This window comes from Nocardia caishijiensis NBRC 108228, from assembly GCF_001612825.1.
Lineage (GTDB): Bacteria > Actinomycetota > Actinomycetes > Mycobacteriales > Mycobacteriaceae > Nocardia > Nocardia caishijiensis.
The window spans coordinates 1-115343 of the sequence record NZ_BDBE01000006.1 but is presented as its reverse complement, the minus strand read 5'-3'; the positions used below and the strand labels follow the sequence as shown (position 1 = coordinate 115343).

The following is a 115343-nucleotide window of genomic DNA, read 5'->3' as shown; positions in this document are numbered from 1 at the left end:
CATCACGATGAACCGGCCGTGACCCTGCGCCTTGAACTTGTCGCCGACCAGCACACCCACCGACACACCGGCGGTGTAGTTGATGCCGACGGTCATGACCGCCTTGCGCTGGTCCTGCCACAGCTGCTCGGCGTCGCCGAGCACACCGAACGCCACGATCGCGACATCCACGTCACCACCGGCGAAGGCGGCGTCGACCACCTTCGGGTGCGAGTCGGTGTCGAGCGCGTCGAAGTCGACGACCTCGACCGCCGTGGCACCGGCACCCTTCAGCTTGGCGACGGCATCGTCGAGCAGCGGGTCGCCGGGCAGGTTCGCCAGGATGATCCGCGCGGGGCTCTTGCGCAGGTACTCCGCGCAGATCGCGAGACCGATCTCGGAGGTGCCGCCGAAGAGCAGGATGGTCTGCGGGTTGCCAACTGCGTTGATCACTGGAGCTCCAGCCTCCTGGCCATATCGGACATGAACACGCCGTTCGGGTCGACGCTGCGGCGGACCTTGATCCACTCGTCGATCCGGGGATACATCTTGTGGAAGGTCTCGGCGCTGGTGCGCGAGTCCTTCGCGGTGTAGAGACGGCCGCCGAATTCCATCACGCGGCGGTCCAGGTCGGTGACCAGCTCGTTGAGGCCCGGCTTGATCGGGAAGTCCACGCAGATGTTCCAGCCCGGCATCGGGAAGCTCAGCGGCGCGTCGTTACCTGGACCGAACAGCTTGAACACATTCAGCGCGGAGTAGTGGCCTGAGGCCTGGATGTCGATGATGATCCGCTTGAACTCCTCGACCGCCTCGGTCGGCACCACGAACTGGTACTGCAGGAATCCGTTGGAACCGTAGCCACGGTTCCACTCCGAGATCATGTCGAGCGGGTGGTAGAACTGCGTCAGGTTCTGCACCTTGCCGGTGTAGTTCCCGCCCATGGCGTAGTACGCCTCGCCGACCGCCGAGAGCGTCAGCTTGTTCATGGTGAAGTTCGGGAAGATATCGGGCACCGTCATCAGGTGCGGCGCGTCGAACTTCAGCGGCTTCTTCTGCAGCTTCTTGGGCAGTTCGTCCAGCTTGGCCAGGCGACCGCGGGTGATCGTCGCGCGGCCGAGCTTGGGCAGCGGGCTGATCACGTCGAACCAGGCGCTCGAGTAGGTGTAGTTCGCCTCGCTGCCGTCGCTGTGGGCGGCGACGGTTTCGTCCAGCGTCGAGGTCTTCACCCCGTCGTTGAGGAAGTAGGCCGTCTCCGTCGGCGCCATCTCGATGGTCGCGCGCAGGATGATGCCGGTGAGCCCGTTGCCACCGACCGTCGCCCAGAACAGCTCCGCGTCGTTGTCCGGCGACACCGTGCGGACCGAACCGTCCGCGACCAGCAGGTCGATCGAGCGGACGTGGTTGCCGAAGCTGCCCTCGCTGTGGTGGTTCTTGCCGTGGATGTCGGAGGCGATGGCGCCGCCGATCGTCACCTGGCGGGTGCCGGGGAGCACGGGAACCCACAGACCGAACGGGAGCGCGGCCTTCATCAGCTGGTCCAGGCTCACGCCGCCGTCGACGTCGACCAGGCGGGTGTCGCGGTCGATGCGGTGGATGCGGTTGAGCGCGGGCATGTCGATGACGAGGCCGCCCGCGTTCTGGGCGTGGTCGCCGTAGGAGCGGCCGAGGCCACGGGCGATCACGCCACGGCGCAAGTGCGCTGGCTTGCTGTCGTTGTCCTCGGCGACCATGCGCACGGCCTCGGCGATCAGCTCGGGATCGCCGGTCGAGAGCACTTCGGCGGAGGTGGGTGCGGTGCGACCCCAACCGGTGAGCTTGCGCGTGCGCGTAGGAAGCACGAACGGCCCGTCGTTGGTGGTCGAAATGTTCTCAGACATCGGCTTAGAGGCTACAGGCATGGCACAACCGGTGACCGGTCTCGTACCCTTCCTCACGTGCAAGCACAGCCGCATCTGCCCCTGCCCCCCGAAATTCCGCTGGTCGACGAGCCGGGGGGTACCGATGTCGATCTGAAGACGCAGATTGTCCGGTTCACCCTCACGGGCGGTTTCTCGGCGATCGTCGACTTCGGTCTGCTGCTGTTGCTGTCGAACGTGCTCGGGGTGCCCGAGGTGCTCGCCAAGGCGGTCAGCTTCGTCGCTGGCACCACGACGGCGTACCTGATCAATCGTCGCTGGACGTTCCAGGCCGAACCGAGCCGCAAGCGGTTCGCGGCCGTCGTCGCGCTGTACGCGGTGACGTTCGCGGTACAGCTCGGTGTGTTCGCGGCGCTCGCGTTCGCGCTGCCCGACCAGTGGTGGCGTCAGACGGTGGCGTTCGTCGTCGCGCAGGGCACGGCGACGGTGATCAACTTCGTCGTGCAGCGTGTGGTGATCTTCAAGATCGAGTAGGTCAACCCGCCCTGACTTCGGCGTGCTGGTGACCCGCCTTCACGCCGAAGTAGTCGCCGCCTTTGGCGCGGACGTTGTCGGTGCCCCATTCGCGGCGATCGCGGGCGACGGGAATCATCTGCGGTATGTGTTTGCGGCAGTGGATGTAGGCCTCCTCCACGTCGACGACCACCCAGACCTGTGCCGCTTTGCCTCGTTCGGCCGGCGGCAGATCGGTGACGGTTTCGCGCAGCTCGCTGTCGGCGACCATGCGGGCCTTTCCGTTCACGTGCAGGCCGATGAGGTCGCGGACGAAGTCGATCATCAGGATGCCGACGTGCGGGTTCTCGAGAATATTGCCGAGGCTGGCCATCACCCCGTTACCTCGATATTCGGGGTACGCAATCGTGCGATCGTCGATCACGTGCAGGAAACCGGGGGTTCCCGCGCGGAAGCTGGCGTCGCATTCGCCGTGCGCGTCGGCCGTGGAGATGAACGCCATGTCCATCCGGGTGACGAATTCCCGCATCATCGGGTTGAGATAGTCGATGACCTGGTCATCGTAGAATCGTTCGGCGCGTTCGGTGGTGCCCAACGTCTCCTGAAGTTCGTGCTCTCCGTCGCTGCCGACCTGTTGTCCAGGCATCGGGGCCCCTCTGCTGCCGAAGTGCTGTGACCGCAATCTCATTGGAGTCTAGGGGAGTTCGGCCTTCCGCGTGGCGAGTCCGGTATTGCGAAAGACCGTAACGAGCGGTTTGCTTCGGGTTTTCTGGGCGACGACCAATCAGGCCGGTCCGACCGTCACCGGTACACCGTTGAACACGGCCGTTCCGGTGATCGCGTCGACGATCGAATTGTCGGTCAGCGCATTGGCATTCACGCCAGGGTTGGCCCGCGCGACGGACTGGGTCGTGCTCGTGGCGTGTCCCCACCCGTGCGGCAGGCTCACCACCCCGGGCATGATCGCCGCTGTCAGCTCCACTTGCACGGTCAGCGAACCGGCGGCGGAGGTGATCTCGGCCGTCTCGCCGATGCCGAGGCGGTCGGCGTCCTCGGGGTGGATGTGCAGTGTGCAGTGGTTGGAGCCGCCGACCAGTACCTCGATGTTGTGCATCCAGCTGTTGTTGGATCGCAGCTGCCTGCGCCCGATCAGCACCATGGGCGGCATACTCGCCGCGAGGCCTTCGCGCAGGCGCGAGACGTCGGCGAGCAGGGGCCGCGGTGCGAGGTCGACGCGTTTCGACGCGGTCAGCAGGACCTTCGGCAGACGCGGCTCGAGCGGGCCGAGGTCGATGCCGTGCGGGTTGTCGAGGAGGGTGCGCAGGCCGAGGTCGCCGCCGTTCCACGCGCCGTAGGGGCCGAGTTTGAGCATCAGATCGACGCGTTGTTCAGTGGAGTCGGCGCCATCGAGCTCGTCGCGGCGGTCACTCGTGCCCGCCTTGTGCAGCATGCCCGCGATGACCAGTTCGTCGATCATCGCGACGGCCTCGTCGCTGTGATGTGGTTGCCCGCTCACGGCCGCCGCGAGCCGGGCGAGCACCGCCGATTCCGACGGCCTGCCGTCGAGCGGCACCAAGGGGCGCGAGTAGCGCGCGTAGTTGCGCACCGCGAAGTGCAGCAGCGCGAAGTCGTAGTGCGGTGACTGGATCGAACGAGGCGGCGGCAGAATCACATTCGCGTGCCGGGTCGTCTCGTTGACGTACCGGTCGACGCTCACCATGAATTCGAGTCCGGCCAGTCCCGCGTCGAGCCGCGCGCCGCTCGGCGCGGAGAGCACCGGGTTGCCAGCCACCGTCACCAGCGCGCGGATCTGCCCTTCACCAGGGGTTTCCAGTTCGTCGGCGAGGGTGGCGACGGGGAGTTCGCCCATGGTTTCGGGCAATTCGCGCACCCGGCTGGTCCAGCGGCCCGGTCGGAACGGTTTGGTGCGCGTGATGCCGAGCGCCGCCGGGGTGGCGAACATGGCGCCGCCGGGGGAGTCGAGGTTGCCGGTGAGGACATTGATCGCATCGACGAGCCACTGGGTGAGCGTGCCGAATTCGGTGGTGCACGTGCCGATCCGGGCGTAGACGGCGGCCGTCGGGGCGGCGGCGAGTTCGCGGGCGATGCGGCGGATGGTCTCGGCCGTAATGCCGGTGCGTTCTGTCGCGATCTCGGGCGTGAAATCGGCTGCGGCGTCGCGCAGTTCGTCGAGGTTGTCGACGGCCACGCGCACGTCGACCAGGTTTTCGGCGAACAACGTGTGCACCACCGCGAACAGCAGATAGGCGTCGGTGCCGGGCCGGATGAAGAGGTGTTCGTCGGCCAGTTCCGCCGTCCGCGTCGCCCGTGGATCGACGACGACGAGCGTGCCGCCGCGCGCCCGCAGCGCCTTCAATCGGCCGGGGAAGTTGGGCGCCGTGCACAGCGAACCGTTCGATTCCAGCGGGTTGGCGCCGAGCATCAGCAAGTAGTCGGTGCGGTCGAGGTCGGGAACGGGGACGGCCATCGGGTCGCCGAACATCAGCCCGGCGGCCACCTGCTTGGGCATCTGATCGGCAGTGCTGGCCGAGTACACGTGCCGGGTGCTCAGCGCGCGGACCAGCGCGGGCGCGTAGAGGGCGCCCGCGATCGTGTGGGCAGTGGGATTGCCGAGGTAGATGCCGGTGGCGCCGGTGCCGCGCGCCGCGCGCACAGCGGCGAAACGCTCGGCGATCAGGTCGAACGCCTCGTCCCAACTCGCCGGGCGGAAGTCGGCGCCGTCGCGGACGAGCGGGGTGGTGACCAGATCGGGGTCGTCGTCGAGCTTCCCGAAACCGGCGCCCTTGGGGCAGATGAAGCCCTTGCTGAACGGGTCGTCTCGGTCGCCGCGCACCGAGAGCACCCGGTCGTTGTCGTCGAGGGTGATGCTCAGGCCGCAGACGGCCTCACAGAGCGGGCAGGTGCGAAGCAACGAGCGCGGAGCCATGGTTCATGCCTACTCCACCCCGGCCGCTCGGCACCGGGAAACGCAGAAAACCCGCGAGGCGACGTGGGGATCCGTCGCGGTCGCGGGTCGGCTGTGGAAAAGCTGCCTCAGCAGGCCACGGTCAGCGTGGCGCGCTTGCGGGACGCGGCGGCACGCACGGCGGCACCGAGCGCGACGACCGGCGGAACCCAGCGGGCCTCGGACGGAGCGACGCCCCACGACGCCGAACCGGCGGCCAGCTGGGTGGGCGGCAGGGGGATGCTCGCGCCGTCGGTGTGCACCAGCACACCGGCCTCGCGCATCGCGGCGATGGCCATGGCGGCCTTGGCGACGCCGGTCACCAGGTGGATCTCGCGACGCTCGGCGCCCGGGATCTCGATCACGGGGCCGGACAGGTTGTTGGCGCGCAGGAAGCGACGAACCTCGCCTGCCATCTCGCCGGTGATCTCGATGGCCGAAACGTTCTCGTCGGTCACCAGGCACAGGCCGTTGGTGGTTTCGGCAACGTTCCAACCCCGCGCGGCGTAGTCCAGCGCGGCGGCACCCTTGTCGGCGGCCATAGTGTTGGTCGGAAACGTCGTGCGCACTGTGTTCTCCATTCCCCGAAGAGCTCTGTTCCTGCGTTCATGGGCGTATCGGCGCAAGGTGGCCGAGTTGTTACGCGGATTCGGAAAAATAATCGAGACTGTCTGGTTCGTCTCACTCGGTGAACCTTCGCTATCGCAGGTTCGGTCCCCGTCGTGTTGGCGTGTCGTCGGAAAGCGGGCAGGATCGGGCCATGACCGACGTGCCGAACACCACTCCGGCCGGTGAGCCGGAGGCCGAGGAGTTCGAGGCCGAATCTCGCTGGCTCTCTTGGAAAGAGGCCGACGTGAAGCGTACGGCGTCGCGTTCGCGGGAGCAGACCGAGGACTCCGAGGCGGCCGAGGGAACCCCCATCGCCCGCGATGCCGGATTCGACGATCCGTTCCGCAGCACCCGCTCGGCCACCGAGTGGGGTGCCGAGGCGCTTCGCTCCCTGCTCGACGTGCAATTCCGCAGGCCCGCGACCCGCACGCTGCTGCCGCTCGCCTACATCCTGTGCGTGATCTCCTTCGCGATCGGCCTGCCGATCGCGCTGACGGTGCTGATGTGGAAGGCCTCGGCGGTGCTCGGTGTGCTCGCCGCCCTCGTGGCCGTTCCGCTCGGTGTCACCATCGCCGCGTCGGTGCGGTTGATGCTCGAGTTCGCCGACAACGCCGCCCGGCTCGCGGGCCGGGTCGAGCACATCAGCGAACTCGCCGACGGGTTGTTCCAAGCACTGTCCGATGTCGCCGAGCCGGTGAACCAGCTGTCCGAAGATGTTCGCGCCGTTCAGTTCTGGCGGTTCCGGAAGAAGAAGTAGGTCTTGCGCGGTGTCCGATTCATTGTGAAACAATCCGTCCGCAGATCTGATGATGCATCAGCTGCGAACGGCGGCCTCCAGCGGACAACGGGGAGGCCGGATTTGGATACAGGGGGGAAGTATGGCTTCACCGCAGGGCGTCACCGGTTCGACCATGCCGCGCAGGCAGCTGGGCAGGCACTTACGTGACCTGCGCAACCGTGCGCGGATGACTACCAGAACCGCGGCGGCGCAACTCGAGTGGTCGGAAGCGAAGATCTGGCGGATCGAAACGGGGCAGACGTCGTTGCGCAGCCTCGATGTCGAGGCCATGTGCAAGGTGTACGGCGCGCCCGCCGAGCAGGTGGAACCGCTGGCGGCACTGGCTCGCGAAACCAAGGCGCGGGGCTGGTGGACGAGTTACGGCGATGTGATTCCGGAGGGTTTCGAGGTCTACATCGGCCTCGAGGAGGCGGCGGCCGAGCTGTCGATCTACGAGGACGGCCTGGTCCCGGCCCTGGTGCAGACCGAGGACTACACCAGGGCACTGCTAGAGCGGACGATCCCCGGGCTCACCGAGGCGGACCTGGACCGGCGGCTGCGGGTGCGTACGGCCCGACAGGCCCTGCTCACTCGGGCCGCTGCGCCGCTGCGGCTGCGGGTGGTGCTCGCGGCGTCGGTGCTGTCGCGCCGGATCGGTGACGATCGGGTGCTCGCCGGTCAGCGGGCGTACCTGCGCGAGCTGGCCGAACGCGACACCGTCGACATCCGGGTGGTCCCCGACGACTGCGGCTACCACGCCGGGCTCGAATCGGGCCGGTTCACCGTGCTCGATTTCGACGGTGACAACGCCGTCGACAAGCAGGAACCGCCGGTGGTCTACGTGGAGACCCTCGCCGGTTCGGTCTATCTCGACAAACCGGCCGAATTCGACCGCTACCGTTCCGCTTTCGCCGACATCACCGCCGCGGCGAGCGCGACGGTGTAGCCGCTACCAGGAGTCGGTGAGCACCGAACGGTGCGTGGGCAGGGCCCGGTCGTAGACCGCCCTGCCCTTTTCCGTGAGTGTGACGAAACACGCGCGCCGGTCGCCGGGGCAGGTGACGCGTTCGACCAGGCCGTCGCGTTCGAGCCTGGCCACCGCGCGCGAGAGGGCGCTCTGGCTCAGGTAGATATCGGTGGCCAACTCGGTCATGCGGTACTTCTCGCAGTCCGCGTCGACGAGCCGGTCGATGATCTCGAATTCGCTGAGACCGATCTGATGTTCGTTCTGGAGCGCCTTTTCCAGTGCGCAGCTCACGGCGGCGTGCCGGTCGAGCAGTGCGCGCCACTGGCCGATCAGCTCGGTGGGCGCTTCGTTGCGCCGAGCTGTGTTGGCCGGGTTCGACATGCGGCCATCTTAGTGCGTCCGACTGATCTATGCAACTGCATTAAATGTGTTGGCATTAAATGCGCATGCATGTAATGTCCTCCGCATGACTTCGCCAGCAACGCTCTCGGCCGCCGAGGCGACCGACCCGACCCGGTGGTCCGCTCGCCTCTGGGGCCTGCTGATCACCCTGTGCATCGTTCTTTTCCTCGACGGTCTCGACGTCTCGATGATCGGCGTCGCCCTGCCGTCCATCGGCGCCGAACTCGATATGTCCACCTCCACCCTGCAGTGGCTCGTCGGCGGCTACGTCCTCGGCTACGGCGGTCTGCTGCTGCTCGGCGGCCGCACGGCCGACCTGCTCGGACGCCGCAAGGTCTTCCTCATCGCGCTCGCCGTCTTCGCCGTCGCATCCCTGGTCGGTGGCCTGGTCAGCGATCCGACGCTGCTGATCGTCACCCGCTTCATCAAGGGCCTGGCCGCCGCGTTCACCGCGCCCACCGGCCTGTCGATCATCACCACCACCTTCGCCGAAGGAAAAGCGCGCAACAAGGCGCTGTCCATCTACACCGTGTTCGGCGCGGGCGGTTACTCCATGGGTCTGCTCTTCGGTGGTCTGATGACCGGGGTCGGCTGGCGTTGGACGTTCCTGCTGCCCGTCCCGATCGCCGTCGCCGCCCTGGTCGCCGCGTTCGTGCTGATCCCCAAGGACGGCAAGGCCGAGGAGGGCGGCCACGATCTGCTCGGCGCGCTGCTGTCCACCGCGGGCATGTTGCTGCTGGTGTACACCGTCGTCACCGCGCCGGAGGTCGGCTGGGACTCGGCCCGCACCATCGGCTCGTTCCTCGCCGTCGTCGCGCTGTTCGCCGCGTTCGTCGTCACCGAGCAGCGCGTCGCCCACCCGCTGGTCCGGCTCGGGATCCTGCGCAAGGTGTCGCTGGTGCGGGCCAGCCTGGCCATTGTCGCGGTCGCCGGTTCGTACTTCAGCTGGCAGTTCATCGTGACGCTGTACCTGCAGGACACCCTCGGCTGGTCGCCGCTGAAGCTCGCCATGGCGCTGCTCCCGGTCGGCATCTTGGTCGTGGCCTCGGCGTTCTTCTCCGACAAGCTGATCGACCGCTTCGGCACCGGCCCGGTGATCGCCGTGACCATGTCGGTGATGGCCGTCGGATACCTGCTGTTCCTGCGGGTCGACACCGCGCCCGACTACCTGACCGTGCTGCTGCCGGCGATCCTGCTGATCGGCATCGGCTGGGTGGGCTTCCCCGCCATCAACGTGCAGGCCACCAGCGGTATCGACGACGAGGAGCAGGGTCTCGCGGCGGGCGTGCTGCAGACCTCCATGCAGGTCGGTGCCGCTGTGGTGCTCGCGGTGACCACCGCCATCGTCACCTCGGGCACCGCCCACGGCACCTCGCCGCAACAGATGCTCGACACCTACCGCCCCGGCCTAGAGTTCGCCGCCGGTGTCACGGTGCTCGGTGCCCTGGTCGCGCTCACGGTGTTCTGGCCGCGCAAGCGGGTCACCGACGCGCCGGTGACAGAGGAGGAGAAGGTGCTTCAAACGGTCTGATCCGAAAGGACTGAAAGGCACCACCTTTCCCGGTGGTGCCTTTCGGCGTGCCGCGGCGTCAGCCGCTAATCCAACCTTGCCGCGGCCTGGTCCTTGGCGGAGCGGATGAAGGTGAGCGGGCGGCCGTCGCGACCCTCGGTCGGCCAGTCGATGGCCAGCCGGGGGTCGAAAGCGTCCAGGTCACGGTCGAATTCGGGGGTGTACTCGAGCGAGCACAGGTAGGTCACCGTCGAGTAGTTCTCCAGCGACAGGATGGCGTGGCCCAGACCCTCGGACAGGAACACCGAGCGGCGGTCCACGTCGTCGAGCAGCACGCTGTCCCAGCGGCCGTAGGTGGGCGAACCGGGTCGCAGGTCGACGACCACGTCCAGGAAGGCGCCGCGCACGCACGTCACGTACTTGGCCTGGCCGGGCGGGTCCTCGGTGTAGTGGATGCCGCGCAACACCCCCGCCGCCGACACCGAGGTGTTCACCTGGTGCAGGTCGAAGGGTCGCCCGGTGGCCTTCTCGAACTCCGAGGCCTTGAACGACTCGCAGAACATGCCACGGTCGTCGCCGAGCAGGCGCGGGGTGACCACCCACGCGCCGGGGATGGCCAGTTCACGGATTTCCATGCGCTACCAGTCTTTTCCTCGGTCGATCAGGTCGAGCAGGTAGCGCCCGTAGCCCGAGCGCACCATCGGCGCGGCGAGCGCGCACAGTTGATCGTCGGAGATCAGGCCGCGCCGCCACGCCACCTCCTCGGGTACCCCGATCTTGAGGCCCTGACGCTCCTCGATGGTCCGCACGTAGTTGGCGGCGTCGAGCAGCGAGTCGAAGGTGCCGGTGTCGAGCCAGGCGGTGCCGCGCGCGAGCACGTCGACGCTGAGCCTGCCCTGTTCGAGGTAGGCGCGGTTGATGTCGGTGATCTCGTACTCCCCGCGCGCCGACGGTCGCAGCTCGCGCGCGATCTCGACCACGTCGTTGTCGTAGAAGTACAGACCGGGGATGGCGTAGTTGGAGCGCGGCACCTTCGGCTTCTCCTCGATGGAGACCGCGCGGCCGTCCACGAACTCGACCACGCCGTAGGCGGTGGGGTCGCTCACCCAGTAGGCGAACACCGCGCCGCCGTCGATGTCGTGGAAGCGGTGCAGGCTGGCGCCGAGGCCTGGCCCGTGGAAGATGTTGTCGCCGAGCACGAGCGCGGCGGGTTCGGTGCCGATGTGGTCGGCGCCGAGCACGAACGCCCTGGCCAGGCCGTCGGGTTCGGGCTGGACCACGTAGCTGATAGACACCCCGAACTGGCTGCCGTCACCGAGCAACCGGGTGAACGCCTCGGCGTCCTCCGGCGTGGTGATGACGAGAATGTCGTCGATCCCTGCCAACATGAGGGTGGACAAGGGGTAGTAGACCATCGGTTTGTCGTAGACCGGGACGAGCTGCTTGCTCACCCCGCGCGTGATCGGGTGCAGCCGCGATCCGGTGCCGCCCGCCAAGATGATTCCGCGCATAGGTGGCAAGTCTGCCAGCTCCGGCACCGCAGGAGTCGGGGAGGTTCCGACACGTGGACGAATTGATCACGAACGTTTCGCCGCCGGGTGTGTCGGGCGATAACTGGGACACGACGGCGTTCATCTGATTATGTGAGCGTCGATGTGTGAAACATCACTGTGTTAGATGTCAGCGTCGACATCCGATCCGGGGCTCGCGCCCCGGGCCACCGGGTCGGCGCGCCAGTGTGAGGTAGGTGCGCGATGGAAGCCTCGAAGATCGGCAGGCCCGGTGTGCTGAGCGGGATCGTCCCCGCCGCCCCAAGGGTCACCACCAGCCCGAAGGCCGCGGGAATCGTCGTCAACTCCGGGCGGACGAGCACCGCGTCGCGCGTGCTGATGGGTGCCTGCGTCGGCGTCGTCGGACCGCTGCTGCGCACCGTCCCCATCAACCGGCGAACCATTCCCATCGGCGGAATCGCCGTCGACCTGCTCGCGCGGCTGCGCCCCGAACCGACGGGCATCGAGCGCGAACAGATCCAGCTCGACGGATTCAAGATGGAGATGATCCGGCCCGCGGGCGCCTCGCGGGCGCTGCGCCACGGTGCGCTGCTGTATCTGCACGGTGGCGGCTTCGCGGTCTGCGGATTGTCGACCCATCGTGCGGTCGCCGCCGGGCTGGCCAGGCGGACCGGGCTGCCGGTGCTCAATGTGGAATACCGTCAGCTGCCCGGTTCGATCGACGCCGCCATCGACGACTGCGTCCTGGCCTACCGCTGGCTGCTGCGTCACGGCGCCGATCCGGGCCGCATCGTCTTCGCCGGTGACTCGGCGGGCGGGTTCCTCACCTTCGCCACCGCGCTGCGCGCCCGCGACATCGGATTGCCGCTGCCCGCCGGTCTCGTCGGCTTGAGTCCGCTGCTCGATCTGGACTACCGGGCGAAGAAGGACTACGTGAATGTGCGCCGCGACGCCTATATTCCGCTGGCCGGGCTGGAGGCCGTGGTCCGCCTCGGCGCCGAGCACGAGGGTCCGCTCGATACGAGGCTCTCGCCGGTCAATGCCGACCTGGCCGGGTTGCCGCCGGTACTGCTGATCGCGGCCGAAGACGAATTGCTGCGCTACGACTGCGAACTCATGGCCCATCGGCTCGGTGCGGCGGGTGTGCCGCACACACTCGAGCTGTGGCGGGGGCAGGTGCACGCCTTCATGAGCATCCTGCCGGACATGCCGGAGAGTCGTTCGGCGCTCGGACGGGTCGCCAAGTTCGTGCGGGAAGCGGTGGCGCCCGCCGAACGCGCCAGGACCGCCTGAGGCCCGGCCGAAACGACAGGTGCCCCGCCGCGACTCTTTCGAGTCACGTCGGGGCACCAGAGTATCCACCCACTCGCGAATGCGGTTACGCGAGTTCGGTTGTCACCCGTTCGGAACCGGAATTACTTGGCCGGGGGAGTGAACGGCGAGGTGACGGTGGCGAAGTACTGGATCGCCGCACCGATGGCGACCGGCGCGGTGACGAACAGCTGACCGGCAAGCACACCGAGGAAGCCCACAGCGGCGGCACCGGCGATGCAGCCCGCCAGCGGGCCCGCGCCGAACAGCGCGAGGAGGGCACCGGTCAGGACCAGACCGGCACCGGCACCGGCGATGCAGCCGACAGCCGCGCCACCGAGACCACCGACGAGCGCACCCATGGTGGCGCCGACGGAGATGGTGTCCTTCAGGCGGTTGAACGCCGCGACCTCACGGTCGTACTCGGTCTTCCAGGGCGCCTGCGCCTCGTAGGGCAGGGCGACCGGCTTGTAGACAGCCTTGGCCGGGTCCATCACGGGGGTGAGGGTGGCGGTGTTGCCGGAGATCTCGGCCACGATCGGGAGCTCGTGCTCTTCGATGCGGAACGCCAGCGGGGTGCCCGCGACGACGGTGCCGTCGGCCGCCTTGATCTTCAGGACGTTGTCCTCGACGACCATCGAGCCCGCGTCGGTGGTGACGACGGCCTTCGAGTCGTCGACGATGTCGGCGGTGTAGTTGATCGGGGCCGCGGCGGCCGGGGCCTCTTCGGCGTGCGCGGTGCCGGCGGCGACGCCCATGGCGGCGATCAGCAGCGCCGAGGTGGCGGCGAATTTCCTCATCAGCATTTTTGTTGAACCTCGATGTTGGAGCGTTCGGAGGGGACTCGATGATCAAAATCCCCCGCAGCTAACGAGCGGTGAACCACCTGTGTACTTCTATTCAAATTCTGTTCACCGGTGATACCCCAGGGATGGTGCGCACCCAGAAACCTGAGTGCCGACTAGGGTTTTTCTCAGGAAAGCAGACCCCGGGCCGTAACCTGAACCCGTCCAGTGTGACGGACATCACGGTGTAAATGTCTCGACGCATTCCACCATGGCCCGCGCCGGTTCCCTTTCTGTGCCCGATGGCGAGCACGTATCGTTGTCGGCGTGCGAGTGCTCGTTACCGGCGGGGCCGGATTCATCGGTGCGAATTTCGTCCAGCAGACCGTGGCCACACGCCCCGATGTTCAGGTGACGGTGCTCGACGCGCTCACCTACGCCGGAAACCGTGCGTCCCTCGATCCGGTGGCCGACCGCATCGAATTCGTCCACGGCGACATCGCCGATCTTGACCTCGTCGACAATCTCGTCAGCGGCGTCGACGCCGTCGTGCATTTCGCCGCCGAATCGCACAACGACAACTCGCTCGCCGAACCGTGGCCGTTCGTGCAGACCAATATCGTCGGCACCTACTCCCTGCTGCAGGCCGTGCGCCGCCACGACGTGCGCTACCACCACGTTTCCACGGACGAGGTGTACGGCGACCTCACCCCCGACGACCCGGCCTTCACCGAAACGACGGCCTACAACCCGTCGAGTCCGTATTCGGCGACCAAAGCTGGTAGCGATCTGCTGGTGCGCGCGTGGAGCCGTTCCTTCGGCGTGCGCGCCACCCTGTCGAACTGTTCCAACAATTACGGGCCGTATCAGCACGTGGAGAAATTCATCCCACGTCAGATCACCAATTTGATCGACGGTGTGCGTCCGCGTTTGTACGGCGCCGGTCATCAGGTGCGCGACTGGATTCACGTCGATGACCACAATCGCGCGGTCCTGGACATTCTGGAGCGCGGCCGCATCGGGCAGACCTATCTCATCGGCGCCGACGGTGAACTCGACAATCTCAGTGTCGTGCAACTCATTCTGGAAGCCTTCGATCGCGATCCCGCCGATTTCGATCACGTCACCGACCGGCCCGGCCACGACCAGCGCTACGCGATCGATGCGAGTCTGCTGCGCGAGGAACTCGGGTGGGCCCCGCGCTACCGCGACTTCCGGACCGGCCTGGCCGACACGATCACGTGGTACCGCGAGAACGAGGACTGGTGGCGGCCGAAGAAGGCCGACACCGAACGTGCCTACGCGGCGGCGGGCGAACAGACACTCTGACGGAATACACCGTCGTCCGGGGTCAGCCCCAGACGACGGTGTAATACGTTGCGGCAGCGGCGATCAGCGCGACCAGCGACGCACAGGCAACGGTGAGCCCCGGTCCACGGGTCGGCACCACACCGTCGGCGTCGCGCAGTCGCAGGGGCACCCAGCGGATCACCACCGCGATCCCGAGGATGGCCAGCGGCACGAAGTACCGGCCCTGCACACCGTCGATGATGTAGTAGTCCACCGGCGTGAACGACATGTACAGCGTCACGTAGACCATCGCGACGCTGGCGAGGCCCGTCGCAGCGACGATCAGGGTGCGGCGCCGCGTGCTCGTCATCAGGTCGGCCGTGCCGAAGCTCACCGCGAAGGCGATCAGGCAGGCCAGCATGGTCAGCGCGGGCGCGTCGACGTAGGCGAAGCCGAGTTCGCCGAAGAACTGGTTGAACCAGCGGTGATCGCGCAGCGCGATGCTCTCGCCGAAGGTGTGCACGAACTGCACCGGGTCGCCGAGGATTCCGCGCAGCTGGTCGCCGGGACGCACCTGCCCCCACTGGTGTGGCGGCCGCATCAGGCTCATGCCGTCGCCGGTCGGTGCGGCGATCTTGGTCCAGACCAGGAACAGCGTGCCGCCGGTCACCGCGAACACCCAGGGCAGCACCTTCAGCTTGCCGGTGAAGCCGAGCCGTTCGGCGGGCACGACCACGATCAGCATGGCGATCAGCACGTAGGCCGGTTTGCTCAGCGGCAGCGCGATCGTCGCGGCCAGCAGGGCGGCGGTCTCGGGCCTGCTCAGCCGGTCACCGACGAACAGCGCCTTCACCACCAGCGCCGACACCAGGATGGCCAGCGCGTTGGTGAGCGTGTCGGCGGTGACGGTGCCCGCCTGGAACAACGCGATCGGCAGCACGGCGACGGTGAACACCAGCCACTGGGTGCGCCGCCGGCGCAGCGCGTAGAGCGCGAACCCGACCACCGCGAGGTAGGTCGCCAGCCCGGCCAGGCGGGTCAGCAGGTACATCCCACCGATGTTCAGGCCGAGCGCCTCACCGGCCCGGATGCCGACGGCGGCGGGCACATACGGCACGGGGGAGTAGGCGGCGGTGTTGGTGAACCACATCGGCCGGGTCGCCGAGGAGATGTCGGCGCCGGTGAGCCGGTCGTAGGCGCCGGGGTCGGCGACCATCGCGCCGGGTTCCTCGGGGTTGTCGTTGTAGTCGCGGAAGGCGTAGCCCATGAGCTCGTCGATGCTCACCGGGATCTGCCCGCCGTAGGCGACACCGCGATCGTCGTGGATGCGCTGCGGGAACACCCCGCCGTGCGCCACCTGGTAGGCGCGACCGAACTGGGTGATCTCGTCATGACCCCAGAACGCCGGGGTGAGCACGGCGAACAGGGCGCCGAACACCGTTGCGAGCACCGCGAACGCGACCGTCGCGGCACCGAACCGGCCGGTCAGCGCGGCGAGCGGAGCGAGCAGCCGGTCCGTGCGCGAGGTCGCGGGAACCGGCTCGGTGGCGACAGTGGTCTCGTCTTCGACGGTGCTGGTCACCGACGGTCTCCGGCCGCGATGTCCTCGCTCACACCGGCGGCCGAATAGCGCAGGTACACCAGGCGCGCGGCCTCGTGTCGCGACCGGCGGATGCCGTCGAGGATCAGCCCGGCGGTCCAGGCCAGGCTGCCGAGCAGCACCAGGGTGAACCCGAGGAACAGCGTCGGGAACCGCGCCACCTCGTGGGTGTTGTAGAAGTCGATCACGATCGGCACGGTCAGGATGATCGCGATCAGCCAGGTGATCGTGCCGAACAGGCCGTAGAAGGCGACCGGGCGTTCGTGCCGGGCCAAGCCGAGGATCAGGGCCAGGATCTTGGTGCCGTCGCGGTAGGTGCGCAGCTTGGACTCGCTGCCCGCCGGACGGTCGCGGAAGCCGACCTGCACCGCGGTCTGCGGCACCCGCAGGTGCAGCGAGTGGACGGTCAGCTCGGTCTCGATCTCGAATTCGCGCGAGACCGCGGGGAAGCTCTTCACGAACCGGCGCGAGAACACCCGGAAGCCGCTCAGCATGTCCTCGACGTTCTCGCCGAACACCTTGCCGACCACGCCGTTGAGCACCTTGTTGCCGGTCTCGTGGCCGGAGCGGTAGGCGCTGGTGTCGGTGTCGTCCTGCTTGCGCACGCCGAGCACGTGGTCGTAGGGGCCCTCGAGCAGCGTCTTGATCATCAGCGGGGCCGCCGACGCCTCGTAGGTGTCGTCGCCGTCGATCATCAGGTAGACGTCGGCCTCGATGTCGGCGAAGGCGCGGCGAACCACATTGCCCTTGCCCTTGGTGTTCTCGTAGCGCACGATCGCCCCGGCCTCGCGGGCGCATTCGGCGGTGCGGTCGGTGCTCAGGTTGTCGTAGACGTAGACGACGATCCCCGGCACGGCGGCCTTCAGGTCGGCGACGACCTTGGCGACCGCGGCCTCCTCGTTGTGGCAGGGGACCACGGCGGCAATGCGAAGCTCGGTGGAGTCCACCCGGGTCAATCCTCAGATGTAGGCAGTAGAAGGGTCACCGGGAGGGTACAGCACCTTTGGCGGCGCGGGCGCCGCGTGTTCGCGGCCCTACCGGCTCCCTTTGTGGCCGCCCCTCCTCGGGGTCGGGGGTGGTGGCCGGTTACCGTCGGGTCCGTGTCGCATCAAGATGTTCCGCCGGTTTCGCTGCTGACGAAGGTGACGACGGCGTTGCGGCAGGGGGCGGCGTTCCTCATCGTCGGCGCGGTCGGCTTCCTCGTCGACGCCGGTACGTACAACCTGCTGGTGTTCTGGGGTGGCGGTCTGTCGCTGTCGGAGGGTGTGCTCTATCACTCGCCGCTCACCGCGAAGATCATCGCGATCGTGGTGGCCACGGTGGTCACCTACTTCGGCAACAAGTGGTGGACCTTCGCGCACAAGAAGTCCGGCAGCGCGGGCCGCGAATACCTGCTGTACGCGCTGGTGAATGTCGTGGCGATCGGCCTGCAACTGGGCTGCCTCGGCTTTTCCCGCTATGTGCTGGAACTGTCGTCGCCGCTGTCGGACAACATTTCCGCCACCGTCATCGGCCAGACGCTTGCTGTCGTATTCCGTTATTGGGCCTACGACAAATTCGTGTTCACCGGCACCGAGGCAACCGGTGAGCAACACGCGCGGGGTGCTGTTACCCCTCACTGACGGCGCCAGGCCCGGCGGTGATTGATATCCTCACCCCGCCCGCCGCGCCGCCCTTTCCTTACGTGACTGCTTGCGTCGGCGCAGTCGATACCGAGAATTTCGAGGACTTCATGGAGCAGTCGGCTACTCGAGTCGTGACCGAATCGAACGAACGGCACGAGGCCGCACCCGCGTCACTGCGTGGTGAACACTCGGCACCCGAACGCTTGGTTCTGGCCAGGGGTATCTTCACCGGCCCGTCGGCGCGGGTGAGCGACGAGCTCTACGCCGTCGTCAAGGGCGGTGCCGCCATCCGCGAGCGCCTGTCGCTGCACCTGCCCAAGGGTGCGACCGCCCACACCAACACCTACTTCGGCCGGTTCGCCGCCAGCTACTGGCAGCGCTGGACCACCGTCACCGAGGTGACCGCCACCGCGAACCTGCAGGTGGGCAACAAGGCCAATGTGCGCCTGGTCGCCTCCGACATCGCCGGACACCGCCGCATCGTCGCCTCGCTGGTGGCGACCAGCAGCGGGTTCGTGAGCCTGACCGCGCCGCTGGACCAGTACGTCGACGGTGGCGCGCTGTGGCTCGAGTTCGACGCGATCGGCGGCGAACTCGACATCACCGAACTGACCTGGACCGCCGCGGCCCCCGAGACGGTTCGCCCGGTCGCCATCGCGATCTGCACCTTCAACCGCGCCGAGGACTGCGCCCACACCGTCGCCGCACTGGCCTCGGACCCCACGGTGCTGGCCGCCATCGACGCGGTCTACGTCGTCGACCAGGGCACCGACCCGGTGGAGAACCGGCCGCTGTTCCAGCAGGTCCGCCCCGATTTCGGCGACAAGCTGCGCTACATCCGTCAGCCGAATCTCGGTGGCGCGGGCGGCTTCACCCGTGGGCTGTACGAGGTGTCGGCGGCCAACGAGCACGCCGACGTCATCCTGATGGACGACGACATCCTCTGCGAGCCCGAGACCGTCCTGCGCCTACAGGCCTTCGCGAACCTGACCGTCGATCCCACCCTGGTCGGCGCGCAGATGCTGTTCCTGCTCAACCCCGACTACCTCAATGTCGGCGCCGAGGACGTGCGCCTGGGTGAGCTCAAGCACGGGCAGAAGGTGCCCAAGGCACTGCGCAACACCTCCATGCTCAAGAAGAACCAGGAGCGCCGCGTCGACGCGGGCTACAACGCCTGGTGGACCTGCCTGATCCCGGCCGAGGTCGTGAAGAAGATCGGCCTTCCGGTCCCGATCTTCTTCCAGTGGGACGATGTCGAATACGGCATCCGCGCCCGCGAGAACGGTTTCGTCACCGTCACCCTGCCCAACGCCGCCGTCTGGCACGCCGACTTCTACTGGAAGGACTACGACGACTGGGCGCGCTACTTCTCCACGCGCAACTCGCTCATCGTCGGCGCCCTGCACACCGATCTGGACGCCAAGTCCGTCACCAAGGACTTCTTCCGCTACATCGCCGAACATCTCGTCGGCATGCAGTACGGCCTGGTGCACACCACCCTGCAGGGCATCGAGGACTTCATGAAGGGTCCGAAGGTGCTGCGCGACGGTGGCATCGAGGCACTGGCCGCGGCCCGCGGCTCCCGCAACGACTACCCCGAGACCATCAAGCATCCCGCCGCGACCCCGCCGGTGAACTCGGCCGAGATCCAGGTGCGCCGCGCGAGTGGTGAGCCGAGCCGCATCACCCTGGTGCTCATCAAGCGCGCGATCACGCAGTGGACCGGACGTACCCAGCACGGCTTGATCGGGGTCACCCGCGAGGACGCGCACTGGTGGCATGTGGGCCTGTTCGACCACGTCGTCGTCACCGACGCGTCCCAGTCGGGCGTGCGCGTGCGCCGCCGCGACAAGGCCCGCGCCCGTGCTCTGCTCATCCGCACCTACCGCACGCTGCGCAAACTCCGCCGCGAACTGCCCAGGCTCCAGGCCGAATACCGCGCGGCGGTCCCCGAACTCACCAGCCGTGAGAACTGGGCCCGCCTCTACGGCATCGACCCCAGCTGATCGGTTGGGTCAGCGGTAGCCGCGTTCGCGGTACTGCTTGCGGTGTTGTTTGGCGATCGAGCGCCAGGCGCGTTCGCGTTCGGCGGCCAGGCGCTTGTCGGTGCGCGCGGCCATCCACTCGTTCTCCTTCGCCAGCTTGCGGTAGCTGGTGAGGCGGCGTTCGGTGATGGTGCCGTCGGCGATGCCCGCCTGGACCGCGCAGCCTGGCTCGGTCTCGTGCGCGCAGTCGGCGAAACGGCAATCAGCGGCGAGGGATTCGATGTCGCTGAAGGTCTTGCCGATACCGTCGGCGGCGTCGTAGAGGCCGATGCCGCGTAGCCCCGGTGTGTCGATGAGGGTGCCGCCGCCGGGGAGCGGTCGCAGCTCCCGGTGGACCGTTGTGTGGCGGCCCTTGCCGTCGACCGCGCGAACGGCGTTGGTGGCGAACACTTCCGCGCCGAGCAGGGCGTTGGCCAGGGTCGACTTGCCCGCGCCGGACGGACCGATCAAGGCAACCGTGCCGTGCAGCACGGCCGTGAGCACATCCAGCCCTGTCTCGGCGGCGGCGCTCACCGCGAGTACCGTCGCCCCCGGCGCGACCGCACGGACCTCGTCGAGCGGAAGATGATCCGCCGCATCGGCTTTGGTGAGCACGACCACGGGTTGGGCATTGCTCTCCCAGGCGAGGGCGAGCATGCGCTCGATCCGTCCCAGGTCGACGTCACCGTCGGCGGCACTGCAGATCAGCACGGTGTCGACATTGGTGGCGAGCACCTGGGCGACCGAGCGCCCCGACACCGACGACCGCATGATCGCCGAACGGCGCGGAAGTAGCAGGCGCACAGTGCCTTCGGCATCGAGTCCGACCCAGTCGCCGGTGCACAAGCCGGTGATGTCACGCGGGCAGGCGGCACGAGACGGGCCGCCCGGTGCGACCACATCGCATTCGCTGCGATCCATCCGGACGATGCGTGCGGGCACGAGATCGCCGAGCAGCGGGAGATATTCGGAAGCTACGGCTTCGGTCCAGCCGTAGGGGACGAGCAGGTCGTAGTCGACCATCGGTAGAAGTCCTTCGTCGGGCGCCGGGCCCGACGTCGGGCTCAGCGAGTAGAGGTGATGTCCGGAACAGTGGGGGCGCAATCGCGCACCCCGGGTACGGCAATCCACACATCTGTACTCACGGACATCCACCTCCTCTCCAACGTTGCTCCTACTGTGCCGCATACCCAGGGCATCGCACAACCGATTTGTGCCACCGCGAGCCCGATCAGCTCTCCGTGGGCATCGACGCAGGTCAGGGCACGACGACCTCGGTCGAGGCGGGCAGGCTCGGCCGGTCGGTGCGCACGGTGAGCTGGAACCGGCCGGGCCCGGTGGGGGCGATCACCTGGAACGGGTAGGTGCTGTTGTGACGGGCGGGGACGAAATGCGTCATGGAGCCGGTGACGCCGTTGTCCAGGTTCCGCCAGTCGACGATGACGTTCACATCGCAGGTGAGCAGGGCGGGTGCCATGTTGCCGAGCAGGCCGTGCGAGATGCGCAGCGAGATGCTGTGGGTGGCACCGGGTGCGACGCTCGGATCGTTGAGCGGTCCGTCGAAGGCGGTGCCGCCCACATTGACGATGCCGAAGCACACGCCGTTGCCGAGCGTGGGCACCGGCGCCGTCCGCACTTCGTTCATCACGCAGGACCGGGGACCGACATTGGAGGCGCCGAGCTGACAGGTGTCATCGGCGCTCGCGGTGCCCGGCGCGGCCAGGCACAGCGCGCTGCCTGCGAGAACGGCGGCGGCGGACGCGAAACTCGTTCGTAAGGTCACCTATCGGATCCTAGGTCGCGAGCCCCAGGATCTGTGCCCCTATTTCTGGGGGCCTCGCTGGTCCGGCTTACCGAACTGCTCATTGCGTCCGAGCGAGCGCAACCGGAACCATTCCTTCAAGCCCGCCGGATCGCGACGAGTCACCAGGAAGAACCAGGAGAACCGAATCCACTCCTGCGGCAACAGCTTCCGCATACCCGGCTGCGACATCAGGTACCCGCGATTGCGGTAGGTGAAGTAGCGCTTCACCGGATCGTCTGGGTACTGGGTGTGCATGCGCCCACCCAGAATCGGCTTGAACTCCTCGGCGCCGTTGGGGTGCAGGTAGGCGGTCTGCAGACAGGTGCCGAACGGCAGGCCCGAACGGACCAGGCGCCGGTGCACCTCCACCTCGTCGCCGCGCACGAACAGGCGCAGATCGGGCACACCGATCAGATCGACGGCCTTCGCCGAGATCAGCGCGCCGTTGAACAGCGACGCGATGCCGGGCAGGAAGTCCTCGTCACCGAGCTCCGAGCGCCGCCTACGCCACACCACACCCCGGCGCAGCGGGAAAGCGAGCCGATCGGGGTCGTCGATATCGCACACCACCGGCGACACCTCGACCAGGTTGTGCCTGCGTGCGCAATCGATCAGCGTCGCGAGGACTTCCGGGCCGTCGGGGCGGCCGTCGTCGTCGGCCAGCCACACCCAGTCCGCGCCCTGGGTGAGCGCGTGCAGCATGCCGAGCGCGAAACCGCCGGCGCCGCCGAGATTGTGACGCGAACCCAGGTAGGTGGCCTCGATGGGCTGCTGGGCGACCAGCTCGGCCACCTCGTCCTCGTTGGCGTTGTCGACGACGATCAGATGATCGATCGGACGCGACTGCGAGGCGAGCACCTTCAGCGATTCGGCGAGCAGTTCTCGACGCTTGTGGGTCACCACCACCGCGATGATCCGCGCGTTCGGCCCGGTATCGGTGGCGAGATCGGCAGGCTCGGCGTCTGCGGGCAGTTCCGCGTCGTCGGCGAGTACAGCGTCATCCGGTCGGGCAGCGTCCGCCTGCGATGCGGCGTTGTCGGACTGCGCGGTGCCGGTGTGCTGGGCGGTCGTGCCGGGCTGAGCGCCGTTGTCGGACTGCGGTACGGCAGCCCCGAGCCCGGCGGCCGCGTATTCCCGTTCGGCGGCAGTGGGTTCGACGGGCGCGGGGGCCGTCGACTCGAGGCGGTCGGTCATGCTGAACCCGCCTGGCACCGCAGCCGGGGCAGCTTCGTCGCGTCGACCGCTCATGCTGCTACACCGCGCATGATCGGACGGCCTACGTGGTTACGCTGCGCTGCCGCCTCCGGCCGTTGACCGCTCATGCCTTGTTCTGCTCCAGTTCTTTGTCGCCCTGCTCGGCTTCCAGCTCGCGCAGCACCTGTGCCACGTGATTACCCGCCTCGGGCCCCTCATACGCTCGCACAACATCTTCGATGCCGCCCTGCTCGCGGATCTGACCGTGGTCGATCCACATGGCGGTGTCGCACAGCTGGGCGAGGAATTCATTGGAGTGGCTGGCGAAAACGAGGATGCCCGAGCGCGCGACCAGCGACTGCAGCCGGGTCCTCGCCTTCTTCATGAACTCGGCGTCGACGGCGCCGATGCCCTCGTCGAGCAGCAGGATCTCGGGGTCGATGGAGGTGACGACACCCATCGCCAGGCGCACCCGCATGCCGGTGGAGTAGGTGCGCAGCGGCATGGACAGGTACTCGCCGAGCTCGGTGAAGTCGGCGATCTCGTCGATCTTGGCCAGCATCTGCTTGCGCGTCTGACCGAGGAACAGGCCGCGGATGATGATGTTCTCGTAACCGGAGATCTCCGGGTCCATGCCGACACCGAGGTCGAACACGGGCGCCACCCGGCCGCGGATGCGCGCACTGCCGCGCGAGGGTTCGTAGATGCCCGAGAGCAGGCGCAGCAGCGTCGACTTGCCCGCGCCGTTGTGCCCGACCAGACCCACCCGGTCGCCTTCCTTCAGCGACAGGTTGATCTCACGCAGCGCCTCGACCACGACCACATCGGAGCTGTTGCGCCCGATCGCGCCGCCCGCCTTGCCGAGGAACGCTTTCTTCAACGACCGCGACTTGGCGTCGAAGATCGGGAACTCGACCCAGGCGTCATGGGTTTCGATACTCACACGGCTCACGTCGGTCTCCTAAACCCAGTACGGGACGCGGGCACGGTACTGCTTGAGCGCCAGGATCGCGACCGCCCAACCGACGACCGTGATCGCGCCGACGATGGCCCAGTGGTGCCACTGCGACGGCTCGCCGAGCAGCGGCGCGCGCACGATCTCCAGGTAATGGAAGGTCGGCACGATCTCGATCAGTTTGGCCCGGTCGCTCATCCCGCCGACCGCGGTCTCGAGCGCTTTCGTCGACCACATCACGGGGGTCAGGACGAAGAGCATCAGCGTCATCGAGCCGAGGATGGGGGCGATATCGCGGTACCGAGTGGCGAAGATGCCGAAGACGATCGTCACCCACATGGCGTTGAGGAACAGCAAGCCGATCGCCGGAATCGCGAGCAGCACCGAAACGTCGAGGTTGCGCCACAGCGCGAACACCACCACCAACAGCGCATAGATCGCCACGTTGTGCACGAAGAACAGGAACTGGCGCCAGACCAGCCGGTATACATGCACGCTCAAGGCGGAGGGCAGCTGTTTGATCAGGCCTTCATTGGCGATGAACACATCGGCGCCCTCGATGATCGAGGCATTGATGACGTTCCAGATGATCAGGCCGATCGTCACATACGGCAGGTACTCGCTGATCGGCTGGTTCAACAGCGTCGAATACAGCAGACCCATCGCCAGCGCCTGCAACCCGGTCGCGATGGTGATCCAGAACGGACCGAGCACCGACCGGCGATACCGCTGTTTGATGTCCTGCCAGCCGAGCGACAGCCACAGCTCACGCTGACCGAACCCGTCGCGCATGTCTTTGAACGCGCGGCGGAAGGTCTGCGAATCCGACACCATCGGCGTCTTCACCAGCAGCGGGGCATCGGCGGTCTGCTCGGCGGCGGCCACGTCGGCCACCTCGGCTTCGGTCGGTGTGTCGTCGGAATGCACGGGGCTCTCTTCGGTACGCGCGTCACCCTGGTCGGAGACCGATTCGGGACGAGCGGCAGCGGCGGGCACGATCCCCGACCCTACAGTGTTGGTTGCCGGCTGGCGCCGGGTGTTCGCGGCCCCGGGGGGCCTCGATCTTCCCTCCCTCCGGGTACTCCTTCGTCGCACCCTCCGGTCAGTCCAGATCGAGGCGGGCCGCGAACCCGCCTTCGGCGGTTCCTGAGTGGGCGCTACCCCTGGGGGTCGATGGGTCTAGAGGTATTGACCGCCGCCTACGTGGCCGTGGCCCGCTCGGGTGTCGGCGGCGTGCATGCCCGGCGGTAGGGCGCCTTGACGCATCTGTTCGAGTTGGGCTCGGGCGGCCATCTGCTGGGCGAACAGGGCGGTCTGGATGCCGTGGAACAGGCCTTCGAGCCAGCCGACGAGTTGGGCCTGGGCGATGCGCAGTTCGGCATCCGACGGCACGGACTCGTCGGTGAAGGGCAGGGTGAGGCGTTCGAGTTCCTCGCGCAGTTCGGGGGCGAGGCCCTGCTCGAGTTCGCGCACCGAGGACTTGTGGATGTCCTTGAGGCGCGAGCGGCTCGCGTCGTCGAGGGGAGCGGCGCGTACCTCCTCGAGCAGCTGTTTGATCATGGTCCCGATCCGCATCACCTTGGCGGGCTGCTCGACCATGTCGGCCAGCGACTCGGCGGGCTCGTCGCCGTCGGCCTTCTTGTCCCCGTCGAGCAGCTGCGCGGAGTACTCGGCCGCGGCATCCGAGTCGGCGGGCACGGTGACCGGCTGACCGTCGGGGCCGATCACGACGATGGATTCGGGGGTGTCCTCCGAGTGCGTCATAGCCCCATCATTGCGCGTGTGTCGGCTTCGCGCTAAAACCCCCACGCGGTTACACCGCGACGCCCCCTGCCCTTAAAGTGGCCACCATGACTTATGACGTCGCGAGGGTTCGGGGCCTGATACCGTCCCTGGGCGACGGCTGGATCCATCTGGACCCGCAGGCGGGGATGCTGGTTCCCGATTCGGTATCGCGTGCCGTCTCAACGGGTTTCCGTACCTCCTCGTTTTCCCACATCGGCCGCCACGGTGCGGCGACCCGCAGCGGCGCGATCCTCGATGCCGCCCGGGAGGCGGTCGCCGACCTCGTCGGCGGGGATCCGGCCGGCGTCGTGCTCGGTCCCGATCGTGCGGTTCTGCTCGCCTGGCTCGCCGAGTCCCTGAGCTCGCGCCTCGGTCTCGGCACGGGCATCGTGCTGTCCCGACTGGACGACGAGGCCAACGTCGCGCCGTGGCTGCGCATCGCCAACCGCTACGGCGCGCACGTGCGCTGGGCCGAGGTGGAGATCGAGACGTGTGAGATGCCGTCGTGGCAGTTCGAGGAGCTGATCGGGCCGACTGCGCGGCTGGTCGCGCTCACCGCCGCGTCGCCGATCGTCGGTTCCGCGCCCGCCGTGCGGGTGGCCGCCGACCGGGTGCACGATGTGGGCGGTCTGCTGGTCGCCGACGCCTTCGGCGCCGCACCGTACGCACTGATCGACATCGACGAACTCAATGCCGACGTGGTCGCTCTGAGCGCGCCGTCGTGGGGCGGCCCGCAGGTCGGCGCGCTGGTGTTCCGCGACCCCGCCTTCCTCGACCGCATCCCGTCGATGTCGCTCAACCCGTATGCCAAGGGGGCTGAACGCCTCGAGGTCGGCGGCCACCAGTACGCGCTGCTGGCCGGGCTCACCCAGTCCATCGACTTCCTCGCCGGACTCGATGAACGCGCCACCGGCACTCGCCGCGAACGCCTGGAAATCTCGATCACCTCGCTGCAGGACTACCACGACCAGCTCTTCGACCACCTCATGCAGGTGCTCGAGCAGGTCGACGGTCTGACCGTGATCGGCCGTGCCTCCACCCGCATCCCCACCGTCAGCTTCACGATGGCCGGGATGCAAGCGGAGAAGGTGGCCGCCAAGCTGGCCGACGCGCGCATCGGCACGGTCAGCGGCGTACACGGCGGAAGTCGCTTACTCGACGCCCTCGGTGTCAACGACGAGGGCGGCGCCGTCACCATCGGACTCGCGCCGTACACCACCCGCTACGAAATCGACCAGCTCGGCCGCTCGCTCAGCTCGCTCGAGTAATTCGCGGCGCCTCACTCGCGCACCCGGAGCACGACCTTGCCGAAAGTGTCGTGCGCGTCGAGCAATTCGTGTGCCCGGCCCGCCTCGGTGACGGGCAGTTCCGCCGAGATCACCGGAAAGATCTCGCCCGCCGCCACATCCGGCCACAGCTGGGTGCGCACGGCGGCGATGATCTCGGCCTTGCTGCCCGTGCCCGCCCTCGGCCGGGCCCGCAGGTTCGTCGCGTGCACCGACCCCCATTTGCGCAGCAGCGCACCGATGTTCAACGAACCGGTGGCGCCGCCCTGCAACCCGATCACCACCAGCTGTCCGTGCGGGGCCAGCGCTTCGGCATTGCGTTCCAGATAGGCGGCGCCCATGTTGTCGAGGATGATGTCGGCACCACCGGCATCGGCGAGGACGGACACGAAATCCTGGGTGCGATAGTTGACGAGGATTTCGGCGCCGAGCCCGGCGCACTTGGCCAGCTTCTCGTCCGACCCGGCCGTCACCGCCACCCGTGCGCCCCGCCGCCGCGCCACCTGGATGGCGTGCGTGCCGATCCCGCCGCCACCGCCGTGGATCAACACGAGCTGACCCGATCGCATCCCCGCCGTCATCACCAGGTTCGACCACACCGTCGCCGCCACCTCGGGCAACCCGGCCGCGGCGGCCAGGTCCATCTCCTCGGGCACCGGCAGCAGCTGGGTGGACGGCACCGCCGCCAGCTCGGCGTACCCGCCGCCCGCGAGCAGCGCGCACACCCGGTCCCCGACCTGCCAGTCGCTGACTCCGGCGCCCAGCTCGACGATGGTCCCCGAACACTCGAGCCCCGGCACCGAACTGGCGTCGGCCGGTGGGGGATAGAAGCCGCGCCGCTGCATCACATCGGCCCGGTTCACCCCTGCGGCAACGACTTCGACCAACACCTCGCCCGCCCCGGGCTCCGGATCGACCGTCTCGGTCCACTCCATCACCTCGGGCCCACCGAACCCGTTCAGCTCGACAGCACGCATATAGTCCCGCCTCTCCGCGTCTTTCGGCCAGACTAAGGGCGTGGGGCTGCCCGTTGGCGTCTTGCGGATCGTGTCGGGTGGGGTGAGCCCGTACCCGGTGAGTTACCCATGTTCGTGCGAGACCAGGTGTTGCCGCTATATTTCTTGTCAGGGAGACGTGGCAGAGCGGCCGAATGCACTCGCCTTGAAAGCGAGCATGGGTAACACCATCGGGGGTTCAAATCCCTCCGTCTCCGCAAAGGACCCGCAGGTCAGCTTGCCGACTTGCGGCGTGGCCGAGTTCGGATCGCCCGACCGTTGCCAATCTTGTCACGGTTGTCACAACCGCGTTCAAAACGCGGGCAGCGTCGGCGAGGGCGTCAGGCTGACTGTGGACGTAGGTGCGCATCGTGAACGCGGCATCACAGTGGCCCAACCAGGCCGAGACCACCGCGATCGGCACGTTCTGTAGGTGTAGCAGCGTCCCGCAGGTGTGACGGGCATCGTGCAAGCGCAGGTGACGAACCCCAACAGCTTCACACGGTCTATGACCCGACCGCGCGTCTCACCGACTGCATCATCGAGTGCGGATTCGATGAGGACTTCCACGGCGCCAACAGTCGTCTTCTCGTCGGCCCGTACTCGGTTGCCGCATGAGAATCGCCGTCGAAACCGCGCAGCTACCCGCCAGCTCCGACGAGGATCGGTTGATTGTCACCGACGATGCCGTGATTGTTCTCGATGGGGCGACTGCCCACGATCCCGCGATGCCGTCCGCTGGGCCTACGTCGACTATCTCGCATCAGACCTCGCTCAGTCGATCGGTGGACCGTTGCCGTTGGCCGCCATTCTCGAGCGGTCGATAGCGAAGGCGGTGGATGCCCTCGGCATCGAACCGGGGGTCGCCCCGTCGAGCACGGTGGCACTTGTCCGTATCGAAACCGACGCAGTCGACGCGCTGATCCTGGGTGACTCCTCAGTGATCGTCGGACTACGCACTGGAGATGTGAAGGTGCACACCGACGATCGACTTTCGCGGCTTCGGCTACCGGAGCCAGCCCCGGTGGGTGCAACCCAACCCCGACCAGGGCCACTAAGCGTGCACGTCCCATCGATGCGGTCCCGGGATTAGCGACTCTCCCGTGTCAGCCATGCGGTGAACGCTGAGCGAACTTCATCTGGCGAAGGCCTCGAATGTATCGTGACCTCAGCCTCTTTGGCGCGGGTGAAGGTGTCCCGGCCCGCTGTCCTCATCCAGAACCAACGACCATCGGTGCGGACCTGTATAGGCAAGCTCCAGCGGTGGCCTTCAACGTACGGAAATGAGAGCAAGACAAGCCAATGGCGGCGAATGATTCCCGTTGGCTGCACGCCCAGGTCACGCGCTGCATTGATGAAGTCGGGAACGCAGGCTTCGATCAATTGGCGCGTCTGTTGTCTCGCGTCCTGCTCGCGTGCGAGGTACTTCTGTCTGTCGTTGCTATCAGCTTGGTGCTGTCGCCGAACCTCATCTGCCATGCCCACGGGTGCCTCCGATGCCCGAGCTGAAAGCGTCGAATCAATACTAGGAACGAGTGTCGCGAGGTGTCACACAGTTGTCACAACTCGCGGATACAACCCTGGATACGACGAAACCCCACGGAAGCATTTCAGCACTTCGCGTAGGGGTACGGACGTCAGTAGACTCCTGGCGGACGGTCGCTATTCGACTTGAAGCGAGCATGGGGATAACACCATCGGGGGTTCAAATCCCTCCGTCTCCGCCACGGCTGGGTCGCGCCCGGCAGCAGGTTGTTTCGAGGGGGAGTTCTCATGACCGGTGCCGCGTTTCCCACGGCTGGGCAGTTCCGAACGGTGTCGGGGCAGACCGGGGTGGTCGTCCACACCTGGAAGTTGCCCATCGCGTTCGGCATCGGTGCTCGGGTCAGGGTCGACGGGTACGACGTGCCGAACATCAAGTGGGGCGCGAATTTCGTGCCGGTTCCGCCGGGGGCGCACATGCTCACCGTCGAAGCCACGCAGTGGGGAATGGGTTACGGCGGCAACCATGCCCAGGTGCAGGTCTTCCCCGGCCACACCACCGAGGTGCACTACACCGCGCCCGCGCAGATGTATCTGAAGGGCGCGATCGGAGCCGAGCGTCAGCCCACACCGGGTGTGGTGCTCAACTATGTGGCGTTGGGGTTCTGTGTGCTGCTGATCCTGGCCTGGATCTTGCTCGTGCTCTGACCATGGACGCGCGCAGGCCCCGGCCAAGTGACCGGGGCCTGCGCGGAGCCATCATGTGTCACGGCTTGTTGCGACGGCGATCGTCGTCGAAGCCTTCGGTTTCCACGCGCTCCTTGCGGACGGTGTCGGAGACGGTCTGTTCGTCGGCGACCTCGTCCACCTCCAGGCGGACGCGTTCCACCGGGACCGCTTCCTTCTGCACGTGCACCTGGTCGGCGTGCAGCGTCACCTCGCGCTCGTCCTCGCCGATGTCGGTGCGACCGGTGCGCTCGCCGGTGATGGGCTCACGAACCACATGCACCTCTTCGTGCGTGGTCGGCACCTTGATGGTCTGCTCCTCGGTCACCACGTACTTGCGCAGGCGTGCGGTGCCGACCTCCTCGCTCTCGGTCTCGACGCGCAACTGCTCCTCCGAACGGACCATCGAATCATCGGTGGTGCCACGATTCATGTGCGTCGGGTTGCCGTGCGTCATCGGCTCGTCGCCACCGGGGCGGATCTGCTGACGCCCATAGGTGTTCCAGCCCGCCGAGCGCGGGTCCACGTGGTAGTGACGGAACAGCTCCTGCTCGGACTGGGCGCTGATGCGGCCACCGTCGTCGAGATGCGGAGCGGACTTCACCTGTTCCTTGTCGACGTGCAGCCGCAAGGCGTCGTCGTCGGCCTGGTGCTCGGCACCCGCCAGCGGAACCAGCGAATCGGAACTGAACAGGCCGGTCGAGACGGCGGCCCAGGTCGGCGAGCCGGTGTTGTTGTCGATGTAGATCTGCTTGACCTTGCCGATCTTCTCGCCCCGCTCGTCATAGGCGGTGGCGCCGATCAGCGAATCCAAAGTTGCCTTGCTCATTTTTCATCCCTCCTACCGGGTGCGGGCCTTCGATCCCGATCCGGGCGACGGTCCGCGTGGTTGTGGGTGACCAGTCGGGTCGCAGTGATCGGATTGACCGGATCAGCTACATGGCCGCAAATACCCGGGGTCCAGGGGGCCAAACAACCCGAGGTGAGGTCGGGATTATCGGGCAGGGGTCGCGGAGGGAGGGCATGAATAGGTCAGGCGACCATTTTTGCGCATGAAATGGCAAGTGGCGCAGGGTTCAGCCGAAGCGGAGCGCCGTCTCCGGAGCGGTCGCGAAGGCGAGGAAACGGTCGTTCTCGTGCGGGTCACCGATGGTCACCCGCACCCCGTCACCGGCGAACGGGCGGACCAGCACACCCCCAGCAGCACTCGCCTCGGCGAATTCCAGGCTGCGCGCGCCGAGCGGCAACCAGACGAAATTGGCCTCGCTCGGCGGCACCTCGTAACCGGCGGCGAGCAGCGCCTCGCGCACCCGCGTGCGCTCCGAAATGAGCACTTCGGTGCGATCGAGCAACTCGCCACGTGCCTCCAGCGACGCGATCGCCGCCGCCTGGGCCACCCGGTTCACGCTGAACGGGATGTGCACCTTCAGCAGCGCGGTGATCACCTCCGGGTCGCCGACGGCGTAACCCACGCGGAGTCCGGCCAGCCCGTACGCCTTGGAGAAGGTCCGCAGCACAACGACATTCGGTCGAGTGCGGCCGATCTCGATTCCGTCGGTCGACGGTAGCCGCAGATACTCGTAATACGCCTCGTCGAGCACGACGAGCACCTGCGGCGGGACGCGATCGAGGAAACGCTCCAGCGCCGCGCGCGGGTGCGCCGTGCCCGTCGGGTTGTTCGGATTGCAGACGAAGATCAGCCTGGTCCGTTCGGTGATCGCCTCGGCCATCGCGTCCAGATCATGGCGGTGATCGGCGGTCAGCGGAACCGGCACCGCGGTGGCATTGCCCACCTGGGTGACGATCGGATACGCCTCGAACGAGCGCCACGCGAACACCACCTCGTCGGTCGCGGCACCGCAGGTGATCTGCACCAGCTCCTGGCACAGCGCCACACTGCCGCAGCCGACCGCCACGTTGGCCACGCTCACCCCGAGGAAGTCGGCCAGCGCCGTCCGCAGCTCGGTGACCTGGTTGTCGGGGTAGCGATTGGCCTGCTCGGCCGACGCCGCGATCGCCTTCGCCGCGCTCGGCAACGGGCCGAACGTCGTCTCGTTGGAGGCCAGCTTCACCGCGTCGGGGTGGGAACGGCCGGGAACATAGGCGGGAATGGTGGCCAGGTCGGGCCGGATACGCGCGGTCACCGCCTCACCCTACCCAAGTGCGGTTCTGCCGCCTACGCTGGGAATATGTCGGGCACTTACAGCGATGTCGCCCCACTGAGGCCGGTGGAGTCCGGTGGCGGCGAAACCTTCGCGCGCACTTCGGTACCGATCACCGTCGTCGAGCCGGAACGGACGGCGCGTGGCGGGATCGTCGTCCTGCACGAATCACGGGAGTTCCCGCCCCAAGTCGGCGACCTCATGCGTTCCCTCGCGTCGGAGGGCTGGATCGTCGTCGCCCCGCACCTGTTCGACCGACTTCCCGGCGACGACGTCCACGAGGTGTTCGGCGACGAACTGTTCGCCGATTTCGATGCCGGTTTCGACTGGCTCACCCGCCGCGGGGTCTTCCCCGACACCATCGGCGTGCTCGGCTTCGACACCGCGGGCACCGCTGCCTTCCTGGTCGCGACCAACCGGCCCATCGGTGCCGCGGTGAGCGTGGCCGCCCCCGGCATCGTCGACCCGCTGCCCGACCAGCACACGTCGCTGGTCGAGATCGCCCCCAGCCTGCAGGCTCCCTGGCTCGGCCTCTTCGGTGCCGACGACCCCGCCACCCCGCCCGAGGCCGTCGACCGGCTCCGCGACGCCACCGGCCGGGCGAATGTGGCCAGTCTCACCATCACCTACCCCGGCCTGCGCCACCGCGCCGACCGCCCCGACCCCGACGACGACGCGGCCACCGCTATCCGCATCGATTCCCAGACCCGTATCTACGACTGGTTCGACAGCAATTTACGCTGATTGACCAGGCGTTTTGGACTCCTACGACTGCTCGTGTAATCTTCATTCCCGGCGGTTCGACAAGGACCGGTGCCCTCGAAAGAGAAGGCTCCAGGAGGCGTGCCAGAGCGGCCGAATGGGACTCACTGCTAATGAGTTGTCCCTTCACGGGGACCGGAGGTTCAAATCCTCTCGCCTCCGCCACACCGGTTCGCCGGTACAACTGAAGACCATGCGCCCGTAGCTCAACGGATAGAGCACTTGACTACGGATCAAGAGGTTAGGGGTTCGAATCCCTTCGGGCGCACAACAATCCGCCTCCTATCGGTAACTCGGTAGGAGGCGGATTTTTTTTGTGGGCTATTTCCAGGCGGGCAGTGGGGGGAGGGGGCCGGTCAGGTCGGTGCCAGGGGAACGGCCGAGGAGCCACGCCAGGAGGGCGTTGGCGGGGCCGAGGACGGTGTGGTTGGGGCGGGCGGGGCCGATGGTGGCGATGAAGTCGGTGTCGGTGGATTGGATGTCGAAGGTGGGGGTGGCCTCGGGGCGCAGATCGGCGGAGAGGTCGGTGACGGTTTCGGGGAGTAGGCGGGCGACGAACTCCTTCGGCCAGTCTGCGGGGGTGTAGCCGACGTCGAGGTCGACGTGGTGGATCTCTGTTTCGCGCAGGCGCATCCACGGAACGATGTCGGCGGTGAGGGTGCCGCCCTGGCGGTTGCGGACCTCGGCCGCCCAATCGGTGGCGGACATGGTGCCTGCCAGGGCTTGCCAGCGGTGGGCCGAGGCGGCGAAGTCGGCCTGCTGCACCGCCGGCGAACGACCCGCGCCGCATTCGATGTCGGCATCGCGCACCGCCACGCTCGGATACTGCGGAATCTCGATCCCGGTGTGCGCCCACAGCAGCAGGTTCACCAGGCTGTCCGCATTGCGGGACAGATGCGCGACGACGTGGCCGCGAGTCCAGCCGGGCAGCTGGGAGGGCTCGGCCAGGGCCGATTCGGTGAGCGCGTCGACCGCGGCCTCGAGACGCGCGGTGGAGGCGGAGACCTGAGCCAACAGGTCGATGGGCGTTGCCATTTCGCTGGTCACGAGATCGAGGGTAGTAGTTCGGTCTGCGCCGCACCGGCGTTCACGGCACCCTTCGATCCCAGCCTGTGGATAACTCCGAACCTGTGGACAACTGTGCACTTTTCACCATCGACGGCCAGGGTGGGACGCGGCGGTGATGCGACGATCAGCTGGCGACGATCGCATCGGCTTCGATCTCCACCAGCAGCCCGGGCGCGATCAACGCGGTGACCTCGTACATCGACGCCGCGGGCCGGATATCGCCGAACACCTCGGCGTGCGCCGCCGCGACCTCCGGCCAACGGGAGATATCAGTGACGAACATCCTGGTCCGCACCACATCGCGCACACTCGCGCCCGCCTGGTCGAGAGCGGTCGCGATCCGCGCCAGGATCTCGCGGGTCTGCGCGCCGATGTCGTCGCCGCCGACCGCGCCGCCACCGGGCAGCGCGGCCGTCGTACCGCTGACCAGCACGTGGTCACCGACTCGTACGGCCCGCGAGTACCCGACGACATCTTCGAAATCGGAGGCGGAGGAAATGTTCACCCGAGTTGTGGTCATGGCCGCCAGAATGGCCCACCGGCTGCGGGAGGACAATTCATTTGCCGGTCGTCTGCTGGTCGGTTCCGCGCGGTACGCAAGGCGCATGAACGCACGACCAGCTCTTCGTCTCTTTCCGCTCACGGCCGCGCTGTGTGCCGCCGCCGTCACGGCGGCCTGCACGACGCCCGGCTCCGATCCCGACTTCACCGCGACGAAGGACCAGTCACTGGTGATCTCGCTGGACGAGCTGGTGGCGAGCGTGGGTGGCGACGCGGTGCTCGGCGTGAGCCTGGAACCCGAACACGGCAACCTCACCCGCGAGACCGACGGTTCTTTCGTGTACACACCGGTCGCCGGTTATACGGGGCTCGACCAGTTCACGGTGACCACCAGTGATGCGGTTCGCCTGTACACCACCGACATCCCGGTGCTCGGCGAATACGGCGGCACCACGGTGCAGGGCAGCGGTTTCGGCTCGGCGTGGACGCCGGTGCCCGGCACCACCGACGAGTTCTACGGCCTGACCGATCGCGGCCCCAACGTCGACGGCCCCGGCAAGAACGAGAAGCTCACGCCGACACCGGCCTTCGTTCCGAAGATCGGCAGGTTCAAGCTGGTCGGCACCGAGGCGGTACTGCAGTCGAGCATCGAACTGCGCAACCGGGCCGGGGTGCCGTTCAACGGTCAGGTCGATTCCGCGGCGAGCACCGGCGAGACGATCAAGGATCTGGCGGGCACAGTGCTACCCGCCACCGACCACGGCCTCGATCCGGAAGGTCTCGTCGCCCTCGCCGACGGAACGTTCTGGGTCTCGGACGAATACGGCCCGTTCCTGGTGCACTTCGCCGCCGACGGCACCGAAATCGAACGCCTCGCGCCCGGCAGCGGCCTGCCGAAGGAGATCGCCCTGCGCAGCCCCAACCAGGGCATGGAAGGGCTGACCATCACCCCGGACGGCAGCACGCTGGTCGGCATGGTGCAGAGCGCGCTGAAGACGCCCGGTCTCGACGGCTCGGCCAAGGAGGTCCCGCTCGCGCGGATCGTCACCGTCGATCTGAAAACCAAGGCGCAGAAGGAATTCCTCTACCCACTGGAGAACCCGAAGCAGAACAAGGTCGCGGTCTCCGAAATCACGGCGCTCAGCGCGACCACCTTCCTGGTCGCCGAACGTGACGGCAACCTGGCGCCCGAGGCGAACAAGAAGATCTGGACGATCGACATCGCGGGCGCCACCGATGTCGGGCCCGAATCCACCCTCGTGGGTGCGCGGTACGACGCCGAGCGGGGTGGTTTACTGGTCGACGACAAGCCGATCGAGACCCTGATCGGAACCGTGCCGACCGCCGACGCTGTTGCCGCGCTGAAGAAATCGGGTATCACGCCGGTGGCGAAGACGAGCGATCTCGACCTCGCCGCGTTGGTCACCTCCCTCGACGAGGAGGGTGGCTTCTTCGGCCACGACAAGATCGAGGGGATCGCGACGCTCGACGGCGGAAAGACGATCTACATCGCCAACGACAGCGACTTCGGTCTCGCCGCGAGCACCGGCGAACAACCGCCGTTCGGGCTGAAGCCGAAGACGCTGGCCAACGGATTACAGGACACCGGCGAGGTGCTGGTGGTCGACACGACGAAACTGCCCGCGAAGGTGGGTGGGCACACGGTGAAGATCACTGTGAAGTAGGCGCTCCGACGGGGTGCGTCGCCGGGTCACCGGTGGTTTCGTCACCAGGCGCACAGGTTGTTGTCAGGTTGAGCGGGCAAGCTTGCCAGTGTCACCGACCGGAAAGGTTTCAGATGAGCTACGTGATCGCGCTGGGCGGCTTCGCCACGATTCTGGCGATGGTGGTCTCCGGCTACGCCGCCGCCCACGCACCCCGTTCCCTGGTACGCGTCCGCGCCGACCGCTCGCCGTACCGCCGCTGACCCTTTCCCAGCCGTCTCGACCTGGCAAGGATCAGTCGGCGCCGCGAACCAGCGCGACGATCTGCTGGGCGACGACGCCCGGGTCCTCGTGCTCCCACACCCGCACCACCCGCCACCCCGCCTCGAGCAACGCGGCGTCGGTGGCGCGATCCCGGGCCACATTGCCCGCCAGCTTCTCCGCCCACCACTGCGCGTTGTTCTTCGGAGCGGTGGCATGTTCGGGACATTGATGCCAGAAGCAGCCGTCGACATAGACGGCGAGCCGGTGGCGGGGAAAGACCACGTCGGCGCGTCGGCGTTGACCCTTGATCGGTGCACGGTCGACGAAGTAGCGCAGGCCCGCGCGGTGCAGTTCGCGCCGTAAGGCGAGCTCGGGAGCGGTGTGGGCGCGACGCTGACGCGCCATCCGCGCGCTGGTCGCCGCATCGGTGACGGGCGCCTTGTCCGCGTGGTCCCGTCGCCTGTTCATGCCGCCCAGCCACCCATCCGGTCGAGGTGGTCGCGTACGTCGTCGAGGAAGCCCGGCGGAAAACGCAAGTTGCCCATGGACGTTCGCCGGAGGAACCCGGCTGTGGCACGGGGGGAGAGCAGTCTCGGTTCGGTGAGGAAGTTCTTCAGGTCCTCGTAGGGCACGTGGACCGGCCACGTCGACAGCGGCACCTGATGCACCACACCCGCGTGTCCCCACGCCGCGCTCGGCCACGGTGCGCCGGGCCGCAACGGCGCGCCGACGGTGAGCGGCTCGAGCGGCGCGGCCAGCCGCTCACCCACCCAGTTGGCCATGCGCACACTCACCGCGTTGCCGACCAGCTTCCACCGGTGCCCCTGCCGCACACCGGGCACATCGAGCGCGGGGGCGGTCCACTCGGCGTCGAACCCCTGTAATCGTTCTCCGTCGACGATGCCGGGGGTGACGATCTCGCCCGCCGGGAGGCGCACGGCGGGCGGGCTGGCGATGCCGAGGCCGGAACCGCCCTTCAAGGTCGGCACCGCGTTCACCGCCCAACCCAGGCCGCGCACGCCCTCGGTCCAGTAGAACCCGCACGGGTCGCGGTCGGGATCGCCGTAGTCGCGTGGGCCCGCGTCGTCGCCGAAGAGCACCTGGCGTGGATCCTCGGTGCGGGAGGCGAGCATCAGCACGCGCTGGCGGCGCTGCGGCAGGCCGAACGCGCGACCGTCGACAACCCGGTAGGCCCAGGTGTAGCCGAGCTCCTCCAGTGCGCCGGTGATGTGGCGCATCGCCGCACCGCGACCCAGTTGCAGCATGAAGGGCACGTTCTCGATCAGCAGCCAGCGCGGTCCACGCTGACGGCGGACCAGGCGGAACACCTCGTCGACCAGCCCGGACCGGCGCCCGGTGATCCCGGCGGTGCGTCCGGCCTGCGAGAGGTCCTGGCACGGAAACCCGGCCGCCACCAGCTCGGTACGCGCGGGCAGGGCACGCAGGCGGGTGATGTCGGCGTGCAGCGGGATCTCGGGGAAGCGGGCGGCCAGTACGCCCTGGGCGCCGGGATCGATCTCACACAGCAGTTCCGTCGACCATCCGTGCCTGCCGAGGCCGAGTTCGAGCCCGCCGATCCCGGCGAACAACCCGACCATCCGCGTCAACAGTCCTCCTGTGCTGGTTGGAACGCGCAACGACCCCGATTGCCGCGCCTGCGGCATTGTATCGGGCCGCTGAACAGCGGCGAGTGGCGTACGAGCGCGGGCTGTGCACGGCTGTGGACGGCGTCGACAGACGGAAAATTCGGTGGCCGCGGACGGGGGGCCGGTGCGACTCTTGAAGGACCTACTTGTCGGACCCCGATGCGAACATCGTCAGGGGGCCGTTCCGGGAACCAACCATCCAACCGGACCCGAGGGGGAGTCTTTGTCTGTCACATCAGAGCTGGCGGTCGCCGAATCGGAGGCCGACAGTTCCGGGCAATCGACACAGCGAGCGCGCGGGGGCATGCGCTCGCTGGGGCGGTTCCTGCCGTACCTGAAGCCGTACCGCGTGCCGCTGATCGTGGCGAATCTGCTCGCCATCATGATGTCGAGCACCGCGGTCGCGACGCCGCTGGTCGTCGCCCGCATCATCGACGGACCCATCGCGCGGGGCGATTTCGCTGGCCTGTTGCTTCCGGTCGGGTTCGTGTTCCTGCTCGGCGCGCTCGAATCGTTCGGGATGTGGGGTCGGCGCTGGCTGGTCTCGAAACCCGCGACGACCTTCGAAGTGACCATGCGCGCAAAGCTTTTCGCGAAGTTGCAGGCCCTCTCGATCGGCCGCCACGACGGCTGGCAGTCCGGTCAGCTGCTCTCGCGCGCGATCGACGACATGTCGGCACTGCGCCGGTTCGTGGCCTTCGCCGGGCCGTTCCTCGTGGTGAACGCCGTGGTCACACCCATCGGCTTCGTCGCTCTGTTCGTGCTGAATTGGCAAGTGGGACTGATCTTCATGGTGACCTGCCTGCCGCTCACCGTGTACTGCGCGCGTTTCGTTCGCCGGTTCGAAGTGGCCTCGCGCCGGTCCCAGGACCAGTCCGGCGACCTGGCGACCGTCGCCCAGGAATCCGCGCAGGGCGTGCGGGTGCTCAAAGCACTCGGGCGCGGCCGGTTCTTCGGCGCCCGCTTCACCGCGCTGTCGCGTGAACTGCAACGCACCGAACTGACGAAGGTGCATCTGGACGCCACGCTGTGGTCGGCGCTGGTCGCCTTGCCGACCATCGCGATCGCCCTGTCGCTCGGCGTCGGCGGCTACTGGGTCGCGCAGGGCTCGATGACCATCGGCACCCTGGTCGCCGCCATCACGCTGGAGACATTCCTCCAGTGGCCGGTGATCTGGCTCGGTTTCCTGCTCTCGGAGCTGTTCGAGGCGCGTACCGCCGCCGACCGGTACTGGGAGATCATCGACACCCCGCTCGACATCGCCGACCCGCCGCACCCGGTCGACCTGCCCGCCCCGGTACGTGGGGAGCTGGTGATCGAGGGTGTCCGGTTCGCCTATCCGCTGGCCGAGGGCGGCCCCGAGAACGCTGTGCTGGAGGATGTCTCGCTGCGGGTGCGCCCGGGCGAGACGGTGGCGCTCGTCGGCGCGACCGGCAGCGGCAAAACCGCGCTGCTCGAGCTGATTCCGCGCCTCTACGACGTGAACGCCGGACGCATCACCATCGACGGCGTCGACATCTCAACGCTGCGGCTCGCCGAGCTGCGCCGGGTGGTGACGGTGGCGTTCGAGGAGCCGGTGCTGTTCTCGGCGAGCGTGCGCGAGAACGTGGCGCTCGGCGACCCGAGCGCCACCGACGACGACGTGCGCCGCGCGCTCGACATCGCCCAGGCCACCGACTTCGTCGACGCCCTGCCGTGGGGCCTCGATACCAGGATCGGCGAGCAGGGCATGAGTCTGTCCGGCGGGCAGCGGCAACGGCTCGCGCTGGCCCGAGCGGTGCTCACCGGTGCGGCCGATGCCGACGCGGGTCGGATCATGGTGCTCGACGACCCGCTCTCCGCACTGGACGTGGAAACCGAAGAGCGCGTGCAGGGTCGGCTTCGCGCGGTGCTCTCCGGGGCGACGACCCTGCTGGTCGCGCACCGCCCGTCCACCGCGGCGCTCGCCGACCGCGTGGCGCTGCTCGCCGACGGACGCATCGTCGCCGAGGGCACCCACGACAAACTGCTGCGCACGAGCCGCCACTACCGCGAACTGATGGGAGGTGCCTGATGACCACGGAAACGGTTGAACCGCAACAGGATCAGGCAGCCGACTGGCGCGGCATCGCCAAGGAGGACGACGCCGTCACGGGCACCGGGAACGCGGTGCTCGCCGGACGTTCCCGTCGGCTGCTGCTCGATCTGGTGCGGCCCTACCGCAAGCTGGCCGTCCTCACCTTCGTCCTGATCGTGCTGGACAACGCGGCCAAGGTGTCGGTGCCGCTGTTCATCGCCTACGGGCTCGACCACGGGATCGCACAGGGGCGCCAGGGCAATTGGACGCCGCTGATCGCGACCGTCGCCGGGTTCGTCGCGGTGACGGTGCTGTCGGGCCTCACCACCTTCGCCTTCCTGCGCGCGGCCGGAACGCTGAGCCAGCGGGTGCTGTTCGACCTGCGGGTACGCACCTTCGCCCACACCCAACGGTTGAGCGTGTCGTTCCACGAGAAGTACACCTCGGGCAAGGTGGTCACCCGGCTCACCAGTGATATCGAGGCCTTGCAGGATCTGCTGGAAGGCGCGCTGAACCAGGCGGCGAGCGCGCTGCTGTCGGTGGTCACCATCGCCGTGCTGCTCGTCTGGCTCGACCCCGGGCTCGCGGCCATCGTGCTGCTCGGGTTCGTGCCGCTGGTGTTCGTCACCCGGTGGGCGCAGCGGCGTCAACGGGCGGGGTACCGGCGGACCCGTGGCGCGATCGCCCGGGTGGTCGTGCAGTTCGTCGAATCGATGAGCGGCATGCGGGCAGTGCAGGCGTTCCGGCGCGAACACCGCAACCAGGAAGTGCTCGGCATCGTGGACGCCGCGTACCAGAAGGCGACGACCACCGCGATGCGTGGTGTCGGCGACTACGTCGGCCTGTCGAACTTCATCGGCAAGGTGACAACCGTGGTCGTGCTGCTCATCGGGTCCTGGCAGGTGATGGAGGGCAATCTGGCCATCGGCGTGCTGGCGGCCTACCTGCTCTACCTCGACCAGTTCTTCGGCCCGCTCGACGAGCTGGCGCAGGTGTTCAACTCCTACCAGTCGGCCGCGGCCGCGCTGGAGAAGATCTCCGGCGTGCTCGAGGAGGAACCGGCGGTTGCGGAACCGGTCGCGCCGGTCACCGTCGAACATCCCACCGGTGCGGTGCGGATGGACAAGGTGTGGTTCGGCTACGACGACGCCGCGCCGGTGCTGCCGGAATTCGACCTCGACATCCCGGCCGGACAGATCGTCGCGCTGGTCGGTGCCACCGGGGCGGGCAAGTCGACGCTGGCCAAGCTGCTCACCCGGTTCTACGACCCGTCCGGCGGCACCATCTCCCTCGACGGTGCCGACCTACGCGAACTCGCCGACACCGAACTGCGCAGGCACATCGTGATGATCACGCAGGAGGCGTACCTGTTCTCCGGCACGATCGCCGACAACATCCGGCTCGGCAGGCCGTCGGCCACCGATGCCGAGGTGATCGCGGCCGCCCGCGCGGTGGGGCTCGACCAGTTCGTCGAGTCGCTGCCCGAAGGGTACGAGACCGACGTGCGAACCAGAGGTGGTCGATTGTCGGCCGGTCAGCGTCAGCTGGTCGCCTTCGCCCGGGTGTTCCTCGCCGACCCGGTGGTGATCGTGCTCGACGAGGCGACGTCGAGTCTCGACATCCCCGGCGAGCGGCTGGTGCAGCGTGCGCTCGAGACGCTGCTGCGTGACCGGACGGCGGTCATCATCGCCCACCGCCTGTCCACGGTCGCCATTGCCGACCGGGTGCTGGTGCTCGACGGCGGGCGGGTGGTGGAGGACGGCGCTCCGGCCGAGCTGATCGCGGGCCAGGGCCGCTTCGCCGGACTGCACGCCGCGTGGCGGGATTCGCTGGTGTGATGCGCTCGTGTTGTACAGCGCCGGGGCCGGTGTCGCTTACCGTAGAGAGGTGACGACCCCAGCCCCGGGCCCGGCCGCAGGCCCCACCGAGAACAGACCGGCCTCTCGGTGGCCGGCGGTGCTCACCTGGCGAGCCCACGACAACTCCCGGATGGAATCGGTCCGGGTGACGGTGAACGGCAATCGGATCAGAGCCGCGGGCCGCATGATCGGCAGCGCCAACCACGAACACCCGGCGTTCAGCGCCTCCTACGATCTGGTCACCGACGAAGCGGGTGCCACCAGGCGGTTGTCGCTGCGCACCACGACCGCTGCCGGTGAACGTCACGCCTCGGTGTCGCGCGACGAGGAGAACTACTGGCTCGTCGACGCGGGCGGTACGCACGTGCGTTCCACCTTCGCCGGTGCCCTCGATGTGGACGTGGTGCTCAGCCCGTTCTTCAACACCCTGCCGATCCGCCGCTTCTGCCTGCAGAACGCGGTCGGCGACGTGCAGGTCCCGGTCGTCTATGTGCGGCTGCCCGACCTGCTGGTGCAGGAGGCCGAGCTCACCTACTCGAGCGCCGCCGACGGCATCAACGTGCTCTCCCCGGTCTCGAGTGCCACATTGACCGTGGACCCGGAGGGATTCGTCCTCGACTATCCAGGGCTGGCCGAGCGAGTCTGAACGCTGGCCTGAGGACTGCCCGCGCGCCCCGTGGGCCCACTGGATGGGGCTGACTGCCTGGCAGGGCTACGCCGGTCGAACCGGGAACGTAGCTCGGACGCCCTCGGTGCGGCCAAGACTGCTCGATCCTCGACCCCGCCTCGCGGGGGAATCGAGCTCGCCACCGCTAGAGCTCCCGCAGCACCCCACCGCGCTGACCAGCGCGCCGCAGCTCGTCGAGCCAGCCGTCCGAGCCAGGAGTCACCCCGGTGATCTCCCATCGCGTGCGATTGTCGTACGCCGACCGCCCCCGGTAACCCGTCTCGACAACCTCGCCGAGCGTCCCGTCGGTGCGCAATGCCTCACGAGCGGCGATCAGCGCGTCGATGGTCTCGTCCAGCACCGATTCCAACGCTCCCGCGTTCGGTTCACAGATCGCGCGAACCAGGTCGGGCGCGGTGCCCGCCACCCGGGTCCCGTCGCGGAACGAACCGGCCGCCAACCCGAGCGCCAGCTCACCCCCGCCCGCCCCGGCCGCGGCCAACGCCTCGGCCAGCACATGCGGCAGATGCGAGATCCGCGCGACGGCCTGGTCGTGTTCCTCGGCAACGACCGGAACCACGACGGAACCGCAGTCCAAAGCCAGCCGAACCACCCGCGACCACGGCTCAACCCGGGTGCCCTCATCCACGCCCACAGCCCACACCGCGCCGCGGAAAAGCTCGGGATCGGTTGCCGCCCAACCGGATTCAGCAGTACCGGCCATCGGGTGACCGCCCACATACCGAGCCTCGAGCCCCTGCTTGCGCACCGCGTCGGCCACCGGCCCCTTCACGCTCACCACATCGGTCAGCGCACACCCCGACGCATGAGCGCCGACGTCGGCCAGTACGGATGCGACGGCGGGCATCGGCACCGCGAGCACCACGAGCGCGTCGCAGGCGGCGGCCCGACTCAGCACCTCAGGCAGGTCACCCGACACGTCGAAACCGTCGAGCCGGGCGGCCCGCACACCCTCGGCCGATCGGTTGTACCCGAACGCCACGTACCCGGCGCCCACGGCCGCGCGCAGCACGGAGCCGCCGATCAGACCCGTCCCGAGGACGCAGACAGCACCACGCTCGTCGATACTCATCGGAACAGATTGGCACACGAGTTCATCATTGCGGGCGGGACAGACTACCGTTTGGTCCATGGCAGCACAGCGCTCGGGCACGAACAGGGCGACGTCGGAGGACGACTACGACGTCGAAGGGTTCGCCGTGGCGGTGGTCCGCGAAGAAGGTACGTGGCGATGCAGTCCCCTCAGCCACGACGCCCTCGTCGACCTCGCCACCGCCGAGACCGAATTGAAGGCATTGCGCAGCTCCGGTGCGGTGTTCGGGCTGCTCGACGTCGATGACGAGTTCTTCATCATCGTGCGGCCCGCGCCGAGCGGCACCCGGCTGCTCGTCTCCGACGCGACCGCCGCGATCGACTACGACATCGCCGCCGACGTGCTCGACGCGCTCAATGTCGAGATCCCCGACATCGACCCCGACGAGCTCGACGACATCGAACCGTGGGAGGAAGGCGACCTCGGCGTCCTCGCCGACCTCGGCCTCCCCGAACCGGTACTCAGCGTGATCCTCGCCGAAACCGACCTCTACCCGGACGAACAGCTCGGCATGATCGCCCAACGCCTCGGTTTCGCCGACGAATACGCCGCGGTGCTGGACAAACTGCACCGGTGACCGAGGAGGACATGCTGCGCGCCGCCCTCGCGGCCGCCGCCGACGCCGACCCGCGCGATGTGCCGGTCGGCGCCGCCGTCTTCGACGCGCAAGGCCGGGAACTGGCCCGCGCGGCCAATGCCCGTGAGGCCCTCGGCGACCCGACCGCCCACGCCGAAGTCCTCGCCCTGCGCGCGGCCGCCGCCGTGCACGGCGACGGTTGGCGGCTCGAAGGCGCCACCCTCGCCGTCACCTTGGAACCGTGCACGATGTGCGCCGGGGCCCTGGTACTCGCCCGCGTGGAGAAGGTGATCTTCGGGGCGTGGGAACCGAAGACGGGCGCCGTCGGCTCCCTGTGGGACGTCGTCCGCGACCGACGCCTCAACCACCGCCCCCAGGTCCGCGCCGGAGTCCTCGAATCCGAGTGCGTGGCCCTCCTCGACACCTTCTTCCGAAACCAACGCTGACCAGCCGATTTAGTGATTCCGCGCCCCATCCGGTACCGTAGTCGGCGGTGGCGTGTCCGAGCGGCCTAAGGAGCACGCCTCGAAAGCGTGTGACGGGTAACCCCCGTCCGAGGGTTCAAATCCCTCCGCCACCGCCAGCGAGCCCCTCACCTGTTTCGACAGGTGAGGGGCTTTTGCTTTGTGCGGTGCGAAAGGTGCTGCGGTAGGCCGAGGGGGAGGTGTGCAGCGCCTTGGCGAAGTGGTGGCGGAAGGTGACCGCGGTGGCGAAGCCGACGGCCGTGGCGATCTCCTCCACGGGGGCGTCGCTGGTTTCGAGCATCGCGAGGGCGGCCTGGATGCGTTGTTCGATGAGCCATTTGCTCGGGGTGGTGCCGGTGGCGCGAACGAAATGGCGCAGATAGGTGCGCTGCGAGAGTCCGGCCACCCGGGCGAGGTCGGCGGCGCTGACCGGCGTGGTGAGGTGCTCGGCCGCCCAGGCGAGGCTGCGGCCGACCGGGTCGTCGAGCGGTGCGGGCGGCATCGGTGCCTCGATGTACTGCGCCTGACCGCCGGAGCGGTGCGGTGGGACGACCAGTCTGCGGGCGACCGCGTTCGCCACGGACGCGCCCATATCGGTGCGGACCAGGTGCAGCGCGAGGTCGAGGCCCGCCGCGCAGCCCGCGCTGGTGAGGATGTCGCCGTCGTCGGTGTAGAGCGGTTCGGCGTCGACGACCACGGCGGGGTACCGCTCACGCAGCAGATCGGCGTAGCGCCAGTGCGTGGTGGCCCGGCGTCCGTCCAGCAGCCCGGCTCCCGCGAGTGCGAACGCGCCCGAGCAGATCGACACGATGTGCGCGCCGTTGCGATGTGCCTGTCGTAGTGCGTCGATCAGTTCCGGTGAGGGGGAGGCACGCGGGTCGGCCACGCTTGGCACCACCACGGTGTCCGCGGCGGCGAAGTCGGCGAGGCCGTAGGGGCTGGTCATGGTCGCGCCGCCGATCACCCTGATGGCGTCGGCGGTTTCAGTGCAGATCTTCAGGTCGTACCAGGGTTGGTCGATGTCGGACCACACGAGCCCGAACACCTCGATGACGATGCCTGCTTCGAACGCCGTCATCCCGTCGTAGGCCAGCACGGACACTGTCGGACCCATGTCCGAATCTTAGCGTCAGTCGTCATCTACGCCACTTCTCGGGGCGGACGGACCTCGCGACCATGGGGTCATGTGGAAGAAATTGAAGGACTTCGCCCTGGGAATTCACGCCGCGAACGCGATCAGGCACGGCGTGCGCCCGCCTGCCGGTGCCCGTCGCGAACCCGCGAAACCGCAGCACACGTGCGGTGATCGATAGCCCGGACCTGTCAGCTGGTATTCACCCGCGTCCGACCTGCGGTGCAGCACTCGCGTAATAGACTGAGTTACACCGAAATCCGGGAAGGAACGATGAATATGCGCGGGCGTGTGCCGCCACCCGCGAAGTCCGGGATCGGGCTCGGGGGGAAGCTCTTGGTTCTGATCGTGTTGGGGTGGGTGGCTGTGGGGCTGCTTGCCGCAGGTCAGCGGCACTATTTTTCGAAGCTGCCGAGGGAGTGCTCGGATTGGGCGACGATCGCCGTCACAGCGGCGGCGGGACCGGGGAACTACATCGGACTGAACCCGAGGGTGACCGAATGCGAGGTCCCGCAGCCGAGTAAGTAGGCCGGACACCGATCACGGTGCCCGGCCTCGGATCTCACAGTTTCGTTGCCGCCGCTTCGCGGTGGTTGTGCTGGATCTCGCGCAGCTTGGAGCCTTCCACGTCGATGTCGGGAACGATCTTGTCCAGCCAGGCGGGCATCCACCAGGCCCACTTGCCCAGCAGCACGAGCAGGGCGGGAATGAGCACCATGCGCACGACGAAGGCGTCGAGCGCGACACCCGCCGCGAGCGCGAAGCCCATCGACTTGGCGGTGACATCGGATTCGAGCAGGAATGAGCCGAACACCGAGATCATGATGATCGCGGCCGAGGTGACCACGCGCGCGCCGTGGTGATAACCCTTCTCCACCGCCTCGGTCGGGTCGGCACCGTGCACGTACTCCTCGCGCATGCGGGTCACCAGGAACACCTGGTAGTCCATGGCGAGACCGAACACCAAGCCGATCAACATGATCGGTAGGAAGCTGACCAGCGGATGCGGGTCCGAGATCAGCCCGAGCTTGCCCTCCTGGAAGATCAGCACGGTGGCACCGAAGGTGGCCGCCATCGACAGCAGGAATCCGAGCGCCGCGGTGAGCGGAACCAGGATCGAGCGGAACACCAGGATCAGCAGGATGAACGCGGCACCGGCGACGATCGCCATGTACGGGACGATCTTGCTCAACAGCACGTGGTCGATATCGGCGTAGATCGCGGTGGTTCCCGTGATGCCGTACGACATCTGGTACTGCTCGTGCAGCTCAGCCTCCGCATCGCGGGCGGACTGCACCAGATCCTTGGTCGACTGATCGTTCGGACCCGACTTGGGCACGCCGTTGATGAGCGCGCCCGCACCGTCCTGGCTCATCTGCGGTTCGGTGACCAGATCCATGTCGGGATAGGATATGAGCTTGTCGCGCAAGGCGTTCAGCGCGGCGGGCCGCTGATCGGCGGGGGTGTCGGACAGGTCGACCGCCACCTGCAGCACACCGTTGCTGCCCTCGCCGAAACCCTCGGTGCGCAGGTCGTAGGCCTTGCGCACGGTGGTCGACTTGGGCAGGCTGTCCTCGCCCGGCAGTCCGAGGTTCAGGTTGAGCGCGGGCGCGGCGAGCAACCCGAGCACCACGATGGCCAGGATCATCGTCACCGCGGGGAACTTGGCGATCACGCGGGCGACGCGGGTGCCGTTGGTGACGACGCTGTCGTCCTCGGGATCGTGCTGGGCCACCAGCGGCAGTTTCGGTTTGAACAACGCCTTGCCGAACGCGCCGAGCAACGCGGGCATCAGCGTGATCGCGGTGAGCACCGCGAACGCGGCGGCGACGGCGCCACCGAGACCCATGAACGTGAGGAACCGGACGCCGACGATGGCCAGCCCGGCCAGCGCGATGATGACGGTGAGACCGGCGAACACCACCGCCGAACCCGCCGTGCCGAGGGCGGTACCGGCGGCTTCTTCGGCCGAATCCTGCACGGACAGTTCGTGTTTGTAGCGGGAGACGATGAACAGCGCGTAGTCGATCGACAGCGCGATACCGATCATCGAGGCGAGGAACGTGGTGAAGCTCGGGATCTCGAGCACCGTGGTGGACAGGAAGATCAGCGAAGTCGCGGCGCCGAGACCGACGATCGCGGTGATGATCGGCACGAAGGCCGCCACGATCGCGCCGAACGCCACGATCATCACCACCAGAGCCACGGCCATACCGATCATCTCGGACTTGCCGCTCGGCATCTCCTGCTCCATCGGCAGGCTGCCGCTCATCTCGACGGTCAGCCCGGCCGCGCGCGCTTCGTCGCCGACGGCGTAGGCGGCCTCGCGGTCCTCCGGTTTCACATCGGCGAATTCTTTGATGGTGAACGGCACGCTGAAATAGGCGACGGTCTCGGGTGCCGATTCGTTCAGCACGTTGACCGGTGCGCCGCTGCACGTCGACGGATCAGGCTGGGCGGTGAGGCAACCCATCTCCTCGGTGGCCGTGATCGGATCGACGATCGGTTCGGTGTGATCGACGATCGGCAACTGCTCCAGCCGCTGGATGATTCCCGCGACGGCCTGACGGTTGGCCGGGTCGGTGAGCTTCTGCCCAGCGGGCGCGCCGATCACATAGGTGCCGGTGACGGCGTCGAACGCGAACGCCTCCGACATGCCGGGGAAGTGCTTGTCGAGGATTTCGGTCGCCCGCTCGGACGGCAGGTTCGGCATGCTGAAGTCGTCGGTCATCGGCTTCTGCAGTTGGGCACCGAGTCCGCCGAGCACCATGAAGCAGAGTAACCAGACGGGGAGCACGATCCACTTGCGGCGAAAGGCCAGCTTTCCCCACCGGTACAGATAGACGGACACGGGTTTCTCCTCGGTGATTCGGTGCAGCACGTGGAGGTAGAGCCGGGTCGAGCTAGTCCTGAGTCTGCTGCCGCGATACCGCGATATCAAGCAACCGGGCCCGCACATGCGACGACCCCGCGATCCATGGGGCGGATCGCGGGGTCGGGTAGGGCATTACGGTCAGCCGACGGCGACCGGGTGCTTCACCGTCTCGGTACCCGAGTTGCGCAGCTGCTCGAGCTTGGCGCCCTCGACGTCGATATCGGGAACGATGCGGTCGAGCCACTTCGGCATCCACCACGCCCACTTGCCCATGATCACCAGCAACGCGGGCACGATCACCATGCGGACCACGAAGGCGTCGATGGCGACACCGGCGGCCAGCGCGAAACCGAACGACTTCGCGGTGACGTCGGTTTCCATGATGAAGGAGCCGAACACCGAGATCATGATGATCGCGGCCGAGGTGACCACGCGGGCGCCGTGGTGGTAACCGGCGACCATGGCGTCCTTCGGCGAACGGCCGTGCACGAATTCCTCGCGCATGCGGGTCACCAGGAACACCTGGTAGTCCATGGCGAGACCGAACACCAAGCCGATCAACATGATCGGCAGGAAGCTGACCAGCGGTTGTGGATCGGAGATCAGGCCGAACGCGCCCTCCTGGAAGATCAGCACGGTGGCACCGAAGGTGGCCGCCATCGACAGCAGGAATCCGAGCGCCGCGGTGAGCGGAACCAGGATCGAGCGGAACACCAGGATCAGCAGGATGAACGCGGCACCGGCGACGATGGCCAGGTACGGCACGATCTTGCTGAGCAGCGCGTGGTCGACATCGGCGTAGATCGCGGTGGTACCGGTGATGCCGTACTGCATGCCGTACTGCGCCTGCAGTTCGGCCTCGGCGCCGCGCGCCGACTGCACCAGATCCTTGGTCTCCTGGTTGTTCGGACCGGACACCGGGACGCCGCTGAGCATGGCGCCCTGCTTGTCCTCGCTCCACTGCGGCTCGGTGACGTAGTCCATGCCCTCGTAGGAGGCGAGTTTGTCGCGCAGCGCGCCGAGCGCCGCCGCACGCTGACCCTCGGGCGTGGCGCTCAGGTCGGCGACGACCATGAGCACACCGTTGCTGCCCTCACCGAAGCCCTCGGTGCGCAGGTCGTAGGCCTTACGCACGGTCGAGGTCTTGGGCAGGCTGTCCTCGCCGGGCAGGCCGAGGTTCAGGCCCGCGGCGGGTGCGGCGAGCGCACCGAGCACGACCACCGACAGGATGAGCGCCACCCACGGCGCCTTGCCGATCAGGCGGGCGAAACGCTGGCCGTTGGTGACCGAGTTCTCGTCCTCGGGATCGTGCTGGGCCACCAGCGGCAGCTTCGGCTTGAACAGTGTCTTGCCGAACGCGCCCATCAGCGCGGGCATCAGGGTGATCGCGGTGAGCACCGCGAACGCGGCGGCGATGGCGCCACCGAGACCCATGAAGGTCAGGAACTCCACGCCGACGATGCTCAGCGCGCCGAGCGCGATGATGACGGTGAGACCGGCGAACACCACGGCCGAACCGGCGGTGCCCAGCGCGGTACCGGCGGCCTCCTCGGCCGAATCACGCACCGACAGTTCGTGTTTGTAGCGGGAGACGATGAACAGCGCGTAGTCGATCGACAGCGCGATACCGATCATCGAGGCGAGGAAGGTGGTGAAGCCGGGCACTTCCATGAAGGACGTGCCGAGCATGATCGTCGAGGTGGCGGCGCCGAGGCCGACGATGGCGGTGACGATCGGGACGACCGCGGCGACGATGGCACCGAAGGCGATCACCATGACGATCAGCGCGACGCCCATACCGATCAGCTCGGACTTGCCGCTCGGCTGCTCCTGCTTCATGGCGATGGAACCGCTGAGTTCGACGGTCAGACCGGCGTTGCGGGCGTCGGCGCCGACCTCGAAGGCGGTGTCGCGCTCGGCGTCGGTCACGTCGGTGACGTTCTTGATGGTGAACGGCACGTTCAGCGTGGCGACGGTCTTCGGTGCGGTTTCGTTGAGCACGTTCAGCGGGGCGCCCGAGCAGGTCGACGGGTCAGGGTTGCTCAGGCAGCCCATCTTGTCGGTCATCTCGATCGGGTTGGCCAGCGGCTTGGTCTTGTCGACGATCGGCAGTTCACCGAGCTTGCCGATGAACGCCTCGATCGCGGCACGGTTGGCCGGGTCGGTGAGCTGCTGGCCTTCCGGCGCGGCGATCACGTAGGTGCCTGCCACGGCGTCGAACTTGAACTGTTCGGACATGCCGGGGAAGTGCTTGTCGAGGATCTCGTTGGCGCGGGCCGAGGGCAGCTCCGGCATGCTGAAGTCGTTGCTCATCGGCTTGCTGAGAGTGGCACCGAGCGCGCCGAGCAGCACGAACAGCAGTAGCCAGACCGGCAACACTATCCATTTGCGGCGGAAAGCGAACTTTCCCCATCGGTACAGGTATACGGACACGTGTCCCCGCCTCCACATCGCGAATTATTTGCCTACCGTGCGGTAGGTAGACTACCGACGGCGTAAGTGGAGAGGCAACCTCAATTTTAGGGGCGCCAGATGGATCGCCGCGAATCATGGGAGGATTACGACATGGCTGCCCGGGAAACCACCGACACCGTTACCGCAGGTGGAGGCACTAAACAGGCGATTCGTGACGCCGCGCTTCGACTGTTCGCCGCGAAGGGCTTCGAGCAGACGAGCCTGCGTGAGGTCGCCGATATGGTGGGAATCACAAAGGCGTCGCTGTATTACCACTACGCGTCGAAGCTCGATCTGCTGCTGGCGATCATCGACCCGATCATCGATCACATGCGCGATATCGTCACCGACATCGACGCGGTGCCGTACGACAGCGAGGGCATCCGCGCCGTCCTGCGCACCTACCTGCGCGGGATGATCCGCCACCGCGACGCGGGCGCGCTGTGTGTGCGCGACACCGCGGCCATCGTCAACGCCATCGCCGATCGCTACCCGGATCTCATGGAACCAACCCGGGAGCTGCGGACCTGGCTGTCCGGACCGAACCCGACGCCGGAGTCGATGCTGCGCGCGGCCGGTGCCATCGAGGTGCTCGGAGTGGCGCTGCTGTCGATCGAGCTGGCGCCGGGCGCCACCGACGCGCTCGTCGAGCAGACGCTGCTCGACGCGGCGACCGCCGTCCTGGCCGGCGGCACGACCGCGTAGGTTCGAGACCGTGCATATCACCGCAAGGGTCGATTACGCGGTGCGAACGTTGCTCGAGCTCGCCGCGGCCGACGGGGTGGTGAAGGCCGAGGCCATCGCCGCCGCGGCGCAGATCCCGCCGAAGGTTCTCGAGACCGTGCTCGCCGAGCTGCGTCGCGCCGAGCTGGTGCGCAGCAGGCGCGGACCGGACGGCGGGTACCGCCTCGGCAGACCTGCCGAGGAGATCTCGGTGGCCGACGTGATCCGCGGCGTCGAATCGCCGCTGGCCTCCGTGCGCGGGCAGCGCCCCGAGGACGTGCGCTACCCCGGCGCGGGCGAGCCGCTGCAACAGGTCTGGATCGCGCTGCGGGTGAACATCCGGGCCGTGCTGGAGAACGTGACGATCGCCGACATCGCCGCCGACCGACTGCCCGGTTTCATCGATGAGTTGATCGCGGATCCTGGTGCCTGGGCCCGCCGCGAACCGAGGACCCCGGCCGGAACCTGATTCATCCACAGGCCGAGGTTTATCCACAGGCCTGCTGAAACGCCTGGATAACCCGGGGCACGGCCTTCTCGCACGCGGTAGCCTGCGTCCATCATGTTGATCACCCTGCTGCGGACCTACTCGGCCCCGTACCGCGCCCAGCTGGCCGGGGTTCTCGTGCTCCAGCTGGTCTCGGTCATCGCGATGCTCTACCTGCCGAGCCTCAACGCCGACCTCATCGACAACGGCATCACCCGGGGCGATATCGGCTACATCTGGACCACCGGCCTGTGGATGCTCGCGGTGAGCTGCGTGCAGATCATCGCCTCGTCGGCCTCGGTGTACTTAGGCGCGCAGGCGGCGATGGGCGCGGGCCGGGACATGCGCGGCGCGGTGCTGCACCGGGTGGAGACGTTCTCCGCGCGCGAGGTCGGTGTGTTCGGCGCGCCCTCGCTCATCACCCGCTCCACCAACGACATCCAGCAGGTGCAGCTGCTCATCGTCATGTCGGTGACGATTCTGGTGATGGCACCGATCATGTGCGTCGGCGGCATCGTCATGGCCCTGCGCGAAGACCTCGGGCTGTCGTGGCTGTTGCTCATCGCGGTGCCCGCGCTCGCGCTGAGCATGGGCCTGATCGTGGCGAAGATGGTGCCCGGCTTCCGGCAGATGCAGGAACGCATCGACGGGGTGAACCGGGTGCTGCGCGAGCAGATCACCGGTATCCGGGTGATCCGCGCGTTCGTGCGGGAACGTCAGGAGATCTGGCGCTTCGGGATGGCCAATACCTCGCTCACCGACGCCTCGCTGCGGGTGGGCAAGCTGATGGCACTGATGTTCCCGACCGTCATGCTCATCTCCAATGTCACCGCCGTCGGGGTGATCTGGTTCGGCGGACACCACGTCGACGACGGCACCATGCAGATCGGCTCGCTCACCGCGATGCTGTCCTACATCATGCAGATCCTGATGGCCGTGATGATGGCCTCGTTCCTGGCGATGATGGCCCCGCGCGCGGCGGTCTCGGCCGACCGGATCGGCGCGGTGCTCGAGACCGAGTCCTCGGTGCGCCCGCCACGCCTGCCACAACCCTTCGCGGGCGACCCGGCGGCCGTCGACCTGCAATTCGCCGAATTCGCCTTCCCCGGCGCGGAGAAACCGGTGCTGCGAGCCATCCGCTTCCAGGTGGCGCCGGGAACGACGACGGCCGTGGTCGGTTCGACCGGTGCGGGCAAGACCACGCTGATCAATCTGATCCCGCGCCTGATCGATGTCACCGACGGCGCGGTGTACGTCGGCGGCACCGATGTGCGTCACCTCGACCTCGAAAGCCTGCGCGGCGGAATCGGATTGGTACCACAGAAGGCCTACCTGTTCTCCGGAACCATCGCGAGCAACCTGCGCTACGGCAAACCCGACGCCACCGACGAGGAACTGTGGCACGCGCTCGAGGTGGCCCAGGCGGCCGACTTCGTCCGCGAGATGCCGCAGGGCCTCGACACCCCGGTCGCCCAGGGCGGCACGACGGTGTCGGGTGGTCAGCGTCAGCGGCTGTGCATCGCCCGCGCGCTGGTGCGCAAGCCGCGCGTCTACCTGTTCGACGATTCGTTCTCCGCGCTCGACGTGGCCACCGATGCCCGCCTGCGCGCGGCGCTGAAACCCGAGACCGCCGACGCCTCGGTGATCATCGTGGCCCAGCGGATCCAGACCATTCGCGACGCCGACCAGATCGTCGTGCTCGAGGACGGTGCGATGGCGGGCCTCGGCACCCATGACGAACTGATGCGGCGGTGCCCGGAGTACCGCGAGATCGTCGAGTCCCAGCTCAGTGTGGAGGAGGCTCGATGAGGCCGGGTGGACCCGTCCCCGGCGGTCCGGGTACGAAAGCGAAATCGTTCGTTCCGTCCTTGAAGCGGCTGCTGCGCCGCCTCGCGCCGGAGAAGTTCACCGTTGGGGCCATCGTCGCGCTGGTCATCACCTCGGTGGTGCTCAACACGCTCGGCCCGTGGTTGCTCGGCAAGGCGACGAACCTGGTGTTCGACGGATTCGTCGGCAAGCAGCTCCCGGCGGGGCTGAGCAAGGACGAAACCGTCGAGATGCTGCGTCAGCGCGGGGAGAACACCCGCGCCGACATGCTCTCGGCCATGAACGTGGTGCCCGGCACCGGCATCGACTTCGGGGCCGTCGGCCGGGTGCTCACCCTGGTCCTCGCGCTCTACCTGCTCGCCTCGGTCTTCGGCTGGTTGCAGGGTTATCTGCTCAATCTCGTCATCAACCGTACGGTCAAACGGCTGCGCGACGACGTGGAGAACAAGCTGCACCGCCTGCCGTTGCGCTACTTCGACACCGCGCCGCGCGGCGACGTGCTCAGCCGCGTCACCAACGACGTCGACAATGTGTCGCAGAGCCTGCAGCAGACCATGAGCCAGTTGCTGGTCTCGCTGTTCACCGTGGTCGGCATCCTGATCATGATGTTCTGGATCTCACCGCTGCTCGCGCTGATCGCCCTGCTCACGGTGCCCGCCGCCATCGTCGTCACCGCACAGATCGCCAAGCGGTCCAAGCCGCACTTCGTGAACCAGTGGAAATACACCGGTGAGGTGAATTCCTCGGTGGAGGAGGCCTACACCGGTCACGAGATCATCACCGCGTTCGGCCGCAGCCGCGAGGTCGGCCGGGAATTCGACGAACGCAACGACAAGCTCTACCACGCCAGCTTCAAGGCGCAGTTCATCTCCGGCCTCATCATGCCCGCGATCATGTTTCTCGGGAACGTGAACTTCGTGTTCATCGCGCTGGTCGGCGGTCTGCGGGTGGCCACCGGCAACCTCTCGCTCGGTGAGGTGCAGGCCTTCATCCAGTACTCGCGCCAGTTCAGCCAGCCGCTCACCCAGATCGGCGCCATGGCCAACCTGCTGCAGTCCGGCGTGGCCTCGGCCGAACGGATCTTCGAGATCCTCGACGCCGAGGAACAGAGCCCCGACCCGCTGGTGGAGAACCCGCGCCCCGTCGACCGAGGCCGGGTGGAGTTCGACGCGGTGTCCTTCGGCTACGACCCGGAAACCCCAGTCATCGAACGGCTTTCGCTGGTGGCCGACCCGGGGCACGTCATCGCGATCGTCGGCCCGACCGGTGCGGGCAAGACCACGCTGGTGAACCTGCTGATGCGCTTCTACGAGATCGACGCGGGCACCATCTCCATCGACGACGTCGACATCACCACCATCTCGCGCGACCATCTGCGCTCGCGCATCGGCATGGTGCTGCAGGACACCTGGCTGTTCCAGGGCACCATCCGCGAGAACATCGCCTACGGCAATCCGAACGCCTCGGAGAACGACATCATCGCCGCGGCCCGCGCCGCCTACGTCGACCGGTTCGTGCACTCGCTGCCCGACGGCTACGACACGGTGATCGACGAGGAAGGTGGTGGGGTGAGCGCCGGTGAGAAGCAGCTCATCACCATCGCGCGCGCGTTCCTGGCCAAGCCGTCGATCCTGATCCTCGACGAGGCCACCAGCTCGGTCGACACCCGCACCGAACTGCTCGTCCAGCACGCCACCGCCGCCCTGCGCCGCGACCGCACCAGTTTCGTGATCGCGCATCGGCTTTCGACCATTCGGGACGCCGATCTGATCGTGGTGATGGAGAAGGGCCGCATCGTGGAACACGGCAACCACGAACGGCTGCTCGAGGAGCGAGGCGCCTACTACCGGCTCTACAACGCCCAGTTCGCAGCTGTGTCCAATTGAGCGCTGGCGCGCTCGAACCGCCGCTGCGCGGGGATCCCTCCTCGAGGTCGGGATGTGCGGGGCTGGCACCATGGTCGGGTGGCCGATCCCAGTGAGTTCTCCTTCGCCGTAGGTACCCGTCTCGACGGGGGTAGGCACGGGCGTACCGGCGTCATCAGCACGCCGCACGGGGAGATCGCCACGCCCGCCTTCATCCCGGTGGGGACCAAGGCGTCGGTGAAGGCGGTGCTGCCCGAGACGATGAAGGAGCTGGGTGCGCAGGCGCTGCTGGCCAATGCCTACCACCTGTACCTGCAGCCGGGTTCCGACATCGTCGACGAGGCGGGTGGGCTCGGCAAGTTCATGAACTGGGCCGGGCCAACGTTCACCGACAGCGGCGGGTTCCAGGTGATGTCGCTGGGTGTCGGTTTCAAGAAGGTGCTCGCCATGGAGGCCGTCGGGGTGCGGTCGGACCAGGTGATCGCGCCCGGCAAGGAACGGCTGGCGACGGTCGACGACGACGGTGTCACCTTCCGGTCCCACCTCGACGGCTCGAAGCATCGCTTCACCCCCGAGGTGTCGATGGGCATCCAGCACCAGCTCGGCGCCGACATCATGTTCGCCTTCGACGAACTGACCACCCTCATGAACACCCGTGGCTACCAGGAGAAATCGCTGCAGCGCACGCACGAGTGGGCGCAGCGCTGCATCGATGAACACGAACGGCTCACCGCCACCCGCACCCACCGGCCCTACCAGGCACTGTTCGCGGTGATCCAGGGCGCGCAATACGAAGACCTGCGCCGCAAGGCTTGTCGCGAGCTCGAATCGATCCGGGGAAGTGGCGGAACGGAATTCGACGGGTACGGCATCGGCGGCGCGCTCGAGAAGCACAATCTCGGCACCATCGTCGGCTGGTGCTGTGACGAGCTGCCCGAAGCCAAGCCGCGCCACATGCTCGGCATCAGCGAACCGGAGGACATGTTCGTCGCCATCGAGAACGGCGCCGACACCTTCGACTGCGTGAACCCGTCGCGGGTGGCGCGCAACGCCGCGATCTACGTGGACGAGGGCCGGTTCAACATCAACACCAGCCGTTTCCGCCGCGACTTCACCCCGATCGACGAGAACTGCGACTGCTACACCTGCGCCAACTACACCCGCGCCTACCTGCATCATCTGTTCAAAGCCAAGGAGATGCTCTCGGCGACGCTGTGCACGATCCACAACGAGCGCTTCACCGTCCGCCTGGTCGACCGGATCCGAGCGAGCATCGAAGGTGGCTACTTCGATGAATTCAAGAAGGAATTCCTCGGCCAGTGGCAAGGCCGCATCAAAGCCCCCGGCGAGTAGACCCGGACGTCCGATCACCACGCTCTGGTGCGGCATCGGCTGGGAGGCTGACGCCACCAGAGCGTGGTGATCAATTGTCCAGCTGAGCTCGACCCACTACGCGGAACGCGCTCGAAGAGGTGGGTCCGCCGTTCAGTCGTGGAGGGCGTCGACCTTCGCGGGGGCGTAGGAAGGTTCCTTCATCTTGAGGACGGCGATGACCCGGTAGGTGACGGGGAGGACCAGCACCTCGCACACCGTCTTCCAGACGAAGCCGACGATCACGAAGTTGACGAACGACTGCCAGGTGTCGATGCCGATGGCCGGGGCGGCGATCGAGCAGAAGATGAGGGTGTCGGCGAACTCGCCGATCACGGTCGAGCCGATCAACCGCGCCCACAGGTGCTTTTCCTTGGTGCGTTCCTTGATGAACACCAGCGTCGCCGAGTTCAGCAGCTGGCCGACGAAGTATCCGGCGAGCCCGGCGAGCACCAGCTGCGGGGTGGTGCCGAGGACGGTGCGGAACGCTTCCTGGTTCTCGTAGAACCCCGCCGCGGGCAGCCGGACGGCGACGTAGAAGCAGGCGACGGTGAGCAGTAGCGCCGCGAAACCGGTGTAGATCGCGTGGCGGGTGGCCCGGAACCCGTAGACCTCGCTGAGGACGTCGCCGAGGATGTAGGCCAGCGGGAACAGGAAGAAGGCGGCGTCGGTGGCGATCGGCAGGACCTGCAGCGGGCCGAGCATGACCGAACTGCCGGAGAAGAACTCGACGCCCTTGGTGGCGCAGATATTGGAAATGATCAGCGTCGCGGTGAACACGGCGACGATTACCGGATAAAACCCCCGCGCTACCTGGGCGAATGCCGCGTGTTCCGGCGCGGGGTGCCCAGATTCGGCGGGTTTGTCGAGCGAGTTTGCATCAGTCACGAGACACATCCTCCCAAGGACGCCCACCCCGATGGGGTGAACCCTGCCCAGCGGGGCCGAAGGGCCCCGCTCGAGCGCGCCAGCGCTCCAAAGACATATGCAATACCCTGTAGCAATGACGAATCCCGGCGATTCCGACGAGTGGTGGAAGCAGTACGGCGGTTCCGGCGTGTCCCCGGAGTCCGGCGCGCCGGGTTCGGTGCCGCAGTACCCGACCGCCCCGCCGTCGCAGCCTTCGAGCTACCCGTCCAACCCGCAGCAGTCCGCGCCGCAGTATCCGCAGCAGTCCGCTCCGCAATACCCGCAGCAGCCGCCGATGCAGCCGCAGTACCCGGACTACCAGCAGCCCGCGGCGCCGCAGTACCCGCAGCAGCCGCAGTACGGCGGGTATCCGGCCGCCGGGGCCTACAACCCCTACGGTGCCTACCCGCAGCCGCAGGGCACGAACGGTCTCGCCATTGGTGCGCTGGTGTCGTCACTGATCGGCCTGTGTAGCTGCGGCCTCGGTTCGATCGTCGGCATCATTCTCGGTGTGATGGCGATCAACCAGATCAAGGAACGCGGAGGTGAGGGCAAGGGCATGGCCCAGGCGGGCATCTGGATCGGCGCCATCTCGCTGGTCCTCTGGCTGCTCTACATCGTGTTCGTGGTGGTCCTCGGCGTGGTCGGTGGACTGGATTCCTCGTCCACCTACTGACTCTCGCAGACGAACAAGGGGCGCTTCCAGAATCCGGAAGCGCCCCTTGGGGTTTTGCGGGTCGGAGCTGAATCAGCCCTTGACGACCTGGGTTCCGCCAGCGAGCTTGTCGTGCCAGCCCTGCTTGTTCGGGTCGTTGTTGATGGTCACCGCGATGTAGATGGCCAGGCCGGTGGTGGCCAGAGCGCCGAGGCAGTAGATGACCATGGGCGCAAGGAAGATGTTGCGCTTGAACGAGGCCTCCGGAGTGAGCTTCGGTGCGCCACCGGGGGCGACGACCCGCAGACCCAGCAGCTTCTTGCCGAGGGTGGTGCCCTGCGTCACCTCGAAGCCGACGTTGTAACCCACGTAGGCGATGCCCATGAGCACCCACACGATGATGCCCGAGAGGAGCGGGCTGTCCATCAGGGCCATGCCGACGACGAAGTTCACGATCGCCATCGGAATACCGATGATGAAGCCGTCGATCACGCGCGCGCCGAGACGCGTGCCGAGGTCACCGGCCTGCGTGCCACCGAAACCCTGCTGGTTGTACGGATCGGCACCGTAGCCGGGCTGCGGCTGGCCGTACGGCTGCTGACCGTAGGCGGGCTGCTGCTGACCGTACGGGTCGGCCTGCCCGTAACCGGGCACCGGCTGACCGTAACCCGGCTGGGGCTGGCCGTAGGGCTGCTGCTGCTGTCCGTATCCCGGCTGCTGGCCGTAGGGGTCCTGGCCGTAGCCGCCGGGCTGACCGCCCTGCGGGTACTGGTTGGGGTCGTAACCACCGCTGGTCATAAATTCGTCCTCGTCGTGATCAGTAGATCGGTCGTTGCGTACGTTACGGACATCGGTCTGGTTGGAACAACCCGATAGGCTCGAGTATCCATGGTTTTCCCGGGATGCGCGCCGGGTCGAAAACCTCGCGGAGCTCCGCCGTTGTGCGAGCGGTGTATCCGAGTGAATCGGCGATCGCCGCCACCACGTCGCCGGGCGTGTTGCCGAGGGCGAGTCGATCGGAAAGGGTCACCGCCCCATCGCGTTTGGCGAGTCTTTTTCCTTCGGCGTTGAGCACCAACGGAACATGGGCGTAGGTGGGTCGTGGCAGCCCGAGCAGGTCGGCGAGGTAGGCCTGGCGCGGGGTGGACGGCAGCAGGTCGTCGCCGCGTACCACCTGGTCCACCCCCTGGGCGGCATCGTCGACGACGACGGTGAGGTTGTAGGCCGGGATGCCGTCTCCTCGGCGCAGCACCAGATCGTCGACCGCGCCGCGATACCGGCCGTGACGCAGGTCGGTGACCTCGTACTCGGTCACCTCCGCGCGCAATCGCACTGCGGGCGCACGGCCTTCGGCCCGGCGGGCGGCGCGTTGCGCGTCGGTCAAGGGGCGACAGGTGCCGGGGTAGGCGCCCATCGGTCCGTGTGGCGCGGCGGTGGCCTGCTGGATCTCGCGTCGGGTGCAGAAGCATTCATAGGTGCGCCCGGCGGCGGTGAGGTCCGCGATCGTCGACTCGTAGATCGCGAGCCGGTCGGATTGACACAGCACCGGCCCGTCCCAGTCGAGCCCGATGGCGGCGAGGTCGTCGAGCTGACGTCGCGCCGCCCCCGGGCGGACGCGGTCGAGGTCGTCGATGCGCATGCGGAACGCGCGACCGGTGGTGCGGGCGTAGAGCCAGGCCAGCAGAGCGGTGCGCAGATTGCCCAGGTGGAGCTCGCCCGAGGGGCTGGGGGCGTAGCGGCCTGCGCCGGGTGAACTGGACACCTGTCCGATCCTAGTCGGTCGTGCGGCGCAGCCTCGGCCGCAACCGCTCGTCGGTCAGCGCGGTGCCGCGTTCGATGGCGTCGAGCAGCTGCCCGGCGTAGGCGATCAGGCCGTCGCGGTCGACCTCGTGCTGCTGGGCATTCGCCGGGTAGGCGCCGAGCCGCTCCCTCGCGCGCAGCAGCAGCGTCGTCGCGCCCTTGGTGTTGCCGCGCTGGATGTGGGTCAGGCCGACGGCATATTGGGCGAGACCCTGCCAGAGCATCCGCTCGGCTACCGGTCCGTTCTTCCACGCGGCTTCCAAAACTTCGTGCGCGTTGAATGCCAATCCGTCGTCCAGCAGTTGCTGGGCGAAGGCCAGAGTTTGCTGGGGGGTCAACTCGAGATCGTCGGGAATTCGGGCGACTCCGGCACTGCCGGGCGGCAGTGGTCGGCCGAGGCGGTCACGCGGGCGGTCATTGCGGGCACGACCTGCGGCGTCGCGGTCACGGGAGATCATTCCTCCATGATCCACACTCGCCCCGGATGGTGCTGAGGTGGCCGCTGAGGGGCGCGGGAATGTGACGTATCACGAACAAATCACATGGAAGTAACTTCGCATGTGTGGCGGTGGTGAGGAATGGGTAAGGGGTGCTGGCAATGCCGTCGCAAACGTGAATCTTCGCAAGGTTGGCAAACGGATATGAGAAAGCAAATTCTCATCCGCAAACTTGCGGAAGACCTGCTACTGTTTCTTCCGCGGGGGCAGCCCCCGGAGGCGGAAACGCCTCATGCGCTGGTTCGTGCCGATCGGTTGCGCGTACCGGGTGGCAGTGCTGTCGGTGCCACGAAGTAACTCGTCGGTCGCGCCGGAAATCGGAAATGCTGAACCGATTCGGCGGTGTTATCCCGTTCTCACTGATGCGAAGGAGCAAGTGCTGTGGAGGTTGACGTGACGGGCGCTGTGTGGCGCAAGAGCACCTACAGCGGTCCTGATGGAAACTGCGTGGAAGTCGCCTTTCTCACCGGCGGCGACATCGCGGTGCGCGACACCAAGGATCACGGGCGCGGCCCCGTGCTGGCCTTCGGACCAGGAGCGTGGCGAGCGTTTCTCGCCGACGTCACCGCAGGACAGTTCGCGCGCGGCTGAACCGCGGATGCGCCTGAACCGGGCAGTTCGGGCCCCGGGTCGATAGGACTCGGGGCCTCCTCTCGGCGTGGCCTATCGTGGCCGGGTGACCAGAATGGCCCCGCGCGACGCGACGATGTTCTGGCTGTCGCGCCGCACCGCCAATGATGTGTTCCTGCTCTACTGCTTCGGCGAATCCGCCACTCCCACAGCGGAACTGCGCGCGCTCGTGGCCGAACGCGCGGCGCGAATTCCCGATCTGTGTCTTCGGTTGCGCGCGACCGCGCGCGACCTCGACTATCCGCATTGGATTCCGGCCGAATTCCTGCCCCAGCAATTCATCGCCCACCGACCCGAGGGTCTGGCCTGGCCCACCCTGCTCGATCGGCTCGGCGAACTTCTGGGCACCGGCCTCGACGCCACCGAACGGCCGTGGCGACTACACGTTTTCCGTGGCGTCCGTGACGCGCCGATGTCGACCGGACCGTCGTTGGTCGTGGTGGTCCAGATCTCCCACGCCCTCGCTGACGGCACCCGCGCGGCCGCGCTCACCAGATCTCTGTTCATCCACAGTGATCCCGATGCACCTGTGGATAACTCGGCGAAACGCCGAGTAGATGCTGTGGAAACGCGGCGGCAGCCTGTGGATTACTGGGGACAGATCTGTGGATGGATTCCACCGAGTGTGTCTGGGGCACTGAGTTTTCCCCAGCAGTTGGTCGCTACCGTGCGCCGTGGTCTCGCGGCGGACCGGGCGCGACGGGAACTCGCCGAACGCACCGAGGCCGGTGAAGTGCCCGCGCCGACAACCGGCTTCGCACCGAGTGCCGTCAATACGATGCGTCCCGTCGGGGTGTTCGACCATCAGGTCCGCATGCTCGTCGTCCCCGCCGAGACGCTGCGCTCCCCGCGTGTCACAGTGACAGTGCTTGCGCTGACAGCTATTTCGGCCGCGCTCACCGCTTACCTCGCCGAACGCGGTCAACCACCGCAACGTCTCGGCGCCGCTCTGCCGATGGTCATGCCGACACCGCGCGTCGCCAACAACAACTACCGAAGCCTGTCCATCGACCTGCACATCGAAGAACCCGACCTGCGCGTCCGCGCCGACCTGATCGCCCACGAACTGCGAACCCGTCGTGATCGCGCGCTGAATCCGCTGCTCGCCGTACGGGATCGGGTCGGCGACACGGTGCCCGCGCTGTTCGCGGCGCGCGATGTCGCCCGGGCTGACCTCGACACACCTCCGCCGGTCATGGACGGCAACACCGTGGTCTCCAGTGTGAATCGCGGCGCCGCCGACCTCGCCTTCGCGGGGGCACCCGTCCTGTTCACCGGTGGATTCCCGGCGCTCGGCACGGTCATGCACCTGACCCACGGCGTGCACGGTATCGGCGAAACCATCACGCTCTCCGTGCGTTCCGATCGCGCGGCCGTACCCGATCCCGATCGGTACCTCGCCCTGCTCGCCGAAGCACTGGACGCTGTTGGTGGCTGTCGCTGATCGGCTCGCCCCGATGTGGTGGGGCTCCTGCGCGGCTAGCGCTGATCCGCCCGCCCCAACTCGTCGCCGATCGCGCGCAATGCCGAACGCAATGCGGTCGCGGCGTCGCTGCCCGCCGCCTCGCCCTCGATCATCCCGTCGATCCGGAACGGGCAGAAGAAGCCAGAATCACCCTGGTGTGGACGGCCGATCTCGATGAGCGGGCGACCGACCCGATGCCCGGCCGCGATGGCGGCGGCGAGGGCCGCATCGGCCGCGCGCGGGTCGCGGCGCACACGGGGGAGCGCGGGCACGGCCTGGGCGTGCACCCGTTCGTACCAGTCGATCACCTCGGAAGGTGCGGCGCGCGTACCGGTTTCGTAGTGGCCGAGGGCGGCCCGGCTGTACGGAACCCGGGTGGCCAACCCCGCCAAGGACAATCCGGCCTCTTCCCGCAGCCGCCGCAACCGCGCGCCTACGAGTCTCCCCTGCTCGCCCCGACTGGACATGCAGCCATCGTAGAGAACTGTAGACGTTTGTAGACGATTTTTGCTGTCCAAAAGGTCTTGACAGTGACCATACTTTTCCCTGGCTGCTTCACCAGAACCATACCGCGCCACCCGCGCGGAACTGACATGTTCGGAGGGGAAAGCATGGACTTCTACCTGTGGATCGCCGTCGGCCTCTTGGGATTCGGTGCACTCACCCGCTACCTGCTGTTACTACCGCCCGCCGCTACGGACCCCGGCCGCCCCACCGTCGCCGACATCCGCCGCAGGCTTCAGTCCGAGCGAGTACCCGGCCACGACTCGACGATGCCGTCGCCGCGCAACATCTCGAGCAGGAGTTTCTCGGCGTCGGACTTCTCCCTCGCCAACGTGCTCCAGCCGCGCACCACACCGTCGGGTCCGGATTTCGTCGTCCACGAGCCGACCGCATGAGCGCCCTGGGGGTGCAACGAGTAGTAGATGGTGCCGACCGGGAAGGCGACATCCATTCCCCGTACCCAGCCGGTGATCGCGTCACCGTCCCATACCCGCATCTCACCGCGCACGCCCGGCGCCGGATCGTCCTCGGCGACCGCGGTTTCGGCGGTGTCGAGCAGCAGGTGGTCGCCTTCGTGCCGGATCGTCACCTCCGCTACCTCGACCTCGTCACCGTGTTTCGCCGCCTTCTGCCAGGCTGCCCACCACCGGCCCGCCAGGTCGACCCGGTTGTCGACGATCCCGTCCAGTTCCGCCAGCGAGATGCGCAACGCGTCGGCCAGCCGGATCGCGACCGGAAGAGTCGGCGACTGCTCCTCGGACTCGTACCGGGTGATCTGCCGCGAACTCACCCCGATGGCGGTGGCGAGCGCGGGCTGCGACAGCCCGAGCAACCGCCGCCGCTCCTGGATCACCTTCCCCGTCCCGGTGTTCATACAGTCATCGCCTCCATTGCCGGCCCCTACCGTCACACCCTGCCCGACACAGCCGCGCCGGACCCGCCGCCACGGGTCGTCACCGGCGATATCGAACATCGCTGGCGCACCGCACATGCCGACTGCGTGGCCGATTCTCCCATCTCTTCGCTCCAGCAGGCCCGTTTCGTGCTGACCGAGCACGACGGGTGTGGACCACGCTGCCTGCAGCACCTCGCCGCCACGGCCTACAGCACCGGCCTGATCGACGACATCTGAGCAGGTCGGGGGAGTTACCCACGACACGTTGACGAACTCGTGACGAGACGGCGAACCGGCCCGAAACGCCGTTACGGTCGAAGGATGACAGCGGACCACACGGCCGACGGCGAAGGTTCGGCCCTCGAACGCCTCGGTCGGCGCCTGCGCCTGCGCCGCCCGTTCGTGCGTCCGCTCGAGCGGGCCACCGCCGACAACATCGTCGCCGCGCCCACCCCGCTGCGGCCGATCGACCTCACCGACGACGCCGAGGTGTCGCAGGTGCTCGACCTGTCGGTGCGGGTGGGTGAGGTGGTGCTCGCCGCCGGAACCGGTGTCGGCGACACCTCCGCGCAGGTGCGTTTCATCGCCTCCACCTACGGCCTGGACAAGTGCGATATCGACGTCACCTTCGACGCCATCCGCATCTGGGCCGACCGAGGTCCGTATCTGCCGCCCGCCAGCGACATGCGGGTGGTGAAGTACCGCTCGCTCGACTTCACCCGCCTCGCCGCCGTCGACCGGTTGACCCGCCGCATCCGCACCCAGGTGGTTCCGGTGGAGAACGCGCACGCCGCGCTCGACGAGATCGTCTCCGCCCGGCACCCGTATCCCCGCTGGGTGTCGACGGCGGGTTGGTCACTGCTCGCCGCCGCCATCGCGGTGCTGCTCGGCGGCGGGGCGATTCTGGCGGCCATCAGTTTCGCGACGACCGCCGTCATCGACCTGGTGAACCGTGCGCTGCATCAGCTCGGCCTGCCGTTCTTCTTCCAGAACATGGTCGGCGGCATCATCGCCTCGGTTCCGGCGATCGCGCTCGCCGCGTTCAGCGATCAATGGCGGGCCGATGCCGCGCTGATCGTGGCGGCGGGCATCACCGTGCTGCTGTCCGGATTGCAACTGGTCGGTTCGGTACAGGACGCCATTACCGGCGCGCCGATCACCGCCGCGGCCCGCATGCTCGAAGTGGTGATGATGACCGGCGGCATCGTCGCGGGAATCGGACTGGCCCTTCGGGTTTCGACGATCCTGGGAATCGAGGTGCCCGAGATCGCGGCGAACGCGGGACGCGACACCGAATTCCTCGCGCTCAAACTCAGTGCCGGTGCGGTGGCGGCGGTCGCCTTCGCGATGGCCTGTTACGCCGAGCGGCGCGCCCTGTTCGCGGCCGGGCTCAGTGGCGCGGGCGGTACCGTCGCCTACCTCGTCGTGCAGGACATCGGGTTCGGGCCGGTCGTCGCCTCGGGCGCGGCGGCCACGCTGATCGGCATGGCCGGTGGTCTGATGGCGCGGCGCGCGCTCACCCCGCCGCTGGTCGTCGCGGCCGCGGGCATCACCCCGCTGCTGCCCGGTCTGAAGGTGTATCGGGGTCTGTACGCCCTGCTGGACGACGAGACCCTGCTCGGTTTCGGGCAGATTCTCGGCGCGTTCGGTGTGGGGTGCGCGCTGGCGGCGGGCGTCATCCTCGGTGAATGGTTCGACCGGTTGCTCAGCCGCCGAGGCACCCCGCGCGATTTCGATCCGACCTACACCAGCGACCGCTGACTCAGACCGCGCCGAGCAGCGTGCGCGGTCCGTCGGCGGCGGTGTCGGCCGGGGCCGGGTCCTGGATGCGGGGTTTGCCTGCGGCCCAGCGCATCTGACTGCGCGCGGCGGCGGCCTCGGTGGACGCCGGGATGACGAGCAGCGCGAGGCTGGCGCCGTTGCTGCCGACCAGGTGCATGATGCGCGCGGCCTCGTCGGCACCGGGTTCGTCGGCGGTCCAGTTGAATCCGAGCTGGGCCAGCTTGCCGATCTGCGGGCCGACCGCGGTGACCAACTGGTGCATCTCGGTCATGGGTGCGTCGGTACGCGGCCACCAGGCGCCGTCGATCGGGCCGGGTGCCGTTTTGCGGTCGCGCAACATCAGCCGGATGGGGCCTGCCGTGTCGCGACCGATAGTCGTGTCAGGTGTGCTCACGAAAGTTTCCTCTTGGTGTGTTCGGCCGACGCTCTCGGCGTCGGCCGGTGTGCGCTGTCGGTTTCGACGGGCACGAAGCCTTTAATACCCAGTTCCGCTGTGTCTGCACGCGCGATTTATCGGGGCGGCGACGACGGCGTTCGGGTGCGGTGGGGGTCTCCCGCACCATCGGGGCTCACTCTACGGATGCCCACCGACAGATCCACCGGATCAAAACGAACAGGGCCCTGACCGGCGAACCGATCAGGGCCCTGCTGTGGCGGAGGATAGGGGATTTGAACCCCTGAGGGCGTTAACCCAACCCGCGTTCCAGGCGAGCGCCATAGGCCACTAGGCGAATCCTCCGTGGAGCAGCATAGCGGGTCGACGGGGGCCGATGCCAAACCGGCCCCCGTCGGACGCCGCTGACCTGCTATTTCTTCAGTGCGGTCAGGACCTTGCGGACCTGGGTTTCGGCGGCCGAGCGCATGGCCGACTTGTCCGCGCTGCCCATCTTGTCGACGTCGATCTTCACCTTCACCGAGATGTTGCTGTCGTGCGCGGCGACCACATAGGTGTAGTCGTTCGGGATCGAGCCGTAGATGCGCTGCTCGTAGGCGTAGTAGGCCTCCGAGCCGAGGCCGCTGAGCGGGCCGTGGTCGTAGTCCTTGCCGGTGGTCTTGGTGTCGTAACCCTTCCAGCGCGAGTAGTTCGACTCGGTCTCGTAGCTGGCCTTGAACGCCACCTCGAGGGAGATCTTCGCGCCGGTTCCGTTGCGGCCGGAGTCCTGGTTGGCGGCATCGCAGTTGTAGGAGCCACCGCCGCCGTACTCCGACGGCTCACGCTCGGTGTGCGTGGTCGTCTCCCTGGTCGTCGCCCACTGGTTGAGCACCGTGAGGTCGATCAGGTCGCAGGCGTTCTTACCCTTCTGGAAGGCGTAGTTCCCTTCCCACTCCGACGGGTTGGGGCCGAAGGGGTCGGTCTCGTCGGCCTTGTTCGCGGCGAACGCGATGAGGCCGATCACGAGCACACCGACCAGTGCGACGGCACCGCCGACGATCCACCACACGGCCTTGTTGCCCGACGACGGCGGACGCGGCGGCGTGCCCCACTGCTGGGCCGGGTACTGCGGCGGCGCCGCGAACGGCTGCGCCGGGGCGCCCGCCTGGTACGGCATGCCGGTGTAGGGCTGTTGGTTCGCCCCACTCTGGTACGGCGTGGCCGCCGGGGGAGCGGTGTAGGGCTGTGGGTTCGCCCCGCTCTGGTGCGGCGTCGGCGGCGCGGTGTAGGGACCGGGCGTACCGATGTCACCGCGCAGGATGGTCGGATCGGCCTGCTGCGGTGGCTGGCCGGACTCGGTGCCTGGGCGTTCCCACCACTGCACGGTCGGGTCGGACGGCGGTACGTCGCCGCCGGGCGGTTGCTGGTTCGGGCCGGTCACGCGCGGAACCCCCTCGTAGTCATGGGGAACCGGGACCCCCCTTGCCGATATCGCACTGATCGTAGCCGGCTTCGCCGGGGATGACGTACCTATACGCCTACGTACACTGGTTCCTCCGTCGTCGGGCGAGCAGAACGGAGCACACGTGGGCATTGCGCGAACACCACGGGAACGCTGGATCGAAGAGGGCCTGCACGTGCTCGCCACTTCGGGAGTCGACGCGGTACGGGTCGAAGCGCTCGCCAAACGCATCGGCGTAACCAAGGGTGGTTTCTACGGTTACTTCGCCGACCGCGAGGCCCTGCTGACCGCGATGCTCGAAGCCTGGGAACGCGAGGCCGTCGACGAGGTGCTCGCCAAAGTCGACAACGCCGGTCTCGATCCGAAGACCAGGGCGCGGGTGGCCGGGGTGCTCACCCTCTCGGACCACCGGCTGCTGCCCATCGACCTGGCCGTGCGGGACTGGGCCCGCCGCGACGACGACGTGGCCGCCCGCCTGCGCCGCGTCGACAACGCGCGAATGGCCTTGCTGCGCGAGACGATCGGCGAATTCTGCGATGACCCCGACGAGGTCGAAGCCCGCGCCCTGCTCGCCTTCTGCGCCGTGATCGGCAGCCACTTCCTGGCCGCGGACCACGCCGGACGAACCCGCGTCGAAGTGCTCAGCCGAGCCGCCGACCTGCTGTTCGAACCCCGCGATCGCTAGTCCGCGCGATTGCCGCTACACTGGCCGACGGATCCCGCGCGGCGCGCATCCTGTGAACTCCCCCAGGGCCGGAAGGCAGCAAGGGTCAACGGGCTCTGCCGGGTGCGCGGGGTCCCCTTACTTCTCGGAACTCCGCTGACACACCTTCGCAGCGTGCGAGTCCCACCCTCCCCGGATACCCTGCCGAATCCCGGCAATCGCCGGGTAACGTTGCGGGTACACCCACCTTGCTGCTTCGAAAGGCTGCCCAGGATGCCCCGGCAAACGCAGATCGGTTTGATGAGCCACGCGGAACTCGTGTCCGAGCACGAGTCCCAGAACGCGAATTACGCGACGCTCGCGACCGAGAAGCTCACGCTGGATCTCACCCGAGGTAAGCCCTCGCCGGAACAACTAGACCTGTCCTCGCCGCTGCTGGCCCTGCCCGGCGACGGGGACTTCCGCGACGGCACCGGCACCGACTGCCGCAACTACGGCGGCCTCACCGGCCTGCCCGAACTGCGTGCCATCTTCGGCGAACTGCTCGGCATCCCGGTGGACCAGCTGCTGGCGGGCAACAACGCCAGCCTCGAGATGATGCACGACATCATCGTGTTCTCGATGCTCTACGGCACCCCCGACTCCCCGCGCCGCTGGGCCTCCGACGAGCCGATCAAGTGGCTGTGCCCCGCTCCCGGCTACGACCGGCACTTCGCGATCACCGAAGCCCTCGGCATCGAGATGATCGCGGTCCCGATGCGCCACGACGGCCCCGACACCCACGCCATCGCGCAGCTGCTGGCGAACGACCCGCGGATCAAGGGCCTGTGGGCGGTGCCGAACTACTCCAACCCCACCGGCGTGGTGTTCTCCGAAGAGGTTGTGCGCGAACTGGTCTCGATGCCCGCCGCCGCACCGGACTTCCGGCTGTTCTGGGACAACGCCTACGCGGTGCACCCGCTCACCGACACCGCCGCCCCGGTCCTCGACGTGCTCGGCATGGCGGCCGCCGCCGGGAACCCGAACCGGCCGCTGGTGTTCGCGTCGACCTCGAAGATCACCTTCGCCGGTGCCGGGGTGAGTTTCTTCGGCGCGTCGAAGGACAATATCGACTGGTACCTCGAGCACGCGGGCAAGAAGAGCATCGGTCCCGACAAGGTCAACCAGCTGCGACACCTGCGGTTCTTCACCGATGCCGAAGGTGTGCGTGAGCACATGCAGAAACATCGGCGGTTGCTCGAGCCGAAGTTCGCGCTGGTGCGGCGGATTCTCGAGGATCGGCTCGGGGCGTCGAAGGTCGCTTCGTGGACCGAGCCCAAGGGTGGGTACTTCATCAGCCTCGATGTGCTCGAGGGGACGGCGGCGCGGGTGATCGCGCTGGCCAAGGATGCGGGGATCGCGTTGACGGCGGCGGGGTCGGCGTTTCCGTATCGCAACGATCCGGAGGACAAGAACATTCGGATCGCTCCTAGTTTTCCGCAGCTGCCGGAGTTGGAGAAGGCGATGGATGGGCTGGCTACTTGTGTGTTGCTGGCGGCTACGGAGAAGCTGCTCGAGGGGTCGCAGCCTCGGCCCTGATCAGATCGCAGCCCAGCCGCCGTTGCTCGCGCTTCGCGCATGCGCAACGGCGGCTGACTCGCGGCCGGGCCGCTACGCCGCTTCGCGGCGGACCCTCCTCGAGGTCGGGTCGTGCGGGGTTGGGAGTGCGGTCATGGCGGACTGGGGCTAGTTCTTGTGAGCCAGGGTGGCGAAGACTGTGACCGAGATGTGGGTGTGGCCTCGGGGGGCGGCTTCTTGGAGGTCGGTGAGGAGTTGGTCTCGGGCCTGCGGGGTGATCGTGCCGCGCAATACTGCTAGGTCGGCGATTCGGGTTACCAGGGCGCCTGCGCCGATGGTGCGGTCTTGGATCAGGGCGTGGGAGCCGATTTCGTCGACGGTGAGGCCTGCGTCGGTGAGTAGGCCTGCGAGTCTGCGGCCGGAGAGGGGGTTGGTGGTCGAGGAGATGAGGGTGTCGATCACCGACCGTGCGGTCTTGGGGTCGCCGGGGTGGATGACGGCGGTCGCCCAGTCGGCGTCGACGACGACGGCGCGGCCGTGGGGGCGCAGGACGCGGGCTATCTCGGCCGCGGCGCGGGCGGGGGCGGTCAGGTGCTGGAAGACGCGTTCGCACAGGACGGCGTCGAAGGTGTTGTCGCCGAAGGGCAATCCGTACGCGTCGCCGGAGACGAAAGCGGCGGTCGAGCCGCGTTCGGCCGCGCGCCGAGTGGCGGCGGCGAGCAGGTTCGGGTCGGGTTCCGCGCCGACGGCGGTGCCATGGGGGCCGACCGCGTCGGCGAAGGTGAACACCTCCGAGCCGGTGCCGGAACCGACATCGAGCGCGCTGTCGCCGGGCCGCAGACCGAGTCGGTCATGGGTCCAGGTGGCCAGGGCGCGGACGCCGGGCTGGGTCACTTCGAGGTCGTGGGCATCGATCAGCTGGGGTTGTCCCGCCTGATCGAAACGGTCCGGGCGTGGGGTGTAATCCGTCATTCGTACCGCCGATGTGAGTTCAGTGAAATGTGTCACGATGAATATATGACCCGAACGCTGTGCCTCGCCCAGGACGCCGACGCCGACGAACTCCTCAGCACCGATGATTTCGCCTTGCTGCTGGGCATGCTCCTGGATCAGCAGTACCCGATGGAACACGCCTTTCGGGGGCCGCAGAAACTGGCGGGGCGAATGGGCGGATTCGATCTGCGTCGCATCGCCGAGGCCGACCCGGCCGAATTCGAGGAACTCGCCGCCACCCCGCCCGCCATCCACCGCTACGGCCGCTCGATGGCCCGGCGCGCGCAGGCGCTCGCCCACTACGTCATCGAGCATTACGACGGCGTACCAGCGAAGATCTGGACCGACGGCGACCCCGACGGCAAGGAAGTGCTGCGCCGGTTGCAGGAGCTGCCCGGCTTCGGCGCGCAGAAGGCGAAGATCTTTCTCGCCCTGCTCGGCAAACAACGCGGCGTGGAACCGGCGGGCTGGCGAAAAGCGGCGGGCGCCTACGGTGACGAGGGCTCGCGCCGTTCGGTCGCCGACGTCGTCGACGCCGAAACCCTCGCCGAAGTAAGGGAATTCAAGAAACAGGCGAAAGCCGCGGCGAAAGCGGCCGAGTGAATTCCTGATTGCGATCGTGTTGCGTTTATTCCTCGTCAGCCGGGCGCCTTTACCGGATGCTTTCCGGCATGAAGATGAGGAAGTTCGCCGTGGTTGCGGCACTACTGGCCGTGGCGACCGGGGTCACCGCGGGCACCGTCAACGCGGCGCCCGAACAAGCAGCACCGATCAACTACACCGCCGAGGTCGTCGACGAGTCGCGGGCGGTCGTCACGACCGACGCGGGTTCACTGGTCACCGAGGACGGTGCGTTCAAGATCAAGACAGCCGACGGGACCACCGTCGCGGCCACCCCGCTGACGTTCCGGCTCGACGAGTTCGAGCTGCCGATCGCCGCCGAGATCTCGGGCAACACCGCCACCCTCACCCCGCAGCTCGACCCGGCCAAGGCCGTGTACAAGCCGGTCGCTCTGCCCTACGAGGACAAGGCGCCCTGGAAGTCGGAGTACGAACGTGAGCAGGCGGCCTGGTCGCGCCTGACCTCGACGATCTCCATGGGCGCCACCATCGGCACCCTCGTCGGCGGTCTCGGCGGGGCCGCCGCCGGTTGCGTGGCGGGCGCCGCGCTCGGCCTCGTCGCCACCGGCGCGCTGGCCACGCTGTTCGGCCTCGGCCCGCTGGGCGGTTGCGTCGCGGGTGCGGCCGCCGTCGGCTTCCTCGGCGTGGTCGCCGGACAGCTCTTCGTCACCGGCCCGGTGGCCGTTGCCGCCGCGATCCAGTACTTCACCACCATCAACCAGCCCTTCACGCCCCCGGCCAAGTAGGCCGCACACACCACGAACCCCTCCCGGACCGTTCGGGAGGGGTTCGTGCTGTGTCACAACACCATTACGCTTCCCGCCGCACCGCGCTGACCTGGTGATTTGCTGTGTGTCACCACACAATTCGCCGGTCTGTCTTGGATGGGTGCCGATTCGGTGTTAACTTGATTGTTATGTCCGGTAGCCATCACTCCGCCCCGCGGGTCACGTACGTGACCGCCGCGCTGGGTTTGCGGTTGCCGTTGACGCGTGAACTGTGTCGTTCCTGCCGCTGCAGCTGAGTCCGTCGGGCTCGTCGGCTGCCACACCTCTCGTGTAGGCAATCCCGTTGTGAGAACGGGATTTTCGGCAAGGAACCACATATGTCTGCTCCCATTCTCGACCGCCCCGTTTCGCGGGTGGTCACCGGCCGTCCCCGAGTTTCGCGTCCCGTCGTCGCTCCCGAGCTGCGGCGCAGCGACAATCCCGCCGCCGCCGTGCTGCGCGCCGCTGTCGGCGGCCCCATCTCCCGTGACAATGCCGCCCGCGCAACGGGTCTGAGCATCGCCACGGTGAATCGCCAAGTGGCCGCGCTGCTCGCGGCCGGTCTGCTGCGCGAGCGCGCCGACCTGACCGCCGCCGGTGCGGTCGGACGGCCACGGGTGCCGTTCGAGATCGACCACGACGCCTATCTCACCATCGGTATCCACATCGGCGCCGCCGCGACGAAGATCGTGGCCGCCGACCTGCGCGGCCGCATCCTCGGTGGTCTGGCCATCGCGACACCGCAGACCGGGCAGGACTTCGCCGTCACCACGGTCGCCCGCAGCGCCAAGGCCTTCCTGCAGCGCTGGCATCGGCGGACCCCGCTGTGGGCCGGTGTCGCCATCGGTGGGCGGGTCGACACGCACACCGGTCTGGTCGACCACCCGAAGCTGGCTTGGCAGGGCGCGCCGCTCGGCCAGGTCCTCGGTGACGTCCTCGAACTGCCCGTGTCCGTCGCGCCCCACGTGGAAGCGATGGCCGCCTCGGAACTGCTGCTGCCGACCTTCGATGCGCGCGGACCCGAACAGCCCGCCGACCAGCCCGGCAGCAGCCTGTACTTCTACGTCCGCGAGACCGCGGGCATCGCCGTCACCCTGGACGGGCGGGTGCACACCCCGAGCAACGGCCCGGGATCCATCGCGCATCTGCCCACCGGTTCGGATGTGCAGTGCACCTGCGGTCGGCGTGGCTGCTTGGAAGTGACCGTGGGCGATCGGGCGTTGCAGGCGCGTGCGGTCGGGCGCGGAATCATCCCGGCGCACAACGGAACCGCGGGCACCACCATCGCCGACCTGTACCGGGCCGCCGAGTCCGGTTCCGCGGGCGCCCGTGAACTGCTCGCCGAACGGGCGACCATGCTCGGCCAGACCGTCGCCCTGGTCCGCGACATGCTCAACCCCGACCGAGTGGTCCTCGGCGGCCAAGCCTTCACCGGCTACCGCCCCGCCCTGGGCCACGTCGCCCGCGCGTTCACCCAGAGCACCCAGCTGCCCCCGACCGACATCCGGGTCAGCGGATTCGGCGGCAAGGTCCAGGAATTCGCCGCCGTGGTCACCTCACTCAGCGCCATCTACGCCGACCCCTTGACCGCCCTGCGCCGCATCTGACCAACCGCACCACTGCTTCTCGCAAGGACATGGGTAACTCGCCGGGCACGGGCGGCCAGAACCACTTCCCCTGGTCTGGCCGCCAACGCCAGTCTCCCCGCCCCTGAGTCTGGCCTGAATTCGCGGGGAGGCGGGACTAGCCTAACTTCGCGGGGAGGGGGGACCAGCCTGAATTCGCGGGGAGGCGGAGGAGCAAGCGCCTTCCAGGGCTGTGATGAAGAACGGGAACTGGGACGCGAAGCGGTGCAGGTTGCGGTCGCGGTCGTACCCGGCGAACCAGTACAGGCCCGGCTGGGAATCGGCGGAGGGGTCCATGTCGCGGAAGGCGCGGATCCAGTTGTCGGCGCGACCGCTGATCACCGTGTAGGGCAGGGCGCGGGAGAAGATCGTCTCCTGGTCGATCGGGGGGATGCGGTCGCGCGACACCGTGTCCAGGCCGCGCTGCATCGCCTTGATCCGGCCGACCACGGTGTCACCCAGTGTGGTTCGGGTCGGTAGGTAGTTCGGCAGCAGCACCGCGGCCACACCGGCGAGCACGACGGCCACGCCGACCAGGGCGTGCCCGGCGGTCAATGCCAGGGCGAGGGTGGTCGCGGCGCCGACGGCGATCAGGGCGGCGCCGATCCAGCGGGGCAGCATCCGTTGTCCCGGATCGGCCATGGCACCGGTCGAGACCGCGTCGCGGCGCATGGCCTCGCGGATCGGGTCCAGCTGCAGGCGGCCGGGCGCGCGCAGCTCGCGCACGGCGACGGTGTCGGTGCCCTCGGGCAGCAACATGTCGTAGACGACCTTCTCGTACTCGCGCAGCTGGTCATCGGGTGAGTTCACCCGGCTGATCCGCCAGTCGTCCTCGCCGCGCGCGTTCACCGGTGCGATCCACAGGTAGCGGCGCACCGCCAGGTCGACGACGGTGGCGGCGATGTCGACCGGGTCGACGTGCTCGTCGAGCAGCAGTCCAGCCTCGCCGGGCAGTACGCCGTCGGGGGTGGTGAACTCCATTCGGTCGCCGGTGGTGACGAGCGGGTCGAACGTGTCGCTGCTCGCACGGGCGGTGGCACCGCGCTTGCGGGCGGTGAGCACGTAGGCGAGCATCCCGGCCAGCGCGAGCAGCAGGGCGCCGAAGGCGGCGAGGACCGGGGTGGTGACGGCGAAGAAGTTGTTCGAGTCACCGTCGCGCACATCGGCGTTGGCGGGCACGGTGCCGGGTGGCATCTGCAGGGTGAGGTCGATCGCGTCGCCCTTGCGCAGGTCGGTCTGGCTCAGATACAGCACGCCGTCGGGTTCCACGTGCACCTCGGCGCACGGGCGCGCATTGCCCGCCGCGCCCAGTTTGCAGTCGACGATGCCCATCTGGAAGCTCGGGCTGATCACCGAGACATCGAGGGAGGCGATGTCGGCGTTGAGCACGCCGAGCCAGTGGAACATCTGCGTGCCGGGTGCGTCGGAGACGGTGTTGTGCACCGTATACGTGAACTTGGATTCACCGGGCTTCGCCTCGACGACGAACTGGTCGTCCACCGTGGTCGCGGTCCCCGCACCCGTAGCGGACACATCGGTGACTTTGAATACCCGTTCCACGCCGTCGCCGAGCCCCAGTCGCAACGGCAGCGACATCGTGAAGTTGCCGTCGGCGGGGACCTCGACTGTTTCGACGACCCGCAGCACACCGGTCTCGGTCAAGGTGAGATCGGCGGTGATCGACACGCCCGCGGGCTGCGTGTGGGCTACCGGCGCGGCCGCGAGCAGGCCCACCGAAGCGAGCAGCAGCGCGCCTGCGGCGCCCCCCCGAAAAGTCAGCATGGCTGCCTACTCTAGACAGCTTGCTATCCTGCGTCAGCGGCTGTCGGCGACGAACTAGACGAGGGGGTACGGGGGACGTGAACCAACCACCGTACGGCTACGGCCCATACGGGCCAGGTGGACGACCGGTTCCGCCACCCCCCGGCTACGGCCGCGCGCCGGGTTATCGCCCGCAACCGGGTTACGGTCCACCCGGATACGCACCGCCGCAAGGTTATCCCCAGGCGCGTCCGGCCTACGGCCCGCCGCCCGGATACCGGCCGCCGCCGATGCCCTACGGGCCTCCCGGCAGGCCGACCCCACCGCCCCGCAAGCGGCGCGGCGGTTTCACCTCGCTGATGTTGGTGGTCATTTTCCTCGTCGTCGGTGGCCTGGTGAAATTCGCCGTGAACAAGGGTGTCGACATCGGCATCGACGCGTTCGGCCCGAAACCGACCACCACCTACACACCCCAACCAGGCAACGCACCGGCCAAGACCGGTGACAACCCGCTGGTCACCGATGCCGACGGCTCGCTGGTGCCCGCGTCCTGCGACTACGCGCCGTGGGGCACCCAGGTGGACAAGGCCAGGAAGTTCTTCGAATCCGCCGCGGGCTGCCTGGAAGCCGCGTGGAAGCCGCTGATGGCCGCCAACGGGCTGCCCTTCGAGTCGCCGACGCTGAGCATCACCGCGACCACCGACGGCATCACCACCCCGTGCACCGGCTCGACCAGCAACTTCGCCGCCTTCTACTGCGCGGCGAACAAGACCATCTACATGCCGATCAGCCAGTTGCAGACCGATCAGTTCCGTGACAACTGGGTGGTGTACCTGTCGGTGTTCGCGCACGAATACGGTCACCACATCCAGGCGCAGTCCGGGATCCTGCGCAAGGCCAACAGCGACCGGGTCGACGCGGGAGCGCGCTCGACCAGGGGACTCGAGTTGTCCCGCCGAGTCGAGTTGCAGGCCAACTGTTTCGACGCCATGTTCATCGCGGCGTCCAAGGGCGGCGGTTCGCTGTCGTCGGACCAGGTCACCCTTGCCACCCGCGATTCCTACGGGCGCGGCGACCGGCCGGGCGACATGCGCGACCACGGTACCGCCGACAACGGCGGCAAGTGGTTCGAATCCGGGCTGGAAAACCTGACGCCGCAATGCAATACCTTCATCGCCGCCGCCGGTGACGTGAGCTGAATCAGCCCCTGGCGTCCTTGGCGAGCGCGCGCAGGCCGCGCTTGCCGGGCGCGGGCAGGTCGTCGCCGGTGTCGGCGAGCCACTCGGCGGTGACCAGCCAGCGACGCTGGGCGTGCGCGTCGGCCACGTCGAAGAACACACGGCGGCCTCGATCGTCGCGCAGGTCGCGTGACAGGGCGACCCAACTCGGGGCGCGGCCTCTGTCCTCGGTGTGCTCGGCGACGAAACCCGCGACCATCTTCCCGATCATGTTCACCGGCTTCTGCGACACCCGGTTGCCGTATTTCGTTGTGTGCCAACGGCGGGCGGGACACAGCGAACCGGGGCTGGCATTGGAGGCGATCCAGCCCGCGCGCTGGGCGCGTTCGATGAGCCACAGGTGCTTCACGGCGGTCGGGGCGATGGCGCCGACCCGGTCGGCGATGAGATCGGTGATCTGCGGGTCGGCGAGGATGTCGCGGCGGGTGGGGCCGATGCCGTGCTCGGTCCAGTGTGCGGCCGCGAGCCGGGCCAGGATGCGGCCGAACTCGTCGATGCTGCGTTGCGCGCGGCGCCCGAGTCGTTCGATCCGTTCGGCCTCGCGGCGCATCTCGTTCTGCGCGGTGAGGGTGCGGATCGCGGCCATCGTCGGTACCTGCCCGCGCTCGAGCAGTTGCAGGATGGCGGCGGCGGTGGCCGGGTCGGCGGCGGCCGCGACGGGTAACGAGTCGCGTTTGATGTCGAAGTCCTTGGGACTGATCGCCCGGCTCAGCAGTCCGACCGCGGCGTGATCGCCCGCGAACTCGGTGTGGGCCAGCCAGGCGGCTGCGATGTCATCACACGACAGCACGATGAAACGTTCCTCCGGTCGATGCGGTGGGGGAGCGATCGGTGCGCGAAGGTTGTGCCCCGGTCGGGATGAGGGACCGGCCGGGGTCACCAACCTGATGAAGGTTTGGCCACCGAAGTTGCCGATATCCACGGTAGCCAGCCGCTTGCGACCGTGTCACGACGGTTCATGGTTTCGTTACATCCAGAAAGATGCCGCTGTTCGGGGACCGAGTTCGTATTCGCGCGCCAACCAGGATCGACGAACTTCTCTTGTCACGATTCGCTGAACGAAGAACCTTCGTTAACCGGCCGGTTGCACCCGTCGGGCCCGCTATTCGGGCAGGAGTTGAACCGGTCACCCCTATGTGATCTGCAACACATGTAACCGGGTGTAGCGCTATGCCTTTCGGTTCGACAGCTGCGGTGCCAGCCGGTATGTCACACCGCACCGGTAGCCTTTGGGCCGTGGCTCTGTACCGGAAATATCGACCGGCGACATTCGCTGAGGTAGTGGGTCAGGAGCACGTCACCGACCCGCTGAGTACAGCGCTGGACACCGGCCGCATCAGCCATGCGTACCTGTTCTCCGGACCGCGTGGCTGCGGCAAGACGTCCTCGGCGCGCATCCTCGCCCGCTCGCTCAACTGTGTCGAGGGGCCGACCTCGCGACCGTGCGGCACCTGCGCGTCCTGCGTGGCGCTGGGGCCGGGTGGGTCGGGCAATCTCGACGTCATCGAGCTCGACGCGGCCAGTCACGGCGGCGTCGACGACACCCGTGAGCTGCGCGATCGCGCGTTCTACGCGCCCGCCGAGTCGCGCTACCGCGTGTTCATCGTCGACGAGGCGCACATGGTCACCACGGCCGGTTTCAACGCGCTGCTCAAGATCGTCGAGGAACCGCCGGCCCACCTGATCTTCATCTTCGCCACCACCGAACCCGACAAGGTGCTGCCGACCATCCGCTCGCGCACGCACCACTACCCGTTCCGGTTGCTGCCGCCCGCCACCATGCGCGGGCTGCTCGGCAAGATCTGCGAGCAGGAGCACGTGCCGGTGGAGGAGGCGGTGTATCCGCTGGTCATCCGGGCCGGTGGGGGTTCGCCGCGCGACAGCCTGAGCGTGCTCGATCAGCTGCTCGCCGGTGCCGGGCCCGACGGTGTCACCTATTCGCGGGCGGTGTCGCTGCTCGGTGTCACCGATGTGGCCCTGATCGACCACGCCGTCGACGCGCTCGCCACCGACGACGGCGCGGCCCTGTTCGGCACGATCGACCAGGTGATGGAGGCCGGGCACGATCCGCGCCGATTCGCCGTCGACCTGCTCGAACGCCTGCGCGACCTGATCCTGCTCCGCGCTGTCCCCGACGCCGCCGAACGCGGCCTCGTCGCGGGCCCGGGCGACGTCCTCGAGCGCATGCGCGACCAGGCCGAACGCATCGGCCCCGCCACCCTCACCCGCTACGCCGAACTCCTGCACGAAGGCCTCGGCGAGATGCGCGGCGCCACCGCCCCCCGCCTCCTGCTCGAGGTCGTCTGCGCCCGCATGCTCCTCCCGTCGGTCTCCGACACCGAATCCGCGACCCTCCAGCGCCTCGAACGCCTGGAACGCGGATTCGCCGGTGGGACAGTCCCTTCCGCGCGTCCCACCGGCGACGCGCCCACCCGCCCCCCGGTCGACGCACCCGCACCCGCGTCGTCCGGTTCGCAGGGTTCAACCGCCGAGGGTCGCCGCCAAGCCGCGGAGATCCTCGCTGCGGCCAGGGCCGAAAAGGAAGCCGCGGCCCGAAAGTCCGCGGCATCCGCCACCGGAGAACCTGCTGCGAGGGTGCCCGGCGCGCTTGCTCCCGGGGAGCCTGCTGCGAGGGTGCCCGGCGCGTCGGATGCTCGGGAATCCGCTGCGAGGACCTCTGGCGCATCCGCCACCGAGGAAGTGGCCAGGAAGTCAGGGGCGCACGCCCCCGAGATCGGTGCTCGGGAGTCCGGTGTTGCCGCTGCGGATGGTGGCCGTGCCTCGCGTCCGCAGAGCCCGCCCGCCGACGGGGAAGCCGCCGGGCGTGGTGGCGGCCCGCACCCGCAGGCTCAGTCCGCTGATCCGGCCGTGCGCCCGCAACCGTCGACCGCCGACCCGACTCCAGCGCCGAACGCGCTCGGGGCACACGGCTCGGCACCCCACAACCCATCGCGGGACAACGAGCGGGCCGCTGCCTCACGAGGTGCGGAGCGTGATGCCGTGACGCAGTCGCAGGCAGCGGCGGCACAAGCGGCTTCGGGACACGCACAGCCTGTCGAGCAGAGCCAGACCGCCCGCCTGGGTTCGGCGGCGCGGGAAGGTTCGGTGACGCACCAGGGCTCGGCGGCGCACCAGGGTTCGGTGACGCACCAGGGTTCGGCGCGCGAGGGTTCGGTGGCGCACCAGGATTCGGCGCACCAGGGTTCGGTGGCGCACCAGAGTTCAGCCCCGCACGAAGGCTCGGCGACAGACCAGGACCTGGCCACTCAGCAGAGCTCGGCGGCCGAGTCGCAGAATCCGGCGCAGGCGCGTCGGGGTCCGTCCGCGGCGCAAGCGCCGTCGGGTACCGAATCCGTCGGGTCCTCGGTGCGCGGTGACGAGCAGGGTGACTTTGTTCAGTCGCAGATGTCTGATGCGGACCGGTCCGACGTAACCGTCCAGGGTGTGGCCCCGCAGTCGGTCGACTCGGTGTCCACGGCCGGTCGGCAAGGTGCGAACAGGTCCGGTGCCTCGGCGGACGAATTCGACACACCCAACCGCGGTATGGAAGTGCCCTCGCCGCAGGGCGATTCGCGTGGTGGAACGGTTGGCCCCGAGGAAAGCGCACGACAGGTCGGCAGCTCGTCCGGGTCGGAGCACGTCGGTGCGTCGCAGGGTGACCGCGCTCAGCAAGCCAACGGTCCCGCCGCGTACGTCGGTGACGCCGGGGAGGGCGATTCGCCCGCACGTGTCGGTGATGTGCCGGGGGCCCATTCTCGGCAAGACGACGCGCTATCGGCGCCCAGCGGTACACCGGCGGAGCGGCCCGAGGCGGCACCTCGGGATCAGGCAGGCGTGCCGTCGGAGGATCTGCTCGCTGTTGTCGACGCGGCGTGGCTCGACATCAAGGCGAAGGTGCGTGAGTTCGGACTCACCTTGCATGCGCTGATGTCGGGGGCGGCGGTGTCCCGGGTGGAGGGACAGACGATCGTTTTCGCGCATCAGAGCGCTCCGTTGGCCCAGCGACTGTCCGATCCGCGCAATATCGAGTCGGTGCGGTCGGCCGTCCGGGCCGTGGTCGGGCGGGAACTGGATGTGCGCTGGGAGACCGGCGCCCCGGCGGCGCGCCCGGCGCCCAAGGCCAAGAACACGGCGGGTCCGGCGGAGAGCAAGCCCGCCGGGCGGCCGCAGTTCTCCCGGCCGAGCCAGGCCAAGGGTGGTCGGCCGCGCGCCGACAAGCCCGATGACGACATTCCGCCGCCCGACTTCCCCGACCTGCCCGACGACCCGGGTCCGCAGGACAGTTATGCCGCCGATCCGGCCCGTTCCGGTGGCGAGTCGGACCGCGCCCCGCGCCCAGCGCCCGGCATCCCGGCCCCGCCGACCCCGGAGGAGGAGCAGGAGATGCTGGCCGCCGCCGCGGTTCCGGTGGCTCCCGGCGACCGACAGGACCCGGACGAGGTCGCCCTGGCGTTGCTGCGCAGCGAGCTCGGCGCAAAGTCTCTGGATGGTTGACAGCCACCGTCCTTACCGCGTTAAGTTAACCGGAGTTCGCACACCACGGTAGTATGAACGGGTGGCCGGGAACACCGGATGGGCATGGTTCTATGCTCCGCTGGTGCTTGCCGGATTTGTACGGCGTCGAAGACGATTGGTCGTGGCGTTCGTGCGGCCACCGCACCCCAAGGAAGGAAACACTCCGATATGACCACAGAGGCCTACATCTACGAGGCCATCCGCACTCCGCGCGGCCGCGGCAAGAAGAACGGCTCGCTGCACTCGGTCAAGCCGATCGATCTGACTGTTGGTCTGATCCAGGAGCTGCGTGGCCGCTTCCCCAACCTCGACGAGGACCAGATCTCGGACCTGATCCTCGGCGTCGTCACCCCGGTCGGTGACCAGGGCATGGACATCGCCCGCACCGCGGTCACCATCGCCGGTCTGCCCGACACCGTCGGTGGCTTCCAGCTCAACCGCTTCTGTGCCTCCGGCCTCGAGGCCGTGAACCTGGCCGCGCAGAAGGTGCGCTCCGGCTTCGACGACCTCGTCATCGCCGGTGGCGTCGAGTCCATGTCGCGCGTGCCGATGGGCTCCGACGGCGGCGCCTGGGCGCTTGACCCGGCCACCAACTACGACGGCTACTTCGTGCCGCAGGGCATCTCGGCCGACCTGATCGCCACCATCGAGGGCTTCTCCCGCGACGACGTCGACGCCTACGCGGTGCGTTCGCAGGAGCTGGCCGCCAAGGCCACCACCGGCGGCTACTTCGCCAAGTCGATCGTCCCGGTCAAGGACGTCAACGGCCTGGTCGTGCTGGACAACGACGAGCACATGCGTCCCGGCACCACCGCCGCCGACCTGGGCAAGCTGAACCCCTCCTTCGCCGGTATCGGTGAGATGGGTGGCTTCGACGCCGTCGCGCTGCAGAAGTACACCTACATCGAGAAGATCAACCACGTTCACCACGGTGGCAACAGCTCGGGCATCGTCGACGGCGCCGCCCTGGTGCTGATCGGCTCCGAGGAGGCGGGCAAGAACTCGGGTCTGACCCCGAAGGCGCGCATCGTCTCGACCGCGACCTCCGGCGCCGACTCGACCATCATGCTGACCGGCCCGACCCCGGCCGCGAAGAAGGCCCTGGACCGCGCCGGTCTGACGATCGAGGACATGGACCTCGTCGAGATCAACGAGGCGTTCGCCTCCGTGGTGCTGAAGTTCCAGAAGGACCTGAACGTCCCGGACGAGAAGCTGAACGTCAACGGCGGCGCGATCGCCATGGGCCACCCGCTCGGCGCTACCGGCGCGATGATCACCGGCACCGTGGTCGACGAGCTGGAGCGCCGCAACGCGCGCTACGGCCTGGTCACCCTGTGCATCGGCGGCGGCATGGGTGTCGCCACCATCATCGAGCGCGTCTGATCCCCGGCGCGCCGTGATCGCTAGGCCCGGAGGCGGCAGCTTGCGTAACCACGCAGGGCCAAGTGAGCGGCGCAGTTGATACAGCCACTTCTCATAGGAGAGAACGAAAAACTATGACTGACAACATCATCGGCTGGGAGAAGGACGCCGACGGCGTGGTCGTCCTCACGATCGACGACCCCAGCCAGGGCGCCAACACCATGAACGACGCGTACATCTCCTCGATGGCCGCGACCGTGGACCGCCTGGAGGCGGAGAAGGACGACATCACCGGTGTCGTCATCACCTCCGGCAAGAAGACCTTCTTCGCCGGTGGCGACCTGAAGAACATGCTGAAGGTCGGCCCGGATGACGCGGCCGAGGTCGTCAAGATGCTCGAGGGCGTCAAGGCGCCGCTGCGTCGCCTCGAGCAGCTCGGCAAGCCGGTCGTCGCCGCCATCAACGGCGCCGCCCTCGGCGGTGGCCTGGAGATCGCGCTGGCGACCCACTACCGCGTCGCGGCCGACGTCAAGGGTTCGGCCATCGGCCTGCCCGAGGTCTCCCTGGGCCTGCTGCCCGGTGGCGGCGGCGTGACCCGCACCGTGCGCATGCTCGGTCTGCAGGGCGCGCTGATGCAGGTGCTGCTGCAGGGTCAGCGGCACCGCGTCACCAAGGCCAAGGAAATCGGCCTGATCGACGAGGTCGTTTCCTCGGTCGAGGAGCTGCTGCCCGCCGCCAAGGCGTGGATCGCGGCCAACCCCGAGGCCGCTCAGCCGTGGGACAAGAAGGGCTTCAAGATCCCCGGTGGCACCCCGTCCACCCCGGCCTTCGCGGCGAACCTGCCCGCGTTCCCGGCCAACCTGCGCAAGCAGATCAAGGGCACCAACATGCCCGCCCCGCGTGCCATCATGGCCGCGGCGGTCGAGGGCGCGCAGGTCGACATCGACAACGCGCTGACCATCGAGGGCCGTTACTTCACGAGCCTGCTCACCGGCCCGGTCGCGAAGAACATGATCCAGGCGTTCTTCTTCGACCTGAACCACATCAACGGTGGCGGTTCGCGTCCGAAGGACGTGCCCAAGCGTGAGATCAAGAAGATCGGCGTCATCGGCGCGGGCATGATGGGCGCGGGCATCGCCTACGTCTCGGCCAAGGCCGGGTACGAGGTCGTGCTCAAGGACGTCGAGCTCGCCGCCGCCGAGAAGGGCAAGGCGTACTCGGAGGCCATCGAGAAGAAGGCCCTCTCCCGTGGCAAGACCACCCAGGAGAAGTCCGACGCGCTGCTGGCTCGCATCACCCCGACCGCGGACGCCGCCGACTTCAAGGGCGTCGACTTCGTGATCGAGGCCGTGTTCGAGAACCCCGACCTCAAGAACAAGGTCTTCCAGGAGATCGAGGACATCGTCGACGCCGACGCGCTGCTCGGCTCGAACACCTCGACCCTGCCCATCACCCTGCTCTCGGAGGGTGTGAAGCGGTCCGAGGACTTCATCGGTATCCACTTCTTCTCCCCCGTGGACAAGATGCCGCTGGTGGAGATCATCAAGGGCGAGAACACCTCCGACGAGGCGCTGGCCCGGGTGTACGACTACACCCTCGCCATCAAGAAGACCCCGATCGTCGTCAACGACAGCCGCGGCTTCTTCACCTCGCGCGTGATCGGCACCTTCATCAACGAGGCCATCTCCATGGTCGCCGAGGGCGTCGACCCGTCCACGGTCGAGCAGGCCGGTCTGCAGGCGGGCTACCCGGCCGCGCCGCTGAAGCTCAGCGACGAGCTGAACTTCACCACCATGCAGAAGATCTACAAGGAGACCGCCGACGCCATCACGGCCGCCGGTGGCGAGCTGAACGCCGCCGCGGAGACCACCGCCAAGGTGCTCGACAAGCTGGTCGGCGAGTTCGACCGCAAGGGCAAGGCGGGCGGCGCCGGTTTCTACGACTACGTGGACGGCAAGGCCACCGGTCTGTGGGACGAGCTGCGCTCGCTCTTCAACACCAGCCGTGAGCTCCCGGAGGGCGTGACCTTCCAGGACCTCAAGGACCGGATGATGTTCGCCGAGGCGATCGAGACCCAGAAGTGCTTCGACGAAGGCGTGCTCACCAGCACCGCCGACGCGAACATCGGCTCGATCTTCGGCATCGGCTTCCCGGCCTGGACCGGTGGCGTGCACCAGTTCATCGTCGGCTACCCCGGTGGCCAGGAGGCCTTCGTGGCCCGCGCCGACGAACTGGCCAAGAAGTTCGGCCCCCGCTTCGAGGTCCCGGCCTCGCTGCGCAAGTAAGTCATCACCAGCGCTGACCACGCGCTGCTGACCCCGACAGCCCCGCCTCGCCACCCGCGAGCCGGGGCTGTCGGCGTTTCCGCCTCGACGATAGGCCATACTCGAATCTGACTTCTGAAAATCTTCAGAAGACCAAGCTCTGTAGCTGAGGCAGGCGGATGATCACCGAAGTGCAGTGGAGCGAGCTACAGCGCGATCCGAAGCAGGTAGCGCGGCTGGCCGACGTGGGAGACGTGCGGGTGCGGCGCCGCGACGGCGCGACTCTCTTGCTGACACGTGAGGACCGTCTGCACGGACAAACGGCGGGAGCGGTCTTCGCAGCGCGCGCCTTGCGTAGCGTTCTCCGACAAGTGCCGCACGACGCGGTGGCCCGAGCGCTGCTCGATGAGTACCCGTGGAGCGATCATCTGCCCACCGATGCGAAGAGCGAGTTCGTGCGCGATTTCGCACGGGCCTTCCAGGCCTCGGCGGAACTCGGAGAGTGGTCTTCGCTGAACCGAGTCGTCCACGAGTGGCGCAACACTGCCTACGTCTATGCCGATCCGCAACTTGTCGAGCAGCTGACGAAGCCGATCGACACCGACTTCGGTCCGGTCCCTGAACCCTAGTTGGACCTGCGTGTCGCCAAATCGGAGCGTCCGGCGGTGGCCGGTGCCGCAACCATCCTTTTGCGTATCGGAACCCTAGCCGCTGTTCGCAGCTTGACGCCGGTCACCTGCTGAGGTGACCGGCGCCAGGCTGACGCTCAGTGGGGCTTGGCGTAGTCGGCGTAGCCCTGCCAGTCGAGCATGACGCAGGGTTCGTCGCCGACGACCCAGGCGTCGTGGCCCGGGGGGACCACCATGACATCGCCCGGGCCGTATTCCTGCTGGTCGCCGTTGTCCATGACGACGACGAGCCTGCCCGACAGGCAGTAGCCGATGTGGGGTGCCTGGCAGCTGTCGGTGCCTGCGATCGGCTTCACGTGGTCGCTCCAGCGCCAGCCGGGTTCGAAGACGGCCCGCCCGACCGGGCCCGCTTCGGTGTTGACCAGGTCGAGTCGACCCTTGTTCTGTTCGAACGGCCGGGTTTCCTCGGGCGCGTCGAAGTTCATGCGGATGAGCGTGGACATGACATCTCACTTCGAATCGGGTGATGAGCTGTCAGTCGTTGTCCACCGTGTCGTGCCCGGCCCACGGCCGCACCCATCGAGAATCTCATCCTTCGCCTCGCGCCAGGGGTGCGCAAGAGCGGGGTTTCTACCGGAACAGGATGGCCGTGATGATGTCGGTGTGGCGGTAGCGCAGGTATTTGTCGACGGTCGCCTCGTCGACCGCCGAGGTGGCGGTCGCCAGGGTGATCACCACGAATTCGGCCTGTGCACCCGCGCGCCATTTGCCGGTCGCGAAATCCTTGATGTAGCTGCCGGGGCGCAGGTCGAAGTCCTTGTCCTCGATCTTGTCGGCGGCGGCCTCGGCGGCGGCTTCGTTCGGCATCGCGAGAATGAACTGGGTGAACTTGATGCCGCCGCCCTCGGCGGACAACACCATTTCGGCGGCGTACCGACATCCGAGCTGGGTGAGTTTTCCGTCGTTCTCGATGGGCGCGCAGCTGGTGTGGTCGCGCCCGTCCACCCAGTCCGCGTGCAATTCGACATTGTCGAATTTGAAGTCCCACGGCCCTTCGTAATCGGTATAGCTCAGCCGCTCACCGGCTTTCGACGGTGGTTTTTCCGTGGTCGTTGTCTTGCGGGTCGACGGCACGTCCGTCGCCGACGCCGCGACCGCCGAACCGGCGACGCCATCGTTTCCCGCCCACACCAGCAGACCTGTGCCACCGACGAGCCCGGCGACCACCACCAGTGCGATGACGATCCACGCGGAACCGGAATTGCGCGGCGGCGGTGCGAGCGGCGGGATCTCCTGTGGGAACTGCGGATACGCCGTCTCCTTCGACGGCTGCCCCCACGGTTCCGGATCCTGTTGTTCCGGTGGATACGTCATTCCAGCTCCCCCTCCCACGGGCGGCGACCCCGCCCGAGCCTGCCTCGAGCTTACCGACCGATCCTGTCCGCCCGGGTCGTGCCGTCGCGTCGACCGGACGGCCCGATCCTCGCCTGGTACCCGTACCAACTCGAATTCGGCTTCGCCGACTCGGAGCCGGGCCGGGCGAGCAACGGCGTCACCGTGATCCCGGCCGTCGACCTCACCGGCTTCTTTGTCGTGGAACGCGCCTTCGCCGAGGGCGAACATCGAGGTCATGACGTGCGGTCCTCGGCTCACCTCCGGCGAACGGACCTTGGTGCTGGTCTCGGACAACAACTTCAGCGCACCCAGGTGATCGCCCCCGCGCTGCGCCGACACCAACCATCCGTTGTCGCCACAGCATCGAATCTCCACCCGTTCGATGCCGGATCGCGCTAGCTTGGATATGTAAGACCGGTGACGCCATTTCGAATCGAGAGGTGGTCACATGGAACCGGAGCCGACGCGCATCCAGGATGGGCGACCCGGATCGTCGCCGGTCGGGATCGATACGCAGCGGGCCACCGCGCCGGGCGAGACCGACGAGGCCGTGGTCGCCGAGCTCGACGCGATGGGGTTGACCGACGCCGCGGAGATCGGGCGCGGCGGGTTCGGCGTGGTGTATCGGGCGGTGCAGCCCGCGCTGGACCGGGTCGTCGCGGTGAAGGTGCTGTCCTCGGAGATCGACCAGGAGAGCCGCGAGCGGTTCCTGCGTGAGGAACAGGCCATGGGCAGGCTCTCGGGGCACCCGAACATCGTCGACATTCTGCAGGTCGACGTGACGGGAACGGGGCTGCCGCTGATCGTGATGCCGTACTGCCCGCGCGGCTCGCTGGAACGTCTCGTCCACGATCGCGGCCCGCTCACCTGGGAGGACACTCTGCGGGCGGGGGTGAAACTGGCGGCGGCGATCGAATCGGCGCACCGGGCGGGGATCCTGCACCGCGACGTGAAACCGGCCAACGTCCTCATCAGCGGTTACGGTGAACCGCAGCTCACCGATTTCGGGATCGCCCGCATTCCCGGCGGGTTCCAGACCTCGAGCAGCCTCATCACCGGTTCGCCCGCGTTCACCGCTCCCGAGGTGCTCCGGGGACATGAACCGACCGTGCAGTCTGATATCTACGGTCTCGGCGCCACCCTGTTCGCGCTGCTCACCGGCCACGCCGCGTTCGAGCGTCAGGCGGGGGAGAAGGTCGTCGCCCAGTTCCTGCGCATCACCACCCAGGCCGTCCCCGATCTGCGCGTCGAGAACTTCCCCGCCGACGTGGCCGCCGCCATCGAGAAGGCCATGGCCCAGGACCCGGCCGACCGCCCGGCCACGGCCTACGAATTCGGCGAACTCCTGCGCGAGGTGCAACGGGCACACGGGCAGATGCCCGACGAGATGGCGCTGCTCGTCACCGGCGACGACCTCGCCGAACCACCGCCGGAAACGCTCAGAGCGGTGACCGCGCGCCGCAGCTGGCCGCTCACCCTGCAACCGGCGGGCGCGTCGGTTCCGGTGCCCAAGTCGACCACCGGCACCCTGCCGCCGACGGCCGCGACGAAGTTCCGGCCACCGACCCCGGCCCGAGAACCCTTTCCCCGGCCCCGGCTGCTCGACACCTTGCGCACGGGTGGTCTGCGCAGACTCGCGTTGATCCACGCGCCCGCCGGGTTCGGCAAGAGCACCGTGGCCACCCAGTGGCGCGCCGATCTGGCCGCCCGCGACATTCCGGTGGCCTGGCTCGGCATCGACCAGGACGACGACAGCGAGATCTGGTTCCTCGCGCACCTGATCCAGGCGATCCGGCGGGTCCGCCCCGATGTCGGCGCCGGGCTCGAGCAGGTGCTGGAGGAACGCCCGTCCGACGCGGTGGCGTTCGTGATCGCCACGCTGATCGATGAGATCCATGCCAGCGACCGGCCGGTGGTCGTCATCGTCGACGACTGGCACCGCGTGCACGACCCGGGTGTGCACCGGGCGATGGCGACGCTGCTCGACAACGGGTGCCACCATGTGCGGTTCGTTGTCACCAGCCGCGACCAGTCCGGATTGCCGATCAGCAGACTGCGGGTGCGCGACGAACTGGTCGAGCTGGACGCGGCGGCGCTGCGGCTCACCGAGTCGGAGACCCGCCAGATCCTGGTGGAGCGCAACGGTTTCGCGCTCACCGACGAGCAGGTCGAGCAGATCCACGCCGCCACCGACGGTTGGCCCGCCGCGATCCAGCTGGTGAGCCTGACCCTGCGCGGTGCCGCCGATCCCGGGCAGCTGCTGGTGCAGCTCGCCGAGGGCGGGCACGGAATGCGCGAGTACCTGGCCGAGAACGTGCTCGACACGCTGGAACCGGAGCTGCTGGAATTCCTGATGGCGATCTCGGTGGTGGAGCGGGTGAACGGTTCGCTGGCCACCTTGCTCGCCGAGGTGCCCGACGGTGGCGCGCTGCTGGAGCAGGCCGAGCAGCGTGAGCTGTTCCTGCACCGGCTCCCGCACGATCCGGAGTGGTATCGCATGCAGCCGCTGTTCGCCGAGCACCTGCGCGCGCGACTCGAACGCGACCACCCCGGCCGCTCGAAAGGCTTGCACCGCAAGGCGGCTCGCTGGTACGCCGAGCATCAGCTGCTGCGCAAGTCGGTGGACCACGCCCTGGCCGCCACCGATCTCAAACTGGCCGCCGACCTGCTGGAAAGCGGCGGCATGGATCTCATCGACGGTTCCCGGCTCGCCACCCTGCTCGGCAGCGTGTCGAAACTGCCCATGCAACAGGTGAGTTCGCGGTCGAAGCTGTTGATGGCGGTGGCGCGGGCCAATATGAACCTGCAGCAGTCGGGCACCGCCCGCACCGCGCTCGGCAGGCTGTCCAACCTGTTGGCCCGGGGCTCCACCGGTGGTCCCGAACTCGCGGAACAACGCTGCGCGGCAACCGTGCTGGAAGCCGCCGACCGGGTGGCCCACGACGACACCGACGGCGTGGCCGACCAGCTCGCCGCCTGCCTGGACGCGCCCGGCGACCTCCCCGACTGGATCGTCTCCACGGCGGCCAACCTGATGTCGTTCGTGCGTCTGTGCGAGTTCGATTTCGCCGAGGCCACGGCCACTCAGGACTGGGCGGCGGAATATCACGCTCGCTCCAAGGACCCGCTCGGCCCCGTCTTCGGTCTGTGCGCGCGCGCCGCCGCGGCCTACGAGGAGCTCGACATCGCCACGGCCACCGCCTGTTTCGAGGAGGCCTACGAGACCGCACGCACCCGGGCCGGGCCGCGTTCTGATGCCGCCCGGGTGGCGGCGGCCATGCTGGGTGAGGTGGCCTACCGGCGCGGTGACCTGGGCCTGGCCGACCGGCTGCTCGACGAGAGCCACCAATTGCTCACCCGCGTGGGGCCTGTCGATTTCCTTGTCGCGACCTTCGTCATCGGGGCGCGGGTGAAGGCTGCCCTCGGCGACCAGTACACCGCCGCCGCCCGCCTCGACGAGGGCGCGCGCGTGGCCGCGACCAACAGCCTGGCCAGGCTCGACGCCCACGTGCGCGCGGAGCGTTCCCGCCTGGGGCTGCCGCCCGGTACCGGGATCGTCATCGATCCGTCGAGCAACGGCGGCCGCCGCAAGACCGGCGCCGCCGCCCTCATCACCGAGGCGCGGCAGGTGGCCGAGATCCGGGCCCTGCTCACCGAACAGCGTCTGCGCGCCGACGACCGCGCGGCCCGCCACGCCCGGGTCCTGTACTCGCGGGTGCTCGAACAATCCCGTCCCCGCGCGGAACTGGACGCCACCCTGCTGCTCGCCGAATGCCTGGCGGCGGCGGGCTGGATCGGCGAGGCGACCAACCTCGTCCTGCCGATCCTGCGGACCTGCGCCGACCTCGGCTGGACCCGGCCCCTGCTCGACGCGGGCCCGGGCGTCGTCGGCCTGCTCCACGTGCTGCGCACCCAAGCCCACGACACCGCACAGCACCCCATCCTCGACGGAATGCCCGGCCACTTCCTCGACGAACTACTGACCTGACCGGCCCGCGTCACGGGGCAGGTCAGCGCACTACGGCTGCCACCAGGGCCGCAAGGGCACGTCCCAGGTTCCGTTCTTGTCGAGCTTCACGCCGAGGACGTGGTGGAGTTGCACCACATTGCGCTGGAAGCCGAGGCGGCAGCCCGCCATGTAGAGGCCCCAGACCTTCGCGGTGCCCTCGCCGACCTCGTCGACGCAGGCGTCCCAGTTCGCGACCAGGTTCTTGCACCATTCGTGCAGGGTGAGCGCGTAGTGCTCGCGCAGGTTCTCCTCGTGTAGCACTTCGAGGCCGAGGTTCTGGATCTCGGAGACGATGCGGCCCGAACCGATGAGTTCACCGTCGGGGAACACATAGCGGTCGATGAAATCGCCCGCCTTGGTGGAGCGGGTGTTGTCGGGGCGGGTGATGCAGTGGTTGAGGAACAGCCCGCCGTCGCGCAGCTTGTCCTTGATGAAACCGAAGTAGAAGGGGTAGTTGTGCACGCCGATGTGCTCGGTGAGACCGATCGAGGAGACGGCGTCGAACTCGCCCTCGACGATGTCGCGGTAGTCGCTGTGGCGGACCTCGGCCAGGTCGCCGAGCCCCTCCTCGGCGATCTTCCGCTGCGCCCACGCCGCCTGCTCGGCCGACAGCGTTGCACCGATCACGCGCACACCACGCCGGGCGGCGTAGCGGACCATGCCGCCCCACCCGCAGCCGATGTCGAGCAGCCGGTCGCCTTCCTTCAGGCGCAGCTTGTCGAAGATCAGCCGATACTTGTTCTCCTGCGCCTGCTCGAGGGTCCAGTCCGGGTCGCCGTACACCGCGCAGGTGTAGGTCATCGACGGGCCGAGTACGTACTCGTAGAAGGTGTTGGAGACGTCGTAGTGGTGGTGGATCGCCTCGGCGTCGCGGGTCTTGGAGTGGCGTAGGCCTTCCAGGGCGATGCGGCGCCAGCGCGGCAGGGTCTCCTGCGGCGGCGGGGCGATCGGCTTGAGCCGTTCCCAGCCGAGCGAGCGCGCGATGGTCACCAACGACAGGGCCGAAGGACGATGGAACTTCATGTCCTGCATGGCCTTCAAGATGTCGTACGGGTCGCCGGGGTGCACCCCCTGCGCCACCATGTCACCGGCGATGTAGGCGCGGGCCATGCCGAGGTCACCGGGGGCGGTGGCCAGGTAGTTGATGCCGCGCGGGTTCTTGATGTCGAGGGTGTAGGTCGCGTCGGTCGGCCCGGTGGTGCTGCCGTCGTAGGCCGTGAGCCGCACGGGGATGTCACCGTCGATGAGGCTCTCGAACACCTCCGCGATGCTGAGCCGGGTCCCCAGCTCGGCGAGGATCTCGGATCTGTCCTTGAATGTCGTCACTTGCGTTGCACCGCCTTCGAATACAGATTCAGCAGTCGTTGGTCCGGGTCGTAACGGTTCTTCAATGCGGTATAGGTCTGGCCGCCGTAGAGCTGCGCGAATTCTGCCTCGTCGTAGTAGGCGTCCGAGTACAGGGACTTGTGTCCGTCGAATTCGGAGACGATCTTCTCGATGGCGCGGTTGGCCGCCCCCTCCGGCCGGCCGGGCACCGTCGGTACCGCCGACCAGAAACCGAAATTGACGTAGGTGTGGCGGGGTTCGAGGGGGTACAGCGGCCACGGACGGCTGCCGTCGGCGGCGCCTGTCTCGCGCAAACGCAAGGGGCACAACCAGATCGGTTCGATCGGGATCTCCCGCAGGAACCACTCGGCGAAGTCGGCGGTGCGGTGCACCGGCACCTCGATGTCCTGCACCACCCGCTCCTGCGGCGCGAGCCCCTTGCGGGCGCGACGCCGGTCGTCGACGTGGTACTTGCGGTCGAGCGCGACGAGCTTCCAGTAGAAGCTGCTGCGGCGCAACGACTTCGGCCAGAACCGGCGGATCTTCGGGTTCTGGGTGCCGAAGGCGCGCGAGCACCAGAACCAGTCGGTGTCCCAGCGCCACAGGTAGTCGGCGATGGTGAGCCGGTCGGTTCGCACGCCGTCGTCGTGTTGCAGGGAGCGGTAGTAGATGTCCATGCCGGTGTAGTCGCTGACCGGGCCGGGTTCGTCGGTCTGCCTGCCGAGGGTCAGGTAGCTCTCGGTGGCACTGAAGACGACCCCGTCCAGATAGTCGACCTGTTCGCCCTGGTAGGAGCGTTCGGTGACGATGCGTTCCAGTTCGGTTTCCAGCGTGCGCAGGTCGTGGAACCGCACGTGCCGCAGCGCGACATAGGGCTTGACAGCTTCGAGCTCGATCTTCAGGCGAACGGAGTAGCCGAGGGTGCCGTAGGAGTTGGGGAAGCCGTGGAAGAGGTCGGCGTGCTCGCCGGTCGGCGTCGCGGTGACGATCTCGCCCGCGCCGGTCAGGATGTCCATTTCCAGCACGGATTCGTGCGGGAGACCGTTGCGGAACGAGGTCGACTCGATGCCGAGCCCGGTGACGGCGCCACCGAGGGTGATGGTCTTGAGCTGCGGCACCACCAGCGGGGCCAGCCCGTAGGGGAGGGTGGCCGCCACCAGGTCCTCGTAGGTGGTCATGCCTGCCACGTCGGCGGTCCTGGCCCGCGGGTCCACGGCGATCACCTGCCCCAGCCCCGACACGTCGAGGCCGGGCGCGGTCGTCGCCGCCCTGGCACGGAACAGATTCGAGGTCTTCTTCGCCAACCGGACGACGGCACCGGAGGGGATGGCGCGATAGCTTGCCAGCAGTCGCTCCACACCCGCGCGGTGCGCGGCGTATCCGGACTCGCGTGCAGCCGGTTCGTGACCGGCCCTACCCAAGAGACTCACTGCCACTGTGTCGACGCTAGTACGCCCCGGCCCGCCCGGCTACCAGATAGATCGACGCCACGACGAAATGTCACCCAGCTGTTTCTTCACGGCCCCACCTGGCCGGTCGATCCTCTGTGGCGCAAGGCAAGATATAACCCAGCCCCGCACATCCCGACCCCGAGGAGGGATCGCCGCGAAGCGGCGGTTCGCGGCCGTCCCGACGATCAGGTGCCGTGGCGTAGGCGACGAAGGAGCAAGCCACGGTGCCTGATCGTCGGGACTTGCGGGGCCGCGAACCTCGAGCGCGCCAGCGCTCCAACAAACACCGCCTCGAGCGCGCCAGCGCTCCAACAAACACAGGAGTCACACAGTGGGACAGGTCAGCGCCAGCAATTCGATCGTCGTCGCGGCGGATCCGCAGCGCACCCTCGAGGCGATCGGTGACTACGAGACGGTCCGTCCGCGCATCCTCTCCTCGCACTACCGCGACTACAAGGTGATCGAGGGCGGCAAGGGCGCGGGCACCGTGGTGGAGTGGACCCTGCAGGCCACCGAGAAGCGGGTGCGCAATGTGCGCGCGAGCGTGAGTGTCGCCGATTCGATCCTCACCGAGCGTGATGCCAATTCCTCCATGGTCAACACCTGGACCGTCACCCCCGAGGGCACCGGTTCGCGGGTCACCGTGCGCACCACCTGGAAGGGTGCGGGCGGCATCGGCGGCATCTTCGAGGGCATCTTCGCCCCGCTCGGCCTGAAGAAGATCCAGGCCGAGCTGCTGGAGAACCTGAAGCGCGAACTGGCCTGAGTCAGTACTTGCCGATGTCGAAGAGGTTGCCCTCGGGATCGGCGAGGGTCACCCATTGCACGCCGTACTCGTCGAAATCGCCGATGTGCTTGCCGCCGAGGCTGATCGCCCGTTCGAGGTAGTCGGCCCACTGCGTCGAGTGGAAGTCCAGGTGCACGGCGTTCTTGCCCGGAGTTCTGTCGGGCACCTGGATGAACATCAGCACCGGTGACATGCCCGTCGACCGGCCGATCTCGGCGAAGAACGGCGACGCCTCCGGTTCGACGGGCAGCTCGAGCAGCTCGGCGTAGAACGCGGCGAGGGCGGCCGCGTTGTGGCAGTCGACGACGACATTGGCGATGGCGAGAGTCATCGGGATTCTCCTTCGGTGATGGGCCAGCACACTTCGGTGCGGTATTCGGCCGGGTTGTCGGTGTGTTGCGGTCCGACGAGGTAGCGCTCGCGGATCGGTTCGTCGGGCATGGTCTCGTCGTGTTCGGCGACGTGGGTGCCGAGGGCGCCATAGGTGCGGTCGAAGTCGTCGAACGCGCCGGTGTGCACGGCAACGGCGTAACGGCGGGCGGGCATGTCGGTGAGTGCGAGGCCGGGCGGCGGATCGAGTGCCGTGTCCGCGGGCAGCGGCAGGTAGGCGCTCACCTCGCCCGATTCGTCGGTGAAGAATTCGGTCGAATAGGTCGCGCCCGCGATGCCGCCCGGTGTCACCCCCGCGGTGAGGACCGTCTCGAACAGCTGGGTGAAGGCAAGGTCGCACCACTGGCCGATGGCGTCGCGGGCGACCCGGTCGGCGCGGGTGAGCGCGGTGCACGCGGGCTCGATCCGGTATTCCACCCGCAGCATCGGCGCGGGCACGGTGAGCAGCGCGCGCAACGAGGTCACCACGTCCCTGGTGTGCTGTAGCTCGGCTTCCATCGCGTTCAGGTGTTCGCGCAGGGTCGCGTCGCGTGCGGCGGGGCCGGGGGCGGCGAGTACCTCGCGGATGCGCGGTAGCGGCATGGACAGGTCGCGCAGCCTGCGGATGAGGTGCGCCTGCTCGACCTGGTCCACGGAGTAGCGGCGATACCCGGAACCAGGCGCCACCGCGACCGGCTCCAGCAGCTCGATCTCGTGGTAGTAGCGCAGCGTCTTGACGCTCAGCAGCGTCAGGCGGGCGAACTCGCCAATCGTCACGGTGGCTGTCATGTCGACAAGCCAACACCCTCCAGCAGCGGGAGGGTCAACGCGCGGTCGTTTCTGAAATCGAGGCGAACCTCACAAAACACCCGTGACTGGGAACCGGTGCGTGACGAGATGCGTCCAATTGTGATGGGCAGTGTGATGGACACGTTGTCCCTGAAGTGTCCTGCCGGAGGGGGTCGGTGATGGCATCTGAATCAGGTGCGCCGGTGTTCGCATTAGTACCGCAGGAGGTCAGTGACGCTGGGCAGTACGTTCAACAGGTCGCTGAATCGCTTGTCAATGGGTTGAATTCTCTCGACGCCGAGATCGCTGGCGTGCTCGGAAACTGGCGCGGTACATCGGCCGACGCGTTTGCTGCGGGCTGGGCTGAAACCAAGGAAGGCGGTGCGGATGTCCTCGACGCACTCGCAGTGATCGCCGAGTTGCTGGGTGTAACCAGCAAAACCATCTCACACGCAGACAACACGGGTGCGAGCAACCTCGCCGCCCTCGACCTTCCGGAGTTGAGTTGAATTGGTAGAGAACTCTCAGCCGTTCAGCGTCGACCTCGACGAACTCGTTCAGCTCATCACCCGTGTCTCCGGATTCGTCGGCTTCCTGAACGACAGTCTCGACGGCCTCGAACAGCGCATCGCCGTGGTGCAGCAAACTTGGCACGGTCGGGCCGCCGACGCACAGGCCGCGGCCTTTCGCGAGTGGCACCACGGCGCGACTGAGGTCGCCGACGGTATCGACTCGATGCGCGCGGCAGTTCAAGCCGCGCACAGCCGCTACACCGCTGCGATCGAGGTCAACCGAAAGATGCTCGGCGGGTAATCGTGGGTACGAAGCTTGTGATCGATCCGTTGGTCTACTCCCTCGCTGGAGCATCGCTGTACTCATACGCAGTCGAGTTCCGGCGCGTCTTCGACGCGCAGATCGGTCTCCTGTCGGGATCCGCGGGGATGGGCGGTAACTGCGGTGAATCCAAAACTTGGGCGACCAGCTATGACTCATCCGTCGCCGAAGCCATGTCGACGACCGATACGCTGATCGCGGCGATGGGAAACTACGCGACTATCCTGCAACGACTCGGATACACCTGGGCATATGCAGACTATGAAGAAACTGGCGGACGCCCTGAGCCAGTCGAGCCCACGCCCTTCGAGCCGCTGTGGTTGGGTTGTCAGGCCCCGCCTCCAGCGGCCGATGGTCCCGGTAGTGGACTGTTCGACGATGTAGGCTTTGCGGTGGATGCACTGGCTCAGTTCGGGTTGGAGATGCCCGACGGCGATCCGCACAAACTCCTGGCTGCGGCCGATGTGTGGTCCAAGTTCGCGTCACAGTCCGGTGCGGGTAATCTTCCCACATTGCTGGACGGGCTCGCGGAATCGTTCGAGTCCGAAACAGCGCCCGAGCTGGCCGATGTCGATGACCATCTACGCGAACTAAAGGTCTCAGCCAGTGCGGTACTGGATCTGTATTCCAACCTCGCCCAGGGTTGTCGAGACCACCGCAATGCGATTCTCACCTTCCGTACCAAAATGGGACAGCTGCTAGTAGATCTAGCGGGCGACCTCGCCGAGGAGATAGCTGAGACAGTCGTGCTCTCGATAGTCGCCGGCGCCCTGACTGCAGGTATGGGCGCGGCGGCCGTCACTGCTGCCAAAGCTGGAAAACTCGCAGTCAAGCTCAAGAAGTACGTCGACCGCACGATCGATATCAAGATAGCATCGAAATTCGTTGGCAAGATCGGTGGCAATCCTGAGGCGCTTGCCGCGCGTAAGGCCAAGCTTCAAGAAATAGCGTCGTTGACGACGAAATTGATGGCGAAGCGCCCGAACCCTAAACAGCTGGGTGATCTATTCGCTGGTCGCACTCCAAAGGCTAGCGAGCTGGAGGATTTTGCAAAGAGTCAGGGCTGGACCAGGTCTCAAACCGAGGGCGGGCCAATAAAATACACAGATGAAAATGGGGTGATTCGGGTTACGATCAAAAGCGGGAGCAGCCGTGCGCCCGGAAGTGGCAACCCGCATGTTGAGCTTCGCGACGGATCGGGCCAAAGGACTGATCCAGAAGGAAATCCGGTAACGCGTAAGAGTCCAGGAAATCACACTCCAATTGATTGGGATCTGTAATGGTTCGAAACTATGTCGACATGCCCGAATTAGGCGATCTGTACCTGGAGGACAGCTATGTTGTCGGGATCTTCGAAGATTCGAGTGAGGTCAGGTTTTCGCTGGAAGCAGTGGTGAGGCCCGGTAGTCCTTACTATCGCGACCCGAGGCCGGGGGAGCAATACTGCTATCGGAATGGTGATCTGGTATTCGGGAATATTCGAAACGTTCATTGGATCACCAGGTCGCCGCATGCATATCGCGATGCCACCGGGACGGAAGATCTCGGGAATATTGACTGCCTGATCGAACGGAATGGCGTTTATGATGTGGAAGGGGATTGGGGTCGGGTCGAAATAACGAGTGCCCGCGATCCACGGTTCGAGATTGCCGCAGAGCAGGACTGATTCGGAGGATGAGCTGGGAATCAGGCCGGGGTGAGGACGAAGGTGGCGATGAGGTCGCCGCCGCGCCACCAGGAGTAGCCGAGCCAGACGCCGGGGGTTACCTCGCGGATCTCGTCGTAGACCGGGTTCGGATAGTTCAGCGCCCAGGCCTGGCCACCGTCGAGGATCGAGGGTGCCCGGTAGATGTCGGCCGGGAAGGCTTCGAATCCGGCGCCGGTGACCCGGTTGGTGAGGGTGCCGCCGTCGGGTCCGGTGCGGAACACCTTGCCGATCCATACGGCCTGCGCGACGCCGTCCAGCCGTTGCGGACGAACCACCCAGCCGTTGGTGACGCCCATCGGCACGGCGCCTGCGCCTGCGTCTCGGTAGATCTGATCCTGTTGACCGACGCTGCACCGGAACCGCAGCGAGTCGATCGTCGCCGCGCGGTTGCCCGCGTCGAGTACGCATCCGGCGCCGTAGTCGGCGACGGGTGACGGCGGATCGGCCGCCGCGCTGACCGGGGCGAGAACGAGCAGGCTCGCGCACAGAACCGAGCTGGTCACCAGACGAGCACGCATGGTATTCATCCGATCTCCTAGGGGTTGCCGACCCATAGCCCGACCTGTCTCGATGGTAGGCCGTCCGCAACGCCGAAGGCCAGACACCGCCGCCCGAGCTCCCCGACTAGGCTGGTACCCGGACAAGGCCCGAGCCCAACCCCGACGAACCACACGGTCTTCGGCCGGGCTCACGGGGGCCGAAAACCCGCGGCGTCAGCCGCCGACAACACAGGAGCCTTCGTGCAACCCGGTGACGGTCAGTTCGACATGCAAGCGCTGCTTGCCCAGGCCCAGCAGATGCAGCAGGCCGTGATGCAGGCCCAGGCCGAGCTCGCCGAATCGGAGGTGCAGGGGCAGGCCGGTGGCGGTCTCGTGCAGGCCACCATCAAGGTGAGCGGCGAGATCACCGCGCTCACCATCGACCCCAAGGTGGTCGACCCGACCGACGTCGACGGTCTGCAGGATCTGGTGATCGGCGCGATCAACGACGCGATGGCCAACGCGCAGCAGCTCGCCGCCGAACGGCTCGGCCCGCTGTCGCAGGGCCTCGGCGGTTCGATGCCCGGTCTGCCTGATTTCTGATGTATGAGGGGCCGGTTCAGGATCTGATCGACGAGCTGGGCAAACTGCCCGGTGTCGGTCCGAAGAGCGCGCAGCGCATCGCTTTTCACCTGTTGCAGGTGGAGCCGCCGGAGATCGACCGGTTGCAGGCCGTGCTGCAGAAGGTGCGCGACGGTGTGCAGTTCTGCGTGTCGTGCGGCACCGTCGCCGACGGCGAGCTGTGCCGCATCTGCGCCGACCCCCGCCGCGACCGCACCATGATCTGTGTGGTCGAGGAACCCAAAGATGTGCAGGCGATCGAGCGCACCCGCGAGTTCCGTGGTCGCTACCACGTGCTCGGTGGTGCGCTCGACCCGCTCAGCGGCGTCGGCCCCGACCAGTTGCGGATCCGGGAGTTGTTGACCCGCATCGGCAATCAGGACGACGGTGTCGACGTGAGCGAGGTCATCATCGCGACCGACCCGAACACCGAGGGCGAGGCGACCGCCACCTACCTGGTGCGCATGCTGCGTGACTTCCCCGGTCTCACGGTGACGCGGTTGGCGTCGGGTCTGCCGATGGGCGGCGACTTGGAGTTCGCCGACGAGCTGACGCTCGGCCGGGCACTGTCGGGTCGGCGCGCGCTCTAGAGCTCGACGCGGGCCCAGTTCGCCGCGTCGGCGACGGCTTTGCCGTTGGTCCAGTCCCAGATGACGCGGGCGACCTCGGCGGCGATGCCGAGCTTCGTCCCGAAGTGCCGTTCGGCCGAGCCGTCGCGGTATTCGAGGGTGTAGAGGCCGTTGGGTTCGCGGTAGGTCTGGATGTAGTCCTGGGCGCCGCGTTCGACGATCAGGTATGGATTCGGCGCGGCCAGACCGGCCACCCAGCGGTGCGCCAATTCCTCGGTGAGATACGGGAATTCGCCCGCGCCGCCGTGGGTGACGGCGACCGGGATGTGCCCGGCGGGGTCGATCAGCCAGGACAGCTGCGGGTCGTACACGGCGTAGCCGCGCGGGGTGGCCAGATCGAACAGCAGGTTGCGGACGAAGCCGATCGCGTCGTACGGCGACGGGACGAACAGGGTGTCGCCGCTCGGGCCACTGACCGGGCTGCTGAGAAAGGCGTCCTCCTCCGGCAGCGCGCTGTCGCGGGCGTTGAGTTCGGCCGCGATCTCGGCGATGGCGTCGGTCTCGGGCAGACCTTCCTGCGCGGTCAGGTAGGCGTCGATCTCGTCGAGGGAGGAGGCGGCGCCGGACGGCAGGAGGATGTGGTCGTAGCTCACCTGGTCAACCCTACGTTGCGGGTTCGCGGTGGCTCGGTGGGCGGCCGGGTCCGAGGTGCGTGGTCCGACACGTTGGTGATGGGAGAATCGGGGCCGATGCGCGTGTGTCGACCGGCGACGATACGGAGGGACTGTGACCGAGCTCGATGAGGCGCGGCTCGCGCCGGGCGTGCGGGCGCAGGTGGCCGAGCAGTTCGCCCGGTACCGGGCCGCGAGCCGGGCCGGGGCGCCGTTCGACGAATGCGGCCGACCTACCCGGGGCTTCTACGACGAGCTGGTCGGCGACCAGGACCAGGTCCGGCCGATGTGGGCCGAACTGTCGGCGGCCTTCGCCGAGCACGGGGTGGCGGGCCTGGCCGATATCGACCACCGGGTGCGCAGGCAGATCGAGGACGACGGCGTCACCTACACCGGCCCCGACGGCGATGCCAGGCCGTGGCGGCTCGACCCCATCCCACTGCTGGTCTCCGCCGACGACTGGACCCGCCTGGAAGCGGGTCTCGTGCAGCGCTCGCGCGTGCTCGACGAGGTGCTCACCGATGTGTACGGCCCGCGCAGGCTGCTCAGCTCCGGTGTGCTGCCGCCGGAAGTCGTGTTCGGCAATGCCGGGTATGTGCGGGCCGCGCACGGCATCACCGTCCCCGGCACCCATCAACTGTTCCTGCACGCCTGCGACATCAGCCGGTTCGGCGACGGTGACTTCCGGGTGCTCGCCGACTGGGCGCAGGCGCCGTCGGGTGCCGGGTACGCGCTGGCCGACCGCCGCGTCGTCGCCTCGGCCATTCCTGAGTCGTTCGAGCACGCCGGGCCGCGGCCGTTGAGTCCGTTCGCGCGGGCGATGCGGTTGATGCTGGCCGAGGCGGCGCCCGTCTCGGCCGACGGCACCGAACCCGTTGTGGTGGTGCTGAGTCCGGGTACGCAGTCCGAAACCGCTTTCGACCAGGCCTATCTGGCGCAGACGCTCGGTTTCCCGCTGGTGGAGAGCGCCGATCTGGTCGTGCGCGACGGTGCGCTGTGGATGCGCTCGCTCGGCAGTCTCGAACGGGTCGATGTGGTGCTGCGGCGCGTCGACGCGGAATTCGCCGATCCGCTCGATCTGCGGCCGGACTCGCGGCTCGGGGTCGTCGGGTTGGTCGAGGTGTTGCGGCGCGGCGCGGTGACGGTGGTCAATACGCTCGGCAGCGGATTGCTCGAATCACCCGCGCTGAGTGTCTGCCTGCCGAGGATCGCGCGGACGGTGCTCGGTGAGGAACTGTTGCTCGACAGTGTGCCGTCGTATTGGGGCGGGTCGGAAACCGAACGCGCCCATCTGGTTTCGCACCTCGATGAGTTGGTGATCCGTTCGGCCGTCGACGGGTCGGCGATCTTCGGGCCGAATCTCACGGCCGCCGAGCGCACGGAACTCGCCGCGCGGATCGAGGCCGAGACGTGGCGGTGGGTCGGTCAGGAACCCGCCGAGTTCTCCGTCGCGCCTTCGGTGCGGGAGCGGTCCGGGTTGGCGCCCGCCCCGGTGGGGATGCGGTTGTTCTCGTTGGCGCGCCGAGGTGGATATACGGCGATGGCGGGTGGGCTCGGTCAGCAGTGGTTGCGGCGTGAACCGGGACATGTGGCGATCAAGGTGGCCGCCAAGGACGTCTGGGTGCGTGCGGCTCCCGCGACCGCCCCCGCCGCCGCCGAGCTCGACGAGCGGGTTCGGCGCGTGGCTCCCGTGGTGGAGGCGGTGAGTTCCCCGCGCGTCCTCAACGACCTGTTCTGGATGGGTCGCTACGGCGAGCGAGCCGAATCGGTGGTGCGCCAATTGGCGGCCACCCACGACGTCTACCAGGACTACCGCTACCGCCCGTGGATGGAAGGCGGTGCGGCCCTGCCGGTGCTGCTCCGGGCACTGGCGACGACAACGGGCACCGACCACCCCGTGCTCGCGGAGGCCGACGGTCCTGCCGACCGATCCGCCCGGGTATCCGCCGACGGTGCGAACTCGGTGGTCGGGGCATCGCCGGACGGGTTCGGGTACCTGGCGGCCTTGACCGGGCAACGGCAGTTGCCGGGGTCGTTGGCGTATGCGATCGAGCATTACGGTGCGGCGGCTCGGGCTGTGCGCGACCAGGTGTCGGGGGATACCTGGATGATTCTCGGCGCGGTGGATCGGGCGCTGGCCGAATTCCGTGGTGCCGAGGGTGAGACGGCGATGTCGTCGGTGCATTCGCAGTCGCTGGCCGCCCTGCTCGCGCTGTCGGGCATCGGGGCGGAATCCCTTGTGCGCGACACCGGTTGGCAGGTGATGGAGATCGGCAAGCGGATCGAGCGCGGCCTCGCGCTGACGGCCCTGCTCGAATCGACGCTCGCGCGGGAGCAGTCGCCGGAGGCGGAGCAGGTGCTGTTCGACGCGGTGCTCGCGGCCACCGAGTCGGCGGTGATGTACCGGCGTAGACATCGTGGGGCGCCGCAGATCGCCGCCCTGGCCGAGCTGCTGCTGTTCGACGCGGCCAACCCCCGCTCGCTGGTGTACCAACTCGACCGACTCGAAGTCGGTTTCCAGGCGCTGCCGGGCAGTTCGGGTACGTCGCGTTCGCAACGATTGCTCGCCGACGCGCAACGGATGGTGCGGCGGGTCGACCCCGCCGAGCTGGAACAGGCCGACGACGGCGTGCGCACCGAACTGGTGGAACTGCTGGAAGGGGTGCACTTGCGGTTGCGCAAGCTGGCCGAATCGTTCGAGACGACCAAACTCACTGTGCCACAAGGATTCCAACCTTTGTGGGGCACCACGAGGATTGTCGGATGAGTACCTACCGCGTGCTGCACCGCACCACCTACGCCTACTCCGACGAGGTGAGCAGCTCCTACGGCCGTGCCTATCTCACGCCACGCGAATTCCCCGGCCAGCGCTTGCTAGCCCACGACATCCAGATCGAGCCAGGCCCGTCGGATCGCTCGGCCGGTCCCGATGTGTACGGTAACTCGACCACCTATTTCCATGTGACACAGGCGCATCAGCGGCTGGTGGTGACCGCCGAATCGCTCGTCGACGTGGACCCGCCCCCGCCGCCCGACGCCGATCTCCCGTGGGAGCAGGCCCGCCCGACCGCGAGCACCGGCCCCTTGGCCGTCGAATTCACCTTCGACCTGACCCCACCCGAGATCACCGCCGACGTCGCAGCCTATGCCGCGCGGAGCTTCACCCCCGGCCGCCCGCTCATCGAGGCGGTCACCGAGCTCAATTCCCGCATCCACCACGACTTCCACTACCGCACCGGCTCAACAACCGTGAGCACCAGCGTCGCCGACGTCTTCGCCGCCCGTGAGGGCGTCTGCCAGGACTTCGCCCGCCTGGCCGCCGCCTGCCTGCGCTCCCACGGCCTGGCCGCCCGCTACGTCTCCGGCTACCTGGCCACCGACCCACCACCCGGCCGCGAACGCATGATCGGCGCCGACGCCACCCACGCCTGGACCGCCGTCTGGACCCCGACCACCTGGCTCCCCTTCGACCCGACCAACAACCAACTCCCCGACGAGCGCTACACCACCCTCGCCTGGGGCCGCGACTACCAGGACGTGGCCCCCCTGCGCGGCATCATCTACACCGAAGCCGCCACCTCGACCATCGACGTCTCGGTCGACGTCGCCCCGGTCGGCTGACCGTTGACACCGCAGCCGTGACCGGACTAACCTCCTAGCTAAGGAGGCGTTATGGCTGGGCACGCGGCGGAGCGGTTCAATATTCACGACGCGAAGACCAACCTGTCGCGCATCATCGAGCGGGTGGAGCAGGGGGAGGAAATCGTGATCAGTCGGGCGGGGACGCCGGTTGCCAAGGTAGTGCCGTTGACACGCCGGGTGAACCGGACCGGGCGCGGTTCGCTGCGCGGCCGGGTTCAGTTGGCATCGGATTGGGATTCGGCGGCGACGAACGCCGAAATCGCGCGCGACTTCGACGCATGAGCCTGCTGCTCGATACCCACGTGATCCTGTGGTGGCTCACCGACGACCCAACGCTGAACAACGAGCTGCGCGAACGACTGGATCACGACCCCGACGTCTACCTCAGCTCGGTCTCGGTGTGGGAGATCGCGATGAAACAGGCATCGGGCAAGTTGGTCGGCCCGCCTGACCTGCCGGAAAGGGTCGTCGGCAGCGGATTCCTCCCACTGCCGGTCGACGCTCGGCATGCCATCGAAGCGGCGCGCCTGCCCCTGATCCACCGCGACCCGTTCGACCGCATGCTCATCGCGCAGGCCCGCTGCGAAGACCTGGTGCTCGTCACCCGGGACCCCTACTGCTTGCAGTACGAGGTACCCGCACTGCCGTGCTGATTCAGGCGCGGAGGCGTTCGCGGCGGAGGCGGTCGACGACCGGGAGGTCGAGGGGGGCGAGGTCGGAGGCAGGGATGCCGAGGGCTCGGGCGATGAGGTGGTCGGCGAGTTCGGGGTTGCGGGCCAGGGCGGGGCCGTGGAGGTAGGTGCCGAGGACCGAGCCCTGGACGACGCCTTCCGTGCCGTCGTCGACGCCGTTGCCGACACCACGGGTCACACGGGCGAGGGGTTTGGCGTCGGGGCCGAGAGTGGTTCCGCCACGGTGGTTTTCGAAACCGGTGAGCGGTGCGGAGAGCCCGTCGAGCAGCGGCATGGTCGTCACCTCACCGATGGCGCGGGTGTCCTGGGGCGAGGTGGTGACGTCGAAAAGGCTCACGCCGTCGACCTTTTCGCCCGCCGAGGTCTCGTACCAGTTGCCGAGCACCTGGATCGCGGCGCAGATGGCGAGCACGGGTGCGCCCTTGGCGGCCGCCTGTTGCAGGCCGGGATAACGCTGCAGGTGGCGGGTCGCCAGGCGCTGCGCGGAATCCTCGGCACCGCCGAGGGTGTAGATGTCGAACGAATCGGGGACCGGGTCGGCGAGGGTGATCTCGACGATCTCGGCGTCGTACCCGCGCATCCGCAACCGCTGACGCAACACCAGCGCGTTGCCGCCGTCGCCGTAGGTACCCATCACATCGGGCAGCACCAGCCCGATACGCACAGTGGACTCGCTCACGCTGTTTCCTCTCGGCATGCTCGGGCGCCCTGCGTGGTTACGCAAGCTGCCTCCTCCGGGCGCTGACCGATCATGCCCTGGCCTCCAGATCACGATTCAGATCGCGGAACGCGGTGTAGTTGGCCAGCACCTCGACATGCCCTGCGGGGCACGACGCGATGGCACGCACCGGATCAGGCACCAGCGTGTGCTCCACCCCGGCGTAGGTCAGGCGAACGGCCAGGTCGGTGGCCCGCTCACCGGAGGCGACCACCTGCACCCCTTCGAAGTGCTCGAACCGCACGTCCCACAGCCACGACAGGTCCTCACCGTCGGGCACCTGCCCGTTCACGGCGATCACCAGCCCGGCCGAGGACGGCTCGATCATCGACAGCGCCTCCTGCCAGCCCGCCGGATTCTTGGCCAGCAGCAGTCGCGCGTCGTGCTCGCCGACCGTGACGGTGCGGTAGCGGCCCGCGATCTCGCGGACGGTTCCGGTGGCATCGGTGGCCTTGGTCGCGTCGGCGCCGAGCGCGACGGCGGCGGCGACGGCCTGGGCCGCGTTGCCGCGATTGGCCCGGCCGGGCAGGGCCAGGTGCAGGGGTGCGCGGAAGCCCTCGGGACCGCACAGGTCCTCGCCCTCGAGCCACCAATCCGGTTGCGGGCGGTGGAAATCGGCGCCCGTGGAACGCCAGTTCTCACCCTCCCAGACGATGGGTTCGCCACTGCGTGGGCAGCTCGTGGCATCGACGGCCCAGCCGCTGCCCGCCGCGACCCACACCACATTGGGGTGGTCGTAGGCGATGGAGGCGACGAGCACGTCGTCACAGTTGGCGATCACCACCGCATCGGGGTGTCGTTGCAGCCCGGCCCGCAGCTTGCGTTCGATCATGTTGATCTCGCCGACCCGGTCCAGCTGGTCACGGCTGAGATTCAGCAGGACGACGGCGGCGGGGTCGAGCGCGTCGCACACGTGCGGCAGATGCAGCTCGTCGACCTCGATCGCGGCCAGCCGCACCCCCGGGTGCTGGCTGAGCGCCGCGACGATGCCCGCGTCCATATTCGCGCCGTCGGCCTGGGTGGCGACCTGGCCGAGGCTGCCGAGCGCGGCGGTCGTCATCCGGGTGGTCGTCGATTTGCCGTTGGTGCCGGTGATGAGCACCGTCCGGCGGTCGCGCCCGAGCTGGGTCATGATCGTCGGATCGATTTTCAGCGCGATCAGGCCGCCGATCATCGAACCCTTACCGCGGCCCGCCTTCTGCGAAGCCCACGACGCTGCCGCCGCCGCTCGCAGGGCCAGGCGCCCACGCACCGAGATGTCTGCCACGACGCGAGTCTATGTGCGTGGTGTTACGGCCGACTTTCGGGCGGGTGTGAGCTGCGTCCACCGCTGTTCATAGCGGCACGTCGAACAGGTTGGGCAGGCCCTTTGCGTAGCGGTCGGCGTCGAGTACACGCAACGGCTCGAGGCCGGGCGTGCGGCTGAGCCGGAACAGTTCGCAGCGCGGCGCCGCCGAACCGGCCACGTCGAGCAGGGCGTTCACCGCCGTGCGAGCCGACTCGTTCGCCCCCTCCATCGTCGCCAGGTCCACATCGGTGCGTACGTAATCGCCCGCGAGGAACAGGTTTTCGATCGGCCCGTGCGGTTCGGGGCGGTGGTCCCAGGAACCGGCGGTGTTGATGAGCAGCGGGTCGGCGTTGGCGTTGCGGCCGCCCTGCCAGGTGATTCCCGGATCGAGGAACCACGAATGCAGGTCGGCGGGGCGCAACAACTGTTCACGGTCGTTGAGATGCTCGCTCAACTGGGCCCACACCTCGCGGAAGATCTCCTCGTGCGTGCACTCGACGGCCGGTTTGCCGTAGCGGACGCCGGGGGTGTGCCAGTCGGAGATGTCGACCGAAAGACAGTCGGCCACCGAACCGTCGCCGAAGGTGGCGAGCTTGCGCGTCCACAGCTGGTTCTGACTGATCGACGTGAGCGACCACGGTGAATCCACATATGCCGCGTGACCACGCGAAATGCGCAGCGGCGTAAGGAAGTAGAGCTGCATGCCGTTCATCCAGTCGACGTGCAACCGGTCCATCGCCGCGTACTGCGGCGCCAGCTCGAGCACATCGGCTGACCACAGGGTCCGCGCGTGTTCGACCGGCATGGCGACCACGAAGTAGTCGGCCTCGACCTCGCCGACCCCGGTGACCCGTGCGGCCCCGATGCGCCGATCACGCACCACGAGTTCCGTCACCCGCGCCCCGAGCTCGAAACGCACACCGAGCCCGCGCAGATGCGCCACCCACGGGTCGATCCAGGCGGTGTTGGTTGCGTTGTTGAGCACCCGGTCCAGGCCGCCGTCGTTGCCGATGCCGAGGGGATTGCCGAGGAACTGCTCACCCATGCTGCCGATGGTTCGCGTGCTGGCCAGGTCTTCCTTGGCGGCGACCATGATGCTGGTGAGCGTGCGGGCCACGATGGCACGGAACTCCCGGGAACGCCGGTGCCCCTGCACGAAGTCGCGCCAGGAGGTGTGCTCCCACTGCCCGAACCGACGGGCCTGGCAGCTGCTGTTGAACACCAGCAGCCGGTTGGCGAAGTACGCGGCCTCCTCGGGGGGCATGCGCGAGGTGGTGGTGATCGAGGCGGTGAGCGTTTCCCTGACCGCGTCGGCGGTGGTCACCGGCAGGCCCGAGCCAGGAAGGGCGAGCGAGATGTCGTCGCCACCGCGCCGGGAGAAGCGCGCCTCGGGAACGGCGATCAGGTTGTTCCACACGCCATCGGCGTTGCCGTGCAACGGAATTCGACGCATGGTGTCGGGGAGGTTTCGGTAGAAGCCGGGGAAGAAGCGGAAGCCGTGCTCGCCGGGCAGGTCGGGACGGCCGTCGCGGCCGGTGCCCGCGACCGGGATGCTGCGGGCCTTGCCGCCGAGCGCGCGTGCCTCGTAGACGGTCACCTCGAAGCCGCGTTCGGCGAGCTCGTGGGCCGCCGTCAACCCGGCCACACCACCGCCGAGCACCGCGACCCGGCGTCCGGGTGGAGCGGCCTTCGCGGGCACTCCTGTCACGGCCCCCGCCGCTACCACCCCCGCTGCGACCGTGCCGTGCAGAAAGTTTCTGCGCGATACGGACCACCGCTGTTCCGCCATACGCTGTTCAGCTGCCTTGCTCGAGTATTGCCTGCTATTTGCCACCACTCTAGAGCGCGGCGAAGACCTGGCTATATCGACCTGTGCGCAGTTCGCCGAGCTCGAAACCGACCGGTCACATGCTAGCGACCACCCGCCGGTCGCGACGGCGATTCGGCAATCGGGTCCGGCCGTTCACCGGCGAACCGGGTGGGCGGCGGATGTGCGACAATGCCGCAGTGCGTGGGAATTGGTGGGGGCGCCGGCGGGCGCACAACGTAGTCACACGGGTTGTTCTCGTCGCGGGGATAGTCGGCTGTTCGGTGAGCATCGGCACGCCGACCGCCGCCGCGGCCAAGCCGCCCGCCATCGACGCGTCGGCCTTGCCCGGCGACGGCGCACCCAAGCCCTACACCGAGGTGGAGGCGGCGAACCCGTGCACCAGCACGCGGACCAGTCCGTCCACCTCCACGCCACCGGCCCAGAAATTCCTCGGTCTCGAACCGGCCTGGCAGTTCAGCCGAGGCGCGGGGCAGACCGTCGCGGTGATCGACACCGGCGTCGCGCGGCACCCCCGGCTCCCGAACATCATCGGCGGCGGTGACTACGTCGCCGACAGCGACGGCACCGTCGACTGCGACGCGCACGGCACCTTCGTGGCGGGCATCATCGCCGGTCAACCGTCCTCGACCGACGGCTTCTCCGGAGTCGCGCCGGACGCGCAGATCATCGGGATCAGGCAGTCCTCCAGCGCGTACCGGCCCAAGGGTCGCGAGGTCGACCCCAACGACCCCAAGAACGGCGGCGGCGTCGGCAACGTGTCCAGCCTGTCGGAGGCCGTGGTGCACGCGGCCAACATGGGCGCGACCGTCATCAACATCTCCGAAGTCGCGTGCGGCTCACCCACGATGAACGACCGCAAACTCGGCGCGGCCGTCGCGTACGCGGCGACGGTGAAGGACGCGGTGATCGTCGCCTCGGCCGGGAACAGCGACAACAAGGCCTGCACCGGCAATCCCGGGATCAACCCGCTCAAACCCGGTGCCGACCCGTGGGATTCGCTGGCCACCGCCGTGACCCCCGCCTGGTACGACGAGTACGTGCTGTCGGTCGGCTCGGTCGACCTCAACGGGCAGCCGTCGGCGTTCACCGTGCCCGGCCCGTGGGTCGGGGTGTCGGCGCCCGGTGAGCAGATCGTGTCGTTGGATCCCAACAGCGGTGGGCTCGCGTACGCGACCGTCACCAGTCAGGGCGACAGCAATATCGCGGGCACCTCGTTCGCCGCACCGTATGTCGCCGGGGTGGCGGCACTGGTGCGGGCCCGGTTCCCGCACCTGACGGCCGCCCAGGTGATCCACCGCATCCAGGCGACCACCCACTCCACCCCGGAGGGCTGGAATCCGTACGGCGGGTTCGGCACCATCGACGCCGTCGCCGCGCTCACCCACGACGTGGACACCACGACGCCGCTGGTGAAGAAGCCGTCCAGCGCCGAGGGGCGGCAGGTGCAGCTGGCCGTGCCGCCGACCGCGCCCGCGCCGGACAACACCGCGCGGAACGTGGCGCTGATCGGTCTCGCGGCCGTTGTCGTGCTGTGTGTGCTCGGCTATCTGGCGTCGTTCCCGATTGTGCGCGCGCTCGGCGGGCGTCGAGAGGACTGACGGCGCGAGCGCTGATGTCGTCGGTGCGGCCGGTCATCGTCGCGGGTGCGCCACGACCTCGTCGTGCGCGTCGCTGATGTCCGCGGCGCCGCGGTGCGCATCGTGGGTGGCCGTGCGCCTGCGGGCCGGTGCGGTGGTCGCCGCGAAGGCGCCGCCGATGACGATCACTCCACCGAGAAGTGCTGTGGCCGTGGGTTGTTCGTCCAGCACCAGCCAGGCCGCCGCGATACCGACGACCGGCACCAGCAGTGACAGCGGTGCGACGGTGCCCGCCGGGTAGCGGCTCATCAGGTACGTCCACAGGCCCGAGCCGCAAACCGTGGCCAGGACGGCGATGTAGGCGACGGCGATCAGCGCGGGCGGCCCGGTTTCGGTGGCGAAGGCGGAGCCGAGCGCGGCGAAACCGGAGGCCGGGCCCTCGACGGCCATCGACAGGGCGAGCAACGGCAGCACCGGAACCACCGACATCCACAGCGTGAGATGCAGAGGGTCGAAACCGGGGGAGTCGGCACCGGCCTTGCGGGCACCGATATTGCCGAAGGCCCAGCCGAGACCACCCGCGAGGGTGAGCAGCACCGGCAGCAGCGTGGCATGGGCCAGGCGGTCGGCGCCGATGATCGTCATCCCGAGCACGGCGACCGCCAGGCCCGCGATCTGAACCGGCCGCAACCGTTCGCGCAGCAGCACCGCACCGAGCACCACGGTGAACGGCGCCGAGGACTGCAACACCAGCGAGGCGAGGCCGGTCGGCATGCCGAGGCGCATGGCGGTGAACAGGAACGCGAACTGCGCGATGCCGAAACCGGCGCCGTAGAGCAGCAACCAGCGCACCGGCACGGCCGGGCGCGGAATGAACACGAGCACCGGCACCGCGATGACGGCGAAGCGGAGCGCGGCGAAGAACAGCGGTGGAAAGTGGTCGAGGCCGATGCGGATGGCCAGGAAGTTCAGGCCCCACAGGACGACGACGGTCAGGCCGAACAGGCGGTCGCGGGTGGTCACGTGGTCCATCGTGCGGTCCGCTAATCATCAGGACAATCGAATTAAAATGGACGAATAAAGTAGATTTACTTCATGTTTTCCGTCGATCGGTTGCGGATCCTGCGGGAGCTCGCCGAGCGCGGCACCGTCGCCTCGGTGGCCGAGGCGTTGTCGATGACGCCCTCGGCGGTGTCGCAACAATTGAAGGTGCTTGCCAGGGAAGCGGGCGTCGCCCTGCTCGAACCGGACGGCAGGCGGGTGCGGCTCACCGACGCCGGTCAGGCGCTCGTGCTGCGCGCCGACGACGTGCTCGCCGCCATGGACCGGGCCGTGGCCGAGATGGCCAACTATCGCGGGTCGCCGCGCGGCCAGGTGCGGGTGGCGTCGTTCCCCTCCGGCGCCGCTCTGCTGCTGCCGCCGGTGCTCACCGCGCTCACCGACAGTGGTGTGGAGCTCGTCGCGGGCGACGAGGATCTGCCACCGAGCGAGGCGTGGAAGCTGCTCGCCGACTATGACATCGTGCTCACCCATCGCGACGAACGCGCACCCTCGTTGGCCGGTCCGCGACTGGCCGCGCGGGTACTCATGCGCGAACCGATCGATGTGGTCGTCGCGGCGGATCACCCACTGGCGAACCGTGATTCGGTGCGGCCTGAGGAGTTGGCCGACGAGACCTGGGTGAGTGTGCGCGGCGGTTTTCCGGTCGACGACGTGCTCGAGTCGATCGCCACCGTCACCGGGGTGCGGCCGAGGATCGCCCAGCGGCTCAACGAGTTCCGGGTGATCGAGACGCTGGTCGCCTCCGGATACGGCGTCGCGCTGATGCCACGCTTCGCCGTCGCCCACCCGGACCTGACGGTGCTGCGGCTCGACGGCGTGCGGGCCGCGCGGGTCTACGAGATCGTCACCCGGCCGCAGGCGCACCGCCGCCCGGCGATCGCCACGGTGCTCGCCGCCTTCGAGGCAGCCGCAGAGGACGTGCTGACTCGCTGAGGCGGTCGACCCCTCCGACCGACGTGGCGAGGCCACGCCGGTCGATCACCTCAGAACTGGCCCTGCTGGTACTGACCCGGCTGGAACTGCCCGGTCTGGAACTGGGCCTGCATACCCGGCTGGAACTGCGGCTGACCGTGGTAACCGAAATCGTCGGCCACCATGGCGGCCAGTTCCAGCAGTGCGCGCCTGGTCGGCTTGCTCACCAGTTCCAGATCGATTTCGGCGCCCTCGGCGAGGTGGTCGTCGAATGGGACAACCTGCACCGCGCGGGTGCGGTCGAGGAACAGCTTGCGCAGCTGGTCCAGGTCGACCGTCGAGGCGCCGCGCCGCGAGGCGTTCACCACGACCACCGTGCGCTCGACCAGCTTGGAGTAGCCGTGGTGGTCGAGCCAGTCCAGCGTCGCCGAGGCACTGCGCGCGCCGTCGATGGCGGGCGAGGTGACCAGCACCAGCGAGCTCGCCATGTCGAGCACACCGGCCATCGCCGAATGCATCAGGCCGGTACCGCAGTCGGTGAGGATGATGTTGTAGAACGACTGCAGAATGCCGATCGCCTTGCGGTAATCGGCCTCGCTGAACGCCTCCGACACGGCCGGATCCTGCTCGGACGCCAGCACTTCCAGGCGGCTCGGCGCCTGCGAGGTGTGCGCGCGCACATCCGAGTAGCGGGTGATGCTCTGGTCCTCGAGCAGGTTGCGCACCGTCGACCGGGTCTGGCGCGGCACCCGGTGGGCGAGGGTGCCCAGGTCGGGGTTGGCGTCGATGGCGATGACGCGGTCGCCGCGCTGGGACGCGAAGGTGGAACCGAGGCCGACGGTGGTCGTCGTCTTGCCGACACCGCCCTTGAGCGACAGGATCGCGATCCGGTAATCGCCGCGCACCGGCTGGTTCACCCGCTCGACCAGGTCGCGGTGCACGACATCGGCCGCCGACTCACCCGGGTTGATGACACCGCCGGACACCTTGTGCACAGCCTTGCGCCACCCGCTGCGCGGCGACTTTCGCGCCCGCTTCAGCAGATTCAGGTCGTTGACCGAATGACCCGGCTGCCCCGGCTGCGTCATGTGCTGCGGCTGGAACGGCTGCTGCTGCGGTGCGCCCCACTGCTGACCAGGCGCACCCATCGGCGGAGCGAATTGCCCCTGCTGCTGCGCACCGAACTCACCCGGCTGCGGACCAGGCTGTGGCTGGCCCGGCTGCATCTGTCCCGGTTGCGCGAACTCACCCGAGGGAAGCTGACCCGGCTGGCCGAACTCACCCGGCGGCGGTCCTGGCATCCCGCCCTGCATCGGCGGCTGGTACATCGGCGGAGGCGGCGGTGCCCAGCTGTAGATCGGCTCCGACTGCGGCCCCTGGGGCGCCACCGGCTCTTGGCCCGGGAACTGCGGCTGCCCGGCGAGCTGTTGCGGATCGAACCCGCCCTGTGGATCTTGACCCGAATGTTGCGGCGCCGCACCAGAATACGGCTGCTCACCCGCCGGAGACTGACCCGGCTGACCAGGCCACGGCTGCTGCTCCGGCGCGTTCGCCACCGGATGCGCACCGCCGCTCTGATACGCGTCGGGCGCCGGAAAGTTGTTCTGCGCGAACGGCCCCGGCACGAACCCGCCCGGCTGGAACACCGTCTGCTCGGCGATATCGACCTCCGCCTCGGCGGGCGGCTGTTCGACGGCAGGCTTGTCGGCGCTCTCAGCGGCCGGTTCGGCAGCGGCGTCGACGGACTCGTTCTCGTCGTCGCGCACCGTCTGCACCCCGGAGGGACCGGACGCAGCGTCGGCCGTATCTGCCGACGGACTCTGCAGCCAGGGCGGAGAGGTCGGATTATGGTCGTTGTCGGTCACAGTTCCCCCACTTGCTCGATCGACTCGAGCAGGAAAGTCGGCCTGAATGTGCACTAAAACGCTAACACGGGCCCGCCCTACGTGAGGTCCCGGCGTACTGGCAGGTAGGCCGAACCCCCAGCCCACCCGACCAGCACCACTCGAGTCCGCCACCTACCGCACTCCCAGCCACATGGCACTACTCGAGTCGGCCACCTACCGCACTCCCAGCCACCCCGAACCACTCGAGTCCGCCACCTACCGCACTCCCAACCAAAGCGGCACCACCTAAGTCCGCCACCCACCGCACT

Annotated in this window: 104 protein-coding genes, 5 tRNA genes, 1 other RNA gene and 3 pseudogenes (1 of these 113 running past the window's edge); 59 read left to right on the top strand and 54 right to left on the bottom strand. The window is 67.8% G+C overall.

The features are described from left to right. Both dprE2 and dprE1 read right to left on the bottom strand, forming a co-directional pair. Positions 1-432: the 5' portion of a decaprenylphospho-beta-D-erythro-pentofuranosid-2-ulose 2-reductase gene (gene dprE2 / locus NC7_RS01270; RefSeq protein ID WP_067977777.1), read on the bottom strand. Its footprint begins 348 nt before the window's first position; the window shows 432 of its 780 coding nt (coding positions 1-432); its start codon is at positions 430-432; its stop codon lies off the left edge, out of view. Beyond that, positions 429-1856 (bottom strand): decaprenylphosphoryl-beta-D-ribose oxidase, encoded by a 1428-nt coding sequence (gene dprE1 / locus NC7_RS01265; RefSeq protein ID WP_157101792.1) that lies wholly within the window; start codon positions 1854-1856, stop codon positions 429-431. The genes dprE2 and dprE1 overlap by 4 nt, the downstream gene beginning before the upstream one ends. A gap of 57 nt (positions 1857-1913) precedes the next feature. On the opposite strand from dprE1, the gene NC7_RS01260 reads away from it, so the two are divergent. Further along, positions 1914-2369, top strand: coding sequence for a GtrA family protein (locus tag NC7_RS01260; RefSeq protein ID WP_084457750.1), 456 nt, complete (start codon positions 1914-1916; stop codon positions 2367-2369). 1 nt (position 2370) lies between these two features. On the opposite strand, the gene NC7_RS01255 is transcribed toward NC7_RS01260, so the two are convergent. From NC7_RS01255 to NC7_RS01245, 3 genes are all read right to left on the bottom strand, one after another. Next, entirely contained in the window at positions 2371-2994 is a 624-nt protein-coding gene (locus tag NC7_RS01255; protein WP_067977776.1) for a pyridoxamine 5'-phosphate oxidase family protein, read from the bottom strand. A 138-nt stretch (positions 2995-3132) separates the two neighbouring features. Beyond that, the gene (locus NC7_RS01250) at positions 3133-5295 is read right to left on the bottom strand and encodes a molybdopterin-dependent oxidoreductase (RefSeq protein WP_067977774.1); all 2163 of its coding nucleotides are present in this window, start codon (positions 5293-5295) and stop codon (positions 3133-3135) included. Positions 5296-5402: 107 nt separating this feature from the next. Continuing rightward, complete coding sequence (locus NC7_RS01245; RefSeq protein ID WP_174550177.1) at positions 5403-5894, bottom strand: hypothetical protein; 492 nt, start codon at positions 5892-5894, stop codon at positions 5403-5405. A gap of 179 nt (positions 5895-6073) precedes the next feature. Between NC7_RS01245 and NC7_RS01240 the strand changes: the two genes are divergently transcribed. After that, a complete protein-coding gene (locus NC7_RS01240; RefSeq protein ID WP_067977773.1) occupies positions 6074-6679 on the top strand; it encodes a DUF4282 domain-containing protein in 606 nt (201 codons plus the stop codon). A gap of 121 nt (positions 6680-6800) precedes the next feature. Then, positions 6801-7646, top strand: a complete 846-nt coding sequence (locus NC7_RS01235; RefSeq protein WP_067977771.1) for a helix-turn-helix domain-containing protein — start codon at positions 6801-6803, stop codon at positions 7644-7646. A gap of 3 nt (positions 7647-7649) precedes the next feature. Here the strand turns inward: NC7_RS01235 and NC7_RS01230 are convergent, their stop codons facing one another. Then, on the bottom strand, positions 7650-8048 hold the full coding sequence (locus NC7_RS01230) for a MarR family winged helix-turn-helix transcriptional regulator (RefSeq protein WP_067977769.1): 399 nt from the start codon (positions 8046-8048) through the stop codon (positions 7650-7652). A gap of 85 nt (positions 8049-8133) precedes the next feature. On the opposite strand from NC7_RS01230, the gene NC7_RS01225 reads away from it, so the two are divergent. Then, positions 8134-9600 (top strand): MFS transporter, encoded by a 1467-nt coding sequence (locus tag NC7_RS01225; RefSeq protein WP_067977768.1) that lies wholly within the window; start codon positions 8134-8136, stop codon positions 9598-9600. A 65-nt stretch (positions 9601-9665) separates the two neighbouring features. On the opposite strand, the gene NC7_RS01220 is transcribed toward NC7_RS01225, so the two are convergent. Together NC7_RS01220 and rfbA are read right to left on the bottom strand one after the other, a co-directional pair. Continuing rightward, positions 9666-10214 (bottom strand): dTDP-4-dehydrorhamnose 3,5-epimerase family protein, encoded by a 549-nt coding sequence (locus NC7_RS01220; RefSeq protein WP_067977767.1) that lies wholly within the window; start codon positions 10212-10214, stop codon positions 9666-9668. Between the two features lie 3 nt (positions 10215-10217). Further along, entirely contained in the window at positions 10218-11090 is an 873-nt protein-coding gene (rfbA, locus tag NC7_RS01215; RefSeq protein WP_067977765.1) for a glucose-1-phosphate thymidylyltransferase RfbA, read from the bottom strand. Between the two features lie 243 nt (positions 11091-11333). Here rfbA and NC7_RS01210 point away from each other — a divergent pair, with 243 nt between their 5' ends. Beyond that, positions 11334-12383 (top strand): alpha/beta hydrolase, encoded by a 1050-nt coding sequence (locus tag NC7_RS01210; RefSeq protein ID WP_084457746.1) that lies wholly within the window; start codon positions 11334-11336, stop codon positions 12381-12383. 122 nt (positions 12384-12505) lie between these two features. Here the strand turns inward: NC7_RS01210 and NC7_RS01205 are convergent, their stop codons facing one another. Next, positions 12506-13207, bottom strand: coding sequence for a DUF8020 domain-containing protein (locus NC7_RS01205; protein ID WP_067977764.1), 702 nt, complete (start codon positions 13205-13207; stop codon positions 12506-12508). A gap of 306 nt (positions 13208-13513) precedes the next feature. Between NC7_RS01205 and rfbB the strand changes: the two genes are divergently transcribed. Next, a complete protein-coding gene (rfbB, locus tag NC7_RS01200) occupies positions 13514-14515 on the top strand; it encodes a dTDP-glucose 4,6-dehydratase (protein ID WP_067977762.1) in 1002 nt (333 codons plus the stop codon). Between the two features lie 22 nt (positions 14516-14537). Here rfbB and NC7_RS01195 read toward each other — a convergent pair whose 3' ends face one another. Next, positions 14538-16058: a DUF2142 domain-containing protein gene (locus NC7_RS01195; protein WP_067977760.1), complete on the bottom strand. Its 1521-nt coding sequence runs from the start codon at positions 16056-16058 to the stop codon at positions 14538-14540. Next, the gene (locus NC7_RS01190) at positions 16055-17023 is read right to left on the bottom strand and encodes a glycosyltransferase (protein WP_067977758.1); all 969 of its coding nucleotides are present in this window, start codon (positions 17021-17023) and stop codon (positions 16055-16057) included. Before NC7_RS01190 ends, NC7_RS01195 begins: the two co-directional genes overlap by 4 nt. Positions 17024-17176: 153 nt before the next feature. Between NC7_RS01190 and NC7_RS01185 the strand changes: the two genes are divergently transcribed. Then, a complete protein-coding gene (locus NC7_RS01185; protein ID WP_067977757.1) occupies positions 17177-17698 on the top strand; it encodes a GtrA family protein in 522 nt (173 codons plus the stop codon). Between the two features lie 110 nt (positions 17699-17808). After that, positions 17809-19707, top strand: a complete 1899-nt coding sequence (locus NC7_RS01180) for a glycosyltransferase (RefSeq protein WP_067977755.1) — start codon at positions 17809-17811, stop codon at positions 19705-19707. 9 nt (positions 19708-19716) lie between these two features. On the opposite strand, the gene rsgA is transcribed toward NC7_RS01180, so the two are convergent. From rsgA to NC7_RS01150, 6 genes are all read right to left on the bottom strand, one after another. Further along, positions 19717-20748: a ribosome small subunit-dependent GTPase A gene (gene rsgA / locus NC7_RS01175; protein WP_067977753.1), complete on the bottom strand. Its 1032-nt coding sequence runs from the start codon at positions 20746-20748 to the stop codon at positions 19717-19719. Between the two features lie 235 nt (positions 20749-20983). Next, positions 20984-21508 (bottom strand): hypothetical protein, encoded by a 525-nt coding sequence (locus NC7_RS01170; RefSeq protein WP_236573194.1) that lies wholly within the window; start codon positions 21506-21508, stop codon positions 20984-20986. 39 nt (positions 21509-21547) lie between these two features. Beyond that, the gene (gene glfT1 / locus NC7_RS01165) at positions 21548-22501 is read right to left on the bottom strand and encodes a galactofuranosyltransferase GlfT1 (protein WP_067977918.1); all 954 of its coding nucleotides are present in this window, start codon (positions 22499-22501) and stop codon (positions 21548-21550) included. A 346-nt stretch (positions 22502-22847) separates the two neighbouring features. Then, positions 22848-23666: a galactan export ABC transporter ATP-binding subunit Wzt/RfbE gene (wzt, locus tag NC7_RS01160; protein ID WP_067977751.1), complete on the bottom strand. Its 819-nt coding sequence runs from the start codon at positions 23664-23666 to the stop codon at positions 22848-22850. Between the two features lie 18 nt (positions 23667-23684). Next, positions 23685-24512, bottom strand: a complete 828-nt coding sequence (gene wzm / locus NC7_RS01155) for a galactan export ABC transporter permease subunit Wzm/RfbD (RefSeq protein ID WP_067977916.1) — start codon at positions 24510-24512, stop codon at positions 23685-23687. A 345-nt stretch (positions 24513-24857) separates the two neighbouring features. Further along, positions 24858-25442 (bottom strand): bacterial proteasome activator family protein, encoded by a 585-nt coding sequence (locus tag NC7_RS01150; protein ID WP_067977750.1) that lies wholly within the window; start codon positions 25440-25442, stop codon positions 24858-24860. An 86-nt stretch (positions 25443-25528) separates the two neighbouring features. On the opposite strand from NC7_RS01150, the gene NC7_RS01145 reads away from it, so the two are divergent. After that, the gene (locus NC7_RS01145) at positions 25529-26731 is read left to right on the top strand and encodes a cysteine desulfurase-like protein (RefSeq protein WP_067977914.1); all 1203 of its coding nucleotides are present in this window, start codon (positions 25529-25531) and stop codon (positions 26729-26731) included. Between the two features lie 11 nt (positions 26732-26742). Here NC7_RS01145 and NC7_RS01140 read toward each other — a convergent pair whose 3' ends face one another. Next, on the bottom strand, positions 26743-27726 hold the full coding sequence (locus NC7_RS01140) for an NAD(P)H-quinone oxidoreductase (RefSeq protein ID WP_067977748.1): 984 nt from the start codon (positions 27724-27726) through the stop codon (positions 26743-26745). A gap of 151 nt (positions 27727-27877) precedes the next feature. On the opposite strand from NC7_RS01140, the gene NC7_RS01135 reads away from it, so the two are divergent. After that, positions 27878-27962: transfer RNA gene (locus tag NC7_RS01135), tRNA-Ser, on the top strand. Here NC7_RS01135 and NC7_RS28265 read toward each other — a convergent pair. Then, a pseudogene (locus NC7_RS28265) lies at positions 27944-28243 on the bottom strand (tyrosine-type recombinase/integrase); the annotation flags it as partial. The gene NC7_RS01135 and the pseudogene NC7_RS28265 overlap by 19 nt on opposite strands. A 1127-nt stretch (positions 28244-29370) precedes the next feature. Here NC7_RS28265 and NC7_RS28840 point away from each other — a divergent pair. Together NC7_RS28840 and NC7_RS01130 are read left to right on the top strand one after the other, a co-directional pair. Then, positions 29371-29471, top strand: a pseudogene (locus NC7_RS28840). A gap of 46 nt (positions 29472-29517) precedes the next feature. Further along, entirely contained in the window at positions 29518-29934 is a 417-nt protein-coding gene (locus tag NC7_RS01130) for a hypothetical protein (RefSeq protein ID WP_067977746.1), read from the top strand. A 58-nt stretch (positions 29935-29992) separates the two neighbouring features. Here NC7_RS01130 and NC7_RS01125 read toward each other — a convergent pair whose 3' ends face one another. After that, positions 29993-30781: a DUF2382 domain-containing protein gene (locus NC7_RS01125; protein ID WP_067977744.1), complete on the bottom strand. Its 789-nt coding sequence runs from the start codon at positions 30779-30781 to the stop codon at positions 29993-29995. Between the two features lie 247 nt (positions 30782-31028). Next, positions 31029-32096: a histidinol-phosphate transaminase gene (gene hisC, locus NC7_RS01120; RefSeq protein ID WP_067977743.1), complete on the bottom strand. Its 1068-nt coding sequence runs from the start codon at positions 32094-32096 to the stop codon at positions 31029-31031. A gap of 45 nt (positions 32097-32141) precedes the next feature. On the opposite strand from hisC, the gene NC7_RS01115 reads away from it, so the two are divergent. The 3 genes from NC7_RS01115 (at position 32142) to NC7_RS01105 (ending at position 33144) form a co-directional block, all read left to right on the top strand. After that, positions 32142-32858 (top strand): dienelactone hydrolase family protein, encoded by a 717-nt coding sequence (locus NC7_RS01115; RefSeq protein WP_067977741.1) that lies wholly within the window; start codon positions 32142-32144, stop codon positions 32856-32858. A gap of 93 nt (positions 32859-32951) precedes the next feature. Beyond that, a tRNA-Ser gene (locus NC7_RS01110) sits at positions 32952-33041 on the top strand. A 30-nt stretch (positions 33042-33071) separates the two neighbouring features. After that, a tRNA-Arg gene (locus NC7_RS01105) sits at positions 33072-33144 on the top strand. A 53-nt stretch (positions 33145-33197) separates the two neighbouring features. Here NC7_RS01105 and NC7_RS01100 read toward each other — a convergent pair. Both NC7_RS01100 and NC7_RS01095 read right to left on the bottom strand, forming a co-directional pair. Next, positions 33198-33923, bottom strand: coding sequence for a maleylpyruvate isomerase family mycothiol-dependent enzyme (locus tag NC7_RS01100; RefSeq protein ID WP_067977739.1), 726 nt, complete (start codon positions 33921-33923; stop codon positions 33198-33200). Positions 33924-34068: 145 nt separating this feature from the next. Then, complete coding sequence (locus NC7_RS01095; RefSeq protein ID WP_067977738.1) at positions 34069-34464, bottom strand: RidA family protein; 396 nt, start codon at positions 34462-34464, stop codon at positions 34069-34071. Between the two features lie 85 nt (positions 34465-34549). Between NC7_RS01095 and NC7_RS01090 the strand changes: the two genes are divergently transcribed. After that, positions 34550-36130 carry an esterase-like activity of phytase family protein gene (locus NC7_RS01090; protein WP_067977736.1) on the top strand — a complete coding sequence of 527 codons (1581 nt, stop codon included), beginning with the start codon at positions 34550-34552 and terminating at the stop codon, positions 36128-36130. A 113-nt stretch (positions 36131-36243) separates the two neighbouring features. After that, positions 36244-36372, top strand: a complete 129-nt coding sequence (locus tag NC7_RS29930) for a hypothetical protein (protein ID WP_255285032.1) — start codon at positions 36244-36246, stop codon at positions 36370-36372. Between the two features lie 31 nt (positions 36373-36403). On the opposite strand, the gene NC7_RS01085 is transcribed toward NC7_RS29930, so the two are convergent. Both NC7_RS01085 and NC7_RS01080 read right to left on the bottom strand, forming a co-directional pair. Beyond that, positions 36404-36841 (bottom strand): very short patch repair endonuclease, encoded by a 438-nt coding sequence (locus tag NC7_RS01085; protein ID WP_067977735.1) that lies wholly within the window; start codon positions 36839-36841, stop codon positions 36404-36406. Further along, positions 36838-37971, bottom strand: coding sequence for a DNA cytosine methyltransferase (locus NC7_RS01080; protein ID WP_067977733.1), 1134 nt, complete (start codon positions 37969-37971; stop codon positions 36838-36840). Before NC7_RS01080 ends, NC7_RS01085 begins: the two co-directional genes overlap by 4 nt. A gap of 271 nt (positions 37972-38242) precedes the next feature. On the opposite strand from NC7_RS01080, the gene NC7_RS01075 reads away from it, so the two are divergent. The 3 genes from NC7_RS01075 to NC7_RS01065 are packed head-to-tail and all read left to right on the top strand — an operon-like array spanning position 38243 to position 42580. Beyond that, positions 38243-40072 (top strand): ABC transporter ATP-binding protein, encoded by a 1830-nt coding sequence (locus NC7_RS01075; protein WP_067977731.1) that lies wholly within the window; start codon positions 38243-38245, stop codon positions 40070-40072. Then, positions 40072-41913 (top strand): ABC transporter ATP-binding protein, encoded by a 1842-nt coding sequence (locus NC7_RS01070; RefSeq protein WP_067977730.1) that lies wholly within the window; start codon positions 40072-40074, stop codon positions 41911-41913. Before NC7_RS01075 ends, NC7_RS01070 begins: the two co-directional genes overlap by 1 nt. Before the next feature lie 49 nt (positions 41914-41962). Further along, a complete protein-coding gene (locus NC7_RS01065; protein WP_084457200.1) occupies positions 41963-42580 on the top strand; it encodes a putative glycolipid-binding domain-containing protein in 618 nt (205 codons plus the stop codon). Positions 42581-42746: 166 nt separating this feature from the next. Here NC7_RS01065 and NC7_RS01060 read toward each other — a convergent pair whose 3' ends face one another. Next, positions 42747-43694 (bottom strand): prephenate dehydrogenase, encoded by a 948-nt coding sequence (locus NC7_RS01060; protein ID WP_067977728.1) that lies wholly within the window; start codon positions 43692-43694, stop codon positions 42747-42749. Positions 43695-43752: 58 nt separating this feature from the next. Between NC7_RS01060 and NC7_RS01055 the strand changes: the two genes are divergently transcribed. The 3 genes from NC7_RS01055 (at position 43753) to NC7_RS01045 (ending at position 44875) form a co-directional block, all read left to right on the top strand. Then, positions 43753-44292 (top strand): tRNA adenosine deaminase-associated protein, encoded by a 540-nt coding sequence (locus tag NC7_RS01055; protein ID WP_067977726.1) that lies wholly within the window; start codon positions 43753-43755, stop codon positions 44290-44292. Between the two features lie 11 nt (positions 44293-44303). Further along, positions 44304-44738 (top strand): nucleoside deaminase, encoded by a 435-nt coding sequence (locus tag NC7_RS01050; RefSeq protein WP_084457786.1) that lies wholly within the window; start codon positions 44304-44306, stop codon positions 44736-44738. Between the two features lie 46 nt (positions 44739-44784). Then, positions 44785-44875: transfer RNA gene (locus NC7_RS01045), tRNA-Ser, on the top strand. Here the strand turns inward: NC7_RS01045 and NC7_RS01040 are convergent. From NC7_RS01040 to NC7_RS01025, 3 genes are all read right to left on the bottom strand, one after another. Further along, positions 44854-45870 (bottom strand): GlxA family transcriptional regulator, encoded by a 1017-nt coding sequence (locus NC7_RS01040; RefSeq protein WP_084457733.1) that lies wholly within the window; start codon positions 45868-45870, stop codon positions 44854-44856. The two genes, NC7_RS01045 and NC7_RS01040, sit on opposite strands and share 22 nt — an antisense overlap. Before the next feature lie 580 nt (positions 45871-46450). Then, a complete protein-coding gene (locus tag NC7_RS01030) occupies positions 46451-48739 on the bottom strand; it encodes an MMPL family transporter (RefSeq protein WP_067977912.1) in 2289 nt (762 codons plus the stop codon). Positions 48740-48901: 162 nt separating this feature from the next. After that, complete coding sequence (locus NC7_RS01025; protein ID WP_067977722.1) at positions 48902-51196, bottom strand: MMPL family transporter; 2295 nt, start codon at positions 51194-51196, stop codon at positions 48902-48904. A gap of 99 nt (positions 51197-51295) precedes the next feature. Between NC7_RS01025 and NC7_RS01020 the strand changes: the two genes are divergently transcribed. The 5 genes from NC7_RS01020 (at position 51296) to tgt (ending at position 57472) form a co-directional block, all read left to right on the top strand. After that, on the top strand, positions 51296-51922 hold the full coding sequence (locus tag NC7_RS01020) for a TetR/AcrR family transcriptional regulator (RefSeq protein WP_236573720.1): 627 nt from the start codon (positions 51296-51298) through the stop codon (positions 51920-51922). 10 nt (positions 51923-51932) lie between these two features. Continuing rightward, positions 51933-52409 carry an RrF2 family transcriptional regulator gene (locus NC7_RS01015; RefSeq protein WP_067977719.1) on the top strand — a complete coding sequence of 159 codons (477 nt, stop codon included), beginning with the start codon at positions 51933-51935 and terminating at the stop codon, positions 52407-52409. Between the two features lie 93 nt (positions 52410-52502). Beyond that, positions 52503-54236, top strand: a complete 1734-nt coding sequence (locus NC7_RS01010; protein ID WP_067977717.1) for an ABC transporter ATP-binding protein — start codon at positions 52503-52505, stop codon at positions 54234-54236. Then, positions 54233-56140 (top strand): ABC transporter ATP-binding protein, encoded by a 1908-nt coding sequence (locus tag NC7_RS01005; protein ID WP_067977715.1) that lies wholly within the window; start codon positions 54233-54235, stop codon positions 56138-56140. Before NC7_RS01010 ends, NC7_RS01005 begins: the two co-directional genes overlap by 4 nt. 78 nt (positions 56141-56218) lie before the next feature. After that, complete coding sequence (gene tgt, locus NC7_RS01000; RefSeq protein WP_067977714.1) at positions 56219-57472, top strand: tRNA guanosine(34) transglycosylase Tgt; 1254 nt, start codon at positions 56219-56221, stop codon at positions 57470-57472. Positions 57473-57604: 132 nt separating this feature from the next. Here tgt and NC7_RS00995 read toward each other — a convergent pair whose 3' ends face one another. Beyond that, entirely contained in the window at positions 57605-58387 is a 783-nt protein-coding gene (locus tag NC7_RS00995; RefSeq protein ID WP_084457730.1) for a queuosine precursor transporter, read from the bottom strand. A gap of 106 nt (positions 58388-58493) precedes the next feature. Between NC7_RS00995 and NC7_RS00990 the strand changes: the two genes are divergently transcribed. Further along, positions 58494-59075, top strand: coding sequence for a DUF4190 domain-containing protein (locus tag NC7_RS00990; RefSeq protein ID WP_067977710.1), 582 nt, complete (start codon positions 58494-58496; stop codon positions 59073-59075). A gap of 72 nt (positions 59076-59147) precedes the next feature. Here the strand turns inward: NC7_RS00990 and NC7_RS00985 are convergent, their stop codons facing one another. From NC7_RS00985 to NC7_RS00975, 3 genes are read right to left on the bottom strand one after another with little or no spacing between them, the layout of a single operon-like run. Continuing rightward, positions 59148-59852 (bottom strand): RDD family protein, encoded by a 705-nt coding sequence (locus NC7_RS00985; RefSeq protein WP_067977709.1) that lies wholly within the window; start codon positions 59850-59852, stop codon positions 59148-59150. A 43-nt stretch (positions 59853-59895) separates the two neighbouring features. Beyond that, on the bottom strand, positions 59896-60816 hold the full coding sequence (gene gluQRS, locus NC7_RS00980) for a tRNA glutamyl-Q(34) synthetase GluQRS (RefSeq protein WP_236573719.1): 921 nt from the start codon (positions 60814-60816) through the stop codon (positions 59896-59898). Positions 60817-60826: 10 nt separating this feature from the next. Further along, complete coding sequence (locus NC7_RS00975) at positions 60827-61312, bottom strand: DUF309 domain-containing protein (RefSeq protein WP_067977705.1); 486 nt, start codon at positions 61310-61312, stop codon at positions 60827-60829. A gap of 420 nt (positions 61313-61732) precedes the next feature. Here NC7_RS00975 and NC7_RS00970 point away from each other — a divergent pair, with 420 nt between their 5' ends. Together NC7_RS00970 and NC7_RS00965 are read left to right on the top strand one after the other, a co-directional pair. Beyond that, positions 61733-61942: a DUF397 domain-containing protein gene (locus NC7_RS00970; protein ID WP_067977703.1), complete on the top strand. Its 210-nt coding sequence runs from the start codon at positions 61733-61735 to the stop codon at positions 61940-61942. A gap of 94 nt (positions 61943-62036) precedes the next feature. After that, positions 62037-63425, top strand: coding sequence for a wax ester/triacylglycerol synthase domain-containing protein (locus tag NC7_RS00965; RefSeq protein ID WP_236573723.1), 1389 nt, complete (start codon positions 62037-62039; stop codon positions 63423-63425). 35 nt (positions 63426-63460) lie between these two features. Here NC7_RS00965 and NC7_RS29700 read toward each other — a convergent pair whose 3' ends face one another. Together NC7_RS29700 and NC7_RS00955 are read right to left on the bottom strand one after the other, a co-directional pair. Next, the gene (locus NC7_RS29700; protein WP_084457727.1) at positions 63461-63913 is read right to left on the bottom strand and encodes a helix-turn-helix domain-containing protein; all 453 of its coding nucleotides are present in this window, start codon (positions 63911-63913) and stop codon (positions 63461-63463) included. A gap of 272 nt (positions 63914-64185) precedes the next feature. Next, positions 64186-64824, bottom strand: coding sequence for a helix-turn-helix domain-containing protein (locus NC7_RS00955; RefSeq protein WP_159372904.1), 639 nt, complete (start codon positions 64822-64824; stop codon positions 64186-64188). A 126-nt stretch (positions 64825-64950) separates the two neighbouring features. On the opposite strand from NC7_RS00955, the gene NC7_RS29920 reads away from it, so the two are divergent. Then, the gene (locus NC7_RS29920) at positions 64951-65082 is read left to right on the top strand and encodes a hypothetical protein (RefSeq protein ID WP_255284036.1); all 132 of its coding nucleotides are present in this window, start codon (positions 64951-64953) and stop codon (positions 65080-65082) included. An 84-nt stretch (positions 65083-65166) separates the two neighbouring features. Beyond that, positions 65167-66606 (top strand): threonine/serine exporter family protein, encoded by a 1440-nt coding sequence (locus NC7_RS00950; RefSeq protein WP_084457721.1) that lies wholly within the window; start codon positions 65167-65169, stop codon positions 66604-66606. Position 66607: 1 nt separating this feature from the next. Here NC7_RS00950 and NC7_RS00945 read toward each other — a convergent pair whose 3' ends face one another. The 3 genes from NC7_RS00945 to NC7_RS00935 all read right to left on the bottom strand — a co-directional run bounded on the left by NC7_RS00945 (position 66608) and on the right by NC7_RS00935 (position 68441). Then, positions 66608-67021, bottom strand: coding sequence for a DUF5994 family protein (locus NC7_RS00945; protein WP_157101790.1), 414 nt, complete (start codon positions 67019-67021; stop codon positions 66608-66610). Positions 67022-67278: 257 nt separating this feature from the next. Next, positions 67279-67366 (bottom strand) — tRNA-Ser (locus tag NC7_RS00940). 67 nt (positions 67367-67433) lie between these two features. After that, entirely contained in the window at positions 67434-68441 is a 1008-nt protein-coding gene (locus tag NC7_RS00935) for a hypothetical protein (RefSeq protein ID WP_067977695.1), read from the bottom strand. 145 nt (positions 68442-68586) lie between these two features. Here NC7_RS00935 and NC7_RS00930 point away from each other — a divergent pair, with 145 nt between their 5' ends. The 3 genes from NC7_RS00930 (at position 68587) to NC7_RS00920 (ending at position 70704) form a co-directional block, all read left to right on the top strand. After that, positions 68587-69147: a TetR/AcrR family transcriptional regulator gene (locus tag NC7_RS00930; protein WP_067977693.1), complete on the top strand. Its 561-nt coding sequence runs from the start codon at positions 68587-68589 to the stop codon at positions 69145-69147. Positions 69148-69173: 26 nt separating this feature from the next. Beyond that, positions 69174-69268, top strand: an RNA gene (ffs, locus tag NC7_RS00925) — signal recognition particle sRNA small type. Between the two features lie 131 nt (positions 69269-69399). Beyond that, positions 69400-70704 (top strand): aspartate aminotransferase type Ic, encoded by a 1305-nt coding sequence (locus tag NC7_RS00920; RefSeq protein WP_067977690.1) that lies wholly within the window; start codon positions 69400-69402, stop codon positions 70702-70704. Between the two features lie 147 nt (positions 70705-70851). On the opposite strand, the gene NC7_RS00915 is transcribed toward NC7_RS00920, so the two are convergent. Beyond that, complete coding sequence (locus tag NC7_RS00915) at positions 70852-71655, bottom strand: methyltransferase domain-containing protein (RefSeq protein WP_067977688.1); 804 nt, start codon at positions 71653-71655, stop codon at positions 70852-70854. 45 nt (positions 71656-71700) lie between these two features. Between NC7_RS00915 and NC7_RS00910 the strand changes: the two genes are divergently transcribed. The 3 genes from NC7_RS00910 (at position 71701) to NC7_RS00900 (ending at position 74671) form a co-directional block, all read left to right on the top strand. Next, complete coding sequence (locus NC7_RS00910; protein WP_067977687.1) at positions 71701-72279, top strand: HhH-GPD-type base excision DNA repair protein; 579 nt, start codon at positions 71701-71703, stop codon at positions 72277-72279. Between the two features lie 68 nt (positions 72280-72347). Then, complete coding sequence (locus NC7_RS00905; protein ID WP_067977685.1) at positions 72348-73043, top strand: DUF8020 domain-containing protein; 696 nt, start codon at positions 72348-72350, stop codon at positions 73041-73043. Between the two features lie 359 nt (positions 73044-73402). Continuing rightward, positions 73403-74671 carry an ROK family protein gene (locus NC7_RS00900; protein WP_067977683.1) on the top strand — a complete coding sequence of 423 codons (1269 nt, stop codon included), beginning with the start codon at positions 73403-73405 and terminating at the stop codon, positions 74669-74671. Positions 74672-74812: 141 nt separating this feature from the next. Here NC7_RS00900 and NC7_RS00895 read toward each other — a convergent pair whose 3' ends face one another. After that, entirely contained in the window at positions 74813-76471 is a 1659-nt protein-coding gene (locus NC7_RS00895; RefSeq protein ID WP_067977681.1) for a DUF2207 family protein, read from the bottom strand. Between the two features lie 77 nt (positions 76472-76548). Here NC7_RS00895 and NC7_RS00890 point away from each other — a divergent pair, with 77 nt between their 5' ends. Beyond that, positions 76549-77649: a neutral zinc metallopeptidase gene (locus tag NC7_RS00890; protein WP_255285031.1), complete on the top strand. Its 1101-nt coding sequence runs from the start codon at positions 76549-76551 to the stop codon at positions 77647-77649. A gap of 1 nt (position 77650) precedes the next feature. Here the strand turns inward: NC7_RS00890 and NC7_RS00885 are convergent, their stop codons facing one another. Continuing rightward, entirely contained in the window at positions 77651-78478 is an 828-nt protein-coding gene (locus tag NC7_RS00885) for a hypothetical protein (protein ID WP_067977908.1), read from the bottom strand. A 446-nt stretch (positions 78479-78924) separates the two neighbouring features. Here NC7_RS00885 and NC7_RS28260 point away from each other — a divergent pair. The 4 genes and pseudogenes from NC7_RS28260 to NC7_RS28830 all read left to right on the top strand — a co-directional run. Then, positions 78925-80511: pseudogene (locus tag NC7_RS28260) on the top strand (DNA polymerase III subunit gamma and tau); the annotation flags it as partial. Between the two features lie 1860 nt (positions 80512-82371). Next, positions 82372-83586, top strand: a complete 1215-nt coding sequence (locus NC7_RS00875; protein ID WP_067977677.1) for an acetyl-CoA C-acetyltransferase — start codon at positions 82372-82374, stop codon at positions 83584-83586. A 113-nt stretch (positions 83587-83699) separates the two neighbouring features. Continuing rightward, positions 83700-85850: a 3-hydroxyacyl-CoA dehydrogenase NAD-binding domain-containing protein gene (locus tag NC7_RS00870; protein ID WP_067977675.1), complete on the top strand. Its 2151-nt coding sequence runs from the start codon at positions 83700-83702 to the stop codon at positions 85848-85850. Between the two features lie 158 nt (positions 85851-86008). Continuing rightward, positions 86009-86458: a DUF6247 family protein gene (locus NC7_RS28830; RefSeq protein WP_157101789.1), complete on the top strand. Its 450-nt coding sequence runs from the start codon at positions 86009-86011 to the stop codon at positions 86456-86458. Positions 86459-86595: 137 nt separating this feature from the next. Here NC7_RS28830 and NC7_RS00860 read toward each other — a convergent pair whose 3' ends face one another. Together NC7_RS00860 and NC7_RS00855 are read right to left on the bottom strand one after the other, a co-directional pair. Continuing rightward, on the bottom strand, positions 86596-86961 hold the full coding sequence (locus NC7_RS00860) for a cupin domain-containing protein (protein ID WP_067977672.1): 366 nt from the start codon (positions 86959-86961) through the stop codon (positions 86596-86598). Between the two features lie 127 nt (positions 86962-87088). Further along, on the bottom strand, positions 87089-87832 hold the full coding sequence (locus tag NC7_RS00855) for a hypothetical protein (protein WP_067977670.1): 744 nt from the start codon (positions 87830-87832) through the stop codon (positions 87089-87091). A 78-nt stretch (positions 87833-87910) separates the two neighbouring features. On the opposite strand from NC7_RS00855, the gene NC7_RS30625 reads away from it, so the two are divergent. Both NC7_RS30625 and NC7_RS00845 read left to right on the top strand, forming a co-directional pair. After that, positions 87911-88252, top strand: a complete 342-nt coding sequence (locus NC7_RS30625) for a hypothetical protein (protein ID WP_067977669.1) — start codon at positions 87911-87913, stop codon at positions 88250-88252. A 49-nt stretch (positions 88253-88301) separates the two neighbouring features. Next, the gene (locus tag NC7_RS00845) at positions 88302-91841 is read left to right on the top strand and encodes a serine/threonine-protein kinase (RefSeq protein WP_067977668.1); all 3540 of its coding nucleotides are present in this window, start codon (positions 88302-88304) and stop codon (positions 91839-91841) included. Positions 91842-91871: 30 nt separating this feature from the next. Here the strand turns inward: NC7_RS00845 and NC7_RS00840 are convergent, their stop codons facing one another. Together NC7_RS00840 and NC7_RS00835 are read right to left on the bottom strand one after the other, a co-directional pair. Beyond that, the gene (locus tag NC7_RS00840) at positions 91872-93188 is read right to left on the bottom strand and encodes a class I SAM-dependent methyltransferase (RefSeq protein WP_067977666.1); all 1317 of its coding nucleotides are present in this window, start codon (positions 93186-93188) and stop codon (positions 91872-91874) included. Beyond that, positions 93185-94618, bottom strand: coding sequence for an FAD-binding oxidoreductase (locus tag NC7_RS00835; protein WP_067977665.1), 1434 nt, complete (start codon positions 94616-94618; stop codon positions 93185-93187). Before NC7_RS00835 ends, NC7_RS00840 begins: the two co-directional genes overlap by 4 nt. Positions 94619-94970: 352 nt before the next feature. Here NC7_RS00835 and NC7_RS00830 point away from each other — a divergent pair, with 352 nt between their 5' ends. Continuing rightward, positions 94971-95405, top strand: coding sequence for an SRPBCC family protein (locus NC7_RS00830; RefSeq protein ID WP_067977663.1), 435 nt, complete (start codon positions 94971-94973; stop codon positions 95403-95405). Between the two features lies 1 nt (position 95406). Here NC7_RS00830 and NC7_RS00825 read toward each other — a convergent pair whose 3' ends face one another. Next, complete coding sequence (locus tag NC7_RS00825) at positions 95407-95757, bottom strand: VOC family protein (RefSeq protein ID WP_067977661.1); 351 nt, start codon at positions 95755-95757, stop codon at positions 95407-95409. After that, positions 95754-96584 carry a MerR family transcriptional regulator gene (locus NC7_RS00820; protein ID WP_067977659.1) on the bottom strand — a complete coding sequence of 277 codons (831 nt, stop codon included), beginning with the start codon at positions 96582-96584 and terminating at the stop codon, positions 95754-95756. The genes NC7_RS00825 and NC7_RS00820 overlap by 4 nt, the downstream gene beginning before the upstream one ends. Before the next feature lie 179 nt (positions 96585-96763). On the opposite strand from NC7_RS00820, the gene NC7_RS00815 reads away from it, so the two are divergent. The 4 genes from NC7_RS00815 to NC7_RS28255 are packed head-to-tail and all read left to right on the top strand — an operon-like array spanning position 96764 to position 99084. After that, positions 96764-97093, top strand: a complete 330-nt coding sequence (locus NC7_RS00815) for a WXG100 family type VII secretion target (protein ID WP_084457718.1) — start codon at positions 96764-96766, stop codon at positions 97091-97093. Between the two features lies 1 nt (position 97094). After that, positions 97095-97397 carry a WXG100 family type VII secretion target gene (locus tag NC7_RS00810; protein WP_067977656.1) on the top strand — a complete coding sequence of 101 codons (303 nt, stop codon included), beginning with the start codon at positions 97095-97097 and terminating at the stop codon, positions 97395-97397. Between the two features lie 2 nt (positions 97398-97399). Continuing rightward, the gene (locus NC7_RS00805) at positions 97400-98698 is read left to right on the top strand and encodes a hypothetical protein (protein ID WP_067977654.1); all 1299 of its coding nucleotides are present in this window, start codon (positions 97400-97402) and stop codon (positions 98696-98698) included. 20 nt (positions 98699-98718) lie between these two features. Further along, on the top strand, positions 98719-99084 hold the full coding sequence (locus NC7_RS28255; RefSeq protein WP_236573715.1) for a hypothetical protein: 366 nt from the start codon (positions 98719-98721) through the stop codon (positions 99082-99084). Between the two features lie 20 nt (positions 99085-99104). Here NC7_RS28255 and NC7_RS00800 read toward each other — a convergent pair whose 3' ends face one another. Further along, complete coding sequence (locus NC7_RS00800) at positions 99105-99653, bottom strand: hypothetical protein (RefSeq protein ID WP_067977652.1); 549 nt, start codon at positions 99651-99653, stop codon at positions 99105-99107. Positions 99654-99893: 240 nt separating this feature from the next. Between NC7_RS00800 and NC7_RS00795 the strand changes: the two genes are divergently transcribed. Further along, the gene (locus NC7_RS00795; RefSeq protein WP_373861215.1) at positions 99894-100208 is read left to right on the top strand and encodes a YbaB/EbfC family nucleoid-associated protein; all 315 of its coding nucleotides are present in this window, start codon (positions 99894-99896) and stop codon (positions 100206-100208) included. After that, positions 100208-100816 (top strand): recombination mediator RecR, encoded by a 609-nt coding sequence (gene recR, locus NC7_RS00790; RefSeq protein ID WP_067640390.1) that lies wholly within the window; start codon positions 100208-100210, stop codon positions 100814-100816. Before NC7_RS00795 ends, recR begins: the two co-directional genes overlap by 1 nt. Here the strand turns inward: recR and NC7_RS00785 are convergent. Continuing rightward, entirely contained in the window at positions 100813-101448 is a 636-nt protein-coding gene (locus NC7_RS00785) for a hypothetical protein (RefSeq protein WP_067977649.1), read from the bottom strand. The two genes, recR and NC7_RS00785, sit on opposite strands and share 4 nt — an antisense overlap. Before the next feature lie 133 nt (positions 101449-101581). Here NC7_RS00785 and NC7_RS00780 point away from each other — a divergent pair, with 133 nt between their 5' ends. From NC7_RS00780 to NC7_RS00765, 4 genes are read left to right on the top strand one after another with little or no spacing between them, the layout of a single operon-like run. Then, entirely contained in the window at positions 101582-104233 is a 2652-nt protein-coding gene (locus tag NC7_RS00780; RefSeq protein ID WP_157101788.1) for a circularly permuted type 2 ATP-grasp protein, read from the top strand. Beyond that, the gene (locus tag NC7_RS00775) at positions 104230-105087 is read left to right on the top strand and encodes a transglutaminase family protein (protein ID WP_067977647.1); all 858 of its coding nucleotides are present in this window, start codon (positions 104230-104232) and stop codon (positions 105085-105087) included. The genes NC7_RS00780 and NC7_RS00775 overlap by 4 nt, the downstream gene beginning before the upstream one ends. A gap of 51 nt (positions 105088-105138) precedes the next feature. Next, complete coding sequence (locus tag NC7_RS00770; RefSeq protein WP_067977646.1) at positions 105139-105390, top strand: type II toxin-antitoxin system Phd/YefM family antitoxin; 252 nt, start codon at positions 105139-105141, stop codon at positions 105388-105390. Continuing rightward, positions 105387-105761, top strand: a complete 375-nt coding sequence (locus tag NC7_RS00765) for a type II toxin-antitoxin system VapC family toxin (RefSeq protein WP_067977644.1) — start codon at positions 105387-105389, stop codon at positions 105759-105761. Before NC7_RS00770 ends, NC7_RS00765 begins: the two co-directional genes overlap by 4 nt. Position 105762: 1 nt before the next feature. On the opposite strand, the gene NC7_RS00760 is transcribed toward NC7_RS00765, so the two are convergent. From NC7_RS00760 to NC7_RS00750, 3 genes are all read right to left on the bottom strand, one after another. Beyond that, positions 105763-106479, bottom strand: coding sequence for a type 1 glutamine amidotransferase (locus NC7_RS00760; RefSeq protein WP_067977643.1), 717 nt, complete (start codon positions 106477-106479; stop codon positions 105763-105765). A 70-nt stretch (positions 106480-106549) separates the two neighbouring features. Further along, entirely contained in the window at positions 106550-107785 is a 1236-nt protein-coding gene (locus tag NC7_RS00755; protein WP_067977641.1) for a Mur ligase family protein, read from the bottom strand. Between the two features lie 67 nt (positions 107786-107852). Then, positions 107853-109514 carry a hydroxysqualene dehydroxylase gene (locus tag NC7_RS00750; RefSeq protein ID WP_236573713.1) on the bottom strand — a complete coding sequence of 554 codons (1662 nt, stop codon included), beginning with the start codon at positions 109512-109514 and terminating at the stop codon, positions 107853-107855. A 383-nt stretch (positions 109515-109897) separates the two neighbouring features. On the opposite strand from NC7_RS00750, the gene mycP reads away from it, so the two are divergent. Next, on the top strand, positions 109898-111235 hold the full coding sequence (gene mycP, locus NC7_RS00745) for a type VII secretion-associated serine protease mycosin (protein ID WP_236573711.1): 1338 nt from the start codon (positions 109898-109900) through the stop codon (positions 111233-111235). A gap of 33 nt (positions 111236-111268) precedes the next feature. On the opposite strand, the gene NC7_RS00740 is transcribed toward mycP, so the two are convergent. After that, the gene (locus NC7_RS00740) at positions 111269-112237 is read right to left on the bottom strand and encodes an EamA family transporter (protein WP_084457773.1); all 969 of its coding nucleotides are present in this window, start codon (positions 112235-112237) and stop codon (positions 111269-111271) included. Between the two features lie 72 nt (positions 112238-112309). On the opposite strand from NC7_RS00740, the gene NC7_RS00735 reads away from it, so the two are divergent. Beyond that, complete coding sequence (locus NC7_RS00735; RefSeq protein WP_067977637.1) at positions 112310-113209, top strand: LysR family transcriptional regulator; 900 nt, start codon at positions 112310-112312, stop codon at positions 113207-113209. Positions 113210-113259: 50 nt separating this feature from the next. On the opposite strand, the gene NC7_RS00730 is transcribed toward NC7_RS00735, so the two are convergent. After that, positions 113260-114963: a MinD/ParA family ATP-binding protein gene (locus NC7_RS00730; RefSeq protein ID WP_084457771.1), complete on the bottom strand. Its 1704-nt coding sequence runs from the start codon at positions 114961-114963 to the stop codon at positions 113260-113262. Positions 114964-115343: the final 380 nt, after the last annotated feature.

Coding starts and splice junctions, on each gene's coding strand:
- dprE1 (WP_157101792.1), bottom strand. CDS start 1,856: ATGTCTGAGAACATTTCGACCACCAACGACGGGCCGTTCGTGCTTCCT.
- NC7_RS01255 (WP_067977776.1), bottom strand. CDS start 2,994: ATGCCTGGACAACAGGTCGGCAGCGACGGAGAGCACGAACTTCAGGAG.
- NC7_RS01250 (WP_067977774.1), bottom strand. CDS start 5,295: ATGGCTCCGCGCTCGTTGCTTCGCACCTGCCCGCTCTGTGAGGCCGTC.
- NC7_RS01245 (WP_174550177.1), bottom strand. CDS start 5,894: ATGGAGAACACAGTGCGCACGACGTTTCCGACCAACACTATGGCCGCC.
- NC7_RS01240 (WP_067977773.1), top strand. CDS start 6,074: ATGACCGACGTGCCGAACACCACTCCGGCCGGTGAGCCGGAGGCCGAG.
- NC7_RS01235 (WP_067977771.1), top strand. CDS start 6,801: ATGGCTTCACCGCAGGGCGTCACCGGTTCGACCATGCCGCGCAGGCAG.
- NC7_RS01230 (WP_067977769.1), bottom strand. CDS start 8,048: ATGTCGAACCCGGCCAACACAGCTCGGCGCAACGAAGCGCCCACCGAG.
- NC7_RS01225 (WP_067977768.1), top strand. CDS start 8,134: ATGACTTCGCCAGCAACGCTCTCGGCCGCCGAGGCGACCGACCCGACC.
- NC7_RS01220 (WP_067977767.1), bottom strand. CDS start 10,214: ATGGAAATCCGTGAACTGGCCATCCCCGGCGCGTGGGTGGTCACCCCG.
- rfbA (WP_067977765.1), bottom strand. CDS start 11,090: ATGCGCGGAATCATCTTGGCGGGCGGCACCGGATCGCGGCTGCACCCG.
- NC7_RS01210 (WP_084457746.1), top strand. CDS start 11,334: ATGGAAGCCTCGAAGATCGGCAGGCCCGGTGTGCTGAGCGGGATCGTC.
- NC7_RS01205 (WP_067977764.1), bottom strand. CDS start 13,207: ATGCTGATGAGGAAATTCGCCGCCACCTCGGCGCTGCTGATCGCCGCC.
- NC7_RS01180 (WP_067977755.1), top strand. CDS start 17,809: ATGGAGCAGTCGGCTACTCGAGTCGTGACCGAATCGAACGAACGGCAC.
- rsgA (WP_067977753.1), bottom strand. CDS start 20,748: ATGGTCGACTACGACCTGCTCGTCCCCTACGGCTGGACCGAAGCCGTA.
- wzm (WP_067977916.1), bottom strand. CDS start 24,512: ATGGTGTCGGATTCGCAGACCTTCCGCCGCGCGTTCAAAGACATGCGC.
- NC7_RS01150 (WP_067977750.1), bottom strand. CDS start 25,442: ATGACGCACTCGGAGGACACCCCCGAATCCATCGTCGTGATCGGCCCC.
- NC7_RS01145 (WP_067977914.1), top strand. CDS start 25,529: ATGACTTATGACGTCGCGAGGGTTCGGGGCCTGATACCGTCCCTGGGC.
- NC7_RS01140 (WP_067977748.1), bottom strand. CDS start 27,726: ATGCGTGCTGTCGAGCTGAACGGGTTCGGTGGGCCCGAGGTGATGGAG.
- NC7_RS01130 (WP_067977746.1), top strand. CDS start 29,518: ATGACCGGTGCCGCGTTTCCCACGGCTGGGCAGTTCCGAACGGTGTCG.
- NC7_RS01125 (WP_067977744.1), bottom strand. CDS start 30,781: ATGAGCAAGGCAACTTTGGATTCGCTGATCGGCGCCACCGCCTATGAC.
- NC7_RS01115 (WP_067977741.1), top strand. CDS start 32,142: ATGTCGGGCACTTACAGCGATGTCGCCCCACTGAGGCCGGTGGAGTCC.
- NC7_RS01095 (WP_067977738.1), bottom strand. CDS start 34,464: ATGACCACAACTCGGGTGAACATTTCCTCCGCCTCCGATTTCGAAGAT.
- NC7_RS01090 (WP_067977736.1), top strand. CDS start 34,550: ATGAACGCACGACCAGCTCTTCGTCTCTTTCCGCTCACGGCCGCGCTG.
- NC7_RS29930 (WP_255285032.1), top strand. CDS start 36,244: ATGAGCTACGTGATCGCGCTGGGCGGCTTCGCCACGATTCTGGCGATG.
- NC7_RS01085 (WP_067977735.1), bottom strand. CDS start 36,841: ATGAACAGGCGACGGGACCACGCGGACAAGGCGCCCGTCACCGATGCG.
- NC7_RS01080 (WP_067977733.1), bottom strand. CDS start 37,971: ATGGTCGGGTTGTTCGCCGGGATCGGCGGGCTCGAACTCGGCCTCGGC.
- NC7_RS01070 (WP_067977730.1), top strand. CDS start 40,072: ATGACCACGGAAACGGTTGAACCGCAACAGGATCAGGCAGCCGACTGG.
- NC7_RS01060 (WP_067977728.1), bottom strand. CDS start 43,694: ATGAGTATCGACGAGCGTGGTGCTGTCTGCGTCCTCGGGACGGGTCTG.
- NC7_RS01055 (WP_067977726.1), top strand. CDS start 43,753: ATGGCAGCACAGCGCTCGGGCACGAACAGGGCGACGTCGGAGGACGAC.
- NC7_RS01050 (WP_084457786.1), top strand. CDS start 44,304: ATGCTGCGCGCCGCCCTCGCGGCCGCCGCCGACGCCGACCCGCGCGAT.
- NC7_RS01040 (WP_084457733.1), bottom strand. CDS start 45,870: ATGGGTCCGACAGTGTCCGTGCTGGCCTACGACGGGATGACGGCGTTC.
- NC7_RS01020 (WP_236573720.1), top strand. CDS start 51,296: ATGGATCGCCGCGAATCATGGGAGGATTACGACATGGCTGCCCGGGAA.
- NC7_RS01010 (WP_067977717.1), top strand. CDS start 52,503: ATGTTGATCACCCTGCTGCGGACCTACTCGGCCCCGTACCGCGCCCAG.
- NC7_RS01005 (WP_067977715.1), top strand. CDS start 54,233: ATGAGGCCGGGTGGACCCGTCCCCGGCGGTCCGGGTACGAAAGCGAAA.
- NC7_RS00995 (WP_084457730.1), bottom strand. CDS start 58,387: ATGTGTCTCGTGACTGATGCAAACTCGCTCGACAAACCCGCCGAATCT.
- NC7_RS00990 (WP_067977710.1), top strand. CDS start 58,494: ATGACGAATCCCGGCGATTCCGACGAGTGGTGGAAGCAGTACGGCGGT.
- NC7_RS00985 (WP_067977709.1), bottom strand. CDS start 59,852: ATGACCAGCGGTGGTTACGACCCCAACCAGTACCCGCAGGGCGGTCAG.
- NC7_RS00975 (WP_067977705.1), bottom strand. CDS start 61,312: ATGATCTCCCGTGACCGCGACGCCGCAGGTCGTGCCCGCAATGACCGC.
- NC7_RS00965 (WP_236573723.1), top strand. CDS start 62,037: ATGGCCCCGCGCGACGCGACGATGTTCTGGCTGTCGCGCCGCACCGCC.
- NC7_RS29700 (WP_084457727.1), bottom strand. CDS start 63,913: ATGTCCAGTCGGGGCGAGCAGGGGAGACTCGTAGGCGCGCGGTTGCGG.
- NC7_RS00955 (WP_159372904.1), bottom strand. CDS start 64,824: ATGAACACCGGGACGGGGAAGGTGATCCAGGAGCGGCGGCGGTTGCTC.
- NC7_RS00950 (WP_084457721.1), top strand. CDS start 65,167: ATGACAGCGGACCACACGGCCGACGGCGAAGGTTCGGCCCTCGAACGC.
- NC7_RS00920 (WP_067977690.1), top strand. CDS start 69,400: ATGCCCCGGCAAACGCAGATCGGTTTGATGAGCCACGCGGAACTCGTG.
- NC7_RS00915 (WP_067977688.1), bottom strand. CDS start 71,655: ATGACGGATTACACCCCACGCCCGGACCGTTTCGATCAGGCGGGACAA.
- NC7_RS00910 (WP_067977687.1), top strand. CDS start 71,701: ATGACCCGAACGCTGTGCCTCGCCCAGGACGCCGACGCCGACGAACTC.
- NC7_RS00905 (WP_067977685.1), top strand. CDS start 72,348: ATGAAGATGAGGAAGTTCGCCGTGGTTGCGGCACTACTGGCCGTGGCG.
- NC7_RS00900 (WP_067977683.1), top strand. CDS start 73,403: ATGTCTGCTCCCATTCTCGACCGCCCCGTTTCGCGGGTGGTCACCGGC.
- NC7_RS00895 (WP_067977681.1), bottom strand. CDS start 76,471: ATGCTGACTTTTCGGGGGGGCGCCGCAGGCGCGCTGCTGCTCGCTTCG.
- NC7_RS00875 (WP_067977677.1), top strand. CDS start 82,372: ATGACCACAGAGGCCTACATCTACGAGGCCATCCGCACTCCGCGCGGC.
- NC7_RS00870 (WP_067977675.1), top strand. CDS start 83,700: ATGACTGACAACATCATCGGCTGGGAGAAGGACGCCGACGGCGTGGTC.
- NC7_RS28830 (WP_157101789.1), top strand. CDS start 86,009: ATGATCACCGAAGTGCAGTGGAGCGAGCTACAGCGCGATCCGAAGCAG.
- NC7_RS00860 (WP_067977672.1), bottom strand. CDS start 86,961: ATGTCCACGCTCATCCGCATGAACTTCGACGCGCCCGAGGAAACCCGG.
- NC7_RS00855 (WP_067977670.1), bottom strand. CDS start 87,832: ATGACGTATCCACCGGAACAACAGGATCCGGAACCGTGGGGGCAGCCG.
- NC7_RS00845 (WP_067977668.1), top strand. CDS start 88,302: ATGGAACCGGAGCCGACGCGCATCCAGGATGGGCGACCCGGATCGTCG.
- NC7_RS00825 (WP_067977661.1), bottom strand. CDS start 95,757: ATGACTCTCGCCATCGCCAATGTCGTCGTCGACTGCCACAACGCGGCC.
- NC7_RS00820 (WP_067977659.1), bottom strand. CDS start 96,584: ATGACAGCCACCGTGACGATTGGCGAGTTCGCCCGCCTGACGCTGCTG.
- NC7_RS00815 (WP_084457718.1), top strand. CDS start 96,764: ATGGCATCTGAATCAGGTGCGCCGGTGTTCGCATTAGTACCGCAGGAG.
- NC7_RS28255 (WP_236573715.1), top strand. CDS start 98,719: ATGCCCGAATTAGGCGATCTGTACCTGGAGGACAGCTATGTTGTCGGG.
- NC7_RS00800 (WP_067977652.1), bottom strand. CDS start 99,653: ATGAATACCATGCGTGCTCGTCTGGTGACCAGCTCGGTTCTGTGCGCG.
- NC7_RS00795 (WP_373861215.1), top strand. CDS start 99,894: ATGCAAGCGCTGCTTGCCCAGGCCCAGCAGATGCAGCAGGCCGTGATG.
- recR (WP_067640390.1), top strand. CDS start 100,208: ATGTATGAGGGGCCGGTTCAGGATCTGATCGACGAGCTGGGCAAACTG.
- NC7_RS00775 (WP_067977647.1), top strand. CDS start 104,230: ATGAGTACCTACCGCGTGCTGCACCGCACCACCTACGCCTACTCCGAC.
- NC7_RS00770 (WP_067977646.1), top strand. CDS start 105,139: ATGGCTGGGCACGCGGCGGAGCGGTTCAATATTCACGACGCGAAGACC.
- NC7_RS00765 (WP_067977644.1), top strand. CDS start 105,387: ATGAGCCTGCTGCTCGATACCCACGTGATCCTGTGGTGGCTCACCGAC.
- NC7_RS00735 (WP_067977637.1), top strand. CDS start 112,310: ATGTTTTCCGTCGATCGGTTGCGGATCCTGCGGGAGCTCGCCGAGCGC.